This window comes from Pseudomonas sp. ACN5 (genome assembly GCF_002303975.1).
Classification (GTDB): domain Bacteria; phylum Pseudomonadota; class Gammaproteobacteria; order Pseudomonadales; family Pseudomonadaceae; genus Aquipseudomonas; species Aquipseudomonas laurylsulfatiphila.
The window spans coordinates 1-89,537 of record NZ_MRCP01000021.1 but is presented as its reverse complement, the minus strand read 5'-3'; the positions used below and the strand labels follow the sequence as shown (position 1 = coordinate 89,537).

At 60.8% G+C, this 89,537-nt stretch carries 77 protein-coding genes and 3 pseudogenes; 44 read left to right on the top strand and 36 right to left on the bottom strand.

Annotated elements, in window-relative coordinates:
• The first annotated feature begins 1,222 nt into the window (after positions 1-1,222).
• Both BSF40_RS32830 and BSF40_RS33255 read left to right on the top strand, forming a co-directional pair.
• Entirely contained in the window at positions 1,223-1,369 is a 147-nt protein-coding gene (locus BSF40_RS32830; protein WP_172435770.1) for a hypothetical protein, read from the top strand.
• A gap of 188 nt (positions 1,370-1,557) precedes the next feature.
• Positions 1,558-1,683: a hypothetical protein gene (locus BSF40_RS33255; protein WP_256589615.1), complete on the top strand. Its 126-nt coding sequence runs from the start codon at positions 1,558-1,560 to the stop codon at positions 1,681-1,683.
• Between the two features lie 150 nt (positions 1,684-1,833).
• Here the strand turns inward: BSF40_RS33255 and BSF40_RS28375 are convergent, their stop codons facing one another.
• Both BSF40_RS28375 and BSF40_RS28370 read right to left on the bottom strand, forming a co-directional pair.
• On the bottom strand, positions 1,834-2,793 hold the full coding sequence (locus tag BSF40_RS28375; RefSeq protein ID WP_095967822.1) for an HlyD family secretion protein: 960 nt from the start codon (positions 2,791-2,793) through the stop codon (positions 1,834-1,836).
• A 3-nt stretch (positions 2,794-2,796) separates the two neighbouring features.
• A complete protein-coding gene (locus tag BSF40_RS28370; RefSeq protein ID WP_095967821.1) occupies positions 2,797-3,168 on the bottom strand; it encodes a DUF3302 domain-containing protein in 372 nt (123 codons plus the stop codon).
• A 151-nt stretch (positions 3,169-3,319) separates the two neighbouring features.
• On the opposite strand from BSF40_RS28370, the gene BSF40_RS28365 reads away from it, so the two are divergent.
• Positions 3,320-3,982: a hypothetical protein gene (locus BSF40_RS28365; RefSeq protein ID WP_095967820.1), complete on the top strand. Its 663-nt coding sequence runs from the start codon at positions 3,320-3,322 to the stop codon at positions 3,980-3,982.
• Positions 3,983-4,059: 77 nt separating this feature from the next.
• Positions 4,060-5,142 carry a sterol desaturase family protein gene (locus tag BSF40_RS28360; protein ID WP_095967819.1) on the top strand — a complete coding sequence of 361 codons (1,083 nt, stop codon included), beginning with the start codon at positions 4,060-4,062 and terminating at the stop codon, positions 5,140-5,142.
• 279 nt (positions 5,143-5,421) lie between these two features.
• Here BSF40_RS28360 and BSF40_RS28355 read toward each other — a convergent pair.
• Positions 5,422-5,642: pseudogene (locus BSF40_RS28355) on the bottom strand (DUF2790 domain-containing protein).
• Positions 5,643-6,995: 1,353 nt separating this feature from the next.
• Between BSF40_RS28355 and BSF40_RS28345 the strand changes: the two are divergent.
• From BSF40_RS28345 to BSF40_RS28335, 3 genes are all read left to right on the top strand, one after another.
• Positions 6,996-7,184, top strand: coding sequence for a hypothetical protein (locus BSF40_RS28345; protein WP_095967817.1), 189 nt, complete (start codon positions 6,996-6,998; stop codon positions 7,182-7,184).
• 65 nt (positions 7,185-7,249) lie between these two features.
• A complete protein-coding gene (locus BSF40_RS28340) occupies positions 7,250-8,470 on the top strand; it encodes a helix-turn-helix domain-containing protein (RefSeq protein WP_095967816.1) in 1,221 nt (406 codons plus the stop codon).
• A gap of 35 nt (positions 8,471-8,505) precedes the next feature.
• The gene (locus BSF40_RS28335) at positions 8,506-9,138 is read left to right on the top strand and encodes a PQQ-binding-like beta-propeller repeat protein (protein ID WP_095967815.1); all 633 of its coding nucleotides are present in this window, start codon (positions 8,506-8,508) and stop codon (positions 9,136-9,138) included.
• A gap of 122 nt (positions 9,139-9,260) precedes the next feature.
• Here BSF40_RS28335 and BSF40_RS28330 read toward each other — a convergent pair whose 3' ends face one another.
• The 8 genes from BSF40_RS28330 to BSF40_RS28290 all read right to left on the bottom strand — a co-directional run bounded on the left by BSF40_RS28330 (position 9,261) and on the right by BSF40_RS28290 (position 18,420).
• The gene (locus BSF40_RS28330; protein ID WP_095967814.1) at positions 9,261-9,662 is read right to left on the bottom strand and encodes a GFA family protein; all 402 of its coding nucleotides are present in this window, start codon (positions 9,660-9,662) and stop codon (positions 9,261-9,263) included.
• 651 nt (positions 9,663-10,313) lie between these two features.
• On the bottom strand, positions 10,314-11,174 hold the full coding sequence (locus BSF40_RS28320) for a CAP domain-containing protein (protein WP_095967812.1): 861 nt from the start codon (positions 11,172-11,174) through the stop codon (positions 10,314-10,316).
• A 275-nt stretch (positions 11,175-11,449) separates the two neighbouring features.
• The gene (locus tag BSF40_RS28315; RefSeq protein WP_095967811.1) at positions 11,450-11,824 is read right to left on the bottom strand and encodes a RidA family protein; all 375 of its coding nucleotides are present in this window, start codon (positions 11,822-11,824) and stop codon (positions 11,450-11,452) included.
• Positions 11,825-11,854: 30 nt separating this feature from the next.
• Entirely contained in the window at positions 11,855-12,577 is a 723-nt protein-coding gene (locus tag BSF40_RS28310; protein WP_095967810.1) for a DUF3726 domain-containing protein, read from the bottom strand.
• Between the two features lies 1 nt (position 12,578).
• Positions 12,579-14,294, bottom strand: a complete 1,716-nt coding sequence (locus tag BSF40_RS28305; RefSeq protein WP_095967809.1) for a hypothetical protein — start codon at positions 14,292-14,294, stop codon at positions 12,579-12,581.
• Between the two features lie 23 nt (positions 14,295-14,317).
• Positions 14,318-15,871 carry a BCCT family transporter gene (locus BSF40_RS28300; protein WP_095967808.1) on the bottom strand — a complete coding sequence of 518 codons (1,554 nt, stop codon included), beginning with the start codon at positions 15,869-15,871 and terminating at the stop codon, positions 14,318-14,320.
• Positions 15,872-15,977: 106 nt separating this feature from the next.
• A complete protein-coding gene (locus BSF40_RS28295) occupies positions 15,978-16,964 on the bottom strand; it encodes a dipeptidase (protein ID WP_095967807.1) in 987 nt (328 codons plus the stop codon).
• A gap of 13 nt (positions 16,965-16,977) precedes the next feature.
• On the bottom strand, positions 16,978-18,420 hold the full coding sequence (locus tag BSF40_RS28290) for an aldehyde dehydrogenase family protein (RefSeq protein ID WP_095967806.1): 1,443 nt from the start codon (positions 18,418-18,420) through the stop codon (positions 16,978-16,980).
• A gap of 91 nt (positions 18,421-18,511) precedes the next feature.
• Here BSF40_RS28290 and BSF40_RS28285 point away from each other — a divergent pair, with 91 nt between their 5' ends.
• Positions 18,512-19,399 carry a LysR family transcriptional regulator gene (locus tag BSF40_RS28285; protein WP_095967805.1) on the top strand — a complete coding sequence of 296 codons (888 nt, stop codon included), beginning with the start codon at positions 18,512-18,514 and terminating at the stop codon, positions 19,397-19,399.
• Between the two features lie 2 nt (positions 19,400-19,401).
• Here the strand turns inward: BSF40_RS28285 and BSF40_RS28280 are convergent, their stop codons facing one another.
• The 3 genes from BSF40_RS28280 to BSF40_RS28270 all read right to left on the bottom strand — a co-directional run bounded on the left by BSF40_RS28280 (position 19,402) and on the right by BSF40_RS28270 (position 21,737).
• Positions 19,402-20,040 (bottom strand): metalloregulator ArsR/SmtB family transcription factor, encoded by a 639-nt coding sequence (locus tag BSF40_RS28280; RefSeq protein ID WP_095967804.1) that lies wholly within the window; start codon positions 20,038-20,040, stop codon positions 19,402-19,404.
• A gap of 25 nt (positions 20,041-20,065) precedes the next feature.
• Positions 20,066-20,695, bottom strand: a complete 630-nt coding sequence (locus BSF40_RS28275) for a hypothetical protein (protein ID WP_095967803.1) — start codon at positions 20,693-20,695, stop codon at positions 20,066-20,068.
• Positions 20,696-20,948: 253 nt separating this feature from the next.
• Positions 20,949-21,737 carry an alpha/beta hydrolase gene (locus tag BSF40_RS28270; RefSeq protein WP_095967802.1) on the bottom strand — a complete coding sequence of 263 codons (789 nt, stop codon included), beginning with the start codon at positions 21,735-21,737 and terminating at the stop codon, positions 20,949-20,951.
• A gap of 129 nt (positions 21,738-21,866) precedes the next feature.
• On the opposite strand from BSF40_RS28270, the gene BSF40_RS28265 reads away from it, so the two are divergent.
• Positions 21,867-22,811: an aldo/keto reductase gene (locus tag BSF40_RS28265; RefSeq protein ID WP_172435769.1), complete on the top strand. Its 945-nt coding sequence runs from the start codon at positions 21,867-21,869 to the stop codon at positions 22,809-22,811.
• 109 nt (positions 22,812-22,920) lie between these two features.
• Positions 22,921-23,574, top strand: coding sequence for a peroxiredoxin (locus BSF40_RS28260; RefSeq protein WP_095967801.1), 654 nt, complete (start codon positions 22,921-22,923; stop codon positions 23,572-23,574).
• Between the two features lie 138 nt (positions 23,575-23,712).
• On the opposite strand, the gene yghX is transcribed toward BSF40_RS28260, so the two are convergent.
• The 6 genes from yghX to BSF40_RS28230 form a co-directional block, all read right to left on the bottom strand.
• The gene (gene yghX / locus BSF40_RS28255; protein ID WP_095967800.1) at positions 23,713-24,600 is read right to left on the bottom strand and encodes a YghX family hydrolase; all 888 of its coding nucleotides are present in this window, start codon (positions 24,598-24,600) and stop codon (positions 23,713-23,715) included.
• A 149-nt stretch (positions 24,601-24,749) separates the two neighbouring features.
• Entirely contained in the window at positions 24,750-25,151 is a 402-nt protein-coding gene (locus tag BSF40_RS28250) for a heme-binding protein (RefSeq protein WP_095967799.1), read from the bottom strand.
• 19 nt (positions 25,152-25,170) lie between these two features.
• A complete protein-coding gene (gene glcF, locus BSF40_RS28245; RefSeq protein WP_095967798.1) occupies positions 25,171-26,388 on the bottom strand; it encodes a glycolate oxidase subunit GlcF in 1,218 nt (405 codons plus the stop codon).
• 3 nt (positions 26,389-26,391) lie between these two features.
• A complete protein-coding gene (gene glcE, locus BSF40_RS28240) occupies positions 26,392-27,456 on the bottom strand; it encodes a glycolate oxidase subunit GlcE (RefSeq protein ID WP_095967797.1) in 1,065 nt (354 codons plus the stop codon).
• Positions 27,456-28,955 carry a glycolate oxidase subunit GlcD gene (gene glcD / locus BSF40_RS28235; protein WP_095967796.1) on the bottom strand — a complete coding sequence of 500 codons (1,500 nt, stop codon included), beginning with the start codon at positions 28,953-28,955 and terminating at the stop codon, positions 27,456-27,458. Before glcD ends, glcE begins: the two co-directional genes overlap by 1 nt.
• A 214-nt stretch (positions 28,956-29,169) precedes the next feature.
• Positions 29,170-30,933 (bottom strand): L-lactate permease, encoded by a 1,764-nt coding sequence (locus BSF40_RS28230; RefSeq protein ID WP_095967795.1) that lies wholly within the window; start codon positions 30,931-30,933, stop codon positions 29,170-29,172.
• 180 nt (positions 30,934-31,113) lie between these two features.
• On the opposite strand from BSF40_RS28230, the gene BSF40_RS28225 reads away from it, so the two are divergent.
• Positions 31,114-31,350, top strand: coding sequence for a hypothetical protein (locus tag BSF40_RS28225; RefSeq protein ID WP_007975246.1), 237 nt, complete (start codon positions 31,114-31,116; stop codon positions 31,348-31,350).
• A gap of 38 nt (positions 31,351-31,388) precedes the next feature.
• On the opposite strand, the gene BSF40_RS28220 is transcribed toward BSF40_RS28225, so the two are convergent.
• Positions 31,389-31,649: a hypothetical protein gene (locus tag BSF40_RS28220; RefSeq protein WP_095967794.1), complete on the bottom strand. Its 261-nt coding sequence runs from the start codon at positions 31,647-31,649 to the stop codon at positions 31,389-31,391.
• A gap of 433 nt (positions 31,650-32,082) precedes the next feature.
• On the opposite strand from BSF40_RS28220, the gene BSF40_RS28215 reads away from it, so the two are divergent.
• Together BSF40_RS28215 and BSF40_RS28210 are read left to right on the top strand one after the other, a co-directional pair.
• Positions 32,083-33,147: a hypothetical protein gene (locus BSF40_RS28215; RefSeq protein ID WP_095967793.1), complete on the top strand. Its 1,065-nt coding sequence runs from the start codon at positions 32,083-32,085 to the stop codon at positions 33,145-33,147.
• Positions 33,148-33,164: 17 nt separating this feature from the next.
• Positions 33,165-33,518 (top strand): DUF1428 domain-containing protein, encoded by a 354-nt coding sequence (locus tag BSF40_RS28210; RefSeq protein WP_095967792.1) that lies wholly within the window; start codon positions 33,165-33,167, stop codon positions 33,516-33,518.
• Between the two features lie 14 nt (positions 33,519-33,532).
• Here BSF40_RS28210 and BSF40_RS28205 read toward each other — a convergent pair whose 3' ends face one another.
• Positions 33,533-33,727 (bottom strand): hypothetical protein, encoded by a 195-nt coding sequence (locus BSF40_RS28205; protein WP_095967791.1) that lies wholly within the window; start codon positions 33,725-33,727, stop codon positions 33,533-33,535.
• A 122-nt stretch (positions 33,728-33,849) separates the two neighbouring features.
• Between BSF40_RS28205 and thpR the strand changes: the two genes are divergently transcribed.
• Positions 33,850-34,392 carry an RNA 2',3'-cyclic phosphodiesterase gene (thpR, locus tag BSF40_RS28200; protein ID WP_095967790.1) on the top strand — a complete coding sequence of 181 codons (543 nt, stop codon included), beginning with the start codon at positions 33,850-33,852 and terminating at the stop codon, positions 34,390-34,392.
• A 239-nt stretch (positions 34,393-34,631) separates the two neighbouring features.
• Here the strand turns inward: thpR and BSF40_RS28195 are convergent, their stop codons facing one another.
• From BSF40_RS28195 to BSF40_RS28175, 6 genes and pseudogenes are all read right to left on the bottom strand, one after another.
• Positions 34,632-35,729, bottom strand: a complete 1,098-nt coding sequence (locus BSF40_RS28195; protein WP_095967789.1) for a polyamine ABC transporter substrate-binding protein — start codon at positions 35,727-35,729, stop codon at positions 34,632-34,634.
• A 176-nt stretch (positions 35,730-35,905) separates the two neighbouring features.
• Complete coding sequence (locus BSF40_RS28190; protein WP_095967788.1) at positions 35,906-36,790, bottom strand: ABC transporter permease subunit; 885 nt, start codon at positions 36,788-36,790, stop codon at positions 35,906-35,908.
• Complete coding sequence (locus BSF40_RS28185; RefSeq protein WP_095967787.1) at positions 36,787-37,701, bottom strand: ABC transporter permease subunit; 915 nt, start codon at positions 37,699-37,701, stop codon at positions 36,787-36,789. Before BSF40_RS28185 ends, BSF40_RS28190 begins: the two co-directional genes overlap by 4 nt.
• Positions 37,698-38,840, bottom strand: coding sequence for a polyamine ABC transporter ATP-binding protein (gene potA, locus BSF40_RS28180; RefSeq protein ID WP_095967786.1), 1,143 nt, complete (start codon positions 38,838-38,840; stop codon positions 37,698-37,700). The genes BSF40_RS28185 and potA overlap by 4 nt, the downstream gene beginning before the upstream one ends.
• A gap of 87 nt (positions 38,841-38,927) precedes the next feature.
• A pseudogene (locus tag BSF40_RS33250) lies at positions 38,928-39,065 on the bottom strand (metal ABC transporter ATP-binding protein); the annotation flags it as partial.
• Between the two features lie 147 nt (positions 39,066-39,212).
• Positions 39,213-39,974, bottom strand: a complete 762-nt coding sequence (locus BSF40_RS28175; protein ID WP_095967785.1) for a gamma-glutamyl-gamma-aminobutyrate hydrolase family protein — start codon at positions 39,972-39,974, stop codon at positions 39,213-39,215.
• Positions 39,975-40,257: 283 nt separating this feature from the next.
• Here BSF40_RS28175 and BSF40_RS28170 point away from each other — a divergent pair, with 283 nt between their 5' ends.
• The 4 genes from BSF40_RS28170 to BSF40_RS28155 all read left to right on the top strand — a co-directional run bounded on the left by BSF40_RS28170 (position 40,258) and on the right by BSF40_RS28155 (position 45,616).
• Positions 40,258-41,634: a glutamine synthetase family protein gene (locus BSF40_RS28170; RefSeq protein ID WP_007975260.1), complete on the top strand. Its 1,377-nt coding sequence runs from the start codon at positions 40,258-40,260 to the stop codon at positions 41,632-41,634.
• Positions 41,635-41,822: 188 nt separating this feature from the next.
• Positions 41,823-43,313 (top strand): aldehyde dehydrogenase, encoded by a 1,491-nt coding sequence (locus BSF40_RS28165; RefSeq protein WP_095967784.1) that lies wholly within the window; start codon positions 41,823-41,825, stop codon positions 43,311-43,313.
• A gap of 52 nt (positions 43,314-43,365) precedes the next feature.
• A complete protein-coding gene (locus BSF40_RS28160; protein WP_095967783.1) occupies positions 43,366-44,664 on the top strand; it encodes an FAD-binding oxidoreductase in 1,299 nt (432 codons plus the stop codon).
• Positions 44,665-45,067: 403 nt separating this feature from the next.
• Positions 45,068-45,616 (top strand): cupin domain-containing protein, encoded by a 549-nt coding sequence (locus tag BSF40_RS28155; protein WP_007975263.1) that lies wholly within the window; start codon positions 45,068-45,070, stop codon positions 45,614-45,616.
• A gap of 128 nt (positions 45,617-45,744) precedes the next feature.
• Here the strand turns inward: BSF40_RS28155 and BSF40_RS28150 are convergent, their stop codons facing one another.
• Both BSF40_RS28150 and BSF40_RS28145 read right to left on the bottom strand, forming a co-directional pair.
• Entirely contained in the window at positions 45,745-46,452 is a 708-nt protein-coding gene (locus tag BSF40_RS28150; RefSeq protein ID WP_172435768.1) for a CatB-related O-acetyltransferase, read from the bottom strand.
• A gap of 209 nt (positions 46,453-46,661) precedes the next feature.
• A complete protein-coding gene (locus BSF40_RS28145) occupies positions 46,662-46,955 on the bottom strand; it encodes a fructose-bisphosphate aldolase (protein WP_095967782.1) in 294 nt (97 codons plus the stop codon).
• A 648-nt stretch (positions 46,956-47,603) separates the two neighbouring features.
• On the opposite strand from BSF40_RS28145, the gene BSF40_RS28140 reads away from it, so the two are divergent.
• Positions 47,604-48,407, top strand: a complete 804-nt coding sequence (locus BSF40_RS28140) for a hypothetical protein (protein WP_095967781.1) — start codon at positions 47,604-47,606, stop codon at positions 48,405-48,407.
• 33 nt (positions 48,408-48,440) lie between these two features.
• On the opposite strand, the gene BSF40_RS28135 is transcribed toward BSF40_RS28140, so the two are convergent.
• Together BSF40_RS28135 and BSF40_RS28130 are read right to left on the bottom strand one after the other, a co-directional pair.
• Positions 48,441-49,178 carry a hypothetical protein gene (locus BSF40_RS28135; RefSeq protein WP_095967780.1) on the bottom strand — a complete coding sequence of 246 codons (738 nt, stop codon included), beginning with the start codon at positions 49,176-49,178 and terminating at the stop codon, positions 48,441-48,443.
• Between the two features lie 189 nt (positions 49,179-49,367).
• Positions 49,368-49,604: a hypothetical protein gene (locus BSF40_RS28130; protein WP_095967779.1), complete on the bottom strand. Its 237-nt coding sequence runs from the start codon at positions 49,602-49,604 to the stop codon at positions 49,368-49,370.
• Between the two features lie 278 nt (positions 49,605-49,882).
• Here BSF40_RS28130 and BSF40_RS28125 point away from each other — a divergent pair, with 278 nt between their 5' ends.
• From BSF40_RS28125 to BSF40_RS28115, 3 genes are all read left to right on the top strand, one after another.
• Positions 49,883-50,329 carry an anti-virulence regulator CigR family protein gene (locus tag BSF40_RS28125; RefSeq protein ID WP_095967778.1) on the top strand — a complete coding sequence of 149 codons (447 nt, stop codon included), beginning with the start codon at positions 49,883-49,885 and terminating at the stop codon, positions 50,327-50,329.
• Positions 50,330-50,427: 98 nt separating this feature from the next.
• Entirely contained in the window at positions 50,428-50,946 is a 519-nt protein-coding gene (locus tag BSF40_RS28120; RefSeq protein ID WP_095967777.1) for a hypothetical protein, read from the top strand.
• Positions 50,947-51,230: 284 nt separating this feature from the next.
• Positions 51,231-53,150 (top strand): tyrosine-protein phosphatase, encoded by a 1,920-nt coding sequence (locus BSF40_RS28115; RefSeq protein ID WP_095967776.1) that lies wholly within the window; start codon positions 51,231-51,233, stop codon positions 53,148-53,150.
• Positions 53,151-53,385: 235 nt separating this feature from the next.
• On the opposite strand, the gene BSF40_RS28110 is transcribed toward BSF40_RS28115, so the two are convergent.
• Both BSF40_RS28110 and BSF40_RS28105 read right to left on the bottom strand, forming a co-directional pair.
• Positions 53,386-54,333: an AraC family transcriptional regulator gene (locus tag BSF40_RS28110; protein ID WP_256589611.1), complete on the bottom strand. Its 948-nt coding sequence runs from the start codon at positions 54,331-54,333 to the stop codon at positions 53,386-53,388.
• 278 nt (positions 54,334-54,611) lie between these two features.
• Positions 54,612-55,064 carry a hypothetical protein gene (locus BSF40_RS28105; RefSeq protein ID WP_095967774.1) on the bottom strand — a complete coding sequence of 151 codons (453 nt, stop codon included), beginning with the start codon at positions 55,062-55,064 and terminating at the stop codon, positions 54,612-54,614.
• Positions 55,065-55,382: 318 nt separating this feature from the next.
• Between BSF40_RS28105 and BSF40_RS28100 the strand changes: the two genes are divergently transcribed.
• From BSF40_RS28100 to BSF40_RS27995, 21 genes are all read left to right on the top strand, one after another.
• A complete protein-coding gene (locus BSF40_RS28100) occupies positions 55,383-57,104 on the top strand; it encodes a SulP family inorganic anion transporter (protein WP_095967773.1) in 1,722 nt (573 codons plus the stop codon).
• 58 nt (positions 57,105-57,162) lie between these two features.
• Positions 57,163-57,981: a polyphosphate kinase 2 gene (gene ppk2 / locus BSF40_RS28095; RefSeq protein ID WP_095967772.1), complete on the top strand. Its 819-nt coding sequence runs from the start codon at positions 57,163-57,165 to the stop codon at positions 57,979-57,981.
• A 472-nt stretch (positions 57,982-58,453) separates the two neighbouring features.
• Positions 58,454-58,957, top strand: a complete 504-nt coding sequence (gene tssB, locus BSF40_RS28090) for a type VI secretion system contractile sheath small subunit (RefSeq protein WP_095967771.1) — start codon at positions 58,454-58,456, stop codon at positions 58,955-58,957.
• 33 nt (positions 58,958-58,990) lie between these two features.
• Complete coding sequence (gene tssC / locus BSF40_RS28085; protein WP_095967770.1) at positions 58,991-60,529, top strand: type VI secretion system contractile sheath large subunit; 1,539 nt, start codon at positions 58,991-58,993, stop codon at positions 60,527-60,529.
• Positions 60,530-60,570: 41 nt separating this feature from the next.
• A complete protein-coding gene (gene tssK, locus BSF40_RS28080; RefSeq protein WP_095967769.1) occupies positions 60,571-61,926 on the top strand; it encodes a type VI secretion system baseplate subunit TssK in 1,356 nt (451 codons plus the stop codon).
• Positions 61,923-62,606: a type VI secretion system protein TssL, short form gene (gene tssL / locus BSF40_RS28075; RefSeq protein WP_095967768.1), complete on the top strand. Its 684-nt coding sequence runs from the start codon at positions 61,923-61,925 to the stop codon at positions 62,604-62,606. The genes tssK and tssL overlap by 4 nt, the downstream gene beginning before the upstream one ends.
• Before the next feature lie 10 nt (positions 62,607-62,616).
• Entirely contained in the window at positions 62,617-64,344 is a 1,728-nt protein-coding gene (locus tag BSF40_RS28070) for an OmpA family protein (RefSeq protein ID WP_095967767.1), read from the top strand.
• Positions 64,345-64,359: 15 nt separating this feature from the next.
• A complete protein-coding gene (gene tssD, locus BSF40_RS28065; protein WP_095967766.1) occupies positions 64,360-64,851 on the top strand; it encodes a type VI secretion system tube protein TssD in 492 nt (163 codons plus the stop codon).
• 150 nt (positions 64,852-65,001) lie between these two features.
• Positions 65,002-67,647, top strand: a complete 2,646-nt coding sequence (gene tssH, locus BSF40_RS28060; RefSeq protein WP_095967765.1) for a type VI secretion system ATPase TssH — start codon at positions 65,002-65,004, stop codon at positions 67,645-67,647.
• Positions 67,648-67,649: 2 nt separating this feature from the next.
• On the top strand, positions 67,650-70,196 hold the full coding sequence (locus tag BSF40_RS28055; protein ID WP_095967764.1) for a type VI secretion system Vgr family protein: 2,547 nt from the start codon (positions 67,650-67,652) through the stop codon (positions 70,194-70,196).
• A gap of 16 nt (positions 70,197-70,212) precedes the next feature.
• Positions 70,213-72,498 (top strand): ATPase, encoded by a 2,286-nt coding sequence (locus BSF40_RS28050; protein WP_095967763.1) that lies wholly within the window; start codon positions 70,213-70,215, stop codon positions 72,496-72,498.
• A gap of 14 nt (positions 72,499-72,512) precedes the next feature.
• Entirely contained in the window at positions 72,513-73,517 is a 1,005-nt protein-coding gene (locus BSF40_RS28045) for an SUMF1/EgtB/PvdO family nonheme iron enzyme (RefSeq protein WP_095967762.1), read from the top strand.
• 285 nt (positions 73,518-73,802) lie between these two features.
• Entirely contained in the window at positions 73,803-74,501 is a 699-nt protein-coding gene (locus BSF40_RS28040) for a DUF3592 domain-containing protein (RefSeq protein WP_095967761.1), read from the top strand.
• Between the two features lie 228 nt (positions 74,502-74,729).
• Complete coding sequence (locus BSF40_RS28030) at positions 74,730-75,923, top strand: hypothetical protein (RefSeq protein WP_095967759.1); 1,194 nt, start codon at positions 74,730-74,732, stop codon at positions 75,921-75,923.
• Positions 75,924-75,939: 16 nt separating this feature from the next.
• On the top strand, positions 75,940-79,281 hold the full coding sequence (locus BSF40_RS28025) for an ImcF-related family protein (RefSeq protein ID WP_095967758.1): 3,342 nt from the start codon (positions 75,940-75,942) through the stop codon (positions 79,279-79,281).
• A complete protein-coding gene (gene tssA / locus BSF40_RS28020; RefSeq protein WP_095967757.1) occupies positions 79,278-80,864 on the top strand; it encodes a type VI secretion system protein TssA in 1,587 nt (528 codons plus the stop codon). Before BSF40_RS28025 ends, tssA begins: the two co-directional genes overlap by 4 nt.
• A 22-nt stretch (positions 80,865-80,886) precedes the next feature.
• Positions 80,887-82,656: a type VI secretion system baseplate subunit TssF gene (tssF, locus tag BSF40_RS28015; protein WP_095967756.1), complete on the top strand. Its 1,770-nt coding sequence runs from the start codon at positions 80,887-80,889 to the stop codon at positions 82,654-82,656.
• On the top strand, positions 82,620-83,711 hold the full coding sequence (tssG, locus tag BSF40_RS28010) for a type VI secretion system baseplate subunit TssG (RefSeq protein WP_095967755.1): 1,092 nt from the start codon (positions 82,620-82,622) through the stop codon (positions 83,709-83,711). The genes tssF and tssG overlap by 37 nt, the downstream gene beginning before the upstream one ends.
• Positions 83,692-84,228: a type VI secretion system lipoprotein TssJ gene (tssJ, locus tag BSF40_RS28005; RefSeq protein WP_095967754.1), complete on the top strand. Its 537-nt coding sequence runs from the start codon at positions 83,692-83,694 to the stop codon at positions 84,226-84,228. The genes tssG and tssJ overlap by 20 nt, the downstream gene beginning before the upstream one ends.
• A 3-nt stretch (positions 84,229-84,231) precedes the next feature.
• The gene (gene tssE / locus BSF40_RS28000; RefSeq protein WP_095967753.1) at positions 84,232-84,666 is read left to right on the top strand and encodes a type VI secretion system baseplate subunit TssE; all 435 of its coding nucleotides are present in this window, start codon (positions 84,232-84,234) and stop codon (positions 84,664-84,666) included.
• 43 nt (positions 84,667-84,709) lie between these two features.
• Entirely contained in the window at positions 84,710-85,849 is a 1,140-nt protein-coding gene (locus tag BSF40_RS27995; RefSeq protein ID WP_256589610.1) for an OmpA family protein, read from the top strand.
• Positions 85,850-85,910: 61 nt separating this feature from the next.
• Here BSF40_RS27995 and speF read toward each other — a convergent pair whose 3' ends face one another.
• On the bottom strand, positions 85,911-88,094 hold the full coding sequence (speF, locus tag BSF40_RS27990) for an ornithine decarboxylase SpeF (protein ID WP_095967751.1): 2,184 nt from the start codon (positions 88,092-88,094) through the stop codon (positions 85,911-85,913).
• Positions 88,095-88,520: 426 nt separating this feature from the next.
• On the opposite strand from speF, the gene BSF40_RS27980 reads away from it, so the two are divergent.
• Positions 88,521-89,303, top strand: coding sequence for a DeoR/GlpR family DNA-binding transcription regulator (locus tag BSF40_RS27980; protein ID WP_095967749.1), 783 nt, complete (start codon positions 88,521-88,523; stop codon positions 89,301-89,303).
• Between the two features lie 138 nt (positions 89,304-89,441).
• Here BSF40_RS27980 and BSF40_RS33245 read toward each other — a convergent pair.
• Positions 89,442-89,537, bottom strand: a pseudogene (locus BSF40_RS33245) (IS110 family transposase); the annotation flags it as partial.

The following is an 89,537-nucleotide window of genomic DNA, read 5'->3' as shown; positions in this document are numbered from 1 at the left end:
CTCCTACAGATGGCATTGGCCGCCGGCGAAAACACAAACCCTGTAGGAGCGAGCTCGCTCGCGATGGTCGTCAACGATAACGCGGGTTGGCAGGTACCCCGCGGCGCTCTCGGGTTTATCGCGAGCAAGCTCGCTCCTACAGATGGCATTGGCCGCCGGCGAAAACACAAACCCTGTAGGAGCGAGCTTGCTCGCGATGGTCGTCAACGATAACGCGGGTTGGCAGGTGCCCCGCGGCGCTCTCGGGTTTATCGCGAGCAAGCTCGCTCCTACAGATGGCATTGGCCGCCGGCGAAAACACAAACCCTGTAGGAGCGAGCTCGCTCGCGATGGTCGTCAACGATAACGCGGGTTGCCGGGTACCCCGCGGTGCTCTCGGGTTTATCGCGAGCAAGCTCGCTCCTACAGATGGCATTGGCCGCCGGCGAAAACACAAACCCTGTAGGAGCGAGCTCGCTCGCGATGGTCGTCAACGATAATGCGGGTTGCCGGGTACCCCGCGGTGCTCTCGGGTTTATCGCGAGCAGGCTCGCTCCTACAGATGGCATTGGCCGCCGGCGAAAACACAAACCCTGTAGGAGCGAGCTCGCTCGCGATGGTCGTCAACGATAACGCGGGTTGGCAGGTACCCCGCGGCGCTCTCGGGTTTATCGCGAGCAAGCTCGCTCCTACAGATGGCATTGGCCGCCGGTGAAAACACAAACCCTGTAGGAGCGAGCTCGCTCGCGATGGTCGTCAACGATAACGCGGGTTGCCGGGTACCCCGCGGTGCTCTCGGGTTTATCGCGAGCAAGCTCGCTCCTACAGAAATAGGGCCGCGGATATCCCCACACATGGGTTATTACACCCACCTGACCGGGCCTTTTTCACCAAATTTGCGTCTCGCCTGGCACACCGTCAAACAGCTTGTTCATTAATTCGGACTTTTTCTTGGCCCCGTAGTGATGGCTCATTCGTTGCTTAACCCCTTGGTACCCGCAACAGTTTTCGTCCCATGACGCGAGGGGTGAAAAAATGAAGCCAGCGACGCCAGCATGCAACGCCATCGCCTTACTGCTCAGGTCAAGCCCGCCCTGCACGATGCTCCTTCCCGGAACACGTCACGGGCTAACAACGCGCTTGCACCCAACGTGCAGTCATCTTTCAGATCGCCACCGACGGCCAGCCCGGCCAATTGTTCGCGAGAGCTATTACATGTGCGGCGGGAAAGGGAGAATTGGTGATGGCTTCCACGACTAAATCCATTGCTCTGATCACGAAACGATCGACACACCTTTATAAGCAGCTCGCTCAGTTGAGTCTGATGTTTGTTGCGTTGCTGATGATGCTGGCGTTGTCCGGCGTACTGGCGATGGCGTTGACCCTTTGAGCGCGTTGACCTGCCGGCGCCGATGATGGGTCAGGTCGAATGCAAAGGGTGGGCAAGCCTGTGAATTACCCGGCCTATGGAACTGCACACCATTCGGGCGATCGAATCCTTTACGGGTGAGACGCGCATCGTAATGGTTACGCATTCGCATTGAACGCCCCGTATGGCTGTAAAGCCGGGAGGGCTGCATGGGCAACAGCGCGATGTTCAAGTTCTTTGCGGGCTACCTGTTCGTGTGCGCACTGCTGGCATGGGCGGTGACCCAGGCCTCTCCCTGGATTGCCTCGCAGCTGCTGCTCCACTGGATTCTCTAGCGCCGTACCCCCTCAATGCCACGCCCGATACTTCAAGCACCGCGATCCGCAGCCTGCTCGATCAGTCGTTGCAACTGTGCGACCAGGCCGGTTCGCTGAGCCGGCAACTGACCCAATTCAAGGATTGAGCCCGTTGCCGACGCTGGCGGGTTAGTGGAACGGAAAGATGTAGTTCATCCAGGCAGCCATGCGCAGGAGGATCTTGCGCATCATCGCGATGTGATGGAAATGCTGGCTGTACAACGCCGCCTGGCCGTAGGCACCGCCGGGCATCAGGTCGGCGTACTGGGCATAGTCGGGATCGGTGATTTCAATGATCACCGGTACCCGGCCGGCCGGTGGCGAACCGGTGAAACCGATCAGCGTGCCCGACGGTTGGATCTGGCCTTCGGCGATGACCGACACCACGGTTTTGACCTTGCCTTCGAACACCCTCCCGGGAATGCCGTCAAATGCGACTTCGGCCTCATCACCCTCGGTCAGGCGCAACAGGCTGTTCTGTCGCATCCACGCCGAGAGGTAATGCCCCTCGGCGGGAATGAACACCATCGAAGGGCGCAGCGGCAATTTGGTCGCCATCATGCCCGGACGCAGCGAAACATGGGTGACGAAGCCTTTGCTGGGCGCACGCACCGTGGTGTTGTCGAGTTCGTACTGCGCGTTGTCCAGTTGTGCCTTCAGGTCGTCGGTCCGGGCAACCACCATATCCAGTTCCCGTTGAGTGCTGAAATTACGCTTGATCAACTCGGTGATCCGCACACGATCGGCCTGGGCGGCAATCAGCTGTGCCTTGAGGGATTTGACCCGGTACTCGAAAGGCGCCGGGTCGATACGAAACAGCACATCGCCTTTTTCCAGAGGCTGGTTGGTCTTGACCGGCACGTCGATCACCTGGCCACTGACCACGGGAATCACCGGAACCGATACGAAATAGGAACGCGCCACCTCGGAGTAGGGGTGGTTGTAGTTCATGGTGAAAATCAGCGCGCCGATAATCACGATCCCGCCCAGCACCGCCGTGGGCACCGTCCATTTGTTCAGGGGGATGCGGAAGATCTTGAAGATGGCAACGCAGAGTGCCGCATACGTCAGTATGAGTAAGAGATCCATGGCTCAAATGCCCTCGCCGAGATTGTCCGTTGGCCGCCTGCTCTGTGGCGTGCCCGTCGCCGCCTCAAGGCGCTCGATCCGGCCTTGCAGTTCGGCGACCTGTTGTTCGAGGTGAACCACATGGCTCTTGGGTGAGTGTCCGTCACTGAAACCCCAGCCCCGGTCCTCTCGATAGGCCATCGCCCAGATCCACAGGAACGGCCAGAGCGCGTGCAGGGTGAACAGGCTGACCCAGCCGGTGGCGTGGATTGCATCCTGGTGAGGGTGGTTGCGGTGGACGGCAATTTCATAGGGGATGTCGTGGAGCAGGATGATCCCGTAGAACAAGACGAGCCCGACAAAAATCAGCAGGCCCAACGCGAAGTAATCAAGCATGAACCACTCCTCTTGAAGCAGATAACGTGTGCGCATGAGTGTAGCCGTTCAATCTACACTTGACGGGGATGCGGATATCCAGCCCGGGCAACCGGTGCCTGGCCGAAGCGTCGACCGGTACCGTGCAGGCAGCCCAGGGGGAGGTGAATTCATGCCAGGCAATGATCAATTCGAGAGGGCGCCTGTACTTGACCCTGTCGAGCGCATTACCGAGGTGATCTTCGGCCTGCTGATGGCCATGACGTTCACCGGCACCATCAGCGTGGCCACGGCAGACCAGGCCGCCGAACGCACGATGATGCTGGCCGCGCTCGGTTGCAATCTCGCCTGGGGACTGGCCGATGCGGTCATGTACCTGTTGCGCGCACTGGTCGAGCGCACGCGCAGGATCAAGCTGTACCTGGCCCTGCGCAATGGCGCGGACGCCGCGGCCGGTCAGGCGTTGATTGCGCAGGTGTTGCCATTGCAATTCGCGACGGCTGCCGGCAGCGAGGGTCTGGAACTGTTGCGCCGACGGCTGCTCGAACAGCCGCCCTTGCCGATCAGGGCCGGCCTCGGCTGGAACGACTTCAGGGGCGCGTTCGGTGTTTTCCTGCTGGTGGTGGGCTCGACCTTTCCGCTGGTGGTGCCGTTCATACTGCTCGACCAGACGGCGCTCGCCATCCGTTTGTCCAACCTGATCGGGCTCGTGGTGCTGTTCATCGCAGGCTGGATGCTCGCCAGATACGCTGGCGCCACGCAGTGGCAGGGAGGGGTGATCATGGCCGCTACGGGAGGTGTATTGATCCTTGCGATCATTGCGCTGGGCGGCTGATAACGGGACATAATTCAGCACACTAAAGACTCATTCTCATTTACAATTGCCCTTCCATTTACGTCGGGCAGTCCGGTATGGATGTTCTTGCCGCAATCCATCTTTATTTATCCCAGTGGGTCATCGAGCCGGTCACCCGGCAGTTCCTGGGCATTTTCGACTTCAACGGCAGACTCGGTCTATCCTTTCTCTGCATGTCTTACAGCGTCGCTTATTGCCTGTTCCGGTACCGCAAATCCCGGGGTTTGACCGACGCGCGCTCCTTCGTTCAGTTCATCGGTGGCAGCCGGGTTTACCTGCACCGCTCGGCGCTGCTCGACTACCGCTATTACTTCGTACTGGCCATCCTCAAGGTTGCCCTGGTGCTGCCCATCGTCGGTCTGGTCGATCCGTACGTGCTGCGCTCGGCGGACTACATCGCCTTCTTCACCGGGCTGTGGGGCGCGCGCACGCAAGTGGAGGAGCACCTGGCGCTGACCCTGCTCTATGGGCTGGGCGTTTTTCTGGTCAAGGATTTCAGCCATTACTGGGGCCATCGCGCGTTTCATTCGCGGTATCTGTGGGCCTTCCACAAAGTCCATCATTCGGCGCCCGTGCTGGTGCCGGCGACGGCCAGTCGCGTGCACTTCCTGGAAGAAGTGGTCGAAAAGCTCACGGACATCATCTGTATCGGCGCCTTTGCCGGTTTCTTCTGGTACGCCTGCGGGGGAGAGATCAGCCGCTACACATTGTTTGGCGTGACCTACATGGTGTTCATCTTCAATTGCCTCGCGGCCAACCTGCGTCACAGCCACGTCTGGTTGTCCTTCGGGCCGGTGCTTGAGCGGGTGCTGAGCAGCCCGGCTCAACACCAGATCCATCACAGTGATGCGCCACGACACTTCAACAAGAACTTCGGCATCAACCTGTCGCTGTGGGACTGGATGTTCGGCACGCTGTACGTCACCCGGTCCACACCCGAGGTCATCGCCTTCGGCACCGGGGAGCAGGATCACGAACGTTACCTGACGATGAAGGGTTTGATCGTCACGCCTTTTGTGGACATCGGCCGCAAACTCCTCTGTGCAAAACGCCCTGAAGCACAGCCTGAAAACGCATCTGATCCGTATTTTTCAGTGCAATCTGCCTCTGTAACGGATACAGCCACCAGCCCACAATAAATCTCCGGTACGGCAGCACTGGGCGCTCGCTGTACCGCCAATTCATAGTGTGGGAGGCCGCATGGCCAAGATGACGATTTTTCTCGGCGGTTTTCTGTTGTTGACCATCCTGATCGGTATGCTGGCGACGATTCCTCCGGCGTGATTACACCCGTTGCTGCTCGACGACGGCCACGCGCGGAACTTCTCAAGCACTCATTCCGGGCGCTCGCCCTTGATGAAAAATTCTCGATGCCGCGAGCTTTTGCTGTCCATGACTTGATATTCAATAGTGCGGCGTTAGCCCCGGGAATCTTCATAGGTCATGCGCGCCGGGACCGGTCCCATTCGTTGGCGATGTCCGATACTTCGATGACGCGTTTGATATCAAGCCTGGTGCCGTACGTGGAGGTTTCAACCGGAAGTTGGCAGGTGGTGGCAGTCGCGTGACTGTCGTCTGCCAAGGCCTGGGTGCCGGCGCTGGCCAGCGCAAGCAAGAGTGCGATGTTCAACAGTTTCATGATCTTCACCTCGTGGTTAAAGCGTTAGGCGTTTGGCGGGGGCGCAAAAATCGGTCGGCGGGATAGACACTGTTGCCGGATTGCACGGGAATCCGCATTGCATTGCTCGTTATTGGTTGTGAACCCTCCACGGTTTGGACCGGTTCAACAAGAGATGAACAATAATTTTCGCTCTCGGGAATTTACTGTTTTTACTTTTGCACGGCGCCGCACCTGTAGCGACCTCATACTATTATATTTGAAAGTTTTAGTGGCTTGTTGTGTGGTCCTGTAAGGGTGGCCGTTTCATCGTTAGCTTTGTAGGTAATTAACTCGGATTTGCAGAAGTAAAAAATGCGAACATTCTTTTCTTGAGGTAGTAGATGCCATCTTCTCTTTCTGAATAATCGATGGCGAGCATTGCGCTCTTCAGTTTGTCTGGGTTTATATCAGTATGGGTTGTTAGCTCAGAAAGCGATTCGTCATGATAGAATAGCTTGGTGGTCATGACTAAATAGCCTGTTGTTGCGCATGTAGCGCTGTCCAGGCTTGCTTCTATTAGACTTGTTTTTTTTCATGACAATAAGAACTAAACCTATCGCTATGTAAGCGAGTACGGTTTTTTCAAATAATGAAAAGATTTTAAAAGGGTCTACTGATAGTTGGTCTCTTAGCTTAAGTCTTTTCAAGGTATCCCTGCTCATGCTCTTCCTCTCACTATCGTATCTTGTTATGGTTTTATTCTGTCGGGCGTGTTCGTGGCGAGCCAGCTATGGCTCCCAATCCTGTTGTATATGAGGAATGAGTCGTCAAGGTTGATAGCCTAGAAAAATCGTCAATTTTGGAGCGGAGTAAATTATAATGGAGATTATAATTGGATTGATGAATGCATGAAGATGTTCGCTTCGAATGTTGCCGCCGAATTTCGATTTTATAAGTAATGCGAAACCCTTTACTGGGAGGCACAAGAATAAAGTCATTGCTAGCGAAATGATTATTAACACGATATCACCTCTGTCCAGTAAGCCAATCTACTTGCAAGTGACGGCTTTGTGTGTCGCCTATACAGGTCAGGCGCTGTACGAAAGAATTTTAAAGTGCATAGATTGTTTGTTAAGTCAGCTTCGTCCTATGCGTGAGGTAAACTTTCTTTTTCTCAAGAGAGATATTTCCTACAGAATTCTTTCTCGATTTAACTTTCCAGGTTGAGCGAACTCCATATTCCCGATTATTTAATCTTTTTTTGACCGTAGCCTGGAAAACTGGAGTTGGTGGTTTTTCAGATTCTCACATGCAAAAAAAACCGCTCACGTGTATCCCAGAAAACCATGCCGGCAGTAGTTTTGGTAGAAACCGGAGACATCCTTTACAGGTATGAAATACGGTCAAGAGGAGCCTGACCATGCCCTGTTCACTCACAACCTGAGTGGCCATGCCTTTAACGCGGTCTACCAGCAAGTCTGCGGCGACAGCGCGTTCCCGTTCATCAACCAGGGTGATGGCGCCACTGTGTACCCGATCACCGACCGTAGGTGCGTGTTCATCGCTGTACGCTCCTGGTGAAAGGTCGTGAATTAGACTAAACCCGGGTATCGAATGGTGGGAGTGACAAGCGTGGCGGGATTTCGATGGACTCGATGATCACGGCCGCCGCCCAGGCGCTGGCGGCGGGCAATCCGCTGGGGGCACTGGACCGCGTGGCCTTGCGCGACGATGCACCGGCGCTGGCCCTGCGCGGTATCGCCATGGCGCAACTGGGCGATCTGGTGCGCGCCCGGGCGCTGGTCAAGCGTGCGCAACGGGCCTTTTCGCCCAGGGAGGTGCTGGCCCGTGCCCGATGCGTGGTGGCCGAGGCCGAAATCGCCCTGGCGTCGCGGGATCTCGGCTGGCCGGTCAAGGCGCTCGAAACGGCGCGGGTCACCCTTGAACAGCACGGTGACCGGGTCAATGCCGCTCATGCGCGGTATCTGCACATCCGCCGTTTGCTGTTGATCGGACAGCTCGATGAGGCGCAGCAGTTGCTGGCCAGTCTCGACCCCGGCCCTTTGCCGCCGGCCTTGCGCACCACCCATGAACTGGTGCTGGCGGGGATCGCCATTCGCCGCCTGCAATCGCACGCGGCACGGGAGGCGTTGACGCGAGCCGGGCAGGCTGCCGGTCAGTCGGGGATTGCTGCGCTGATCGCTGAAGTCGAACAGGTTGCGCGCTTGCTCGACGCACCCGCGGCACGCCTGATTGCCCGGGGTGAGGAGCGAGCGCTGCTGCTCGATGAAGTCGAAGCCTTGCTCGGTTCAACGGCGTTGGTGGTGGACGCCTGCCGGTACGTTGTGCGGGGTTGCGGCATGTCGGTGTCGCTCGCGACGCGGCCGATCCTGTTCGTGCTCGCCCGCACCCTGGCCGAAACCTGGCCCGCCGATGTTGCGCGGGAAACGTTGATCGCCCGGGCGTTCCGTCTGAAGCTCTCGGATGAGTCCCATCGTGCCCGGCTTCGCGTGGAAATCGGCCGGCTGCGTAAAGCGCTCAAGCCGTTGGCCGGCGTCATCGCGACGCCCCGGGGTTTTGCCCTGCAAACGTCCGTGTGCACGGAGGTGGTGACACTGGCGCATCCGGTCGAGGAAAAATTTGCCGCGGTATTTGCCTGCCTCGCCGATGGCGAGTCGTGGTCGAGTTCCGCCCTGGCCCTGGCGCTGGGTATCAGCCAGCGCACGGTGCAGCGTGCGCTCGATACGCTGGCGGAGCAGGGCAAGGTGCAGTGGTTTGGTCGAGGCCGCGCGCGGCGCTGGATGACGCCGCCCGTGCCGGGATTCGCGACGACCTTGTTACTCCCGGCGCCGCTGCCCGGTGGCTAGGATGAACGCCACCAACCCCCGTTGAGGATTGCCAGATGAAACACGCAACTGCTGAAGTCATTCGTGAATATGGCCCGTTTGCCGAGGTCGATCATGTGTGCGGCGTCACTTGGGACGGCGAAAAGGTCTGGTTCGCCAGCAACAGCAAAATCAACGCCCTGGACCCGGAAAGCGGCAAGGTGCTGGGCTCGATCGATGTCGCTGCCCATGCCGGCACCGCGTTCGATGGCGAGCATCTGTTCCAGATCGCCGACGATCGCATCCACAAGATCGACCCTCGCACCGGCCGCATCCTCTCGACGATTCCGGCCCCCGGCGCCGGTGCTGATTCGGGGCTGACCTGGGCCGAAGGGACGTTGTGGGTGGGCCAGTACCGCGAACGCAAGATCCACCAGATCGACCCCCAGACCGGCAAGATCCTGCGCACCCTCGAATCCAACCGTTTCGTTACCGGTGTGACCTGGGTGCAAGGTTCGCTGTGGCATGGCACCTGGGAGGGCGACGAGAGTGAGTTGCGGCGCATCGACTCGCAAACCGGTGAAGTACTCGAGAGCCTCAGGCTGCCCGAAGGCGTCGGCGTATCGGGACTGGAGTCCGATGGCGGCGAGCGGTTGTTCTGCGGTGGCGGCGAAAGCGGCAAGGTGAGGGTGGTGCGTCGGCCTTCGTGATGCACGGATCTGTGTACACCCATTTACCCCTGTGGGAGCGGGCTTGCTCGCGAAGGCGGTGTATCAGGTAGCATCAATGTCGTCTGACACGCCGCTTTCGCGAGCAAGCCCGCTCCCACCACTCAGTCCGTTTGTGGATGCTGATCGCTGATCTCGTACCAATCCGCTTTCGAGCCGACGCAAACATGTTTTTGCTTGCGCGTCCGTAGCGGCGTATCCAGCGAGCCGAGGGCAATCGAAACCCACTCGGAAAACGCGCCTGTCGAGTCAGTCCAGAACAGCGAAGATCCGCAACGGGAACAGAACTGCCGCGTGACACCTTTTGACGATTGATACGCCATCAGCGAATCAGTGCCGCTCATGATCGACAGCGACGAGGCGGGCGCGCTCGCGTAGGTCGCAAACGCCGCCCCATGGCTCTTTCGGCATTGGCTGCAATGGCAATGGGTGAGAGCTTTCAGCTCGCTCGACACGCCATATTTGACCGCGCCGCAAAGGCAGCTGCCCTGGTGAAACTCATCCATGTAAAGTCATTCCTGTATCAATAGTTTTTTTCCGTCCTGCCATGTTTTCTGCTGGTCGAAATCGGTCTAAAAGCCCGGTTGGCAATCGTCCCTGTTTTGCTATCCTCAACCTTGTAGGTGAAGACGCAGACTGATGCGCAAAAGGATAGCAAGGAGACGTGGGGCGCGTTCCGAAGGGTACACGGTTAGAAAGATCCCCGCGCTGGGATCCAGCCCTTATGCCGTGTGAAGCAGAAGAGTTCCATTACGGTTTCACGACTCTTTTGTGGGAGGCCTGATAAACCTTGTAAGCCGGAGACCAGCACCGGCCACCTACTTGTACTCACCCATGAAGCCCGCCCAGTGCGGGCTTTTTAATGCCTTGGTTTTTTCACGATGTAGGAGCCAGCTTGCTGGCGATGGTCGTCAACGATAACGCGGGTGATCTGGATAAACGCGGCGCACTGGAGTCCATCGCCAGCAAGCTGGCTCCTACAGTTTCAGCGTGGGCATGGCCCCTTGTGGGAGCTGGCTTGCCAGCGATGGTCGTTAACGATTACGCGGGTGAACCGGATAAACGCGGCGCACTGGAGTCCATCGCCAGCAAGCTGGCTCCTACAGTTTCCCGTCGAGAACCTTTTCTATGCCCGCAAAGTGAGTCTGGCCGGCGGATCAAGGCGCGCCAAACAGCATCGTCCAGTAAACACCGTTGTCGCTGCGGGCGTTGGCGGCGTACGCGGCACCGACCTGGGTGAACATCGGGTTCATCAGGTTGGCGCAGTGTCCGGGACTGGCGAGCCAACCGGCCATGGCCTTGCTCGGCGAACCTTGCCCGGCGGCGATGTTTTCACCGATCTGGCGGCCACGGTAGCCGGCAGCCCTGGCGCGGTCGGCGGGCATGTCACCGTCGCGGTCCTGGTGGGCGAAATAGTTGCCGTAGGCCATGTCCTTGCTGTGATTTTGTGCTGCGGAACCCAAGGCCGCACTCCAGGACAGCGGCCGCGCGGCGGCGAATCGCTGGCGACCACACAGGCGCGGCTTGGCCCGGGCAGCGTTGACCTGCGCCAGCAACGCCTGGGCGGCGCTGCGGGGATCGGCGGTTTGCCGGTCGAGCACCGGCCGCGCCAGCACCACTTGCCACTCGCTCCCGGCGCGGCTGACGCCGATATCGGCGTATTGGTTGTCCAGCAGTGCGGCGCAGTGCTCGTCCTGGAACATTTCGAAGGCTTCTTCGGCATCCCGTGCACCCACCACGCGCATAGAACGCACCATGGTCGCCTGATAGCCGGAAGCCTTTAACCGGTCCCGCAACCCACCGCCATAGCCAACGGGCAAGGCCAGGTTCGATTTGAGCGTCAGGGGTGACAAGCGTTGCGTGGGGCGCCGATCGCAACGTTGCGGATGGGCGCGATAGTCGTTGATGGCGTCGACCAGTTGCCGTTGCCCATCGGCGTGGGCGGGGCTGGCAAAAACGGGGAGCAGGGAAAACAGGCACAGCGAAGAAAAGCGCAAGGCAACGACGGTTTGGCGCATGAACGGACAACTCGGATGAGATGACGACGAAAGGAGTGGGGGAAAACGCAGGGTATGACTGGTGTCTCGACACAAGGTTCACGGCGCGAGCGAACCTGTTTGTGGCCGGAACCGAATGTCCGACGAAGGGTATTGAAAACCGGCCGGCAACGCGGACCTCTGTAGGAGCGAGCTAGCTCGCGATAGACCCAAACGCAACGCGTTGAATCAGGAAGCCCGCGTTATCGTTAGCTCCCATCGCGAGCAAGCTCGCTCCTACAGAAGATCGGGCCGGATCAATCCACGCAGGCGTACACCACCAGTTCCACCAGCATTTCTTCCCGGGCCAGGCCCGCTACGACCATGGCGGCGCGGTTTGGGTAGGGCGCCTGGAAGTACTCGGCGTAAACCGCATTCACGGTTGCCAGGTAGCTGCGGTCGGTCACGTAGATCAGCACCTGGGTGACCGCGTCCAGTGAGCTGCCGGCGGCTTGCAGGGTGTGGCGCAGGTTGTCCAGGGTCTGCCGGGTCTGCGCTTCGATGCCGCCGTTCACCACCTGGCCCTGGCGGTCGATGGGTATTTGCGCGGTGTACAGCGTGCCGTTGCCGACAACCGCCCATTCCAGTGGCGCGCGCGAGGCAAAGAGGTCGGTCTTGATCGCCTGTTTCATTGATGCTTCCTGATGCGGATTTGAGGGGGGTTACCGGGCGTCGCTGCCTTCGCCGGCTCCACGGCGACGGGATTCTTCGGTGCTTTCCACCAGCACCCGTTCACCCAGTTTCTTCAACTGGGCCCAGACTTCATCATCGACCTGCAGCCCGCCCGCCGGTGTTGGCTGACGGTGTTCAAACGTCGGGGCCGCGTCTTCGGCACTCAGGCGTGGCAGCAGCGCGAAGTGCCGGGAAATCAGCACGTTGATGCTTTGCTCATCACCCTGCGCCGGTTGCGGCAGGTCATACACGTGCAAGGACGGGCCGGTGCTCCCGGCACTGAAAGTGGCCACCAGTTCCTGCCGGGCATCGCGCCAGTACACACAAAAATTCAGGCCTTCTCCGGCACAGCGCGCCAGGTAGCCCAGCAGCAGAACGCGGTTGTGGCAATGGCGGACGCGGATCAACGCACTGCCGCCGCGCAAGGCCTTGGCCACCCCCAGTTCGATGGCCTGGGCGGCGCAGCGCAATACGCTCTGGCCATGGGCATCGAGGGTCAGTTGCGTGGCGTCTTCGTAGCAGGTTTCGATGGGGCGATCGACTTCATCGTGAAGAAAGTCCAGCGCCTTTTTCAGCGCACCGACACCGTCGAGGCCTTGCTGTTGCAGCCTGGCAATCATCTCGGCGGCGTCGTCGCAATCACCGGGTGCAAAACCGATGCCTTCGAAGGCCTTGCGGCAAATCACCTGGATTTCATTGAGCGATACACGCATTTCAGAGTGCTCCGGCAGCGTTGGTCAGTTCAGGCATGACGGCAAAATTCCAGTCGTCGGGGAACGGTTGGCCAATCTCGCTGACCAGCGGTGCCCCCTGAAACAAGGTGATGCGCACCCAGCGGCTGGACTTGGGGTCGAACTTGCCGGCGCCGAAGAACGCCAGCTTGCAGCGCAGCAAGTGGATTGGCAGCATGCTGCGGTCCATCAGGTTGGCGCGGATCTCCCCGAAGGCGCAGCGGGCCATGCCTTGCAGGCGGCAGACGGTGCCTTTGAACTGCGGCAGCGCCAGCAGAAAGTGCGCGGTCAATTGCCGTGGGTGTTGCTCGCGGTAGGCAAGCAGGGCCCGATGACAACGTTGAATGTTGTGCGCGATCCCCAACTGCATTTCTTTCTCGGCGCCAGGCTCCATGGCCCGTTCACCCAGGCGTGGTTCTTCCTTTTCCGCCGAGCGATACCAGAAAAAGTGGTTGGCCTCGGCGCCGCTCAAGTCGTAATCGAGCGCCCAGCGGTACTGGGTCTCGATGAGATCGCACAGCGCATCCAAGGGCATCTCGGCGTTCAGGCGGAACCCCTCGTTGACCGACATCTGCTCGGCCAGCGGATCAACCTGTTCGGGGTACAACTCCAGCAGCAGGCTGACCAGCAGTTCCTGGCAAGCGACGCCGACGCTCACTTCGGCCCAGGCTTGCAGGCACGACCACAAACCCGCGTTGACCGACTGCCCTGCGAACCACTCGGCCAGTTGTTCGAGATCGGCCAGCGTCTGCTGGTCGATGGCGCTTTGCCGTTGGTCCTCGGTGCTGGTTTGCTGCAAGTGCCGGCGGGCCCGTAGCAGCAACGCCTGAAAGCGCTGGGCATGAGGCAGGTCAGCCGCTTGCGCCACAACCTGTGCCAGTGCGGTTTCCCTGGCCCACACCCATTGGTTGACCAGTTGCGGGTGATTGATCAGGAACGGGGCCATGCCCAGCCCCGTGGAATTGCCGACCCCAAGGTAACGCTGCAGGGCAGGGTCCAGACCCACCGCCCGCTGCGGGTTGCGCGCCCGGGCCATGTGTTCGATCTGCTCGATGCTGAAATGCCGCAACAGGTACACGGTAAACATCTGGGCGCTGAAGGGTTGCGTGAAGTCCACAGTGCCTTGCAGGCAACTGAAGTCGGCGATGCCGAACTTGCCGTTGCCGTACACCGCGGTGGTGCGATACAGGTAGCCGACCTCGGCCAGTTGCCGTGGGTCTGGCTGACAGCCTTCGGCCAGCGCCTCGAGGAAACGCTCGAAGTTGCGCAGGCTACGGTTGGCCCGCGACAGCACCAGCACTCGCGAATCAAAACGCCCGGCTTCCTGCAACGGCACATTGCGTCGCAGGTCAGTCAATTGCTGCTCATCGACATCGCCAGCGAGCAGGACAAAACTGACATCCCACTGATCGGCGATGACCCGGTCGCTGCGTTTTTCCGGCGGCAGGTACATGGAGAAAATCACGCAGTGATAGTGGGCACTGGCGGTGTCGATGCGGTAGATCGCCGTACCGAAGCCCTCGGCATCCAGGTCGAAGCAGGTGCGCTGGATGCGCCACTGCTCGTTCATCATCCGCCGCATGCTGCTGCGCACGAAACTCAAGCGGCTTTGAAAGTGGCTGCCCAGCCGATCCAGGTCCATGACCCGGGCGGCGGGTCGCAAGGCCGAAGCGGTGTCTGTGTCGGTGTGCGACATCATTGCGATTCCTGAACTGTTCATCATCAGACTGCCTGTTCGCGAGCCATCTGCCGGGCGATGCGCAGTGCATCCCAGAGCGACGGCAGGATCAGCAGTGAAACCGGTACGGCAGTAATCACGATAAAGGATTGCAGCGCCGTGACCCCGCCCGAACCAATGGTGATCAACACCACGGCGGCCAGGCCCATGCCGATCGCCCAGAAGGCCCTCAGCCATGGTTTCGGCTTGTCATTGCTGGACATCGCCATGGCCACGGTGAACGCCATCGCATCGCCGTTGGTGGCCACCGAGATGAAGCTCAGGAACAGGAACAGCGCCGAGATCAGTCCACCCAGAGGCAAGTTCTGGGTGACGCCCAGCAGCAAGTCTTCGGGCTGCGCGCCGTGGGCGGTGACGATACCCGGCGTCTGCAACTCCATGCCGATGCCAGCGCCGCCGACCACGGTGAACCAGAACATGGTCACCAGCGGGGCGATGATCGACAGGGTCATGATCACTTCGCGGATGGTCCGGCCACGGGAAATCTTCGCCACATACAGGGCGACCATCGGCGCGTAGCCAATGAACCAGCCCCAGTAGAACACCGTCCACCAGTCGAGCCATTTCGGATCGGCGCGGAACAGGGTCATCGGAATGAACTGTTCCAGGTGCAAGGCGAACGCCGTGGGAAAACCGCCGAGAATGAAAGCGGTGGGTCCCAGCAGCACCATGAACACCGCCAGGCCGATCATCAGCCAGACGTTGATTTCACTGACGAAACGGATGCCCTTGAGCCCGACCAGGCAGGACGTGGTGTACATCACCGTGACCAGCACGATGGTGATGGACTGCACCACCAGGTCATTGGGAATGCCCCAGACCGAGTGCAATGCACTGCTGATTTGCAGGCCGAGGAAACCGATCGGGCCAATGGTGCCGGCAACGACGGCGATGATCGAGGTGGCGTCCGCCAGCGTGCCGATCGGTCCTTTGAGCGCACGCTCACCGAACAACGGATAGAGCAGGGTGCGCGGTGCCAGTGGCAAGCCTTTGTCGTAGTGCAAATGCATCAGCACGATGGCCAGCAGACTGCCCAGCACGGCCCAGGCCAGGAAGCCCCAGTGCACGAACGATTGCGCGAGCGCTGCGTGTGCGGCGGCATCGCTGTGCGGTTGCACCCCGGCGAACAACGGCGGTGGGCTGGCGAAGTGCATCATCGGTTCCGCTGCCGCCCAGAATGCACCGCCCCCGGCGAGCAGGGCGCACATGATCACGGCGATCCAGTTGAAGGTGCTGGAGTCGGGTCGCTGATCGACGCCGCCCAGCCTGACGCGCCCGCACTTGCTGAAGCAGATGATCAGGCTCATGGCAAAGGTCGCCAGCATCAGGATCTGCCAGTACAACCCGAAGAACTTCGTCGACCAGGCAAAGAGCGTGTTCACCAGCAGCGACACACCATCGATGTCGATCAGTGCCGCGATCAGGAAGGCGCCGAGGAAGCCGCCGCTGATCAAGAACAGCGGCCAGTCGATGTCTTTTTTCGGCGGTGCAAGGTCCAGTGGCTGGACGTCGGCTTGCAGGGAGTCGGATGTTTTCATGATGCCTCCAAAATACGCGCCTGGGGCTGTGCATCGCCGGTCGGGGAGATGAACGGGAGGCTATTGTTGTTATTTTTCATGCTGTCCTCACGGTGTCGATCAAGAGTCAGTTTTGCGCCGTCGTAGCGTTTTCCAGCAGGCGCAACCAGTTGAGTCCCATGATGTTGCGTACCTCATCCTCGGCGAATCCCCGGTCACGCAGGCCCTGGGCGATGACCGGGAAATCCCGGCTGTCGCGGAACCATTGCAACGGTGCCGGCCAGTTGGCGTTGTCCTTTGATCCTTCGCCGTAATCCTTGTCTTTGCTCCAGCGGCCGTTGCGCATCCATTCGAGCACTTGCAGGGGTTGTTGCTGGCACAGGTCGGTGCCGATGCCGATGTGTTCGACGCCCATCAGCTCTGCCGTGCTGGCGACCATGTCGCAGAACGATTCCAGGGTGCAGCCCGACGCACCCTTGAGGTGGAAGGGGTACGTGCTGAAACCCAGCAGGCCGCCGGACTCGGCGATACCGCGCAATACCGCGTTGGACTTGTTGCGTTTGGCCGCGTGGAAACTCGACGGGTTGGCGTGGGAGACGATCACCGGCCGGCTCGACAGCTCGATGGCTTCCAGGGTGCTGCGCTCGGCGCTGTGGGACATGTCGATCAGCATGCCGACGCGGTTCATCTCGCGGATCACCTGGCGGCCGAAACGGCTGATGCCATTGTCTTCGGCCTCGTAGCAACCGCTGGCCAGCAGGCTCTGGTTGTTGTAGGTGAGCTGCATGATCAGCACACCGAGCTGGCGGAAAACCTCCACCAGGCTGATGTCGTCTTCAATCGGTGAGCAGTTCTGGAAACCGAAGAAAATCCCGACGCGGCCTTCCTGATGCGCCAGGCGAATGTCCGAAGCCTCGCGTACCGGACGAATCAGCTCGGGCCAGGTTTCGAAGCGGCGGTTCCACTCGCCGATTCTCGACAGGGTTTCCCGGGCGTTCTCGTGGTAGGCGATGGTGGCGTGCACCGCGCTCAGGCCACCTTCCTGCATCTGGCGAAAGATCGCTTCGTTCCAGTGGGAATATTGCAGGCCATCGATCATCAATAAGTCGTGCATGCTGATCTCCCGTTCAAGGTCGCACGTAGGTGGTCTTGACCACGGTGTAAAACTCGCGGGCGTATTGCCCTTGCTCGCGTGGCCCGAAGCTGGAGGCTTTGCGGCCGCCGAACGGCACGTGGTAGTCGGTGCCGGCGGTGGGCAGGTTGACCATGACGCAACCGGTGCGGGCCCGGCGCTTGAAGTCGCTGGCATAACGCAGTGACTGGGTGATGATCCCGGCGGTGAGGCCGTATTCGGTGTCGTTCAACACGGCGAGGGCTTCTTCGTAATCGCTGACCCGGATCACACAGGCAATCGGTCCGAAGACTTCCTCGCGGTTGATGCGCATGTTGTTGTGACTGTTGATGAACAGAGCGGGGCGCATGTAGTGCCCGGCCGGTTGCAGGTTGAGCAATTGGCCGCCCTCGACCAGGGTCGCGCCTTCGTCTTCGGCCAGTTGCAGGTAATGGAGGTTCTGTTCCAGTTGTCGGGCTTCAGCCACCGGGCCGATCTGCGTGCCTTGTTGCAGGGCATGACCGACCTTCAGTTGACGCATGCGCGCCACCAGCGCTTCGACGAAACGGTCATGGATGCCGTCGCAGACGATCAATCGCGAAGAGGCCGTGCACTTTTGCCCGGTGCCGAAGAAGGCGCCGTTCAACGCGCATTCCACGGCGATGTCGAGGTCGGCGTCATCGAGCACCACCAAGGCGTTCTTGCTGCCCATTTCCAGTTGGCAACGCACCAGATTACTGGCGGTGGCGACCGCGACGCGGCGACCGGTCTGCAGGGAACCGGTGAAGGTCAACGCGTCGATGTCGGCGGACTGGATCAGGCTTTCGCCGACCACGGCGCCACTGCCCATGACCAGGTTGAAGGTGCCGGCGGGCAAGGCCTGGCGGCTGATGATTTCAGTCAGGGCCCAGGCGCTGGCCGGCACCAGGTTGGCCGGTTTGAACACCACGGCGTTGCCGAAGGCCAGGGCCGGGGCAATCTTCCATGCGGCGGTGGCCATGGGGAAATTCCACGGCGTGATGATGCCGACCACGCCCACCGGTTCACGCTGGACTTCGATCTCGATGCCGGGGCGTACCGAAGCGGCTGTCTCACCCATCTGGCGCAGCACTTCAGCGGCGTAGTAATGGAAGAACTGCGCGGAGCGATTGACCTCGCCGATGCCCTCGGCCAGCGGCTTGCCTTCTTCCCGGGAGAGCAGTTCGCCGAGTTCTTCCTTGCGCGCCATCAACTCGTTGCCGATGGCCATCAACACCTGCTGGCGCTGTTCCAGGCCGCTGGCAGCCCATTGCGGCTGGGCGTCGCGCGCAGCGGCGATGGCATCCAGCGTCTGTTCGCTGCTGGCCTGATGGTAATGGCCAATGAGGTCTTGAACATCCGAAGGGCTGTGGTTGGCGATGACGCCTTGGCCTTCGCACCAGTTACCGCCGATGTAGTTTTTGCAGGGTTGCAGTGCCATGGGAACCTCCGATTGCGTTGGCCCCATCTTGAGAGTATTACTCTGCAAATAAAAATTAATAATAAATATGAAGCGATAAGGAAAACTAACCGTGTTGCCTGAGCTGAAGATCACCCAACTGCGCTATTTCGTCCTGGTTGCCCAGCTGAAAAGCTTTCACGGCGCGGCAAGGCAGGCCTATCGCACGCAACCGGCGTTGTCCCTGGCCGTACGCGAGTTGGAGCAGAAGCTCGGCCAGCCATTATTCGAAAAGGGCGGTAAAACCGAACTGACGCCATTCGGCGAGCACTGCTTGCCGCTGTTCCAGGATTTGCTGGCGCATCACGACCGCATCGCCCGCGAAGTCAGCTTGCTGGCGCGGCATGAAATCGGTCAGGTGAGCATCGCGACGGTGCCGTCGGTGGCCAGTCGATTGCTGCCGCATCTGCTCGCACGGTTTGTCAGCGAGCACCCGAAAATGCAGATCAGCATGCAGGATGGCAATGCCGACAGCGTGCAGCAGTTGTTGGTCCAGGGGCAGGTGGATTTTGCGATCAGCAGCGTGTGGACGGCGGACGAAAACATTGAGTTCGTGCCGATCCTGAGTGATCGGGTGGGCGTGGTCTGCCGCCACGATCATCCATTGGTGGCGAACGGCGAGGCTTTGCATTGGTCGAGCCTGCAAGCCTATCCCCTGGTGCGCAATGGCACCTCGCGCTTGCTCGCAGGCACGGACGCGGCGGGGTTGCTGGACAGCAGTCTGCTGTTTGTCTCCAACATGATTTCGCTGATCGCGATGCTGGAAGAGGGCATCGGCATCACGACGCTGCCGTCCCTGGCGTTCCCGCAGGGCAACGAGAAACTGGTGTTCCTGCCACTGTCCGAACCACGGGTGGAACGCCAGATCGGCATCCTGTGCCGCAAGGGGCACAGCCTGTCGCCGGCGGCAGCCGAGTTGATGGGGTTTCTCAAAGCGAACATGCAGATGATCGATCTGTAAGGTCAGTCTCCGAGTGGCGGCTCCGGGCTCTCTGTCGGTCGCAGCCTGAAGCGACAGACATGCCCGCCACGCACCATGCACTCGCTGTGCTCGACTTCACCGCCGCCCAGCGCGCCGATCAAGGCCAGGTCCAGTTCGCAGACCACCGGGTGCTCGGCGGCCAGGCGATGGAACACGCAGTTATGCGCGACGATTTCCGGCGTGTCGCCTGAGCGAAAAAACACCTCGGCTTCGTAGCCCGCCTGGTTCATGTGCTGGACGATCCTGGTTTCGTCCACGACCTGTTGTTCACGGTCCAGCGCCAGTTTGCGCCCCATGCTGCGCATCAGCGAGGCCAGGGCTTCGGGGCCAATGATGGTGGCGACTTCATCGATCAGGACGCTGGCCAGTAGCTGATAGTGGCGAGGGAATTGCTCCCGTGCGTGGTCGGTGAGCCGGTACAGCTGCTCCGGACGACGCCCCGTCGGGCGGGTGTCGCCGCGCAGCACCAGGCCGTCACGCTCCAGCGCCGCCAGGTGTTGGCGGATCGCCGTGCGCGTAACGGCCAAGTGTTCAGCCAACTCGTCAATGCTCATGCCGCCGGCATGGTGCAGCAGCGCATTGAGCAGGTCTTGCTGTGTTCGGCCCAGTCCTTCCAGCATGGGATACCCTCGCGCGATATCAGAATCAGAACTTGTCCGGGAATTGCTTGACCAGCGCACCGGTCAACGCATCGGCCAGGGCCAGGATGTGCGTGCGCATCATCGCCCAGGTACGGGCTTCGCCGGCGTAATCGTGCGCGGCAAACTCATCGATCTGGGCAATGTGGTGACCGCCATGGGCGGACAACATCGTCACCAGTGTCGCCTCAGGCAGGTTGGGGTTCGCCGTGGCCAGGAACGCCGCAATCGCCTTGGCATTGCTGGTCAGTTCGGTGACGGCGGCCTGTTTGCCCTTGGTGTCCTTGGCCACCGTGGCATCGCTGTAGTGTTTCACCGCGCCCCAATGGCCGGCAAGCAGCTTGAGCAATTGATCCGCCGCCGGTTGGCCGTAGAGCGGGGCGATGCTGTTGGCGATTTTCGTGGCGTTGTCGACCACCTGATCGGCCGCGACTTTGGCTTGTTTCTGGTCGGCGGATTGATTGGCCAGTGCGTAGTTTCTGATCCAGAAAATGTGCTCGACCCAAAGGTCACGCTCGGCCAGGCGCGTGGTCAGCGCGGGGCTGTCGGCAGCGGCGGGTGAGGCAGCAGGCGTCTGGCTCCAGACCGGTTGCGCACAGAAAGCCAGCAGGAGCAAAGCCAGGGTTTTGATATTCATGACGGCACCCTCTGTGAGTGGGAACGTTCGACAATATCAATATAGGCATAAAAATATGTTTTTATTGGCCGAAGGCAAAATCTCGGACCAATGGTCACGACTGAAGGGCTTTCTGTGGTGAGGGGGCTTGCCCCCGCTGGCCTGCGCAGCAGGCCCTGCTTTTCAGATGAAGAGCTGGGGTCGCTTCGCAACCCAGCGGGAGCAAGCTCCCTCGCCACAGATCACAGATCACAGGTATGTTCCACCTTGCTTGCTACAACCCATCCCCCAGCGCCTTCAAGTATTCAGGGCTTTCGCTGATCGAGTTATGCCCCGTCCCCGGTATCACCTGCAGTGACGCCACGCCTTTGGCGAAGTGCGTGTACAACTGCTCGGTGCTCGAACGCGGAATCACTTCATCATGCTCGGCCGCTATCAAGACCGTCGGCACCGTGATGCGGGCGGCGTACTGCCAGGACGGGTATTTGTCCTTCAGCAACCAGCGCACCGGAAACCAGCGGAACTGACGAGCGGCCAGCCCCTCGAGGCTGTTGTAGGGCGTGATCAGCACCAGGCGCGCCGCCGGGCGCTGGCTGGCAAGGCGCACGGCGACACCCGAGCCCAGGCTGCGTCCGACCACCGCCACATGCGAGTGGCTGGCATACACCTGGTCGAACAAGGTCAAGGCGTCGCGGGCGATGGCCTCTTCGGAAGGCGAGCCGGAACTGCCGCCAAAGCCTCGGTAATGCAGCAGATACAGCGCGTAATCAGGGAACGCCTGAGTGAACCCGGGTAAGTTGCGCGAGACGTCTTCGGCGTTGCCGCCAAAGTAGATCAGCGCATTCGGGCCTTCGTGAGGCCGGATGGACACCAGCACCCGTGCGTCGGCGACCGGCAGGGTGAGCAGCGTCCCGGCAGCGCCGATGGCGCGCGGTTGCGGGTAATAGATCAGCGATCGCTGAAACACGAACAACGCCAAGCACAGCGTCAGGTACAACGCAGCGACGATGACAACGAGTAACACCAGGGTGCGCGACATTCGACTAACGTTAGTGGGCGGCATTGATGGCTCGGGGTTGGAAAGTGGCTGACGCCGCAGGGCCTTGTGAGTGTAGTCAATCGACCCTGGGCGCGGGTTATCCGCCGTGTTGGTGCAACAGGCCGAACCCGAACGACTGGTGAGAAACGTTTTATGAGCCATCCTGAGGGTTACACCCGTAGAGCAATACTCACGCTGGCTGCCGGCGCTTCGGCGGTCTTCACGTTCGGTCCGGCGAGTGCGCAACCCGCGCCGTCGACGGGAACAGGAGGCAAGACCATGCAGACTCGCGCCATTCCTTCCAGCAACGAGTCCTTGCCGATCGTAGGCTTGGGCACTTATCGCGGATTCGACGTCGAGCCTTCGCAACCGGCCTACAAGGACTTGCCCGCGGTACTGGATGCGTTGTTCGACAAGGGTGGCAAGCTGATCGACAGCTCGCCGATGTACGGTCGCGCCGAACAGACCACCGGCGAATTGCTGTCGATCCATGAGCCGCGCTCGCCGGCGTTCCTGGCCACCAAGGTGTGGACCCGCGGGCGCGAGGAAGGCATCGCGCAGATGGAGCAATCCTTCGCCCTGTTGCAGACCGACCGGATCGACCTGATGCAGATCCACAACCTGCTGGACTGGCAGACGCACTTGCCGACCCTGCGCCACTGGAAAGAACAGGGGCGCATCCGCTACATCGGCATCACCCATTACACGGCGTCGGCCTACGACGAAGTGGAAGCGGTACTCAAGGCCGAGCCTGTGGATTTCCTGCAGATCAACTACGCCCTGGATGATCGCGGCGCCGAGAAACGCTTGCTGCCGTTGTGCCGTGAACGGGGCGTGGCGGTGATCTGCAATCGGCCGTTCGGCGGTGGCGGCCTGCTGGCCAGACTGAAAGACAAACCGCTGCCAGGCTGGGCGGCGCAAGTCGGGGTCAAGAGCTGGCCGCAACTGGCACTGAAGTTCCTGTTGTCGCATTCGGCGGTGACCTGCGTGATTCCGGGCACCGGCAACCCGCGCTATATGGCGGAAAATACCCGGGCCGGATTCGGCCCGATGCTGACCGATGCCCAGCGTCAGCAGCTGATTGCGTTGGTGGACTAGCGCAGCCGGCGAGTTGCGCAACCTCTCCTATACTGTCCGCGTCCATGCCGTTGAAAGCGCATTCGTTGCCCTGACGGCGTCCCTGTCCATCATTGCAAGGAGATCGAACATGGCTATCCGCATTGGCGACGAAGCACCGGATTTCACCGCCGAAACCACCGAAGGCACACTCAACTTTCACCAATGGATCGGCGACGGGTGGGCCATCCTGTTTTCCCACCCCAAGGATTTCACCCCGGTGTGCACCACTGAACTGGGCTACCTGGCCAAACTCAAGCCCGAATTCGACAAGCGCAACACCAAGGTCATCGGCCTCAGCGTCGACCCGGTCAGCGACCACAACCGTTGGGTCGGCGACATCGCCGAGACTCAGGGCTGCGCCGTCAACTACCCGCTGATCGGCGATGAAAACCTGGTGGTGGCCAAGCTTTACGACATGATCCACCCCAATGCCAGCGGCGGCGCGCGCACGGCGGTGGACAACGCCACGGTGCGCTCGGTGTTCATCGTCGGCCCGGACAAGAAGGTCAAGGCCATGCTGATCTACCCGATGAGCGCCGGGCGCAATTTCGATGAAGTGCTGCGTTTGCTCGACTCTCTGCAACTGAATGCCAAGCACACCGTTGCCACGCCGGTGAACTGGCGGCCGGGCGAGGATGTGATCATCCCGACTTCGGTGTCTGATGACGATGCGAAGAAGAAATACCCGGATGGCTTCAAGACACTGAAGCCGTATCTGCGGACGGTGGCTCAGCCGAAATAATCTCGGCAGCCCTGAAACCGCCTTCGCGAGCAAGCCCGCTCCCACAGGTTCCTGAGTCGTTCACCGATATGTGCTTCGACTCGGACCCTGTGGGAGCGGGCTTGCCCGCGAAGAGGCCGGTACTGCTGGCCGAGTACTTCAAACCAGATACTTTCTAAACCACCCCAACGTCCGCTCCCACGCCAGCTTGGCCGCCGCCTCGTCATAACGCGGCGTCGAGTCGTTGTGGAAGCCATGATTGCAGCCCGGATAAATGTAGGCCTCATAGGTCTTGCCCCCGGCCTTCAACGCTTTCTCATAGGCCGGCCAGCCTTCGTTGATCCGCGTATCCAGTTCGCCGTAGTGCAGCATCACCGGTGCCTTGATCCGGGGCACTTCCTCGGCCGTTGGCTGACGACCATAAAACGACACGGCGGCGCCCAGTTCCGGATAGGCCACGGCGGCGGCGTTGGTCACGCCACCGCCGTAGCAGAACCCGGTGATGCCGACTTTTCCAGTGGCGGCAGGGTGTTTCATCATCCACTCGACGGCGGCGAAAAAGTCGTTCATCAGCTTTTGCGGGTCGACCGTGGCCTGAAGCTCGCGGCCCTTGTCGTCATTGCCGGGATAACCGCCGACCGAGGTCAGGCCGTCCGGGGCCAGGGCGATGAAACCGGCCTTGGCCACACGCCGGGCCACGTCTTCGATGTAGGGGTTGAGCCCGCGGTTTTCATGCACGACCACCACCGCCGGCACCTTGCCGGTGGCCTTGGCCGGACGCACCAGATAAGCCCGTACCTGGCCGTTACCCTTGGGCGAAGGGTAGGTGACGTACTCGGCAATGATGTCCGGGTCGGTGAACTCGACTTGCTCGGCCAGCGCGTAGTTGGGGCTTAGTGCAGCGAGCAGGGCACCGGCGGTCATGCTGCCGAAGGTGAACAACGCCGCGCGGTCGAGAAACTCCCGGCGGTTGATCTGGCCGTGGGCGTAGTAGTCGTAGAGTTCCAGCAGTTCCGGGGAAAAGTCTTTGGCTGTCAGACGGCTCATCGGTGCAACTCCTCACAGAAGGTTGAACACGGCCCCTGTGGGAGCGGGCTTGCTCGCGAAAGCGGTGTGTCAGATACATGGATGTTGGATGTACCACCGCATTCGCGAGCAAGCCCGCTCCCACAGGGATCCAGGGTGATGCCAAAATCTCATTTCACGCATTGCGCCCCAGCCTTCGCTATTTGCGCATCTTGCTCAGGCTTGACGCCCGACACCCCGACGGCCCCAATCACCTGGCCATCGAAAACAATCGGCACGCCACCCTCGAGCGAAGTCAGCAGTGGTGCTGACAGAAAAGCGTAGCGCCCACCATTGACCATGTCCTCATAGCTTTTCGATTCCCGCCGCCCGAGGGCTGAGGTGCGGGCCTTTTCGGTGGCGATATAGGCACTGCTTGGTGCGCAACCGTCGAGGCGTTCGAGGGCCAGCGGGTGACCGCCGTCATCGACCACCACTATGGTCACCGCCCATTGATTGGCCTGTGCTTCGGCACGGGCGGCGGCAAGGATCTGCTGGACTTCGGTCTGGCTCAGCACGGCTTTGCGGTTCATGGGCATCTCCGGGATTCGGTTAAGGCAGGGCGGCTTCGACCAGTTCGATCCAGTGCCGCACCGGGGTCCGGCCCGCGCCGTCGAGGTGCGACTGGCAGCCGATGTTGGCCGTGACGATGACCTCGGGATGGCCGCTTTCCAGGGCATTGAGCTTGTTGTCGCGCAGTTGTCGCGACAGCTCGGGCTGGGTCAGTGAATAGGTGCCCGCCGAACCGCAACACAGGTGTCCGTCGGGCACGGACGTTAGATTGAAACCGAGTCCGCTCAGCAGCGCTTCCACGGCACCGCCGAGTTTCTGCCCGTGCTGCAAGGTGCAGGGGCAATGGAAGGCCAGGCGCTGCGAGGCGTGGATCCCGAGTTTTTCCAACGGCTCGTCGCGCAACACCTCCACCAGGTCCCGGGCCAGTTCGCTGACCTTTTTCGCCTTGTCGGCATAGGCCGGGTCGCTGGCGAGCAGATGGCCGTAGTCCTTGATGAAGGCGCCGCAACCGCTGGCGGTCTGCACAATTGCCTCGGCGCCTTTTTCGATGCCCGGCCACCACGCGTCGATGTTGCGCCGGGCGCGATCGAGACCGGCGGCCTGGGCGTCCAGGTGGTAGTCCACGGCACCGCAGCACCCGGCTTCGCGGGTCGCGATGACGCTGATTCCCAACCGGTCCAGCACCCGCGCCGCCGCGGCATTGGTGTTGGGTGACAGGGCGGGTTGCACGCAGCCTTCGAGCATCAGCACCTGACGTTCGCGCAGGGTCATGGGGCGCGGCTTGGCCGGCGGCGCATGGCGCGGCAATTTGCTTTGCAGGGTATCGGGCAGCAGTGCGCGGAACACCTGGCCGCCACTGACCAGGCTCTTGAACAGGTCCGGATGCGGCACGGTCTGGCGCAACCCCTCGCGCAACAGGCGCTGCCCGAGCGGGCGCGGCACCGCCGCATCGACCACGGCGCGACCGATGTCCAGCAGATTGTGGTAATCGACGCCCGACGGGCAGGTGGTTTCACAGTTGCGGCACGACAGGCAGCGATCCAGGTGTTGCTGGGTCTTTTGCGTGACGTCGTTGCCTTCCAGCACTTGCTTGATCAGGTAGATGCGGCCCCGCGGTCCGTCCAGTTCATCGCCGAGCAATTGATAGGTCGGGCAGGTGGCATTGCAGAAGCCGCAGTGCACGCAGGTGCGCAGGATGCTTTCGGCTTCTGCGGCGCGGGGCAGATGGCGGGCGCTTTCACTCAGGGTCGTCTGCATGGTTCAAAGCTCCGCGTACAGGCGTCCGGGGTTGAAGATGCCCCGTGGATCGAGTTGTTGTTTCAGGTTGCGGTGATAGCGCATCAGGGCCGGGGGCAGCGGCTGGAAAGGGGTGTCGGTCAGGCCGTGGCTGAAGCAGGTGACGTGGCCGCCGACTTCGTCGACGACCTGGCGGATGAACGCCGCCTCGGCATCGGATTTCAACCAGCGCTGGGCGCCACCCCAGTCGATCAACTGGCGCCCCGGCAGCGACAGGCGCGGTGTGTTGTGCGGCAGTGACAGGCGCCAGAGCGGCTGGTCTTCATCGAAGAAGCTCAAGCGCTGTTCGTTGAGATCTTCCCAGTACGAAGCGTCCAGCCGTTCGCCACCGAGGCGCTCGTGGGCCGCCGCCACCGAGCCTTCACCGCCCTCGAGCCGCAGGTGCAGGCGTGTACCGTCGTGACAGGCTGCGCTGATCGGCAACGGTTGCTGGCCCCACTCCGCCAGGCGCAGCAAGGCGCGTTCAGGGTCCATTTCCAGGCTGATGCTCAGGACTGTCCGGGGTTTTGGCAGCACTTTGAGCGAGACTTCGGTGATCAGCCCGAGGCAGCCGTAACTGCCGGTCATCAGGCGTGACAGGTCGTAGCCGGCGACGTTTTTCATCACCTCGCCACCGAAGCGCAACAGTTTGCCTTGCCCGGTGATGACCCGCGTGCCGAGGACGAAATCGCGCACCGAGCCGGACCACGGGCGCCGCGGGCCGGACAGTCCGCAGGCGATCATGCCGCCGACCGTGGCGCCGTCGCCAAAGGACGGCGGCTCGCAAGGCAGCATCTGTTGCGCGGCGTCCAGCGCCTGCGCCAGCGCCGACAGCGGCGTGCCGCAACGGGCGGTGACCACCAGTTCGGTCGGGTCGTAACTGACGATGCCCCGGTGCGCACGGGTATCGAGAATTTCCCCGGCCGTGGTGCGGCCAAGAAAACCTTTGCTGTTGGAACCCTGGATGCGCAACGGCGTAGCGTTTTCCAGCGCCTGATTGACCTGTTCCAGGAGCAGTTGGCTGTCATCGAAGTCTGCAGGGCCGCGCATCAGAAACGCTCCAGCTCGGGGAAGGGCAATTGACCGCGATGTATGTGCATGGCACCGAATTCGGCGCAGCGGTGCAGGGTCGGAATGTTCTTGCCGGGGTTGAGCAGGCCGCTGGGGTCGAAGGCGGCTTTGATGGCATGGAACAGGGTCAGCTCATCGCTGTTGAACTGCGCGCACATCTGGTTGATCTTCTCGCGGCCCACACCGTGCTCACCGGTGATGCTGCCGCCGACCTTCACGCACAGCTCCAGAATCTTGCCGCCCAGGTTTTCCGCGCGCTCCAGTTCACCGGGTTGATTGGCGTCGAACAGGATCAACGGATGCATGTTGCCGTCACCGGCGTGGAATACGTTGGCCACCCGCAGGCCGTATTCGTTCGAGAGTTCGGCGATGGCGTGCAGCACACCGGGCAGTTCGCGACGGGGGATGGTGCCGTCCATGCAGTAGTAATCCGGCGAGAGGCGGCCCACTGCCGGGAAGGCGTTCTTGCGCCCGGCCCAGAAACGTACGCGCTCGGCTTCGTCCTTCGCCTGGCGCACCTCGGTCGCACCGGCCTGTTGCAGGACCTGGCGCACCCGGTCGCAGTCATCCGAGACATCGGCTTCAACACCATCGAGCTCGCACAGCAGAATGGCCTGGGCCTCCACCGGGTAACCGGCGTGGATGAAGTCCTCGGCAGCGCGGATGGCCAGGTTGTCCATCATTTCCAGGCCGCCGGGGATGATGCCGGCGGCAATGATGTCGCCGACGGCGCGCCCGGCTTTTTCCACGGAGTCGAACGCCGCCAGCAATACCTTGGCGGTCTGCGGTTTGGGCAGCAGCTTGACCGTGACCTCGGTGATCACCCCGAGCAGGCCTTCGGAGCCGGTGAACAGTGCCAGCAGATCGAAACCGGGGGCGTCGAGGGCGTTGGAGCCCAGGCTCAAATGCTCGCCGTCGACCGTGAGAATGTCGACCTTGAGCACGTTGTGCACGGTCAGGCCGTACTTCAGGCAATGCACGCCACCGGCATTTTCCGCGACGTTGCCGCCGATGGAACAGGCAATTTGCGAGGACGGATCCGGCGCGTAATACAGGCCGAACGGTGCCGCCGCCTGGGAAATCGCCAGATTGCGCACGCCCGGCTGAACCCGCGCGGTACGGGCGGCGGGGTCGATGCCCAGGATGTTGTTGAAGCGCGCCATCACCAGCAACACGCCTTTCTCAAGGGGCAGCGCACCGCCGGACAAACCGGTGCCGGCGCCACGGGCGACGACGGGGACGTGCAGCTCATGACAGACGCGCAGTATCCCTTGCACTTCGTCGATGTGCCGGGGCAGCACCACCAGCATCGGCGTGGTGCGATAGGCCGACAGTCCGTCGCATTCGTAGGGCCTGAGTTCCTCCTGCTGATGCAGGATTTCCAGGCCCGGCAAGCGGCTCTGCAGGGCCTGCAACAGTGCCTGTCTGTCGACGTCGGGCAAGGCGCCGTCAACGCGTTCATCGTAGAGAATGTTCATGGGATCACGATTCTCGCTGGAGACCTGCGACCTTTATCATTGGCCTGATACGGCCGGCTGTCCATGGGATGTTTGTCCGCACGACGGACCATTCATTCAATAAAAAACCCTTGCCCATGTGGGAGCGGGCTTGCTCGCGAAGAGGGAGTGTCAGTCGATGACATTGCCGTCTGACACACCGCCTTCGCGAGCAAGCCCGCTCCCACAGTTCGATTCAATGCCCGCCCACCACCATATGGCTGAACGGCGCGACGTAGGCCTGCAACGTCACCAGCCCGCCGACCAGAATCGCCAGCACAATCGAGTGGAAGAACACGTAGCGCAGGATTTCCCCTTCATGGCCGTACCAGCGGGTGGCGGTGGAGGCGACCACGATCGACTGGGCGTCGACCATCTTGCCCATGACCCCACCGGAACTGTTGGCGGCGGCCATCAACACCGGGCTGATGCCCAGTTGCTCGGACGTCACCCGTTGCAGGCCGCCGAACAGCACGTTGGACGCGGTGTCCGAGCCGGTCAACGCCACGCCGAGCCAGCCGAGCAGGGTGCCGAACATCGGGTAGAAAATGCCCGTCGCGGCGAAGGCCAGGCCCATGGTCGCATCCAGGCCCGAGTAGCGCGTGAGAAAGCCCAGGGCGAGCATCGCCACAATGGTGATCAGCGAGTAACGCACTACCCACAAAGTGCGCAGGTACTGGTGAATCAGTTGCGGGATCGAGTACCCCATCAGCAAGCCGCCGACAATCGCCGCCAGCAGAATGCCGCTGCCAGTGGCGGTGAACCAGGTGAACTTGTACACCGCCTCCTCGGTTTTCGGCGCGGCTACCACGGGCGGGACTTTCTCGATCTGCAAGTGCAGGGTGGTGAAGGTCACGACCGGCGCAAACAGCGGGTTGGCCTCGCGCATCGGCTTGCCTTGCGGATCGAGCTTGGCGGCACTGGTTTGCGGATCGATGGCAGGGCGGGTGTCGAAGGTGCTCTTGAAGCCTTGGGTGCCCCAGATGAACACGAAGACCGTGAGGATGATCCACGGCATCCAGGCCCGCATCACCGCCGGTTTCGCCTCGTTGGCGAAGGTTGCGCTCGGTACGGGCTTTTCGTCGTGCTCGGCGTCGATCTTCGAGTTGTCGACCCGGCCGGACAGGGCGGCGGAGGTGTGCACGGTGGCCGGTTTCCAGACCTTGAGGAAACCGGTCAGGCAGGCCATGGAAATCAGCGCGGCGATCACATCCACCAGCATGGGCCCGTGATAGTTCGACACGAGGAACTGCGGAATGGCAAAACTGACCCCGGCCACCAGGATCGCCGGCCAGATCTCCAGCATCTTGCGCCAGCCGGCGAAGGCCCAGATCAGCCAGAACGGCACCAGCACCGAGAAGAAGGGCAACTGCCGCCCGACCATCATCGACAGCTCCATCTCATCCAGCCCCGTGACCTTGGCCAGGGTGATGATCGGCGTGCCGAGGGCGCCGAATGCCACCGGCGCGGTGTTGGCGATCAGCGCCAGTCCCGAGGCGGCAAGCGGCGAAAAGCCGAGTCCGATGAGAATCGCCCCGGTCACTGCCACCGGCGTACCGAAACCGGCCGCGCCTTCGAAAAACGCACCGAAGCAGAAAGCGATCAGGAGCAATTGCAGGCGCCGGTCATCGGTGATGCGCGCCAGGGAGTCTTGCAGCACCTTGAACGAACCGTTCTCGGTGGTCAGGCGGTGCAGGAAGATGATGTTCAACACGATCCAGCCAATCGGCAGCAAACCGTTGGCTGCACCGAACAGCGCCGCGGAACCGGCCATGTCCGCCGGCATGCCGAAGGCGAAGATCGAGATCAGCAAGGCCGAGACCAGGGCGAGCAGCGCCGCCAGGTGCGCCTTGATATGGAAAAACGCGAGGGAGGCCAGCATCACCACCACCGGCACAGCCGCCATGAGCGTTGAAAGCACCGGGTTACCGAACGGATCGTAGACTTGCTGCCAGACCATGTTCCACCTCTGCTTTTTATTGTTGGACGTGCAGATCCCCTGGAGGGGAGGTGGCCTTCAGTATAGGAGGCATTGCGCCGCTGTCAGGGCCGGCCTTCGGTCCTGCCAATCGGCGAACTCCAGAGGGCTGAGCTAGCATGGCCAGTAGGGTTTGAATCCAGTCAGGGGAGCAATGCAGTCATGACCGAGCGCCATATAGAGCACAAGGAGACGTTATCGAACGGATGCAAAATCAAAGTCACAGCCGAGATATTGAAAGACGGTTCGTTGGGCATGTTTATCGGTGTCTACAAGCCGGACGGCTCGGTCATCGACGAAAATCACGACCCACGGCCGCACATGCTGGACATGGAGGCGGCGATGGATTGGGGAATCGATATTGCGAGGGGGACTGGCAATAGCCAGCGAACGTTGTGAGCGGTTTGCATCCGTGCCCGGGTGACCCGCGGTCGCCGTCAGAACCCGAACGAACGGACCGAGGCTTTTGCCAGCTCGACATCCAGCAGATGCTCGGCCAGCACGTCATTCAAAAAGCGGAACTGATCATTGAGACCGACCACTTCGTTACTGAAGTGATGATCGGCTGAAGGGATCAACAGCGCTTCGAACTTCTCGTCGAACAGCAGAGTCAACTCTTTACGTGATTCGAATTTCTGCGCGTAGAAATTGTTGCCGAACAGCGGAAAACGCACGGCGAGGGAGACGGTGTGCATCATGATGTTTGCTCCTCGCTCAGGACGTACCAGGCAAACACACTCAATGTGAACGCCGTCAGGGCCAGGCAGGTCAGCAGATGGATCAGCATGAGGTTTCCCTCCGATTCGGGATTTCGTGTTGGCTTGGGATCGATCCTACGCTGACGGCGTTCAAGCGGAAGGCAATTGCGGCGATGGTGAATATCGACGCCAGTGATGGTGGTTTTTGTGCTGTCTGCTCTGGCCCCTTCGCGGGCAAGCCCGCTCCCACAATGTTTTGTGCTTGCCACATGATCCGGGCACGACACGCAACCTGTGGGAGCGGGCTTGCCCGCGAAGAGGCCCTCAAAAGTGCCGCCGGTTGTCGGCCATGCACATGCCGCGACCTATACTTGAATCATGGTTTTCGAGTGCTGGACATCCCGCCCGGTGCACACTTCAGGAAGCCGCCATCTTGAACCTGCGTTCGCTGATCATTGCCGTGCTGGTGGTGTTGGCAGGGTGCGCCACGCCGCCGCGTGCGCCGGTGGAAGTGGCGCCGGTCATCGTTCCCGCCAGCACCTGGCAACAGGTGGACCGGGAGATCGTCGCCGCGTCGCAGTCGGCCACCGAGCAGACCCGAATCTACGCCCGTGGCGCCATGGAATACTGGCGTACGCGGGTCTATGAACTGACCGAAGAAAAATTCATTCCGTGGTTCAGCAGCTACTGGACCCAGGAATGGATGTCGATGAAGGTCAGCTGGTACACCATCAGCGCCAAGGGTGAGCAGGATGCCTCGGCCAAGCGCCTGGCGGCGTACCTGCTCGAGGCCTACCAGGAGAAGGTTCTGGCCCCGGTGTCGGCGGAAATCGATCCCGATGCGATTCTTGGCCTGGCAGCGGCATTCTACGTCGACATCCTCAAGGAAGAACTGCAGAAAATCTCCACCCGCCACGGCGTGCCGATGGCCCAGCTCAACGGGCGCATCCAGAAAATCCCGGCCATTGCCCTCGGGCCACCGCCGGCGCGGGACGCCTCGTTGTACCAGATCGTGCACACCGAATCGTTGAACTCATTGCCGGCTTACGCTGCGTTGCTCGACAAAATCCATAAGGCCGGCGGTGACAAGGGCGTGGGTTCGACCGACACCGCGATGGCGCCGGTGGCCAAGCGCGCCAGCCAGCGCATGGAAGCCGAGATGGCCCCGCGCGGGGCCGCCAGTGCCGTGGCCGCCGCTGCCGGGAGACTCGCCGGCGGCTTGATTACCGTCGGTGTGGCGGCCATTCGCGCGATGATTCAGGCCAATGACAGGCCCGACAGCGAAGCGCTGATCCGCAGCAGTCTGGGCAATACCTTCGACAAGGCCTGGATCAAGCTGGTGCAGAACCCGACCACCGGCGTCATGGCTGGCACGCTTTACATGGCGGGGCAGATCGAAGGGAGTCTGGGCGGCGGTGCACAACCGCCGGTCGGTTTGAGTGCCGGCACTGTCGATTGGACGCCGGCGCAAACGACTACCCGGCAGAACACCCCATGACCCAAGGAGAAACACTCATGTCTTATGTCGATGGTTTTATCGCAGCCGTACCCACCGCCAACCGTGGGCAATACCTCAAGCACGCCGAAATCGCCGCCTCGGTCTTCAAGGAAAACGGAGCCTTGAGTGTGGTCGAATGCTGGGGCGAGGACGTGCCGGAGGGCAAGGTCACCTCGTTCCCGATGTCGGTGAAGCTCAAGGAGGGCGAAACCGTTGCCTTCGGCTGGATCATCTGGCCGGACAAGGCCACCCGCAATGCCGGGATGGACAAGATGATGCAGGACCCGCGCATGAAGCCGGAGGTCAATCCGATGCCCTTCGATGGCCAGCGCATGGTGTACGGCGGGTTTGAAGTACTTCTCACGGCGTGATGCCGGACGCGGGATCACTCCGGCGTCGGGGTGATCCTGCAACTCTTGCGCTGGCGGATCTCGTCATCCGTCGGCCGTTCGCGGATGAACTCGAAGCGCGGCTCACCTTCGCTGTAATGCACCAGCCAGCCCCATTCCAGCTGGAGTTCATCCTGACCTGGCGCGGGCGGTCTGGCCCACCATGGCTCTTTGCTGATGATCTGTCGCATGGTCCCCTCTGCTTTTGTGGGATGCCAGAACTATAACGCGCCTGCCGGACGGTGCCAGAAATCCGCTGGCCGGCAGGCGGGTGTTGAGTACACTCAGACAGTCTTCCCACAAGGAGTGCGGCATGAACGACGAAATCCGCGAGCCGATCAAGCGTTTGTTCTTTGCGCTGGACTGCGCTCCGGCCCAGCGCCGGGAGATCGCCCAGTGGCGCAGTGCGCTGCAGCTGCGCAACGGACGACCGGTGCCGGCGGACAACTTTCACCTGACGCTGAAGTTTTTGGGCGCGGTGGGTGTGGCGCAGATCGCCGAGCTCTGCACCGCTGCGGCGTCCATCCGCACGCCGGGCGAGCGCTTGACGGTGGTGCTTGACCGGCTGGACGTATGGCGCCGGGCAGGGGCGTTGGTGCTCGCACCGCAGCAGGCGCCCCCGGCATTGCTGCGTCTGGTCTATGCCCTGGAACAGGCGATGTTGCCGTTCGGGCTGGAGCAAGCGCCAAGGGAATACCGTCCGCACCTGACCCTGGCGCGGGACTTTCGGGCGCCGGTGCCGGAGTCCGCGACACCCCCCGAATTCTTCCTGCGGGCCGATCGATTCACCCTGTTCGAATCCCACAAGGGCCGTTATCGGGCGCTGGCCGAATGGCCGTTGATTGATCCCCCATAAAAAAAGGCGCCCGAGGGCGCCAAATTCACCTGAACCGAGGGAGCCAGGTGAGGCCGTTCTACTTGCAGGAGAGGCAGCGGTGGTAAGGCGCTGCGTGAACGGAAATTGTTGAACACCCACCTGCCCAATGTGGGAGCGGGCTTGCTCGCGAAGGCGATGTGCCAGTCAACATTGATGTTGAATGTGATGGCCTCTTCGCGAGCAAGCCCGCTCCCACATTAGGTCGGTGATGTCCTGGATTACTGGCCGAGTTTCACCTTGGTCCAGCCTCGGGTCATGATCCGCTGGATGGCGATCGGCTGGTCCGGTACGGCATAGAGCGTGGCCATCACCGCTTCCGACGGGTAGGAACCTGGTTCGTTGCGGATCGCTTCATCGACCAGTGGCGTGGCTGCCGCGTTGGCGTTGCTGTAGCCGATGTTGTTGGTGATGTCGGCGATCACGTCGGGGCGCATCAGGAAGTTCATGAACAGGTACGCGTTCTCGACGTTGGCGGCATCGCGCGGGATCGCGAGCATGTCGTAGAAACTGGCGGCGCCTTCTTTCGGGATGCTGTAGTCGATCTTCACCTTGTCCCCGGCTTCCTGGGCGCGGGCCTTGGCCTGCAGCACGTCGCCGGAGTAACCGACGGCCACGCAGATGTTGCCGTTGGCCAGGTCCGAGATGTATTTCGACGAATGGAAGTACGCCACGTTCGGGCGAATCTTCATGAACAGCGCCTGGGCTTGGGCGATGTGCTGTTTGTCCTGATCGTTCACCGGGTAGCCCAGGTAGTGCAGGGCGGTCGGGATCATTTCGGTCGGCGAGTCGAGGAAGCTGATGCCGCAGGCCTTGAGCTTCTCGGCGTTTTCCGGTTTGAACAGCAGGTCCCAGGAGTTGGTCGGGGCGTTGGCGCCGAGCACTTCCTTGACCTTGGCCGGGTTGAAACCGATGCCGATCGAGCCCCACATGTACGGGATGGCGTGAGCGTTGTCGGGATCGCTCGCGGAGGCGTTTTTCAGCAGCACCGGATTGAGGTTGTTCCAGTTCGGCAGCTTCGACTTGTCCAGCGTCTGGTAGACGCCGGCCTTGATCTGCTTGGCCAGGAAACTGTTGGACGGCACGACGATGTCGTAGCCGGATTTGCCCGCCAGCAGGCGCGCCTCGAGGGTTTCGTTGCTGTCGAACACATCGTAGGTCACCTGGATGCCGGTCTCGTCTTCGAACTTCTTGACGGTGTCCGGGCCAATGTAATCCGACCAGTTGTAGACGCGCAGAACCTTGTCATTGGCCTGGGCGCCGGTGGCGATCGCGCCCAATAAGGACAGTGTCAGCAGAGTCCTGCCAAACATTTTCATCGGTACAACTCCATTTCTTTTTTATTCAAAAACACATAGCAAACATTTGTGGCGAGAGCGCTCCTTTGTAGGAGCGAGCTTGCTCGCGAAAAACATAAGGACGGCGCGTTATTTCAGACAGCCCACGTCATCGTTTACGTCCATCGCGAGCAAGCTCGCTCCTACAGGGGGCGGCATTAGGCGGTGGCCGCCGCCATCTGCTTTTTCGGTTGTTGCCAGGATTCGCTGGCGGTCTGGTCCATGGCTTCCTGGATCGCGCGTTTGCGGGAGGCTTCGGCACGGCGGCTGAAGTACCAGACCATGAAGGTCACGATCGACACGGCCAACAGGATCAGGCTGGCCACGGCGTTGATCTCGGGCTTGACCCCCAGACGTACCGCCGAGAACACTTCCATCGGCAGGGTCGTGGAACCCGGGCCGGAGACGAAGCTCGCCAGCACCAGGTCATCCAGCGACAGGGCGAACGACATCATGCCGCCGGCCGCCAGTGACGGCGCGATCATCGGAATGGTGATCAGGAAAAACACCTTGAACGGTTTCGCGCCCAGGTCCATGGCCGCTTCCTCGATGGACAGGTCCAGCTCGCGAAGGCGGGCGGAGACTACCACCGCAACATAAGCGGCACAAAACGTGGTGTGGGCGATCCAGATCGTCACGATGCCGCGTTCCATCGGCCAGCCGATCAACTGCGCCATGGCCACGAACAGCAGCAACAGCGACAGACCGGTGATCACCTCAGGCATCACCAGCGGCGCGGTGACCAGGCCACCGAACAGGGTGCGCCCCTTGAAGCGGGTGACGCGGGTCAGCACGAATGCTGCCAGGGTACCCAGCGCCACCGCCGCGATGGCGGTGTAGCAGGCGATCTCCAGCGAGCGCACTACCGAACCCATCAGTTGCGAGTTGTCGAGCAAACCGGCGTACCACTTGAACGACCAGCCACCCCACACCGTCACCAGCTTCGAGGCGTTGAACGAGTAGATCACCAGGATCAGCATCGGCAGGTAGATAAACGACAGGCCGAAAATCAGCATGAACTTTGAAAATCCGAAGCGTTTCATCCCCGTGCCTCCATCTCTTTGGCCTGGCTGCGGTTGAACAGCAGAATCGGCACAATCAGGATCAACAGCATCACCACCGCCAGGGCAGACGCCACCGGCCAGTCGCGGTTGTTGAAGAACTCTTGCCACAACACACGGCCGATCATCAGGGTTTCCGGACCGCCCAGCAGTTCCGGAATCACGAACTCACCGACCACCGGAATGAACACCAGCATGCAGCCGGCGATGATGCCGTTCTTGGCCAGCGGCACGGTGATTTTCCAGAAGCTGTTGAAGGTGCTCGAACCCAGGTCCGACGCGGCTTCCAGCAGGCTCTGGTCGTGCTTGACCAGGTTGGCGTACAGCGGCAGCACCATGAACGGCAGGTACGCATACACCACGCCGATGTAAACAGCCATGTTGGTGTTGAGGATCTCGATCGGCTGCGACGTCAGCCCGGTCCACATCAGGAACCCGTTGAGCAGGCCGTTGTTGCTCAGGATGCCCATCCACGCATACACGCGGATCAGGATCGCGGTCCAGGTCGGCATCATGATCAGCAGCATCAGCACGTTCTGCGCTTCCTTGCTGGCCTTGGTGATGGCGTAGGCCATTGGGAAGCCGATCACCAGGCACATCAGGGTGCTGAACAGCGCGACCTTCAACGAACCGAGATAAGCCGAGAGGTACAGCTCGTCCTGGCCGAGCAAGGTGTAGTTGCCGATGTTGAGCAACAGCTGGAATTTCTGCTCGGCGAAGGTGTAGATCTCCGAGTAGGGCGGAATGGCCAGGGCCGCTTCCGAGAAGCTGATCTTCATCACCAGGAAGAACGGCAACATGAAGAACAGGAAGAGCCAGATGAATGGAATCCCGATGACGAACTTGCGCCCGCTGGGGACCCACCTGAGGAATTGCTGATTGAAGGTTTTCATGCGCGCAGTACCACGCCGCTGTCGTCTTCCCACCACACGTAGACCTGATCGTCCCAGGTCGGACGTGCACCACGGCGTTCGGCGTTGGCCATGAACGACTGGACGATCTTGCCGCCAGGCAGCTCGACGTAGAACACCGAGTGCCCGCCCAGGTAGGCGATGTCATGCACCTTGCCGCTGGACCAGTTGTAGCGGTTGTCCGGCTTGACGGTGCTGACCAGCATTTTTTCCGGGCGGATCGCGTAGGTGATCGACTTGTCTTGCACTGAGGTGCTGACGCCGTGACCGACGTAGATCTTCTGTTCCAGGTCCGGGCTGTGGATGATCGCGTGACCTTCCAGGTCTTCCACCACGGTGCCTTCGAAAGCGTTCACGTTGCCGATGAATTCGCAGACCATGCGGCTGACCGGTGCTTCATAGATGTCGACCGGGCTGCCGATCTGGGCGATCCAACCCAGGTGCATGATCGCGATGCGCTGGGCCATGGTCATGGCCTCTTCCTGGTCGTGGGTCACCATCACGCAGGTCACGCCCACGCGCTCGATGATTTCCACCAGCTCCAGTTGCATTTGCGAGCGCAGCTTTTTATCCAGGGCGCCCATCGGTTCGTCGAGCAGCAGCAGTTTCGGACGCTTGGCCAGGGAACGGGCCAGGGCCACGCGCTGACGCTGGCCTCCGGACAGTTGGTGCGGCTTGCGCTTGGCGTACTGGGTCATGTGTACCAGACGCAGCATCTCCTGCACCCGGGCTTCGATCTCGGCCGCTGGCAAACGGTCCTGCTTGAGGCCGAAGGCGATGTTCTGCGCCACCGTCATGTGCGGGAACAGCGCGTAGGACTGGAACATCATGTTGATCGGTCGTTCGTACGGCGGCATGTCGGTGATGTCGACACCGTCGAGCAGAATCCGGCCTTCGGTCGGGCGCTCGAAACCGGCGAGCATGCGCAGCAGGGTCGATTTGCCGGAGCCGGAACCGCCGAGCAGGGCGAAGATTTCACCCTGGTGGATTTCCAGGGACACATCGTCCACTGCGGTGGTTTCGTCGAATTTCTTGGTGACGCGATCGACTTTCACCAACACCTTTTTCGGTGCCTGGTGACCTTCAATAGCCTTCCTGTAAATGCTGGAGGCGTTTGCCATGTGAAACTCCCAACAGGTTTCAGTCGCCCGGCCAACACGGCCCGGCTTAATAGTGGATTGCAAACCCGGATCAGACGATGTCCGTCAGTTCAACGCAGGCCCCTGTGGGAGCGGGCTTGCTCGCGAAAGCGGTGTGTCAGGCGACATCTGTGTTGACTGTGTCGCCGCCTTCGCGAGCAAGCCCGCTCCCACAGGGGGACTGCATCTGGCTGACCGGCATTGCATTCCGGCCGGGTTTATTCGGCGCCGCCATCCTGGCTGCCTGGGTCGTACTTGTTGTTATTGCAGTGTGTTGTTTTCGCGAACGGGGCACGCAAAGGCGCCTGCCCGCTCGCGTTGGGCAGTTAATCGTTGAATGTGGGTGTCGGGTCGTCAGCGCGAGTGACGCAGCGCCGCCCGTTGCCGGCAGGCTTCGCCGAACGCCTGGAAAATACTCAAGTAAGGCGGGTTGTTCAGAACCTGCCATTCCGGGTGCCATTGCACACCGAGGGCAAACGCTTTGCTCTGTTCGACCGAGATCGCTTCGATCAGGCCATCGGGTGCGACAGCTTCGGCGCGCAGGCCGGGCGCGAGGCGGTCGATGCCCTGGCTGTGAATCGAATTGACCTGGAACACCGGTGGCAGGTCCAGGGCTTCGAACACGCCGCCGGGCTGCACATTCACCGCATGGGCCGCAGCGTACTGCACGGCCAGGTCCGGGTGATTGGCCTCACGGTGATCGAGGAAGCCGGGAAGTTCATGGACTTTCTGATGCAGGCTGCCACCGAACGCCACGTTCATTTCCTGGAAGCCGCGGCAGATGCCGAGCACCGGAACGCCGGCAGCGATGGCTGCGCGGATCAGTGGCAGGGTGGTGCGGTCCCGTTGCGGATCGTGTTCCGTACCGGGGGCGCTGTCGGGGCCTTGATAGTGGAAGGGTTCCACGTTCGACGGCGAGCCGGTCAGCAACAGACCGTCGAGCTGCGGCAGCAGGTCATCGATTTCGGTCAGGTCGCCCAAGGAAGGAATAACGACAGGCAGCCCCAGCGCCGCAACGCTGACAGCACGCAAGTACTTGTCGCCGCTGATGTGGTAGGGGTGCAGGCCAATCTGTTTGACGCACGCAGTAACGCCGATCAATGGCTTGAATGCCATTTTTATCACCTCGAAGTTTCACACTTGAACGAGCTTTTCTGGAGCTTAGCCTTGTTGATTTTAATTAACAACTCTCATGTAAAAAATTCTAAACGCCGAACGTCCGATCTTCAGGATTTACGCGTGTTTGAGGGCGTATCTGGCACTCTCTTCCTTCTGAGAGGCCCGAAAATAAACGGTGAAAGGCCAGGTGTTCGCTATTGACTTCACTTTGCCTTTCGGATTGACTGGGCTCGTGAAAGGGCGGTGAACATAATAATTAACAGTAAAAAATAGGTGCATCATGTCGGTCCCTCTGCGTACCGTTCAACTCAACGAAGCAAACGCATTCCTTAAGAAATATCCTGAGGTTTTGTACGTCGACCTTCTGATTGCGGATATGAACGGTGTGGTGCGCGGCAAGCGCATCGAGCGCACCAGTCTTCATAAGGTTTACGAGAAAGGCATCAACCTGCCGGCGTCTCTGTTCGCTCTGGACATCAATGGCTCCACGGTGGAAAGCACCGGCCTGGGTCTGGACATCGGCGACTCCGACCGGATCTGCTACCCCATCCCGGGCACCCTGAGCATCGAACCCTGGCAGAAGCGCCCGACTGCGCAACTGCTGATGACCATGCACGAACTCGAAGGCGAGCCCTTCTTCGCCGACCCGCGTGAAGTGCTGGCCAATGTCGTGCGCAAGTTCGACGACATGGGCCTGACCATCTGCGCCGCGTTCGAACTGGAGTTCTACCTGATCGACCAGGACAACGTGAACGGTCGTCCGCAATCGCCGCGTTCGCCGGTATCGGGCAAGCGTCCGATGTCGACCCAGGTGTACCTGATCGACGACCTCGACGAATACGTCGATTGCCTGCAAGACATCCTCGAAGGCGCGAAAGAGCAGGGCATCCCGGCTGACGCGATCGTCAAGGAAAGTGCCCCGGCGCAATTCGAAGTCAACCTGCATCACGTGGCTGACCCGATCAAGGCCTGCGACTACGCGGTCCTGCTCAAGCGTCTGGTGAAGAACATCGCCTACGACCACGAGATGGACACCACCTTCATGGCCAAGCCGTATCCGGGCCAGGCGGGCAACGGTCTGCACGTGCACATTTCGATTCTCGACAAAGAAGGCAACAACATCTTTGCCAGCGAGGATCCCGAGCAGAACGCCGCGCTGCGTCACGCGATCGGCGGTGTGCTCGAGACCCTGCCGGCGCAGATGGCGTTCCTCTGCCCGAACGTCAACTCGTACCGTCGTTTCGGCGCACAGTTCTATGTGCCGAACTCGCCGAGCTGGGGCATCGACAACCGCACCGTGGCCGTGCGCGTACCGACCGGCTCGAAGGACGCCGTGCGCATCGAACACCGCGTGGCTGGCGCCGACGCCAACCCGTACCTGCTGATGGCTTCGGTATTGGCCGGCGTGCACCACGGCCTGACCAACCAGATCGAGCCGGGCGCCCCGGTGGAAGGCAACAGCTACGAGCAGAACGAGCAAAGCCTGCCGAACAACCTGCGCGACGCCCTGCGCGAGCTGGACGATAGCGAAGTCATGGCGCGCTACATCGACCCGATGTACATCGACGTGTTCGTGGCGTGCAAGGAAAGCGAGCTGGCCGAGTTCGAGAACTCCATCTCCGACCTTGAGTACAACTGGTACTTGCACACCGTTTGATTGGTCGGTTCAACACAATCAAATGTGGGAGCGGGCTTGCTCGCGAAAGCGGTGTGTCAGGTGACATCAATATTGGATGTGCCGGCGCCTTCGCGAGCAAGCCCGCTCCCACAGGGATTGCATTTCAGAACTTGAACTGACGGGCTTCAGTTCCGGCAACCATCTATTTCCTGCGTCGAGTCACAACCATGACAAACACTCGCAGCGATTGGGAGCAACGCTTCCAGTCCCTCTCCATTGAAGGTCGCGCATTCATTGACGGCCAATACTGCGCGGCCGCCAGTGGCGCCACGTTCGAATGCTTAAGCCCGGTGGACGGCCGTTTCCTGGCGAACGTCGCCAGCACCGACGAAGCCGACGCCAATGCGGCAGTCGCCGTGGCGCGCCGCACCTTCGAATCCGGTGTGTGGGCCAACCTGGCCCCGGCCGAGCGCAAGCGCATCCTGATCCGTTTCGCCGACCTGATCCTGGCGAACCAGGAAGAACTGGCCCTGCTCGAAACCCTCGACATGGGCAAGCCGATCAGCGATTCCATGAGCATCGACATTCCGGCGACCGCCAACGCGATCCGCTGGACCGCCGAAGCCATCGACAAGATCTACGACGAAGTCGCCGCCACGCCCCACGATCAGTTGGGCCTGGTGACGCGCGAAGCGTCCGGCGTGGTCGCAGCCATCGTGCCGTGGAACTTCCCGCTGATCATGGCCAGCTGGAAATTCGCCCCGGCCCTGGCGATGGGCAATTCCTTCATCCTCAAACCATCGGAAAAGTCGCCGCTGACCGCGATCCGCATCGCGCAGCTGGCACTCGATGCCGGCATCCCGAAAGGCGTGTTCAACGTCCTGCCGGGCTACGGCCACACCGTGGGCAAGGCGCTGGCCTTGCACATGGATGTCGATGTGCTGGCCTTCACCGGCTCCACGGCGATTGCCAAGCAGCTGATGATCTACGCCGGGCAAAGCAACATGAAACGCGTGTGGGCCGAAGCCGGGGGCAAGAGCGCGAACGTGGTGTTCGCCGATGCACCGGATCTGCGCGCGGCAGCACAGGCAGCGGCCAGCGCCATCGCCTTCAACCAGGGCGAAGTCTGCACCGCCGGTTCGCGCCTGCTGGTGGAGCGTTCGATTCGCGAGTCGTTCATTCCATTGTTGGTGGAAGCCTTGCAAGCCTGGAAGCCGGGCCACGCGCTCGATCCTGCAACCACCGTTGGCGCGGTCGTCGACGAGCGTCAACTGGACAACGTGCTGCGCTACATCGGCATCGGCAAGGAGCAGGGCGCCGAACTGATCGCCGGCGGCAGCCGCACCCTCGAAGACACCGGTGGCCAGTACGTGCAGCCGACGATTTTCGACGGCGTGACCAACGCCATGACCATCGCCCGGGAAGAAATCTTCGGCCCGGTGCTGTCGGTCATCACCTTCGACACTGCTGAAGAAGCCCTGGCGATTGCCAACGACAGCATCTTCGGCCTGGCCGCCGGCGTCTGGACCCGCAACCTGAGCAAAGCCCATACCTTCGCCCGTGGCTTGCGTGCCGGCAGCGTCTGGGTCAACCAGTACGACGGTGGCGACATGACCGCGCCGTTCGGCGGGTACAAGCAGTCGGGTAACGGGCGGGACAAATCGCTGCACGCGTTCGACAAGTACACCGAACTCAAAGCGACCTGGATCAAGCTCTAACAACAATAAAGCGGCGGTCGCCGGCAACCTGCGGCGGCCATCGGAGAAATTTATGAAACACAGCTCCAGCAATCAACAGCATGTAAACAGCTACTACGCCGCCACCCGCAACTTCACCGGCGATTTCCCGGTGCTGGAAGGGGCCGTGGACTGCGACGTCTGCGTGATCGGCGCCGGCTACACCGGCCTGTCCTCGGCCCTGTTCCTCGCCGAAGCGGGCTACAGCGTGACCGTGCTCGAAGCGGCCAAAGTCGGCTTCGGCGCCAGCGGTCGCAACGGCGGCCAACTGGTCAACTCCTACAGCCGCGACGTCGATGTCATCGAAGAGCGCTACGGCGACAAGACCGCCGAAGTGCTCGGCAGCATGATTTTCGAAGGCGCCGACATCATTCGTCAGCGCATACAGCACTACGACATCCAGTGCGATTACCGTCCCGGCGGCATCTTCGCGGCGATGAACAAGAAGCAACTCAAGGGCCTGGCCGAGCAGAAGAAAAGCTGGGAGCGCTACGGCAACAAGAACCTGACACTGCTCGGCGAAGCCGACATCAAGCGCGAAGTGGGTTCCGATGCCTACGTCGGCGGCCTGCTGGACATGCAGGGCGGCCACATTCACCCGCTGAACCTGGCCCTCGGCGAAGCCTCGGCGATCATCGGCCTGGGCGGCAAGATCTACGAGCAATCGGCGGCGGTGGAAATCACCTACGGCGAGCCGATCACCGTGCGCACGGCCAAAGGCGTGGTGAAGGCCAAGTACCTGCTGATCGCCGGTAACGCCTACCTGCCGCAAGGCCTGGACAACCGCGTGACCAGCAAGAGCATGCCGTGCGGTTCGCAAATCGTCGTCACCGAACCGTTGTCGGAAAAGCAGGCCCGCAGCCTGATCAAGAACAACTACTGCGTCGAAGACTGCAACTACCTGCTCGACTACTACCGCCTGACCGCGGACAACCGCCTGCTCTACGGCGGTGGCGTGGTCTACGGTGCGCGCGAACCGAATGACATCGAGCAACTGATCCGTCCGAAAATCCTCAAGACCTTCCCGCAATTGAAGGGCGTGAAGATCGACTACCGCTGGACCGGCAACTTCCTGCTGACCATGTCGCGCATGCCGCAATTCGGCCGTATCGAGAAAAACGCCTACTACATGCAGGGCTACAGCGGCCACGGCGTCACCTGCTCGCACCTGGCCGGCAAATTGATCTCGGAAATGATCCGTGGCGACGCCGAGCGTTTCGACGCGTTTGCCTCCTTGCCGCACATGCCGATGATCGGCGGGCGCACCTTCTCGGCGCCGCTGACCGCCCTGGGCGCCGTGTACTACTCACTGCGCGACCGTTTCGGCATCTAAGCCTTACCTCGCCGGCGGCATCTCCCCAAAGGGTGCCGCCGGTTTTTTAATCCCGGAAAGACCGCGGTCCCCTGTGGGAGCGGGCTTGCTCGCGAAGAGGCCATATCAGCCAAAACAGATGTCGCCTGACACACCGCTTTCGCGAGCAAGCCCGCTCCCACAGGTTGTTTTATTCCACCGTTTATCGAACCTGCTGAGCATTACCAACAAACGTGATTTAATAGCCGCCTTTCACGTTTCCGGGACCGGAAAACGGCGTGATCCGCGCCTGCACTCCACCCCTCCATTATCCCTGTAGGAGCGAGCTTGCTCGCGAAAACGCCAGTTCAATCAACATCAATGTTGAGGCTAATATCGCAATCGCGAACACACTCGCTCCTACGGGTTGGCACATAAGGCTGTCATGGACACGGGCTCACGACTCAAATTAGTACGCGAAAGCTACAAACTGTCCCAGCGCGAGCTGGCCCGGCGTAGCGGCGTCACCAATGCAACCATCTCCCTGATCGAACAGAATCGGGTCAGTCCTTCCGTCAGCTCCCTGAAGAAACTGCTGGAGGGCATCCCCATGTCCCTGGCCGACTTCTTCACCTTCGATCAGCCACCGCGCGAACACCAGTACGTCTTCCGCGCCAACGAACAGCCCGACCTCGGCCGCCACGGCCTGCGCCTGCTGCTGATCGGCGCGTCCGTACCGAGCCGGCAGATGCGCCTGCTGCGCGAGCAATACGCACCGGGCGCAAGCTCCGGCGAAGAGCCGATCGTGCATTCCGAAGGCGAGGAGTGCGGGCTGGTGACCCGTGGCACGGTTGAGTTGACCGTGGATGGCCAGGTGAGTGTGCTGAATGCCGGGGATGGCTATTACTTCCCGACGACCTTGCCGCACAGGTTTCGCAACATCGGGGCGGATGAAGCGGAGATTATCAGCGCGAACACGCCGGCGAACTTCTGATAACCGCTTTTCGGGCAGGGTTCATCAGGAACCGGCCTTTAAAACCCGCATTTGATGCGGGTTTTTTTATCATTCGAATCGAGTTATAGCCAGGCATCTTGAAGTGCAGCGCTGGTCATTTGCGCTGCTCAAGACGAAACACTGCACCCTTTGCGGGTGATCTCGATCTGTTGGTAGTCGGCGCGTGTTTCTTTCTGCAGGGTGGCCAACAGAGCCAAAGTGGCTTGCGGATCATTGAGCGGTAATGTCTTGAGTACCTCGACATCAACCTCCCACCACTTGCTGTTGATCAGTGCCTCAATCAACTCGGGTGTGTGCCGATACTTGACGACTTTTGCCGGGGTGCCGGCAACAATGGCGTACGGTGGCACGTCATGGGCAACCAGGGCGCGGGTTGCGATGACTGCGCCGGTGCCTATGCTCACACCTTCCAGGATCATTGCGCTATGGCCGATCCAGACGTCATGCCCAATCGTGATGTCCGCAACCTCCGGGTCATAAATCAGCGCAGTGTCGGTATATTGAAAGGGATGTGAACTGAGCCAGTCCAACGGATGCGAGCTTTTTTGTTGGCCGATAAAACAGCTGCTACCAATGGAGCAAAACCTGCCAATGGAGGAGACCGCCGAAAGGACGCAGTCACTGCGGATATAGGTATGGGCACCGATTTCGAGCTTTTTTGACTCTATGACCACATGCCCAAGCGTTACGCCTTCCTCAATGGTCAGTGTCGATCTTTTGTGCAGTGACAATACACCGCCCGCCACTTTGCATTTGTGTTGGCGAATCCATCTTTTCCAGTAACCATTTCGCAAATAACTGATTATTTTTTTCATGAAAAGCGTCTTGGATATCCGTTATGGGGCTTGGCCTGGCCCCATGAGCCAACAATCGAGTCTAAATGAATCGGCCGGGGAGATGGATTGTTTAGGCGTTTTTCAATAATCGTTTTTTTGCATCTCAGTCTGCTGATGGCCGCTGTAGCCAACAGAACGGTGGCCATTGAAAACCCGCAGAAATGCGGGTTTTTTGTGCTTGAAAAATGTCACTGCTTCTTCGGCACCTCAAACCCCCTCTGCTCAATCACCCCAAACACATCCCGTACATCCTGCAGCAGAATCCGCGAAATATTGCTGACGGTGTTGATGTCGTTTTCGGCGTAGTCGGGGAGGCTGGTGCAGGCCATGAGGTTGAGGTATTGCAGGACGGCGTTGAGGCGTTCGGCGGCGCAGTTGTGGAGTTCGCGTAGCGGGGCGTCGTTGTCGATGAGGAGGACGGGGTAGCTGGTGGCGATTTGTTTCATGGGGGTGAAGCGGCGTTGCGGATTGTTAGCGGTCATAAGTAAAACTTCCTCGCATCTGTAAGAAGAGCTACTCCCGGTCGCTGCGAATCGAATGGGGTGGTAGCTATGTGCGGGTTCGCAGACCGAGGATACGAGGAACCCGGCAGATCCGAAGATCTCCCACACACAGCCACCATAAAACGACATACGGGCGCAGATGCGACCGTCAGTGGTTTGGTGGGTTGCAAGGTTACTACACGTATCTACAGGGCTGCGAAACCCAATCGCCAACTCAAGTCAGCGACGGGCGCACATTAGGTGTCGATTTCCAGCGCTGCAACCGGCCTGTAGGACGCCCAATACCCCCTGTGGCGAGGGAGCTTGCTCCCGTCCGGCGGCTCTGCCGCCGTAAAACCGGGCACTGCGAAGTGTCTGAGGAAATGAGTTGCAAGGTATGAGGGCCGCTTCGCAGCCCGGCGGAAGCAAGCGCCCTCGCCAAAAAGGGGCAAGTCCTACAAGTTTTTCGGACGTCAAGATTGAACGTTCGTCGGATGGCGGGTTGCTACCATCGCAATTGCCTGCCGATATCAACACGGCTGCTAAGCTTGGTCGTTGCAGTGCCCGAGCGCCAATCCTGCTCACGCTGCGAGGGTAATCACGGAGTGCGACATCCATTCCTGTCGGCAACCTGCACGGAGGCAGGCGATGGTGATCATGAGCATGGCCGATTCGACGGCGGCGGGGGTTCCCGAGCCGCTCGATCGGGAAGAAATCGAGCGGGTGCTGGCGCTGTTGCTGGTCAGCCCGCTGTTTGCCAAATCCAGGCGCATGGGCAGTCTGTTGCGCTTTCTGGTCGAGCACGACCTTCAGGCTTGTAATACGCCGCTGACCGAACACGCCATCGGCATCGCGGTGTTTCGTCGTGACCCGGCAGTGTATTGCACCGGCGACGATCCGGTGGTGCGGGTGCAGGTGGGGCGCTTGCGGCGCAAGCTCGCAGCGCATTACGCCGGCAACGGCCAGCAGGACCCGGTGCGCTTCAGCATTCCACCCGGGTGTTATCGCTTGACCTATCAGCGGCTGCGGCCCAAGGGCGTCGGCACGCGCCATCCTGTGGTCCAGATCCAGCCGTTTACCTGCCTCACCCGCGATGGCAATGACTTTGCGCGGGGCTTGTGCGAGGAGTTGAGTTGCCGACTGTTCGAGTCGTTCGAGCAGGCGCAGACCGGGACCAATCATGTGTTGATGCGGGTGGCACGCAACAGTGAGCTGGTAGCGGACTTCAAGCGTGGCGGGCGTTACAGCTATTGCCTGGAGGGCAGCGTGCGGGTCGAGCCTTCGCGGGTGCGCGCGTCATTGCGCCTGGTGGATGTGGCGCAGGGGCGGATTCGCTGGTCGGCGCAGTTCGATCGTGACCGACCCTATGGCATCGCCACCCAGGAGGACCTCGCGCAGTCGATCTGTCGCTCGCTGACGGGCTACTTCGCCACGACGGGTAAAGAGAAGTGAAAGGGCAACCGTAAGGTTGCCCCGGTATGACGGTTACACGGTTTTCCACTGACCGCCTTCGTAAAGGCGACCTGCGGTGTTATCGAACGTCAGGTCGATTTCGATCGCCTTGGAGCGTGAGGTACTGAACATGGTGCTGGTCTGTACGTTCTGTTCGAACCACACGAGGATGGTTTCCACCGGCGTCAGCACGGTTTCACCGGTGACCACCTGATCCACCGCAACGTAAATGGGCGTGCTGACCTGAGTGCCATCAATGCCGGTAGAGAGCTGGTTGATACCCGGATGGATGGGGGCGTAGTCGTTTACAAAGGTCATGGAAATGTTCGGTCCCCCGGTAACCGCCGAACTCAGCAGACCGTGTTCATCGAGTGTCGATGTTTGCCCCAGGCCGATATTGACGATGTTGGTCGAGACTTTGACCTGCACATTGGCCTTGAACAGGTTGGACGCAAACAGCTGATATTGAGGCGTCCAGCTGAACTCGTTGTTGCTCAGGTAAGCGTCATAGGACTGCCAGACCACGTTGTAGTCGGCGTCACCCACCTTCTTGGCAAAGCACAGCTTGTAGCCGGACTTCTTCAGCTGCGTCAGGTCGCCGGCGGCGATTTCGATGGTGACGGTTTTTTGCGAAGCCGCCAGGGCCGACCTCAGGACCCGGCCGTAATCCGACGCCTTCAGTTGCGTTGCACCCATGATCGACTTGACGGCTTCTTGCACATCATTGTGAAGCTGCTGGCTCTGTTGGCTGACAGCGATTGACTTGCTCATGGTTTCCCTCTTCCTTGGTGGTGTGTTGGGCAAACAATGGCTGCTGACGCTTGGCGCTGCAGTCCATTGACGGTGTCACTCTAGGGTCGAGGGGCAGGGCGGCTAAGTGTCTTGGTGTTACAAGCGGGTATCGGGGTTGTATCAGGGGCCGGGTCAGCGGGGCAGCCGGTCAGCCGCCCCGCTTTGACCTCAGGCGGCCCGGGCATCGGCCCAGACGAAGTTCCAGCTGGTGCGTTTACCTTTGGCGATCTCGATCAGCTTGTTCTCGTACACCGTGTGATTGACCACGCCGGTGTAGGTCAGGGTGCGGGCGGCATTGGTCCCGGTGACCTCGCCCGGCGCGCCGCCCGACTCGACCATGGCTTTTTTCATGTCGGCATCCGACGGGGCGCTGCTCTGGTTTTTTTCCACTTTGACGAAACTCATGATTCACCTCTTCCGTGATGGGGGGATCGGTGCTGGCGCGGGCCGACAAGTCGACGAGCCTGTTTCACACCGACGGCCATACTTTATTGGCCCGTTCGGTGGCGCAGAAGTGACAACTGCGGCGCTGAGGTAACAATCGGGAAGCAGCGCCACGCATTGATGTATCTGCGACGTATCAAGCGGGATGAGCGGATCGTTGCGTTCGATGACTCGATGGAACCAACATCGAAAATGGCGTCTAAATTTCAGGGAACATTCCCGCTACGAAGGAACGACTCATGAACAAGTCTCGATCGTTGATTGCAGCAATCACCTGCCTGGCTCTGGTCAGCGGCTCAGTGACTGCGCTGGCTGATCCAGGAAACGGCCAGGGCAACAACAAGGCCAGCCATGGCAATCAGGGCAACCAGGGCAACAAGAACAAGAATTCTGGCGGCGGGGACTGGAGTCATGGTCCCAGCATCAATCGCAGCAGCGTGCTCGAAATCATTGGCGCAAGCACAGGCTACTGGAGCCCCGGGCCTGCCTTGCCACCGGGTATTCAAAAGAACCTTGCCCGAGGCAAGCCGCTTCCACCGGGCATTGCCAAAAAGCTGGATGGTCGACTGGTCGGCAGGTTGCCTCACTATGACGGTTACGAGTGGCAGCAAGTCGGCACGGATCTGATCCTGGTCGCGTTGGCCACCGGGCTTGTTTATGAAATTCTCAATGGTGTGTTCGATTGATGTGTGAGTGGACTTCCAGCCGCCTGTCGTCGGGCTGGAACTGTTTGAGGGATATCGCGTCATACGTCACGCGATATCAACCACCTACGGAAGCAATCATGCTTTTCAAAAACAAGAGTCTCGTTGCTGTAATGTCATGCGCCATGATGCTTGCAGCCGCCCCTTTGCTGCCTGATGGCCTGTCGATCATGGGTTCCGCCTACGCGAAGGACGGCGGTGGCGGCGGCGGTGGAAACGGTGGTGGCGGCGGTGGAAACGGGGGTGGTAATGGCGGCGGAAACGGTGGAGGCCACGGCGGCGGAAACGGCGCAGGCCACGGCGGCGGCATGGGTGGCGGACACGCCGGCACAGGCCACTCCGGCAGTAACGGCCGCGGCAACGGGCTGGACAGCGACCATGCCGGCAAATCCGTGCGCGACCATGGCCTGAGCGGGAACCACTACGGTAGTGAGCGCAACGATGACAACGGTCATGGCACCACGACCTCAGGCATCGCCAACTCCAAGGACACTCGCGGCCTCTCCAAGGCCAGGGCTATTTCGGCCTCGACGCCGGGTGAACACAACACCAAAGGCTTGAGTAAAGCCGGGCTGTCGACCTCGAAAAAAACCCATTGAGTTCACAGCAGTAGCGAGCAGTTTCAGAAAAGCCGAAAACCCGCTGAAAAGCGGGTTTTTTGCGTCTGGCATTTGATCGCCGGACATTGCGCAGCACGTTTCCCATCCGGCCTGTCATGGGTTTTCGGCACTGAAGCTGGCCGCACACCGGGCCATGCACGGACAGAAAACGAGCCACCCGGACACATCGCGCAGTGATTTGCGTTTGCAGGCGATTTGTCATGTTCAGCGTCAATGCAATGTAGATATTGGTCAGCCCAACGTGACTCCAATGAGGCTGCACTGTGTTCCAACGACTTGTGTGTTCGCTGTCTGTTTTGAGCCTGTCCATCGCTGCCGCCCAGGCGGCCGAGACGGTCCCCCTCAACACGCCACGCCTGAAAAGCATCGACAACTTCCGCGATGTCGCCGGTCTCACCACGGCATACACCACAACCAACGACGGCACGATGCGTGGCGGGGTGTTTTACCGCTCCAACGCGTTGACGCCTTCGGCGGCGGATCTGGCGACCCTCAACGGCCTGGGCATCAAGGCGGTCTACGACCTGCGCACGCCCACCGAGATCGCCGCCACGCCCGACACAATGCTCACGGGCGCGACCTACACCAACATCGACATCATCGGCGGCTCCACGTCTGGCGCGAACGTCACCAACGTCGCGTTCCACAGCGCCGCCGAAGCCACCGCGATGATGCAAGACACCAACCGTGATTTCGTCAGGAACGCGGGGATGCGCAGCGAGTTCAACCAGCTGTTCAATGAACTGGCCGCAGTCGACGGTGCCGCGCTGTTCCATTGCACCGCCGGCAAGGACCGCACGGGCTGGACTGCCGCTGTGCTGCAAAGCATCGCCGGGGTCGACGATGCCACCATCATGAGCAACTACCTGGCGACCAACGACTACACCGCCGAGCGCATCAGGGCGACCCTGGCGGCGTTACCACCAAGCCTGGCGACCATCTATGGGCCGCTGATCGGTGTGGAGGCCAACTACCTGCAAGCCGGCCTGGACCAGGTGACCGCGCAGTACGGCACCATGGACAACTACCTCAAGCAAGGCCTCGGCCTGTCCCAGGAAACCCTCTACGTGCTGCGCGGCAAGATGGTGTTCTACAACAGCCTGCCGGGCGCGGCGGACCTGGCCGGCAACGCTGCGGCCGGCGCGCAGTTGTTGCAACAACTGCAGAACAGCAACCTGTCGGGCACCTACAGCGCCTACAACTACTACCTGCAATCGGCCATCGATGCGCACAGCCTCGGGGGCGTCGAGTCCACCGTTGGCGGCCAGGTGCATGCCGACGCTGCCAGCTACCTGCTGCGCCAGGGCGCGATGATCGATCAGGCCGCTGCGCCCTTCACCCGCGGCACCGACCTCAAGACCGGGCAATATCGCCTGTGGAGCACCGCCCTGGCGGGGTATCTGGGTACCGACGGCTCCTCTCAGGCCTCCAGCAGCAACGAGCATAGCCAGGGCATGATGATTGGCCTGACCCATCGCTTTTCCGAACAGCTCAGCGCCCATGCCGGCTTCGGCTACAGCCGCGGCAGTGTCGGTGGCGCCGGTGGCGAGGCCGATACCGACCTGACCTTCTTCAGCGTCGGTGCCCGCTTTGCACCGAACGGTCTGGAGCGCGGCCTGTTTGTGGATGCCGATGCCAGCGCCGGTTATCTCGATTACGAGAGCAAGCGAGAGCTCGGCGGCGGCCTGGGCACGGCCAAGGGCGACAGCCATGGCAACCTCACCGGCGCGACCCTGGCCGTGGGCTACCGGGTTCCGGTGAACGGCGTGACCCTCGAGCCAAGCCTCGGTGTGCGGATCAGTCACGTCAATCTGTCAGGCTTCCAGGAAAAAGGCAGTGAGCTGGCGCTGGACGTCGATGGCATCCACGAGACCCGCAAGAGCGCGGTGGCCAACCTCAACGCATCCTTTGCACCGGTCAACCTGGGCGCCTGGCAACTGGTGCCGGGGGTGCAAGTGGGCTACGAGCATGTGCTGGGCGACCCTGAAGTCGACAGCGAAGGGCACCTGCTGGGTCTGGACATCGAACAACAGGCCGCCTTCGACAACCGTGACCAGTTCACCGGTGGCGTCAACGTCATGGCCAACCTTGGACCGTGGAGCGTGGGGGCAGAAATCGGCGCCAGCGGTGGCGGCGACAGCCACGGCTTCAATGGCGGGCTGAAGGCCAGCTATCTGTTCTGACGATCAGTCAAGGCAAGCTGTGGGAGATGGCTTGCGATAGTGATCTGACAGGCACATTGATATTGAGTCTTGCGGCCCCTTCGCGGGCAAGCCCGCTCCCACAGGTTGTGTGTCGTGCCCGGATCATGTGGCAAGCACAAAACTTTGTGGGAGCGGGCTTGCCCGCGAAGAGGCCATGTCAGTCGACAGGGATGTTGAATGTCACTCCGCCTTCGCGAGCGCTCCCGCTAATCCCTCAATGGGTCGCCATCGGCCGAGTTCGCACACCCTTCCTCACATCTGCAGGACTGATGCCGTAGGCACTCTGGAAATACTGGCAAAACCGCCCGACGTTGCTGAAGCCGTATTGCAGAGCTACGTCTGTTACCGACGGCGCCGCCCCCTGGGACAGCGCGGCAAAGGCGCGCTCCAGGCGTACCTGGCGCTGATAGGCAACGATCGAAGTACCCATGGAACGCTGAAAACCTTCCTGCAAGGCGCGCAGGCTGACATGGGTCAATTGCGCCAACTCCGTGCCGCTGGCCAGGTGGTCGGGGTGCGCCTGGATGTACTCGACGGCCAGCTTCACATGCCGCGGCGCTATCAGTGGAGAAGGGCGCCGGAGGGCGTCGGTGAAGTTGTGCGGCCAGGTTTCCAGCACCGCATCGACCAGCATTTCGCGAAGGCGCGAAGGCATCAGTGAACCGCTGTTGATCAGCAGGTCGAACTCGCTGCCCGTGGCCAGTTCGATCAATGCCCTGATGCCCTGCAAGGCCGATGCCTTCAGATCCACCACCGGTTCGAAATGCACCTTTTGCAGGATGGGTTTGCACAGCAGTGTCGACAGGCGCTCGGTGATCAGCCGGCGGCTGATCGAAATCCCGTGCTGTGCGTGGTTATCGACAAAGCGCGCCGAGCGGACCTCGGCCTTGTCGATCGCCAGGCCGATCTGCGCGAAACCTACCGACTGGGTGACGTGGTTGAAGATGATCTTTCCGGCGGTAGGAATGACGAAGGTGATTTCATCCAGAGGCGCGGGAAAGTCCACCGTGAAGTCGCCGCGATAGTGCATGCGCCGAAAACTGACACCTTCGTGCCGGCCGTAGACCCCGCCGATGATGATGTTTTTCGGCGGTGGCGGGGAGTCGGCATACAGGTTGCCGAACAGGTTCGAGAACAACGCGCCAAAGTCGTCGCAGCTCATGTCGTTGGACCTGATGATGATTTGCTTGCGCGTTGTGCTTGCGTACACCTGAAGTGTCACCTTGAGCGGAGGGGCAAAGCCCTGGTACCGGGAACTGGCGATCGGAGATCGAGCGGATGCGGTTCGGGAAAACGTCGGACGTTATCAGTGAGTAATGACAGGTTTGTTACTGGTTGTTGCTGCTAGCCCCGTTTCCGTTCGCCCGACGCCACCGCCCGCACCGGACAACCGGTGGCACGAGCGGTACCGGGGCGTGGGCTGGTCGGCACTGGCCAGGGCTATTTCACCGGCTCTGTCGCCTTGATATCCCCGCAAAAGATATCGACGTTGCCATCGGTCGCAGCCGTTCGCACGACCACCGAATACTTGCCGTCAAGCAAGGTTTGCAACGGCACGGGCGCGGTCCTGGTAAAGGACCAGCCGCGTATGGGTTGGCGTTCGGTGTTGACGGTGTCGTTCATCGCGTAGGCGACTGATCCGGGTTGCTCGCAGGTGCCGTTATTGATGAACGAGTAAAGACGCAGGGGCAGGGTGACCCCGGTTGGAGCACCGCTGATGAAGAAACTGAGCCCGGTTTTCTTGTCCCAGTCGGTCAAGGTGACGGTACCGATCTGACCGGCGTTTTGCCGGGTGGCGACCAGGTTGACGTTCACGCCGTGGTGCGAGGAAGTGGCGCAGCCGAAAAGGCTTGCCGCGACCATGAATGCTGCCAGAGAGGTCTTGAGCTTCATTGCCAAACTCCTGAGTTGAAGAACTGCAATGGGGGGAATTAGCGGGTATAGCTCATTTATCGCCGTCATGACGTCGTCCATATAAGGCTTTCCATTTTTGAGCGCAGAGGGTAGGGCGTCTGTCTCCTTCTCCAGCCATGTGGCGGCGTGGCCGTGCAAACCGGCTACATTTGTAGTCGAGCCTGCGTGGATTGCCTGCGGGAACGCGCACTTCGATGCCGATGAAGGTCTGCAGTGGTTACGCGTGCAGTTAAAGGATTGTGCGGTCAGTTGAGCCCACTCATCATCCGCATGGACGATTTGCGACTGGAGTGACTGATGAATCAACTAGGCAGCGATCCGCAAGCGCGGAACCCTGGCACTTCACAGCGGGGTACCTTGCGCAGCCTGTTGATCCCGGAGTGGCTCGACAGTTATCGGCCGGACTGGCTACGGGGCGATGTAGTCGCCGGGCTGACGGCAGCGGCCGTGGTCATTCCCAAGGCGCTGGCGTACGCCACGATTGCCGGCCTGCCGGTGCAGGTCGGGCTGTACACGGTGCTGGTGCCGATGGTGATCTATGCCGTGCTCGGCACGTCGCGTCCGCTCAGTGTCAGCACCACGACCACCCTGGCCATTCTCGCTGGCTCCGCACTGGGCCAGATCAGCCCCGATGGCGATGCGGCGACCCTGCTCGCCGGCTCCGCCACGCTGGCCCTGATGGTGGGGGCGATCCTGATCGTCGCGGGGTTGCTGCGCCTGGGGTTCGTCGCCAATTTCATTTCCGAACCGGTGCTGGTGGGTTTCAAGGCCGGCATCGGCGTGGTCATCGTGCTCGACCAGCTACCCAAGCTGCTGGGCACCCACATCGACAAAGGTGGCTTCCTGCACAACCTGGTGGCCACGGTTCAGAGCATCCCTCATGCCTCGCTGCCGACCGCGGCGGTCGGGGTGTTCATGATACTGCTGCTGGTCGGCATGAAGCGCTTTACACCGCGACTGCCCGCTCCCTTGATTGCGGTGGCGCTGGGCATCCTCGGCATGAGCCTGCTTGGCCTGGAGAGTTTTGGTGTGTCCGCCGTCGGCGTGGTGCCGATCGGGTTGCCGGCGCCGACCTTGCCGGTAGCGTCGCTGGTCGAAACCCTGTGGCCTTCGGCGATGGGTATCGCGCTGATGAGTTTCACCGAAACCATCGCCGCGGGACGCGCGTTCGCCCGCAGTGACGAGCCTGCACCACAACCGAACCGGGAGCTGCTGGCCACTGGCGTTGCCAACATAGGCGGTGCGTTTCTCGGGGCCATGGTCGCGGGTGGCGGGACCACTCAAACGGCGGTCAACCGCCTGGCCGGTGCCCGCTCGCAACTGGCCGCACTGATTACCGCAGCACTGGCATTGGGCACTTGCCTGCTGCTGGCACCGCTCATTGGGCTGATGCCCAATGCCACGCTCGCCGCCGTGGTGATCGTGTATTCGGTGGGCTTGATCGAGCCGGCGGAGTTTCGCGAAATCCTGTCGGTTCGCCGTACCGAGTTCGCCTGGGCCGTGGTGGCCATGATTGGCGTGATGCTGCTGGGCACGCTGCAAGGGATCGTCGTGGCGATCATCGTCTCGTTGCTGGCCCTGGCCTATCAGCTCTCGGACCCGCCCGTGCATGTTCTGGCACGCAAGCCCGGCACCAACGTCTATCGCCCGCAGGCCACCGGCAACGCAGATGACGAACAGTTTGACGGGCTGCTGTTGCTCAGGCCCGAGGGGCGGGTGTTCTTCGCCAATGCCGAGCGCATCGCCGAGAAAATCCGGCCGCTGATCGATGCGGCGACACCCAGGGTCGTGGTCCTGGACCTGCGCAGCGTGTTCGACCTGGAATATACGGCCCTGAAAATGCTCACCAGCGCCGAGCTGCGCATGAGCGAGAAAGGCATTTCACTGTGGCTGGTAGGTATGAGCCCCAGTGTATGGGACATGGTCATCAAGGCACCCCTGGGCCATACGTTGGGCGAGGCCCGCATGTTCCTGAACCTGGAACTGGCGGTTGAACATTACCAGCGCAATCGGCGTTGAATGAGTGCGGCCGGGTGCATCCCGGACGCTGTGTGACGCATTGAAGGAGATTACGGGCATGGCAAAGAAGAAGGCGGCAACGAAGAGCAAGCCGATTGAAAGCGGCAAGCTCAAGAACAAGGTGTATCTCGAGGAGCTGGCGCGGCTGCATGTCGAGATGGTCAAGCTGCAGGAGTGGGTACAGCACTCGGGCGCCAAGGTCTGCATCGTCTTCGAGGGCCGTGATGGCGCCGGCAAGGGCGGGACCATCAAGGCATTGACCGAACGTGTCAGCCCGCGGGTGTTCCGGGTGATCGCGTTGCCGGCACCGACCGATCGGGAAAAAAGCCAGATGTATGTGCAACGCTATCTGCCGCACATGCCGGCGGCCGGTGAAGTGGTGATCTTCGATCGCAGTTGGTACAACCGCGCCGGTGTCGAGCGGGTCATGGGGTTTTGCACCGAAGAGCAGGTGCGCTCATTTCTCACCGTGGCGCCGCGCGTCGAGCATGCACTGGTCGAGTCGGGCATCATCCTGATCAAATACTGGCTTGAAGTGAGCCCGGAGGAGCAGACCCGACGCCTCAAGGCGCGCATCACCGACGGGCGCAAGATCTGGAAGCTGTCACCGATGGACCTCAAGTCCTATAACCGCTGGTACGACTACTCCCGTGCCCGGGACGACATGTTCGAGGCCACCGACACCGAGTTCGCCCCGTGGCGGGTCGCCAACTCCAATGACAAGCGGCGGGCGCGACTGAACATCATCAGTGATGTGCTCAGCAGCATTCCTTATGAGGAAGTACCGCGGGCGAAAGTGAAACTGCCCAAGCGCCAAAGTCCCGGTAACTATCGGGATCCGAACTATCCGTTCAAGTACATCGCGGAAAAATTCTAGAATCCCGCAGCACTGTGCTGCCCGTGCCCGGTCTTCATGAACCGGGCACGGCAGTCGTGAAATCGCCTCCCCGCTTTTCCGGAATTAACCGATCATCCTCTGTCTCAACGGCCATGCCGAGCCGCAACCAAAAAACGCCAATAATCTTTGCGTAGGAATTTTCCTTAGTTGTGTAGGAAATAGCAATTTATAGAGCAGGCAAGATCTGATCGCAATGTAAGATGCTTCTAAATATTAGTTGGGTGGTTGGAATGCCTTTGTAAGATGATTCACTATTGCATCTGGCAGTGTTTGAGTATTTGTTTCTGTAGTTGCGGTTCCTTTTGGAAAGGCTAGTCTTTCGCAGTCGAAGCAAGTTTGCATGTTGCGTCCGGTTATGTGATTGCATGTTGTCGGCCCAACTTCTGAGTTCGATTGTGTCATTGAATTTTTTGTAACGCTGTATGTTGTTACAAATATCCTGGGAGGATTTATGGCTTCTGGTAGTTTTCAAAGCGAAGTGCCCAAGGCACGGGTCAACATCAAGCTCGATTTACATACGGGCGATGCACAGAACAAAGTCGAATTGCCACTCAAGTTGATGGTGATGGGCGACTACAGTAACGGCAAGGAACAGCGGCCGTTGTCCGAGAGAAGCAAAGTCGCCATCGACAAAAATAATTTCGATAGCGTGCTGGCGGAGTTTTCTCCCGAGGTCAGGTTGGCGGTGGCCAATACCCTGGCGGAGGATGCCGGCGAAGCGGCGGTCAACCTGGGTTTCCGGAGCATGAAGGATTTCGAGCCGGAACAAGTGGCTCGGCAAATTCCGCAACTGCGTGCACTGCTGGCAATGCGTAACCTGTTGCGTGATCTCAAGTCCAACCTGTTGGACAATGCCACGTTCCGTCAGGAACTGGAGCGCATTCTCATGGACGAGGCACTGAGTGACGAACTGCGAGGTGAGTTGGCGGCACTGACTCCGGAACACATTCGTTAATTCACCTCGGCTCGTTTAAAGGGAAGTTTAAAAATGTCTATCGAACATTCTCACGCGCAATCGCGCGGCACTACAGTGTTGCCTGAAGAAAGCCAAGGCGTATATGGCGCGTTGTTTGGAAAGATTAATCTCAACCCGGTAAAAGTGCTGGGCGAAATCGAAGTGTTTCAAAGTTCCGAGGCGCTGTCGGACGTTTCTGCCGATGAGCGAGTGACTGCCGCTGTCAGTGTTTTTTTGAATTTGATCAAACAGTCTTCGCGCAAAGTCCGGCGTCTGGACAAGACACTGCTGGATGAACATATTGCGTCGCTGGATGCACAAATCAGCCGCCAACTGGACGCCGTGATGCATCACCCGGATTTCCAGCGGGTGGAGTCCACCTGGCGCGGTGTGAAATCGTTGATCGATCAGACCGATTTCCGCCAGAACGTGCGCATCGAATTGCTCGATATCAGCAAGGATCACCTGGTCCAGGATTTCGAGGATGCGCCGGAGATCGCGCAAAGTGGCCTGTATGTGCATACCTACACCCAGGAGTACGACACCCCGGGTGGTGAGCCGATCGCCGCTGCCATTTCCAACTTCGAGTTCGACCGCAGCCCGCAGGACATTGCCTTGCTGCGCAATATTTCCAAAGTCTCGGCAGCTGCGCACATGCCCTTCATTGGCTCCGTCGGCCCGGCCTTTTTTGGCAAGCGCTCGATGGAAGAAGTCGCCGCCATCAAGGACATCGGCAACTACTTTGACCGTGCCGAATACATCAAGTGGAAAGCATTCCGCGACAGCGACGATGCCCGTTATATCGGCTTGCTCATGCCCCGCGTGCTGGGCCGTCTGCCGTATGGCCCGGACACGGTTCCGGTGCGCAGTTTCAACTACATCGAAAGCGTCAAGGGACCGGACCACGACAAATACCTGTGGACCAACGCCTCGTTTGCCTTCGCTGCCAACATGGTCAAGAGCTTCATCGCCAACGGCTGGTGCGTGCAGATCCGCGGTCCGCAGTCTGGCGGCGCGGTCACCGACTTGCCCATCCACTTGTACGATCTGGGCACTGGCAATCAGGTGAAAATTCCTTCGGAAGTGATGATTGCGGAGACGCGCGAGTTCGAGTTCGCCAACCTCGGCTTCATCCCGCTCTCGTACTACAAGAACCGCGACTACGCGTGCTTCTTCTCGGCCAACTCCACGCAGAAACCGGCGTTGTATGACACAGCAGATGCCACTGCCAACAGCCGGATCAATGCGCGCTTGCCGTACATCTTCCTGCTGTCACGCATTGCCCATTACCTGAAGCTGATCCAGCGCGAAAACGTCGGCACCACCAAGGACCGCCGATTGCTGGAGTTGGAGCTGAACAAGTGGGTCGGTGGTTTGGTAACCGAGATGCTGGATCCGGGTGACGACCTGCAGGCTTCACACCCGTTGCGTGCTGGCAAAGTCACCGTTGAAGACATCGAGGACAACCCGGGTTTTTTCCGCGTCAAGTTGTACGCCGTGCCGCATTTCCAGGTGGAAGGCATGGACGTCAACCTGTCGCTGGTTTCGCAGATGCCCAAGGCAAAAGCCTGAGTCCTGTGCAAACCCAACCCATTGCGTAGGGATTCGACCTCATGAAAATCGACCGCCCCTTGTGGGCCGCGGGGGCATTGCTGTCTCCGCAGCAATTCCAGCAGCAGGCACGCTGGGAAGCCTGGGCCAACGAGTGTCTGGCTCGTTTGTCCCTGGTGCACCCCTGGGGCGTCCAGGACGTCGCGTTTGACCTGCAAGCACTGCGCCTGGGCAAGCTCAAGGCCACTCGCCTGAGCCTGCGCATGCCAGACGGCACCTTGGTCGACACCGACCATGTCGATCGACTGCCCCTGGGTCTGGAGCTGTCGCGCCTGCTGTCCGGCGATACCCAGGCGGCGACCTTGCTCCTGGCCTTGCCACTGGAGCAGGCCAATGGCAACAACTGCCTGTTCGACGCCGACAAGGCCGATCGACCCACCCGTTATCGCCAGGACTGGCGTCAGGTGCAGGACATTTACGCCGATGAAGTGCAATCGGTCGGCGTACTGGAACACGTGCTGAGCCTGCGCTTCGATCACGACGAGAACGGCGATTACCTGACCTGCCCGATCGCGCGCCTGGTGCGTGACGGGCAGGGCGCCTGGAGTCTTGATCCTGACTATGTACCGCCGCTGCTCAGTTTTGCGGCGCACCCGGGGCTGTTGACGCAACTGGACAACCTGTTGACCCAGTTGTCCTCCAAGCGTCAGCGGCTGATGGGCATGCGTCGTGAAAGTAACCAGCGAATGGCTGACTTCGCCGTGGCCGACGTGTCGTTGTTCTGGTTGCTCAATGCCTTGAACACCTACCAGCCGGTATTGGCCGATCTCAAGGCCTGGCCGGCGCGACATCCCGAGCAGGTCTATCTGGAACTGATAAAACTGGCCGGCAGTCTGCTGACCTTTTCGCTCGAACACGACGTCGAGCAGATTCCGCCTTATCGCCACGAACACCTGGAAAGCGTGTTCCCGCCGCTGTTGCGCATGATCTCCACGTTGCTGGAGGCCAGCCTGCCTTCTCGCGTCATCACCCTGACACTCGAGCAGAGTGCCGCCAACCGTTGGCAGGTCCGACTTGACGACGCCCGTTTGCGCGAGCCCGACAGCGCCGACTTCTATCTGTCGGTGCGTTGCCGCTTGCCCGCCGTGCAATTGCAGAGTCAGTTCCCGCGACTGTGCAAGATCGGCACACCGGACGAAGTCGATCATCTGGTCAACGCCGCCCTCGATGGCGTGCCGTTGCAGTCCCTCAGCCATGTACCGGCGGCCATCCCCCTGCGTCTGGAAAACCAGTACTTCGCCCTGGATCTCAACCATGCCAAGGGACAAGCCATTCGGGACCAGGGCATCTGTGCCTTGTACGTCCCGAGCACCCTGACCGAAGTGAAACTTGAACTGTTCGCGGTACTACGCGCATGAACCTGATCGAAGCGAAAAAACCGGCCGCCATGACGGTCGACATCGACGCGTTGTTGCAAGACAGCTACCTGCTGGTGGTCGAGTTGCGGCAAGGGGCCTCCGCGCAAAGCAGCGATGAGGTCAAGGCGCTTTGCGTAAAGCAGGTCGAGCACGTTCGCCAGCGGCTCATGGATGCCGGTCTGGCCCAACGCAGCATCGACCATATCAGTCACGCTCAATGCGCGCTGCTGGATGAAACCATGCTCAACCGCGCCGATAACGATGCCCATTCCCGGTGGGCCAGTGAGCCCTTGCAAGCGAAGTTTTTCAATCGCCACCAGGCCGGGGAGTTCCTGTACGAGGACATGCGTGAGGTACTGCGCGAACCGGCGCCGGACCTTCAGGTACTGACGACCTTCCAGCGGGTTTTGACCCTGGGTTTTCGCGGCCGTTATCGCGACGACAATGACCCCGAGCGTGAACAACTGCTGGCCGATCTGAATGCCCGGGTCGCACCACTGAAGCTGCGTCAGGCATTAACCGCACCCCTCAGCGCCAGCCGTGGCGCAATGGCGTTGCACTGGATGCGCTCGCCGCTGGTCAACGTCCTGGCTGCCGGTCTGTTGCTGGTCGGTGTCTGGTACGGGCTCGACCAGCTGTTGGGTGGTCTGGTTGCGACGCTGTTGGCCGCGCAAGCCTGAGGTGGGGCCCATGACGCTCAAACTCAAACAAGGGCTCTGGTTGTGGGCGGGTGCACTGGCCCTGATGCTGCTGGCCATCATCCCGCTTGGCGGATGGGGCCGTGCCGCCGTGGCCCTGATCGTTGTCGGTTGCGTTGCGCTCGCCTGTGTCCGGGCCGCGCGTCAACGGCAATTACCCGGCTCGCTCGACAACCTGGCGTTGCCACCGGCAGCGTATCGTCATCCGGTGGTACTGGTGTGTGGCGATGGCCTGGCCGGGCTGTTTGGTGAAACGTGCAACGACCAGCCGGCGTTGCGCATGACCGAACAGGGCTGTTACCTGCGGGTCTCCCGTGGGGAGCAGCTGTCGGGGGTGACTGACAGTGTCCTGGCCTTGCGTCCCGAGTGGGCCGGGCAGCTCTGCGTGATGTTCATTGTCAACCCGGGCGAGCACACCGATGCCGCGGTGTTGGCCGGGCACGTGCGTACGTTCAATTACCAGGCCGGGCTGATTCGCCAGCGTGGTATTGCACTGCCGCTGATGCTCGTCAGCTACCTGCAATCATCGGCGAGCAAGGGGACCTGGTTCAGTTGGGAAGCCGGGCAGGGCACCTGCAACGTTCGTGAAGGCGGGACGTGCCTTGGTCCCGACGAATGGCATTGCCTGCCCGCTGAAAATGCAATTCACACTCGACGGTTGCAGGCCAGCGTCCAGCTCAACAGTGCTGCTGCCTGGCTGGATGAATATGTCCTGGCGCACTTCGCCAGCCGTGAAGGTCGCCATCCTGCCGGCTTGCCGCTGGTTTGCGCCAGCACCTTGGTACCGACACTGCCCGGGATGATGACCGGCAATCTGTGGGGGCAATGGCTGCGGGGCAAGACCGGGCTGAGGGACGCCGATGCACAGGTACAAGCGCCGGATGCGTCGCTGCCGTTCCCTGATCCTTTACTGAATCTGCTGCCGGTACAGGCCCGACGTTTACCAATACGTCGCGCCAGCGTAATTGCGCTGTGGCTGTTCGCGGCAGCCGCCGTTGTCGCCCTGACCAGCTCGGCCTGGCAGAACACCCTGCTGCTGCGTCAGGTCAGCGATGACCTGCGGCGTTATGCGTCCATTGCCCCGACGGAGCGTCGCGATCAACCCGAATTTGCCCAACGGGAAGAAGCATTGAACGTGCTGCGCGAGGACGCGGTGCGCCTCGACCATTACTACCGCCGGGGCGAGCCCCTGGCGCTGGGCCTTGGCCTGTATCGCGGCGAGCAATTGCGCGCAGGGTTGCTGTCGACCATCGCCAACCACAGGCAACCGTCGACGAGCCCGATGCCGGCACGCGCGGCGCGAACCGTGCGCCTGGACAGCCTGTCGCTGTTCAGCAGCGCCAGTGCCCGACTCAAGCCGGAATCGACCAGGGTGCTGATCGACGCCCTGGTCGGCATCAAGGCCCAACCTGGCTGGCTGATCGTCATCGCCGGGCACACCGATGCCGTGGGCAGCGACGAACACAATCTGCAGTTGTCCCGTGCCCGTGCGGCGGCGGTGCGTGACTGGATGCAACGCATGGGCGGCATCCCCGACAGCTGTTTCGCCGTGCAGGGTTTTGGCAAGAGTCAACCCATCGCCAGCAATGACACCGAGGAAGGGCGTCAAGCCAACCGTCGCGTCGATATCCGTCTGGTGCCGGAAGTGGGGGCCTGCGGGCTTCCCACGGCCGGGGCCGACGTACAACCCCCTGTCGCAAACGCGGCATCAGTGTTTTGAGAAAAGGAGCTTCACATGGCAATTCCCGTTTACCTGTGGCTGAAAAATGACGGCGGTGCGGACATTAAAGGTTCAGTGACCGTGCAAGGTCGCGAAGGCAGTATCGAGGTGGTCGCTCACAACCACAGCGTCTACATCGCCAGCGACGATAACACCGGAAAATTGACTGGTACGCGGACCCATGCTCCGTACGTGTTCACTAAGGAAATCGATGCTTCCAGCACATACCTCTATAAGGCTGCTACTACAGGCCAGACACTCGAGAGCGCCGAGTTCAAATTTTATCGCATCGACAACACAGGCCAGGAAGTCGAGTACTACAACACTCTGCTTAAAAAAGTGAAGGTAGTGAAGGTCGAGTCGAAAATGCACGACGTCAAAGATCCGGACAAGGCGAAACTCAACCACCTGGAAGAGGTTGAGTTGCGCTACGAGGAGATCTACTGGGACTTCAAGGACGGAAACCTCAAACACGACGATAAATGGGACAAACGTAGTAGAGGGTAACGCTGAATAACCAGCAGGCAGGCCTCTGCCTGCTGGTTTCGGTGTGCTGGGCTGAGCGTCTGTGCGCGGACGTTCAACCCAGCCCATCCCGACACTTTCCATCGCCCTGACCGACTATCCGCTGACCCTTCAGCACAAGGACGTACCTCCATGACCGACAACTCCACGCGCCTGCTTCGCCGTCTCAATCCCTACTGCGCCCAGGCGCTCAGCGCGGCGGCGTCGTTGTGCCTAAGCCGTGCCCATGGGCGGATCAGCATCGAACACTGGTTGCTCAAGTTGCTGGAGCAGGGCGAGGGCGACTTGACCCTTATCGCCCGTCGTCATGAGTGGGACATGGACGGGCTTTGGCGCGGTCTGCTTGACCATCTCGACACGCTGCCGCGCAGCGTGCAGGGCAAGCCACAGTTGTGCGGCAAATTGCAGAAACTGATCGAGTCCGCCTGGTTGCGTGCGTCACTGGAAGGGCATGACAACCTGCGCTCGGCGCACCTGCTGGGTGCGTTGCAGGACAGTCCGCAGCTGCTGGCATGCGATGCGGCCTGGCCCGTGCTAAGCCTCAATGAAATCCAGTTGCAGCAGCTGTCAGGGCTGCTCGATCAGCACTCCGAGGAACGCCCGCACGTCCAACAGCAAAGTGCGTTGGACCAGCCCCCGGCGTTACCTGTCCCCGGCGCAGCCGTGCACGATGCCTTGCAAGCGGTACTGGACAGATTCACCCAGGACGTCACCACCAAGGCGAGGGCAGGGCAGATCGACCCGGTGTTCGGCCGTGACGATGAAATCCGCCAGGTCATCGACATCCTCAGCCGTCGGCGCAAGAACAACCCGATCCTGGTCGGTGAACCTGGGGTGGGCAAGACGGCGCTGGTCGAAGGCCTGGCCTTGCGCATCGCCGCAGGCAATGTTCCGGACAGCCTCAAGGCGGTCAGCGTGCGCACCCTTGACTTGGGCCTGTTGCAAGCGGGTGCCGGGGTCAAAGGTGAATTCGAACAACGTCTGAAAAACGTCATCGACGCCGTGCAGCAGTCGGCCAACCCGGTGCTGCTGTTCATCGACGAGGCTCACACCCTGATCGGCGCCGGTAACCAGGCCGGTGGGGCGGATGCCGCGAACCTGCTCAAGCCCGCCCTGGCCCGTGGTGAATTGCGCACCATCGCCGCGACCACCTGGAGCGAATACAAACAGTACTTCGAACGTGATGCCGCGCTGGAGCGGCGTTTCCAGGTGGTCAAGGTCGACGAGCCTGACGACGCCAGCGCCTGCCTGATGCTGCGCGGCCTCAAGGCGCGCTATGCCAGCCATCACGGCGTGCACATTCAGGACGCGGCGGTACAGGCCGCGGTCAGCCTGTCGCGGCGCTACCTCACGGGCCGCCAGCTGCCGGACAAGGCCGTCGACCTGCTCGACACCGCCAGCGCACGTGTGCGCATGAGCCTCGATTGTGAACCCCAGGTGCTGGTGCGGCTCAAGGCCCGGCATGTCGCGCTGGAGCTGGAGCGGCGCGCACTGGAACAGGATGTGCAACTCAATGGCAGCGACTTGAGCGAACGATTGACGCTGATCGCCGGGCAGCAGATCGAGATGCAACAACAGCAGGACGACTTGCTGTGCCAGTACCGCTATGAACTTGAACTGACCCGACAATTGCTCGATGCGCGTCAGGCCGAGCCGGCCCGCAGCGACCTCTGCGCGAAACTGCAGGAGCAATTGCTGGGGGCCCAGGGCAGCCAGCCAATGCTGTCCCTGGACGTCGATGCACGCAGTGTTGCGGAAGTCATCGCCGACTGGACCGGCGTGCCCCTGGGCAGTTTGCTCAAGGACGAACAAGCCAGCCTGCTGACTCTGGAATGGCAACTCGGCGAGCGGGTGATTGGCCAGGAATCTGCCCTCGGTGCCTTGGCCCAGCGCCTGCGCGCAGCCAAGACCGGCTTGACCGAAGAGCAGGCGCCGTTGGGGGTATTCCTGTTGGTGGGCACCAGCGGCATCGGCAAGACCGAAACCGCCCTGGCGCTGGCGGACTGCCTGTTCGGCGGCGAAAAATCCCTGATCACCCTCAACCTGTCCGAGTACCAGGAAGCCCACACCGTCAGTCAGCTCAAGGGCTCGCCACCGGGCTACGTCGGTTACGGCCAGGGCGGCGTGCTCACCGAAGCGGTGCGCCAGCGGCCCTATAGCGTGGTGCTGCTGGATGAAGTGGAAAAGGCCCACCGCGACGTGCTCAACCTGTTTTACCAGGTGTTCGACCGCGGCTTCATGCGTGATGGCGAAGGACGCGAAATCGATTTCCGCAACACTGTCATCCTGATGACCTCCAACCTCGGCAGCGATGAACTGCAAAGCGGCCTGCAGCAACAGCCCGAAGCAACCGACAGCACGCTGCACGAATGGCTGCGACCGATTCTGCGCGAGCACTTCCAGCCGGCCTTGCTTGCCCGCTTTCAGACCCTGATCTACCGCCCGCTGCAGGCCGATGCACTCAAGCGCATCGTCGGGCTCAAGCTCGCCCGGGTCGCCAAGCGCCTGCAACGCCACTACGGCCTGACCTGCCAGATCGACGATGAACTCCACACCGCGCTGGTCGCTGCCTGCCTGCTGCCCGACACCGGTGCACGCAACATCGACAGCCTGCTCAACCAGCAGATTCTGCCGGTCCTCAGCCAACAGCTCTTGCAACGTCAGGCCGCGCAGCACAAAACCCTCGGCGTGACCCTGGGCTACAGCGACGAGGAGGGCATCACGTTGCAATTTACCGACGCACAGGACGCGTCGTCACTCACTGCCACGGAAGCCTGACCATGAGCACCGCACTGCGCATCTTCTTCGACCACAGCCGCCACAAACTCCAGGTCGACGGCCTCGACACCCCCCTCGACGTCCTCGCCTTCAAGGGCGAAGAACACCTCAGCCAACCGTTCACCTACCGCATCGAATTCACCACCAGCCACCTCGACCTCGGCGCCGACCGACTGCTCGGCCAGTACGCCCAGTTCAGCCTGCACGCCGCGCCATCGACCCTGCCCGTGATGGCCTGGGAAGTACCCAAACCGGTCAAACCGCTGCGCACGTTTTACGGCGTGATCAGCGGCTGCCAACGCCTGTCCGGCTCGGTCGACGAAGCGCGCTACGAAATCACCCTGCAACCGCGTCTGGGACGGCTCGCCCGTGGCCGACAAACGCGCCTCTACCTGCAGCAATCCGTCCCGGAAATCGTCGAAAGCATCCTGCGCAGCCGCCACGGCTTCCTCGGCCAGGACTTCTACTTCCGCCTGCACCGCGAGTACCCGCGCCGCGAGCAGGTGATGCAGTACAACGAAAGCGACCTGGACTTCATCACCCGCCTGTTGGCCGACGTCGGCATCTGGTACCGCTGCACCAGCGACGAACGCCTGAGCATCGACGTCGTCGAGTTCTGCGACGACCAGCGCGGCTACCAGTTCGACGTCGCCTTGCCGATGCGCTCGCCCTCCGGCCTGAGCAGCAGCGGCGAGGACGCCGTCTGGGCCCTGCAAACCCGCCACCAGATGGTGGAACAGCAAGTCAGCGTGCGCGCCTATCACCCCCGCGACGCCCGCGCCTACCTCGACGGCGAAGTCGACCAGACCCGCGGCGAGCCGGCCACCCATGGCGCGCCCCAGACCTACGGCGAGGCCTACCACTACGCCGAGCCCTACAGCGTGCTCGGCAACGCCTACCACCAGGACGAAGACCTGCTCAGCGAAAGCGGCTACTTCTACGCGCGCCTGCGCCACGAACGCTACCTCAACCAGCAGACCCACCTCAGCGGCACCAGCAGCAGCGCCACCCTGGCCCCCGGCCAGGTGCTGAACATCAGCGGCGGCGCGCCCCAGGCCTTCGCCCGCGGCGCGGTGCTCACCGGCCTCACCACCCACGCCGCCCGCGACCGCAGTTTCGAATGCCATTTCGAAGCCATGCCCTACGCCGAACGCCTGTGCTTCCGCCCGCCGATCCCGCCCAAACCGCAAATCGCCGGCACCCTGCCGGCACGGGTCACCAGCCCGAAAGCCAACGACCCCTACGCCGACATCGACCTCGAAGGCCGCTACCGGGTCAAATTCCTCTTCGACCGCGACACCCGCAAACCCGGCCAGGACAGCAAATGGCTGCGCCAGGCCCGCGCCTACGCCGGCGACACCCACGGCCTGCACCTGCCACTGATCTGCGGCACCGAAGTGGCGATCGCCTTCGAACAGGGCGACCCCGACAAACCCTACATCGCCCACGCCCTGCACGACGACCAGCACCCCGACCCCGTGACCCTGGGCGCGCGCAACGACCACCGCAACGTACTGCGCACCCCGGCCAACAACAAACTGCGGATGGACGATATGCGCGGGCAGGAGCACATCAAGCTCAGTACCGAGTACGGCGGCAAGAGCCAGTTGAATCTGGGGCATCTGGTGGATGCCAAGAAGCAGAAGCGGGGGGAAGGGTTTGAGCTGAGGACGGATCAGTGGGGGAGCCTGCGGGCGGGCAAGGGGATTTTCATCAGTGCCGATGGGCAGCCCAAGGCTCAAGGGCCAGTGCTCGAAATGGGCGAGGCCTTGGCTCAACTCAATAACGCCTTGCACCTGGTCAATGCCTTGGCGCAAAGCGCTGCCGTATCCGGGGCGCTATCCGCCGATGTGCAGTCACAACAGGGACTGCTGGAGGCGCTGGCCGGTCTTGAAAAAGCCGGTTTGGTTGCCTCGGCACCTGCTGGTGTCGCTTTGACGACGCCAGCCAACATCCAGCTTTCAGCAGGCCAAACACTCACCGCGACGGCGGGCGAAAGTGCCGACTTCAGCGTGTTCAAGCGTTTCAGTGTCGCGGCGGGCGAAGCCATCAGCCTGTTCGCGCAAAAGCTCGGCTTGAAGCTCTTCGCGGCTCGGGGGGCGGTGGAAATCCAGGCACAAAGCGATGCCATGACCTTGCAAGCGGACAAGGCGCTGACGCTCAGCAGCATAAATGACGAAATCATTCTAAACGCCGCTAAGGGGTTCACGTTCGTCAGTCAGGGGGTCTTGATCAAAGTCAAGGACGGCAAGGTACGGATCGTTGCACCGGAGGGGGTAGAGGTCGACAGCGACAATGTCGTCTTCAATGGCTCGACTTCCATGGAAAAGGCCTTGGCAACCATGACCCTGAAAGATCCGGTCTACGCCAATCCGATGTCGGGCAGATTCCAGGTCAAGGACTCATCGAGCAACGAGCCGCAACCCCACGTGCCTTATCGAATGGAAACCGCGGATGGCCGTGTCGTGCGGGGCGTCACCGATGCTGAGGGTTATACCCAGCGCCATCACGGCCTCGACCCACAAAACATCAAGCTGTTTATCGAATAATCGAGGAGTCTGAAGCATGAGTCAGGCCGAAACCCCTGCCGCTGAAAACCGCATCAGCAGAAAAGATCCCGTGGTCGTTGCCTATTACCAGTCCGCCCAATGCTACTACCGTCCGGAAACCGAAGAGTTGATCTTCATCGGCGACGATCATGCCAGCCAGTTTGAAACGCATTGGCGAGACATGAGCTTTCGCATGGACGAGTTTCATCGCGCCAGTGCCAACTACTCCACCGCACTGGAGCACTATGCTGGCGCATCCGCGAAGGCGGCACTGCCTCCATCGGAGGAGGAACACCGAAGGAAAGCGTTGGCGGCAGCCGAGCACGAACTGGAAAAAAACAGAGCCGCGTTAAAGCAACAGCTCGGCGATTTTTCCCTCACCTCCATGAGCTACGACGAGGTGGTCGAGCTGATTCCCGTCGTGCAGGCCAATAACGGACGCAACGGCAAGTCAAAACCCTATGCCTACGTCAAAAAGGGCTATCTCAGTCAGAGCCAGGCCGGCAGGAAACTGCACAGCGTCTCCTTGAAAGGCAAGGACAAACGTTCGGCCAAAGGCAGCATCTTCAGCAAGGACAAAAACGGCAACACCCGGATTTCCACTACTCAACTGGCCGAGCAATTGACGGCCCTGGAGTGGCCGAAAATAAAACTGGAGCTTAAGGATGTCCTCAAATGGACCGGCTCGGATTTCGATCTGGACAAACTGAAAAACGACTGTGTGTTGTTCGATTGGGCGGAGAGTTGGGAGCACAGCCTCAAAAGCGAGCCAACGCAACTGAGTGCCAATGTTGATATGAGCCATGGCGCGCAGTTCATGCGATTCGCTTCCAATGTCGGCGCCAGTGCCGAGTTTGACGTCGACAAGGGCAATGTTGCGCTCAAGGGCGAAGCCAAAGCTGCCCTGACCCTGGCATCCGGCAAGGTCAATTTCACCGCCTATGTTCCCGATCGCCTGGGCTGGGCGCTGCGTTACACCCATTCCAACGGCAATGACTTCAACATGGGGTTGCTGCGCCTGTGCCTGACCCCCGAGTTGACCGGCTTCGTCGGCGCCTCCGTGCAGATCGAAGGCCAACTGCAGATCGCCCGCAGCGGCGATCAGCAAGTGCTGGTGGGCCAGCCGGGCGGCCGCTTGCCGCGGTTCAGCGAACGAAAAACCCGGGGCGCGGTGTTCCATCAACAGATGGCCGCCGAAGACGAAGGCCTGACCCTCAACGCCCAGGCTTTCGCCGGCGCCCGCGTGGAAGGCAGCTTGAAGGGCAGCTTGCAATGGCTGAAACCCACCCCACCCTCGGACCTGAATCCGAAGGTCGCCGGGCTACTGCAATCCACCGGCAAATACACCGACTTCTGCAGCATTGGCAGCAGCATCGCCGGGCTGGCCGGCGCGGGCGCCGGTGGCAAGTTCTACTGCACTTTCATCAATGGCCGGTTCTGTTTCCATGTGGCCGCCAGTTTGTGCTGGGGCGTCGGGGCGAGGGGCGGGGTTATTTGTGAGGTGGGGACTAATACGATTGCGGAGTTTGGGGCTTGGTTGATTTATCAGTTGTATCGGTTGGATTATGGGTTTTTTGATTTGGTTAACAAGGGTGCCTTTATAGCCTATGGTCAGTATTGTGTGATGCAGATGGAGAGCGTGAAGCATAATATTTATGCTGCATTTGAAAAATCGGTGTGGAGTATTGAATCGGTTGGTTTGGAGTTTGATGCTTTTATAAGATCTGTAGTTAGTGAAAATAAGGGTAAGTTGGAAGCTTCAAGGCGAAGGAATCAGCTGGCCAAAAATATAATTAATCAGCCAAGTCAACTACTGCTCCATACCCCGGAGGCCAAGGGAATACTGCTATATGTTCTGACTCGTCATGGTGTCTGGGATCATCTGGATTTCGAGAACCGTGGTGACGGTTTCATTCCCGATATCTATAGCGATCGGAAAAATGCAGTGATTTGGGTACTAAAAAGCATCCAGACCATTTCTGAGTGGAACAAGATCATGTGCCGAATGACTCCGGATGGGGAGAGCTTAGCCAGCGATAACGATGCGGCTCTGGTGGTCAAGCAGCAGGAGCAGCACTTGGTGAATTTTCTTCAGGAAGGCATAAATCGTGATCAGGATATGTACAAGGCCAAGGATGAACTTGCCGTTATATACAAAAATTTGAAGGCGGAAGTTGCCTGGGGATATGCGCTCGCCATGAATGACACGGTCTATTATCGACTCAACTCTGTGTCTAATTCTCATTACCCGGCGCGATGTGCGTTTGGCCCCTATGAAGATCATTCAACCCATTTGGCTTGATGCCTGGAGTTATTATGAGTGCTGCGCGATTTGTTGCGGGTATGTTGTGTGTATTGGGATTGGTCGCCTGTGATCAATCGACTCGGACAGTTGATGGATTAAAGCAAGCGGCGGTGTCTCCGGAGTTGATGAAATTTGTTGAGGATTTAAAAAGCAATCTGGTCTTCGTCGAGGGCGGTGAGTTTCTCATGGGGGACTATGGTATGGAACATGGTCCGGAACGGTTACCCTACGATGCGGATAAAGACAGCAAACCGCTTCATCAGGTGCAGTTGACCAGTTACTCCATGGACAAATTTAAAGTTACCAACCATGCGTTTCAGCTTTACTTGAATCACAATGGACTGCAACTCCGAGAGTATTTTCCTGGTAGTAGCTTCGAAAAATTTAGTGTGCCCCCCAATCTTCCCGCACATATGGATTGGTACGAGGCGGAGAAATATTGCAAGTGGTTGGCGGACATCAGTGATTTGCCCTTCGCATTACCGACGGAAGCGCAATGGGAGTACGCCGCGCGCAGTCGTGGTCAGTTCTTGATGGTGGCGACTGATGATGGGACTTATCGGGTGGCCGGTGAGCGAATCCCAGGGGAACAAGGTCTTAGAGGCATCAACATATCCTCGATCTGGAACCGGGAAGCTTTTGCCAAAGAAATGGGGTGGAAAGCAACAGGATTGACTCCATTACCGGTAGATCAGTTTCCGCCCAATCCGCTGGGGTTGTATTCAATGTCTGACAATGGCGAAGAGTGGGTAAGTGACTGGTATGACCCGGATTATTATCAGAACTCGCCACTAAAGGATCCTCAAGGGCCGGATAAACCAACATTCAAGGACCACTCGGGACGCTATACAAAAGTAGTGCGCGGACAAGGTCTTGCCGATCCGGCTTGGGGAGGTGGCGTCAATGTGTACAGGACCGCCGCTGAACCTCATGGCTACTTGACTGGTAGCAGTTTGGCCCACTTAAGCTCAAAGACAGCGCGTTGCGTAGTCAATAGCCCGACGCCGGTGAGTTGAATATGGTAATCGCTCAACGCTTTAAGCGGCTAAAAACTTACACGGCAAATGTAAAGTTGAGAGCAGATAGAAAAAACCAGTGATGCGCTCAGGTGTCGGGTTTTGATAGTCGAACTGAAAAGCTTGTTAGAACGCTAACAAGGTTCTTGTTTTTGTCGAGGAGGGTGAGTTTTTGATGCAGGCGTTATGCCGGTCGGCAGATATGGCTGGCGTAAGATTGGGTATCTTGCAAGCAGTTTTAACATTGGGACATGAGTCTTTAACTCGAAAAGGAGAGGTGAAACAGTGAAAGTCATATCCGTTCTGAAATTTGGATTTTCATTGGTCGGGATTGCGCTGCTCGCAGGCGCAATGATGCTCTACAAAAATACCAACAACTTTCTCGACAACGCCGTTTCCGAGACGGGCACCGTTGTGGATCTGGTCAAGGTTAGAGGTGATAACTCAATTACGTATAAACCTGTTGTTGAATTTACAGCACGCGATGGCCAGAAAGTCGAGTTCACCTCTTCGGTTTCCAGCAATCCGCCCTCCCATTCGGTTGGGGAAATCGTTGAAGTATTGTATTTGCCGTCCAATGTTCAGGCAGCAAAAATCAACAGCTACGCTCGACTCTGGGGTGGTTTTTTGGTGACGTTGGTATTGGGCGTGGTCTTTTCGTTAGTTGGCGGGCTCATATTTTTTGTCGATATGCTGCGCAGGCGCAAGAAGGACCACTTGCAACGCAATGGCGTAGTGGTTGAGGCTACGGTCCAGTCTGTAGTGAACAATTACAGTGTTTCGATAAACGGAAAAAGCCCCTTCATGATCCAGTGCCAATGGCTGGATCCTGCGACCTCCGAGTTGCATCTGTTTGAAAGCGAAAATATCTGGTTCGATCCTTCAGGTTTTATTAACGACGAGAAGATAAAAGTATTTGTCGAGCGTAATAACCTAAAAAAATACCATGTTGATATTTCATTTTTACCCAAGTTGAAGAGTTAATTTCGCGTAGCCGTAATTGCTGATCTGGAGGTTCTATGAAGGGTGTTATTCGCATCGGCGGCCAAGTGTCCTCCGACGGTGTCGTGTGGGGCGGTGATAGCGGTATGAAGTTCATGGACTCTGCGCTTGGCTGGGGTGGCGACAAGGTTGGCCGGCCGTTGTCGGGGTTTCGTTGCCAGGTTGGTTGCAGCTTGATCGCGTCATGGCCCCAGGCCGGGAGGTAATAACGTGCCGATTGATCTGCGGGCGCTGCCGGAACAGCGCGATCTGCCGACGCCTCCTGGCAACTGGCGCTGGTGTCTGGTGATTTTGGTGTGCCTTGTATTGGGGGCTGGCCTGGTGATGTTGCTGTGGCCGACTGATCAACCGCAGATGTCTCTGTGGTACTGGTGTTGTGTCGTGGTTTTCCCCTTGATATCGGGGCTGTTGCTGTTTGCGTTCCATCGTTTGGCCTATGAGCGCCAACATGAATTCGCACAGAGCTGGAATCAGCACCTCAACGAAGTGGAACAGGGGCTCATCGAGCAAGGTCAGCGCAGGCTTGCGCTGTTGACTCCGTCCTACTGCACACCAGCGGCCAACAATCATTTGGCTCAGGCTTTGCGTAACGGCAGCAAGCCGCTGCAACCCACCTATTTTATTGATTCGCAGATGACGCTGCGCTTGAGTCAACTGGAGCCGGTGGCTCGGCGGTACTCAGGGGAGGAATACAGGCAGCGTTTGACGAAGTATTTGCGTCAGGTCATCGATGGTTTTGATGAGGATTTACAACGCCTTGTGTGTACGACGCCGTTGCGCCTGCGCATCAAACACAATCAGGTCCTTGACGACGACCAGGTTCTGGCCCTCTGGCGCCAATGCGCAGGGGATACCTGGACTGTTGATCAGGTAGCGGTTTCCGAGGACGACGGTTTGCTATGGCTGGACGCCTGGCTGGATGAACCGTCGCCGCCTGCGCTCGTTCTGTCCCTGGAAATCCAACTGTTTCAACAACCGGTGGCCGAACAGGCTGAATCGGTCTCTATGGTGTTGCTGGGGCAGCCTGAGTGGTGTGCCAGGCACAACCTTGTTCCAGAAGCCTGGGTGCATCGCCCGGTCCCCATGACGGATGAGGCTGAATCTTTCCAGGACGTATGCCTTTGGGGGCAGGTTGAGGAAGGTGGTCAATCGTGTTTTGCCTGGCAGACACAGTTACCCAGCGATCATCTGCGCGATGTGAAATTCGCCATGAGTGCAGCCTGTCACCCGCTCGCGGGCGACAGGTGTCAGTTGCTGGATGATTCGTTCGGCTTGCCGGGCTGTGCAGTCGGCAACATAGCGCTGGTCATTGCCAGTGAACACGCGGTGGCAGAGAGCCAACCACAACTCATCATGCTGCAGGACGTTTCGCCGCAGTGGTGCTTCGTTCGGCCCGCCGGATGATTGATAAGGATTAGTCATGAAACAAATCAGTGTTTGGATCGTGGTGCTTTGCCTGTTTGTCATCGGTGGCTTATTGATCTGGGTGGATAACCCGATTCTTGGGGTAAGAACAACACCCGAGCGGGTGACACTCATGGTATGGCTGCTGGCGACATGCCTGGTGGTTTTGTTGCTTGAAAGCCTTGTCGTGTTGGCGCTCAGGAAGCTCGCCGCACTGGAGCTCTACTCGCGAATACAGCAGAAGCTCGGTGTTTTTGCTCCAGGGCCAGACCGCGACAAATCTGTCCGGAGTCGTATCGACGTTCAGTTGCGCAAACGCCACGGCCACCTCTGGCGTCACAAAACCCGTCTCCTGCTCATCGTCGGCGAACCCGAGCAGATTCAGGCCATCGCCCCCGGCCTGAGCAACGACAACTGGCTGGAGGACCACAACACTGTGTTGCTCTGGGGCGGCAGTGTGCAAACCAGGCTGGACGCCTCGGTAGTCGACCGCTGTCGCGCCTTGACCCGCTGGAGTGCCCTCGACGGCGTGGTCTGGGCGCTGAATGCCGAGCAGAGCGCCGACGACAACCTGATGGGCAACGGTGCGCGTCACCTGCAAGATCTGGCGCGCACGCTGGGCTGGTCATTACCGCTGCACCTGTGGCAGGTCTGCACCAGTTCGTGGGCGCAGGACCAGCGCCCAACCCAGGCGGTCGGCTGCGCGCTGCCGTCACGCCTGACGCCGCCGATCCTGGATCACGCGCTGGAAAATTTGCTGGAACCGTTGCGCCAGGAAGGCTGGGCGCAGATGAGCATGCGGCCCGATCATGATTTCCTGCTGCGTTTGTCGCGGGATTTGCAGGTCGAAGGGCTGGCCCGTTGGCGCCAGGCGCTGGCGCCGTGGTTCGGGATCTTCAGGCAGGACCTGCCGTTGTGCGGGTTGTGGTTCAGCTTGCCGCTGACCCGTAAGACGGTGCGCAAAGATGATCACTTCTGGCCGATGGGTCCGGTCTGGCACGGCGTGCTGGACGCCCCGAAACCCCACAGCCGGCGCTTGGGCTGGAGCGCGCCGCGGGTAGCTTATGGGCTGGCGTTGGGCCTGGCCGTGGTCTGGGGCACCGGCCTGCTCCTGTCCTTCATCAGCAACCGCGTGCAGATTGCCCACGTGCAAACCACGCTGTCCGCGCTGGAGCAATCGGCCCCAGGCGACGCGCAACTGCAAGCGCTCCACGAACTGGTGCGCGAGCTCGGGCGCCTGGATTACCGCGCCGCCCACGGCACGCCCTGGTACCAGCGCTTCGGCCTGAACCAGAACGATCAACTACTGGCCACCCTGTGGCCGCGTTACGTCGAGGCCAACAATCGCCTGATGCGCGATCCGGTCGCGGCCACTCTGCAACAACAACTCAACGCGCTGATCAAGCTCGCGCCGGATAGCCCCGAACGTAGCAAGCGTGCCGGTGTGGCCTACGCCCAGCTCAAGGCCTACCTGATGCTGGCGCGCCCGGAAAAAACCGACGCGGCGTTCCTGGCGCAAACCCTCGCTGCAGTGCAACCGCTGCGAGACGGAATTTCGCCGGGCCTCTGGCAGGGCCTGTCGCCCACCTTGTGGCAGTTCTATGCCGAACAACTGCCGGCCCATCCGGCCTGGCGCATCGAAGCCGACCCGCGACTGGTGGCCCAGGCCCGCCAAGTGCTGCTCGGCCAGTTGGGCCAGCGCAATGGCGAAGCCAGCCTGTACCGCAAGATCCTCGATGACGCGGCCAACCATTATCCGGCGCTGAGCCTGCCACAAATGGTCGGCGACACCGAGGCGAAGGCGCTGTTTGCCACATCGGCCGAAGTGCCCGGCGTGTTCACTCGCCAGGCCTGGGAAGGCCAGGTGCGGCCGGCCATCGCCGCCATCGCCGAGGCCCGTCGCGAGGAGATCGACTGGGTGCTCAGCGACAATCCCGCCAGCCTCGCCGTCGAATTGAGCCCGGAGCAACTGCGTGAGCGCCTGACCGCGCGCTACTTCCAGGACTACGCCAACGCCTGGCTGGATTTCCTCAACCACCTGCGCTGGCAACCGGTCCACAGCCTGGGCGAGGTGATCGATCAACTGGCGTTGATGAGCGACGTGCGCCAGTCGCCGCTGATCGCCCTGATGAACACCTTGGCCTGGCAGGGGCAGGCCGGCATGCGCGGCCAGGCCCTGGGCGATTCGTTGATCAAGTCGGCGCAGAAGCTGATCGCCCAGGACAGCGTGCCGCCGATCGAGCAGTCGCTCGGCGGTCCGGGCGGTCCGCTGGACGCCACCTTCGGGCCGCTGCTGAGCCTGCTGGGCAAGGACGCCGAGCGTAACAACGGCAGCGAGCGCCTGAGCCTGCAGGCCTTCCTCAACCGGGTCACGCGGGTGCGCCTGAAGCTGCAGCAAGTGAGCAACGCGCCGAACCCGCAGGCCATGACCCAGGCCCTGGCGCAGAGCGTGTTCCAGGGGCACAGCGTCGACCTCACCGACACCCGGGCCTACGGCAGCCTGCTCGCCGCCAGCCTCGGCGCCGAGTGGGACGGGATCGGCCAGACCCTGTTCGTGCAGCCGCTGGAGCAGGCCTGGCAACGGGTGCTGCAACCCTCGACGGCGGGCCTCAACAGCCAGTGGCAACGGGCGATCGTCAAGGACTGGCACGGCGCCTTCGCCGGTCGCTACCCCTTTGCGGCCACCGCCAGCGACGCCTCGCTGCCGATGCTCGGGCAAATGATCCGCGCCGACTCCGGGCGCATCGAACAGTTTGTGCAACAGCAACTGGGCGGTGTTCTGCGCAAGGAAGGCAGCCGCTGGGTGGCCGATGCCCGGCACAGCCAGGGCCTGCACTTCAACCCGCAGTTCCTCAGCGCGATCAACCAGCTCAGCCACCTTGCCGACGTGCTCTACACCGATGGCGGCATGGGCCTGAGTTTCGAGCTGCGGGGCAAGGCCGTGCGCGACGTGGTGCAGACGACCTTCGTGCTCAACGGCGAGAAACACCACTACTTCAACCAGAAAGAGCGCTGGCAACGCTTCAGCTGGCCAGGCTTCAGCAGCCACCCGGGCACCAGCCTGACCTGGACCAGCGTCGACGCCGGCGAGCGCCTGTACGGCGATTACCAGGGCACCTGGGGCTTGATCCGCCTGCTGGAAAAAGCCCGGGTCACGCCGCTGAACGACAGCGACAGCCAGTTCCGCGTGCAGCTCAAGGCGCCGGATGGCATCGACCTGACCTGGAACCTTCGCACGGAAATGGGCGCAGGGCCGCTGGCGTTGCTCAAGTTGCGCGACTTCAAGCTGCCGGCGCAGATCTTTCTCGGCGAGGGCACGCCAGCGCAGCCTGTTGCGCAGAACAGGAGTTACCCATGAGCCTGCTCAAACTGATCGCCCGCTGCCTGGGCGAACGCGACCCGCTGTCCCTTGCCCGCACTCAGGCTGAACACTGGCAATCCTGGTTGCACCCCATCAGCGCGCAGTCGGCTGTCGGCGAGGATCCGGGTTACGACGATGATTTCCAGCGCATGCGTGAAGAGGTCAACAAGCTCTCCGGTGCGGATGTCGACGAGGTGGTTCAACTGGCTGAGAAATTGCTCAGCCAGCGCTGCAAGGATCTGCGCGTTGCCACGTATTACTTGTGGGCGCGCCTGCACAAAGACGGTGAAAGGGGGTTGGCCGATGGCCTGGGTCTGCTGGCCGCGCTGGTCGAGCGTTACGCCGGCGACGTGCTGCCCGTACGGCCCAATAGCCGCAAGATGGCCCTGGAGTGGTTGACCAGCGCCAAGGTGCTGGACAGCCTTTCGCTGTACCCGGAAGTGGTCAAGGCTGAAGCGGAGCGCACGGTGGCGGCGCTGGCCTGGCTGGAGCGTGGGCTGCAGGCCTGGCCGCAGGATCAACGACCGCAACTGGGCGCGCTGTATGGGGCGTTGTCCGCGCGATTGGCGCAGTCCGGCGGGGTGGATGCGCTGGTGCCGCAGAACAGTGCCAGGCATGAGTCCGACAGCCCGGCCAGCACACCGGGCGTCACGGTCATCAAGTCCGGACGCGATCTGCTGGACAGTGGTCGGACCCTCGCAGCTTATCTGCGCGAACAGCCACAAGGCTGGCTGGCGGCGCACCACCTGATGAAGAGCCTGCGCTGGGATACCTTGCACCAGCCCCCCCTGCAGGACGCCAGCGGCATGACGCGCCTGTCACCGCCCCGAGGCGAGTCCAGGGCACAACTCAAACGCCTGTATCTGCAACAGAGCTGGAGCGAATTGCTCGATCAGGTCGAGTGGACATTCGCCGAGGGCGTCAACCATTTCTGGCTGGACCTGCAGTGGTATCTGGTCCAGGCCCTGAGCAAACAACCGGCACCCCAGGACGGTTGGGCCGACATCGTCAAGCGCGACCTGGGCATGTTCCTCGAACGTTTGCCGGGGCTGGAAGTGTTGAGCTGGAACGACGGTACGCCTTTTGCCGACGAGACGACCCGCGAGTGGATCAGTCAGCACGTCAGCGGTAATCAGTCCCGCCAGTGGCTGCCCGCACCGGCCCCGGCGGCGGTGTTTGCCGATGTCGAGATTCTGTCGCTGGAGGCTGAGGCACTGGCGCAGGCCGACAGCGACGGTGTCGAGCATGCGCTGGCCTGGCTGGCCGAGCGCCCCGGCATCCATACCGGTCGGCAGCGCTGGCTGCTGCGCCTGCTGATGGCGCGAGTGGCCGAGCAATGTGGCAAGACTGACCTGGCCACGCATCTGCTCGTTGAACTGGATGCCACGGCCCAGCGCCAGGCATTGGCGGAGTGGGAGCCGGAGCTGAATTTTGAAGTCAAGGCACGCCTGCTCAAGCTGACGCGCTTGAAGGCGCAACGCAACGATGCCGACAAGACCGTGCTGGGTCGACGCATGGAAGCATTGCTCGCGGCGCTGGTCGCCATCGATCCGGTACGCGCCGCGGTGCTGTGCGGTTGAACCTCTTTTATCAGGATTCTTTTTGAGCATGGACAATCTGACACTGCGTTATTTCGACGCCGAGATGCGCTACCTGCGCGAAGCCGGCCAGGAGTTTGCGCAAGCCTTCCCCGACCGGGCGGCGCAACTGAACCTGGACAAACCGGGCGCGCGCGATCCCTATGTGGAACGCCTGTTCGAAGGCTTTGCCTTTTTGATGGGGCGCTTGCGTGAAAAGCTCGACGACGACTTGCCGGAGCTGACCGAGGGCCTGGTCAGCCTGTTGTGGCCGCATTACCTGCGCACCATTCCATCGCTGGCCATTGTCGAACTGACGCCTGAAGGGGCGCAGATGAAGCGCAGCGAGGTGATTACGGCCGGCTTCGAAGTGTTGTCGCAGCCCATCGGGCCGCAGCGCACCCGTTGTCGCTACACCACCACCCAGGACCTGACACTGCAACCCATCGACCTGGAATCGGTGCGTCTGGACCACGAACCCGACGGACGCTCGGTGCTGCGCCTGCGCTTTGCCTGTGACTCGTTGAGTGACTGGAGCGAGGTCGACCTGAGTCGCCTGTCGCTGTATCTCAATGCCGATGCGCCCTTAGCCAGTGCACTGCATCAGGCCCTGACCCTCAATGCCCAGGCCTTGTATGTGCGTCGGCCGGGGGAAGCGTCGCGTTATCCGCTGGCCGGCCATTTCGCACCCAAGGGTTTCGCCGAAGAGGACCGCTTGTGGCCCAAGGGCGACAGCGCGTTCAGTGGGTATCAGTTGCTGCTGGAGTATTTCACCTTCCGCGAAAAATTCATGTTCGTGACGCTCCATGGCCTGGAGCAGTTGAGCATCACACCGGGCATGCCCTGGTTCGAACTGGAGGTGGTCCTGCGCGAGTCGTGGCCGCCAGCGTTCAACCTGAGTGCCGAACACATTCGTTTGCACGCGGTGCCGGTGATCAATCTATTCACCCTGGAAGCCGATCCGATGACACTGCAGCCGTTGCAAACCGACTACCTGCTGCGTCCCATGCGCCTGCAGGACGGCCACACCGAAATCTATTCGGTGGATCGGGTCACCGCAGCGAAGAACGCCGAGCGTCTTGACTACGTGCCCTTCAGCAGTTTTCGCCACAAGGGCGGCATGTTGCGCGACGAGGCCCCCGAGCGCTATTTCCATACGCGCCTCAAGCGTGGCGCCAATGGCTTGCACGATACCTGGCTGATCCTGGGGGGCGACGGCTTTGATCAGGATCGGCTGCAGGCGAGCCAGAGTCTGTCCCTGCAGTTGACCGGTACCCACGGCCAACTGCCGCGCAAGGCGTTGCAAAGCACCTTGCTCGATACGCTGGCCAACTCCGCCCAGACCGGTTTGCGGGTGCGCAATCTGAGCGCCCCGACCTTGCCGTGCTATCCGCCGAACCGCGACCGGTTCCACTGGCGAGTGCTCAGCCACCTGGGTTCGAATTTCCTGCCGATGCTCGATAACGCCGAAGTGCTGCGCGGCACCCTGGCGCTGTACGACTGGACGGACAGCGAGCTGAACCGTCGTCGCCTGGCGGCCATCGTCGAGGTCAATCACCACCTGGTACAGCGTTTCGAAAAAGGGTTCCTGCTGCGCGGCGTAGACATCGAAGTGACCCTCGACGCCAATGGTTTTTCCGGCGAGGGCGACATCAGCCTGTTCGGCGAAATGCTCCATCGTTTCTTCGGCCTGTACGCCGATATTCATCTGTTCAACCAGCTCACGCTGATCCTTCAACCTTCTGGAAAGTGCCTGCGATGGAACGAGAACCACAGTCAGCGTATTCCCGGCTGAAAGCCAGCGGGTTACTCGAGGCGCTGGACGGGCGGGTGGCCGAGGCCAATCTGTATCGCTTCTGCCAGTTGCTCGAACAGGCACTGCCGGATCACCCGCCACTGGGAAGCACCAACCATCCGGCGGATGACCCGGTACGGTTTCGCCCCGACCCCGGCATGGGATTTCCCGCCAGTGAACTGAAGGCCATCGAAACCGACGCCGATCAACCGCTGCACCCGGCGACAGTGCGCACGCGCCTGCTGGGGTTGTACGGTGTGGACTCGCCATTGCCGACGGCATTTGTCGACGACATTGCCCAGCGCCGCGAGGGGCATCAAGCGCTGGAGGCTTTCCTCGATATTTTCAACCACCGGATATTCACCCAGTTCTATCGGATCTGGCGCAAGTATTCGTACCCGGCCACCTTCGAAGCGGGCGGCAGCGATGCGACTTCGCAATGCCTGCTTGGCCTGGTCGGGCTGGGCATTCCCGGCACGGCCAAGCGCATTGCCACGCCGGTTTCGCGGTTCCTGGCGCTGCTTGGCGTGATGCGCATGCCCACCCGTAACGCCGAAGGCATCACGGCGTTGGTGACGCTGCTGGCACCTGCGACGCAGGTGCGGATCACGCCGCACTGGCCGCAGAAAATTGCCTTGGCGCAGCCGGCGAGCCTGTCCGCGAGTCACCCGGTGAGCCTGTCCCGGGGTACCCCGCTGGGGGCGACTGGCTGCGACGCCAACAGCCAGTTGCATCTGGCGTTGTTCACCCGGGACCCGGACGAAGCACGCGGCTGGTTGCCCGATGGCCCGTTGTACAACGATTTGCGGGTGTTGCTGCGGGTGTACCTGGGCTGGCGCTGCACCGCGAAGCTGCAGCTATCGCTGCCAGTGCGCAGCCTGCCGCAACCGGTGTTGGGGCGGGCGACCATCCTGTTGGGGATGACCGGCATGCTGGGCTGTGGCACCTGGCAAGGCGCGGAGCACGACACGATCACCCTCAATCTGGGCCGCTACCAAGGCCTGTCGAAGAACACTCGGAACAGGGAAATACAGCATGTCGCGTACCGTTGGTAAATTATTGATGCTGGCGACGCTGGTGGCAGTGCTCGCCGGATGCGGGGTCACTCAGTCCGTCACGCAGGGCACCGCCTCCGCCACCCGGTCGATTTTCTACAAGCAGGTGAAAACCCTGCACCTGGATTTCAATGCCCGCACCGCGATCAACACCGATGTCGCGGACATGAATGCAATGTCGGTCCCGACGCTGGTGCGGGTGTACCAACTGAGCGACAGCAAAGCGCTGCAGAGGGCGTCCTACGACAGCCTGCTCGATGGCGACGAGCGAGCGCTCGACAGCGACTTGCTCGACACCCGGGCGTTGGTGATCAAACCGGGCGAAGGCGCGCAACTGAATGTGCCACTGGACAAGGACGCGCGCTTTGTCTCGGTGGTGGCGTTGTTTCGCAACCCCGATACGCAGACCAATACCTGGCGCCTGACCTTGACCCGCGATGACCTCGACCCGGAACGGGCACGGATCATCGAACTGGGGGACAACCGATTGACCTTGCGCGCGTTGGCTCGGGAGTAACCGATGACCGAGTTCAATCCTTCACTCTATGAAACGCTGCTGCAGAACTTCAACGGCGACCTGGACCTGTATCGAGTCAGCGAAGAGGACCAGCACACGCTGTCGGTACTGGACAACCTGCAACGCATCCTCAACAGCCGGGCCGGTGCACTCGCACACCTGCCCGACTACGGTCTTCCCGACATGGGCCAGATCCTGCAGGGTTTGCCTGGCTCGGCTCATCAGTTGATGGGGATCATGCAAGAGACCTTGATCAAGTACGAACCGCGCCTGGCGACCGTGAACATCGAGTTGCTCGAGCAGACACTGCCCGGTCATCTGGAGTACAGGCTCGACGTGCTGCTCAATAGCGGCCGGCAAATCACCTTCGGTACCACCGTGGCACCGGAAGGCAAAGTCCTGGTGCGACATTTGAAACGACAGCAATGGTTGCCGTGATCGTGAACCTGAATGGCAAGGGAGGCTGACGGTGTTATTTGAAATGCGTATTCGGCTGGGCGGTGATCCGCGCGGTTTTGGTGAGTTCGTGTCGCTGCGCCAAGAGCTGGCGAAGTTGAGTCACCCGGCCTGTCCCGACGTGGACTGGGCCAGGGTGGAGCAGTGGTGTCTGACGCTGTTCGAGCAGAACGGCGCGGACCTGCAAACGGCGGCTGCGTTTGCCTTGGCGCGCAGTCAGCGCCACGGCCTGGAAGGCATGGCACAGGGGGTGGCGCTGATCGAGTCACTGTGTTGTCAATGGCCGGCGTTATGGCCGCCCATGGCGTCGGTTCGCCTGGATCTCCTGGCCTGGCTGTTCGTGCAATGGCAGCCGTTGCTGCGCAACAGGGTGTTGAGCGCGCATAACTTCCCCGCGTTGCTTGAGCTGGACACCGAACTGGCGCGTTTGCAGCAGCGCCTGGATCAACAGGCACAGCCGCCTCTGGTCGCATTGCACGCCTTGCGCCAGCAGATCGAAAGCCTGGTCCAGCGTACGCAGCGCAGCAGCGTTGCGCTCGGTACCTTATCGCTGCCACCGAGAGAACCGGCACCGTCGCTGTTGATGCCCGTGGTGATGTTGCCACCCAACCCCATGCCTGAAATGCAGCCTGCCAAGCATCGTGTTGCACTGTGGTTGGGCGCTGCAGCCGCCATGGCGGGCCTGGTCAGCGGCGCTTGGTGGTTGGGCTCCACCGCTGCAGTCGAGCAGCGCTTTGCCCAACTGTTTGAGCCGGCACAAACGATCGTCGAGCCTGTGCGCCTGGACAGCCTGTCGCTGTTCGACGCCGGTAGCGCCGAGCTCAAGCCTGGCTCGACCAAGATCCTGATCAGCGCCCTGGTCGACATCAAGGCCCAGCCCGGTTGGCTGATCGTCATTGGCGGACATACCGATGGCCGTGGAAACCCGCAGGACAATCTCCTGCTCTCCCACGCGCGTGCCTCTGCCGTACGTGACTGGATGCAACGCATGGGCGACATCCCCGACAGTTGCTTTGCGGTCCAGGGCTTTGCCGCCAGCCAGCCGCTCACCAGCAATGACAGCGAGTCCGGGCGTGCGGCCAACCGACGCGTCGAAATCAGCCTGCTGCCCCAGGCGGGCGCCTGTGGCCAGGAAACGCCGGGGGAGCGTGCTGCGCAAGTCTGAGGGTGAATGCCAAACCAGGCGCTGGCGCAGACCCGGGTCTGCAACAGCGCCTGCCCGGGGATCAAGCCTTGATCACATACCCATACGCCCGGGTACGACCGCCTTCCTGCTTCAGGTACACCCCTTGCAACTCCGGCGTGAAGCCGGGCAAGCGGTTGATGCCTTCCTCCAGCGCCAGGAAGTACTTCAACACCGCGCCCCCCCAGATTTCACCCGGCACCACGCAGAGCACCCCCGGTGGATAGGGCAGCGCACCTTCAGCGGCAATACGCCCGTCGGCATCGGCCAGCGCCACCAGTTCGACGTTGCCGCGGATGTACTCGATTTGCGCTTGCTGCGGGTTCATGGCTTTTTTCGGGAAGTGTTCCTTGCGGAACATGTCCTTCTGCAGTTGCTGCACGTTGTGGTGGCGGTACAGGTCGTGCATTTCCTGGCAGAGCTGGCGAATGGTGTAGTTGCGATAGCGCTCCTGATGCTGTGCGTAAATGGCCGGCAGTACCCGGCTCATGGGGGCGTCGTCGCTGATGAAGCGTTCGAAGCGGGCGATCTGGGCGGCCAGGTGGGTCATCTTCGCCCAGTCTTCGGCCGGGGTGAGCAGGAACAGGATCGAGTTGAGGTCGCATTTTTCCGGGACGATGCCGTTCTCGCGCAGGAAGTTGGCCAGGATGCCGGCGTGAATGCCGAAGTCGGTGTAGCTGCCGTCCACCGGGTCGATGCCCGGCGTGGTGAACAGCAACTTGCACGGGTCGATGAAGTACTGCTTCTCGGCGTAGCCGGCAAAGGCGTGCCAGCGGTCCTTGGGATGGAACTCGAAGAAGCGGATGTCGTTGGCGATGTCTTCCGTTGGGTAGTCTTCCCAGGCGCGCCCTTCAATGGTGTCCGGCACGAACGGGCGGACCATGGTGCAGGCTTCGAGGATCAGCTTGCGCGCTTCGATGCCGAACTTCACGCAGTCTTCCCACAGGCGCAGGCCACTGCGGCCGGAGTGGATGCGGGCATTCACATCCAGTGAGGCGAACAGCGGGTAGAAGGGGCTGGTGGAGGCCTGGGCCATGAAGGCGTTGTTGAGCCGGTGGTGGTTGCAATAGCGGGCCTGGCCCTTGATGTGCCGGTCTTTCTTGTGCACCTGGGAGGCCTGGGAAAAACCGGCCTGCTGTTTGTGCACCGATTGGGTGACGAAGATGCCCGGGTCGTTTTCGTTCAGGTCGAGCAACAGCGGCGAGCAGTCTTTCATCATCGGGATGAACTGCTCGTAGCCGACCCACGCCGAGTCGAACAGGATGTAGTCACACAGCTTGCCGATGCGGTCGACCACTTGCCGGGCGTTGTACACGGTGCCGTCGTAGGTGCCCAACTGAATGATCGCCAGGCGGAGCGGCCGAGGCAGCTGGGCTTTGTCCGGGGCGACTTCGGCAATCAGCTCGCGCAGGTAGCCTTCGTCGAAACAGTGGGCGTCGATGCCGCCGATGAAGCCGTAGGGGTTGCGCGCGGTTTCCAGATACACAGGCGTGGCCCCGGCCTGCAGCAGCGCGCCCTGGTGGTTGGACTTGTGGTTGTTGCGGTCGAACAGCACCAGGTCGCCCGGGGTCAGCAGGGCGTTGGTCACCACCTTGTTCGACGCCGAGGTGCCGTTGAGCACGAAGTAGGTCTTGTCGGCGTTGAACACTTGCGCGGCGTGTTTCTGCGCCAGCAGCGCCGGGCCTTCGTGGATCAGCAGGTCGCCGAGCTTGACGTCGGCGTTGCACATGTCGGCGCGAAACAGCGTCTCGCCGAAGAAGTCGAAAAACTGCCGGCCGGCCGGATGCTTGCGAAAGAACTGGCCGCCCTGGTGACCGGGGCAGGCAAAGGTCGCGTTGGCCGCTTCGGTGTACTTCTTCAGGGAGTCGAAGAAGGGTGGCAGGAGGCTGTCTTCATAGGCTCGGGCCGCTGTTTCCAGTTGGTTGCCATGGTACTCGGCGTTGGCGCGGGTGAGATCGAAAATGCCGTTGACCTGCAGCAGCACGTCCGTCAGGTGCTTATAGACTTCCCGGGGACGGTTGGCTGAATCCGGCGAGGCCACCAGGAATATCGGAATGTCGAAACCGGTGCGCTGAATGGCACCCAGGGCGCCGGCCATGACGTCATTGACAGACACCACCGCCACGGCGACGTTGGTGAAATCGGTCTGGCTGAGCGCTACCACTTCCCGAGCGTTCTTGAAGCTTGCGGCGGCGCCATCGCTGGCGGCTATTTTCAGGGGGTTCATCGTGGCGTCTCCAGGCGGGCACTCAATTGTCCGCAACATTTTAAGAGATTAATTTCCGGGGGCGCCTTCCAGTACCCCGGCATCGGAAATCGTGTCACCACTGGTTATAGAGCATTTTCCTGATCTGTCAGGCTTTTACCGCGACCTTGCACATCTTGACGCCTCACGACCTGTCGGTCAGGCGTGCACCAACGCAATGGTGAACGAGACCACGATCATGCAGGCAAAGGCAAAATTGATATTCATGAGGTTTCCATCCAAAACATGAGTGACGGCGCCATCTTGAACAGCTCAGGGGAAAATAAAAAATTCGCTGTAATGATTTGAAAGATCGAAAAAAATGATACCGGGACGGTTCGTTGTTTTTGCCGGGGGTTGCGGATACTCTCGTGCAACACGCAGTTACACGCATAAACGGGCAAAAACATGCAAGACAATCATTTCGCTGCCGAAATGCCTTCAGTGCGCCGGCAAAAAATCCTGTTGATCCTCGAACGCGACGGCAAGGTCATGGCCTCGGAACTGAGCCAGCATTTCGCGGTGTCCGAAGACACCATCCGCCGCGATCTGGCGGAACTGGCCAGCGCCGGCCTGGTGCAGCGGGTGCACGGTGGGGCGTTGCCACGGCCCAAAGACACGGGCAAGGACTATTTCACCCGGATCAGCGAAACCGATGAGGTGAAGACCCATCTGGCGCAACTGGCTGCGCGACGGGTGCGGGACGGTCAGATCGTGGTGTTCGACTCGGGCACCACCACCTTGCAGATCGCGCGTTCGCTGCCGACGGACATCGCCATCACCGCGATCACGGCGTCGCCGATGACGGCCATTACCCTGTCCGAATACAAAGGCATCAAGGTGATCCTGGCCGGCGGCCAGCTCAACCCGGCGACGATGTCGGCCAGCGGCCACGAAACCCTGCGGCTGCTGGCGGGCATCAAGGCCGATCTGCTGTTTACCGGGGTCTGCGCGATTCATCCGCAGGTGGGCTTGAGCTCACTGCACTTTGATGAAGTGCCGGTGAAGCAGGCGATGCTCGATTGTGCGTCCCATGTGATTGCCGTCACCACCGCCGATAAGCTGGGCGCGGTGGAGCCCTTTGTCGTCGCGCCTTGCAATCGTGTGCACACGTTGATCACCGAACGGCATGTGGCGTCTGGCAATGTGGAGGACTACCGGGTGTTGGGGGTTGAGGTGGTGCAGGCTTGAGCTTTTTTTGCTGGTAGATGTGTTGAATGTGCTGGCCTCTTCGCGAGCAAGCCCGCTCCCACAGGGACTTATGTCGACCACAAATTTTGAGGCTGACAAATAACCCTTGTGGGAGATTCTATGGTTGAGGGGAAGCCCTCAACCGGCTTTGGGTTGATATTCGCTCTGTCCTTTCAGCAGGGCGAATACGACCCGAGCAAGCTTGCGAGCCAGTATCACCAGCGCCTGAGTGGT

Bases quoted from the DNA above. Each gene is read 5' to 3' on its own strand.
- BSF40_RS32830 (WP_172435770.1), top strand. From the start codon at position 1,223: ATGGCTTCCACGACTAAATCCATTGCTCTGATCACGAAACGATCGACA.
- BSF40_RS33255 (WP_256589615.1), top strand. From the start codon at position 1,558: ATGGGCAACAGCGCGATGTTCAAGTTCTTTGCGGGCTACCTGTTCGTG.
- BSF40_RS28375 (WP_095967822.1), bottom strand. From the start codon at position 2,793: ATGGATCTCTTACTCATACTGACGTATGCGGCACTCTGCGTTGCCATC.
- BSF40_RS28370 (WP_095967821.1), bottom strand. From the start codon at position 3,168: ATGCTTGATTACTTCGCGTTGGGCCTGCTGATTTTTGTCGGGCTCGTC.
- BSF40_RS28365 (WP_095967820.1), top strand. From the start codon at position 3,320: ATGCCAGGCAATGATCAATTCGAGAGGGCGCCTGTACTTGACCCTGTC.
- BSF40_RS28360 (WP_095967819.1), top strand. From the start codon at position 4,060: ATGGATGTTCTTGCCGCAATCCATCTTTATTTATCCCAGTGGGTCATC.
- BSF40_RS28345 (WP_095967817.1), top strand. From the start codon at position 6,996: ATGAAATACGGTCAAGAGGAGCCTGACCATGCCCTGTTCACTCACAAC.
- BSF40_RS28340 (WP_095967816.1), top strand. From the start codon at position 7,250: ATGGACTCGATGATCACGGCCGCCGCCCAGGCGCTGGCGGCGGGCAAT.
- BSF40_RS28335 (WP_095967815.1), top strand. From the start codon at position 8,506: ATGAAACACGCAACTGCTGAAGTCATTCGTGAATATGGCCCGTTTGCC.
- BSF40_RS28330 (WP_095967814.1), bottom strand. From the start codon at position 9,662: ATGGATGAGTTTCACCAGGGCAGCTGCCTTTGCGGCGCGGTCAAATAT.
- BSF40_RS28320 (WP_095967812.1), bottom strand. From the start codon at position 11,174: ATGCGCCAAACCGTCGTTGCCTTGCGCTTTTCTTCGCTGTGCCTGTTT.
- BSF40_RS28315 (WP_095967811.1), bottom strand. From the start codon at position 11,824: ATGAAACAGGCGATCAAGACCGACCTCTTTGCCTCGCGCGCGCCACTG.
- BSF40_RS28310 (WP_095967810.1), bottom strand. From the start codon at position 12,577: ATGCGTGTATCGCTCAATGAAATCCAGGTGATTTGCCGCAAGGCCTTC.
- BSF40_RS28305 (WP_095967809.1), bottom strand. From the start codon at position 14,294: ATGATGTCGCACACCGACACAGACACCGCTTCGGCCTTGCGACCCGCC.
- BSF40_RS28300 (WP_095967808.1), bottom strand. From the start codon at position 15,871: ATGAAAACATCCGACTCCCTGCAAGCCGACGTCCAGCCACTGGACCTT.
- BSF40_RS28295 (WP_095967807.1), bottom strand. From the start codon at position 16,964: ATGCACGACTTATTGATGATCGATGGCCTGCAATATTCCCACTGGAAC.
- BSF40_RS28290 (WP_095967806.1), bottom strand. From the start codon at position 18,420: ATGGCACTGCAACCCTGCAAAAACTACATCGGCGGTAACTGGTGCGAA.
- BSF40_RS28280 (WP_095967804.1), bottom strand. From the start codon at position 20,040: ATGCTGGAAGGACTGGGCCGAACACAGCAAGACCTGCTCAATGCGCTG.
- BSF40_RS28275 (WP_095967803.1), bottom strand. From the start codon at position 20,695: ATGAATATCAAAACCCTGGCTTTGCTCCTGCTGGCTTTCTGTGCGCAA.
- BSF40_RS28270 (WP_095967802.1), bottom strand. From the start codon at position 21,737: ATGCCGCCCACTAACGTTAGTCGAATGTCGCGCACCCTGGTGTTACTC.
- BSF40_RS28265 (WP_172435769.1), top strand. From the start codon at position 21,867: ATGAGCCATCCTGAGGGTTACACCCGTAGAGCAATACTCACGCTGGCT.
- BSF40_RS28260 (WP_095967801.1), top strand. From the start codon at position 22,921: ATGGCTATCCGCATTGGCGACGAAGCACCGGATTTCACCGCCGAAACC.
- yghX (WP_095967800.1), bottom strand. From the start codon at position 24,600: ATGAGCCGTCTGACAGCCAAAGACTTTTCCCCGGAACTGCTGGAACTC.
- BSF40_RS28250 (WP_095967799.1), bottom strand. From the start codon at position 25,151: ATGAACCGCAAAGCCGTGCTGAGCCAGACCGAAGTCCAGCAGATCCTT.
- glcF (WP_095967798.1), bottom strand. From the start codon at position 26,388: ATGCAGACGACCCTGAGTGAAAGCGCCCGCCATCTGCCCCGCGCCGCA.
- glcE (WP_095967797.1), bottom strand. From the start codon at position 27,456: ATGCGCGGCCCTGCAGACTTCGATGACAGCCAACTGCTCCTGGAACAG.
- glcD (WP_095967796.1), bottom strand. From the start codon at position 28,955: ATGAACATTCTCTACGATGAACGCGTTGACGGCGCCTTGCCCGACGTC.
- BSF40_RS28230 (WP_095967795.1), bottom strand. From the start codon at position 30,933: ATGGTCTGGCAGCAAGTCTACGATCCGTTCGGTAACCCGGTGCTTTCA.
- BSF40_RS28225 (WP_007975246.1), top strand. From the start codon at position 31,114: ATGACCGAGCGCCATATAGAGCACAAGGAGACGTTATCGAACGGATGC.
- BSF40_RS28220 (WP_095967794.1), bottom strand. From the start codon at position 31,649: ATGATGCACACCGTCTCCCTCGCCGTGCGTTTTCCGCTGTTCGGCAAC.
- BSF40_RS28210 (WP_095967792.1), top strand. From the start codon at position 33,165: ATGTCTTATGTCGATGGTTTTATCGCAGCCGTACCCACCGCCAACCGT.
- BSF40_RS28205 (WP_095967791.1), bottom strand. From the start codon at position 33,727: ATGCGACAGATCATCAGCAAAGAGCCATGGTGGGCCAGACCGCCCGCG.
- thpR (WP_095967790.1), top strand. From the start codon at position 33,850: ATGAACGACGAAATCCGCGAGCCGATCAAGCGTTTGTTCTTTGCGCTG.
- BSF40_RS28195 (WP_095967789.1), bottom strand. From the start codon at position 35,729: ATGAAAATGTTTGGCAGGACTCTGCTGACACTGTCCTTATTGGGCGCG.
- BSF40_RS28190 (WP_095967788.1), bottom strand. From the start codon at position 36,790: ATGAAACGCTTCGGATTTTCAAAGTTCATGCTGATTTTCGGCCTGTCG.
- BSF40_RS28185 (WP_095967787.1), bottom strand. From the start codon at position 37,701: ATGAAAACCTTCAATCAGCAATTCCTCAGGTGGGTCCCCAGCGGGCGC.
- potA (WP_095967786.1), bottom strand. From the start codon at position 38,840: ATGGCAAACGCCTCCAGCATTTACAGGAAGGCTATTGAAGGTCACCAG.
- BSF40_RS28175 (WP_095967785.1), bottom strand. From the start codon at position 39,974: ATGGCATTCAAGCCATTGATCGGCGTTACTGCGTGCGTCAAACAGATT.
- BSF40_RS28170 (WP_007975260.1), top strand. From the start codon at position 40,258: ATGTCGGTCCCTCTGCGTACCGTTCAACTCAACGAAGCAAACGCATTC.
- BSF40_RS28165 (WP_095967784.1), top strand. From the start codon at position 41,823: ATGACAAACACTCGCAGCGATTGGGAGCAACGCTTCCAGTCCCTCTCC.
- BSF40_RS28160 (WP_095967783.1), top strand. From the start codon at position 43,366: ATGAAACACAGCTCCAGCAATCAACAGCATGTAAACAGCTACTACGCC.
- BSF40_RS28155 (WP_007975263.1), top strand. From the start codon at position 45,068: ATGGACACGGGCTCACGACTCAAATTAGTACGCGAAAGCTACAAACTG.
- BSF40_RS28150 (WP_172435768.1), bottom strand. From the start codon at position 46,452: ATGAAAAAAATAATCAGTTATTTGCGAAATGGTTACTGGAAAAGATGG.
- BSF40_RS28145 (WP_095967782.1), bottom strand. From the start codon at position 46,955: ATGACCGCTAACAATCCGCAACGCCGCTTCACCCCCATGAAACAAATC.
- BSF40_RS28140 (WP_095967781.1), top strand. From the start codon at position 47,604: ATGGTGATCATGAGCATGGCCGATTCGACGGCGGCGGGGGTTCCCGAG.
- BSF40_RS28135 (WP_095967780.1), bottom strand. From the start codon at position 49,178: ATGAGCAAGTCAATCGCTGTCAGCCAACAGAGCCAGCAGCTTCACAAT.
- BSF40_RS28130 (WP_095967779.1), bottom strand. From the start codon at position 49,604: ATGAGTTTCGTCAAAGTGGAAAAAAACCAGAGCAGCGCCCCGTCGGAT.
- BSF40_RS28125 (WP_095967778.1), top strand. From the start codon at position 49,883: ATGAACAAGTCTCGATCGTTGATTGCAGCAATCACCTGCCTGGCTCTG.
- BSF40_RS28120 (WP_095967777.1), top strand. From the start codon at position 50,428: ATGCTTTTCAAAAACAAGAGTCTCGTTGCTGTAATGTCATGCGCCATG.
- BSF40_RS28110 (WP_256589611.1), bottom strand. From the start codon at position 54,333: ATGAGCTGCGACGACTTTGGCGCGTTGTTCTCGAACCTGTTCGGCAAC.
- BSF40_RS28105 (WP_095967774.1), bottom strand. From the start codon at position 55,064: ATGAAGCTCAAGACCTCTCTGGCAGCATTCATGGTCGCGGCAAGCCTT.
- BSF40_RS28100 (WP_095967773.1), top strand. From the start codon at position 55,383: ATGAATCAACTAGGCAGCGATCCGCAAGCGCGGAACCCTGGCACTTCA.
- ppk2 (WP_095967772.1), top strand. From the start codon at position 57,163: ATGGCAAAGAAGAAGGCGGCAACGAAGAGCAAGCCGATTGAAAGCGGC.
- tssB (WP_095967771.1), top strand. From the start codon at position 58,454: ATGGCTTCTGGTAGTTTTCAAAGCGAAGTGCCCAAGGCACGGGTCAAC.
- tssC (WP_095967770.1), top strand. From the start codon at position 58,991: ATGTCTATCGAACATTCTCACGCGCAATCGCGCGGCACTACAGTGTTG.
- tssK (WP_095967769.1), top strand. From the start codon at position 60,571: ATGAAAATCGACCGCCCCTTGTGGGCCGCGGGGGCATTGCTGTCTCCG.
- tssL (WP_095967768.1), top strand. From the start codon at position 61,923: ATGAACCTGATCGAAGCGAAAAAACCGGCCGCCATGACGGTCGACATC.
- BSF40_RS28070 (WP_095967767.1), top strand. From the start codon at position 62,617: ATGACGCTCAAACTCAAACAAGGGCTCTGGTTGTGGGCGGGTGCACTG.
- tssD (WP_095967766.1), top strand. From the start codon at position 64,360: ATGGCAATTCCCGTTTACCTGTGGCTGAAAAATGACGGCGGTGCGGAC.
- tssH (WP_095967765.1), top strand. From the start codon at position 65,002: ATGACCGACAACTCCACGCGCCTGCTTCGCCGTCTCAATCCCTACTGC.
- BSF40_RS28055 (WP_095967764.1), top strand. From the start codon at position 67,650: ATGAGCACCGCACTGCGCATCTTCTTCGACCACAGCCGCCACAAACTC.
- BSF40_RS28050 (WP_095967763.1), top strand. From the start codon at position 70,213: ATGAGTCAGGCCGAAACCCCTGCCGCTGAAAACCGCATCAGCAGAAAA.
- BSF40_RS28045 (WP_095967762.1), top strand. From the start codon at position 72,513: ATGAGTGCTGCGCGATTTGTTGCGGGTATGTTGTGTGTATTGGGATTG.
- BSF40_RS28025 (WP_095967758.1), top strand. From the start codon at position 75,940: ATGAAACAAATCAGTGTTTGGATCGTGGTGCTTTGCCTGTTTGTCATC.
- tssA (WP_095967757.1), top strand. From the start codon at position 79,278: ATGAGCCTGCTCAAACTGATCGCCCGCTGCCTGGGCGAACGCGACCCG.
- tssG (WP_095967755.1), top strand. From the start codon at position 82,620: ATGGAACGAGAACCACAGTCAGCGTATTCCCGGCTGAAAGCCAGCGGG.
- tssJ (WP_095967754.1), top strand. From the start codon at position 83,692: ATGTCGCGTACCGTTGGTAAATTATTGATGCTGGCGACGCTGGTGGCA.
- tssE (WP_095967753.1), top strand. From the start codon at position 84,232: ATGACCGAGTTCAATCCTTCACTCTATGAAACGCTGCTGCAGAACTTC.
- BSF40_RS27995 (WP_256589610.1), top strand. From the start codon at position 84,710: ATGCGTATTCGGCTGGGCGGTGATCCGCGCGGTTTTGGTGAGTTCGTG.
- speF (WP_095967751.1), bottom strand. From the start codon at position 88,094: ATGAACCCCCTGAAAATAGCCGCCAGCGATGGCGCCGCCGCAAGCTTC.
- BSF40_RS27980 (WP_095967749.1), top strand. From the start codon at position 88,521: ATGCAAGACAATCATTTCGCTGCCGAAATGCCTTCAGTGCGCCGGCAA.